We start from the raw sequence: 115,343 nt of genomic DNA, 5'->3' as shown, positions 1-115,343 counted from the left end.
GACTACTGGCCCTAAAAGTGGTGCCAGCAAGGAGACATTGGCCATAAGTGCCATGACTTTAATGGCATCGCGTTCTTCAAAACTTTCCTGAATCGCGGCATAACCCACAGCAGCAATAAAGGACAAGCCAAAACCTTGTAAAAAGCGCAGGAACAGAAAGCTTTGAATATTCGGTGTGAGTAAAATCGCCAGACAGCAGATTACAAAAAATGCTACGCCACCGAGCAGGACTTTTTTACGGCCTAATCGGTCTGATAAGGGTCCTAAAATTGCGGCAACAAATGCCCCACCTAACAGGAAAAAGGACATAGAAGATGGTGCCCAGGAACTGCTTACGCCAAAATCACGGGTAATGGCCAACATGGCCGGCTGGATCAGGTCATTACAGATATAGACGGAGAATTCAAACAGCACCAGTGCCAGAGGAAACATCAGTGTGGCACGGGTCAGTTTGTGGGTTTGGGCGTTTTGCATGGGAGTTGTTATTGCCAGTCTGTCCATTAATAGCAGACCGAACTTTATCTAAAATAGAAAGAAATAATTTTAGCAGAGATCGGATTTAAAGTATTTTGAACTTTAACTGTTCTCAACCGATTTCTTCATTTTAAAAGATTCAGCTAAAACTTTATTTGCCTCTGTCAGTAATTTGACTTGTTCCAACGAATTATCAGAATTTGAATCAGCTTTCGAATCGTTATAAAGTTCCTGTCCAAAGAAACGATCTGCTAAATGTTTCCGAAGTTCTAAACGATCCTCATCTTTAAATTCACGGGCATAAAGTGGGAAAGAAGCGAGTTCAGTTCCCAACATTCTGGCTTTATATGCCACTTTACGATGTTTAGAAGATTCACGAGCTAAGTACCAAGCAGGTGTAGTTAAGCTAAAAAGCATCAATGTTTTGATTAGACTTTCCCAACCAAGTGGAATATGAATATAGGTACTATCTCTTAAATGATTCCAATTTTGGATAGAGATGTTAAGAAAACCCAATATCAATATTGTTCCAATAATTGCAAAAATACCTAAAGCCCAATTTCTATATTTGTTTGCTATCGAAACTTCTTCCTCATGAATTTCATCATATAATTTTTTAATTAAGCTATTATTTTTATCGTCTATATCCTGATTTAATAAATACTTCTTTACTCTTAACTCTTCAACTAATTGATTAGCTTCACTCTGTAATTTCAAAACATCTTCATTATTAAAAGAAATTCTTAATTGTTCTTTATGTATATCAAATAGTTGTCTGTTTATTTTTCTATAGCTTCTTTCTAAATTATCTTTATCTATATTAAAGGGAAATCTAATTCATCAGTATCAGCGAATTTATACTGGCTATCAAATACCCCTAATACTTTTCTTGCAGTTCTTTCTGCTTCAAAGACTTCATCTAAATTGAAATGAGGATTCGCGTATTTTAATCTAGTTAGTAAAGACTCTAATAAATCGGTATGCTGTTCTAGCCGTTTAGAAAACTCCTCAAATCTATAGAGAATAAGAAGCTGTACTAAATCTAAGTAATCAAAAGTATTGTATGGGGCAGAATCAAATAATTTTTGTAGTTCATAACTTATATTACTAAGCACAGTTTCTATATTAATATCGTTTTTCATATCGCCCCAAAAAGCAAAAAAGCGCATCCTGAAGATACGCTTTTAACGAAGTTTTGTTTAAAGATCAAACATTATTATGGACAGACTGCCTTCTGGAAAGTTTTGGTATTTGAACCGCGTACACACTGATAGAGCTTTTCAGTATTGTGCATTTTCCAGTTCTTCTCTTCTTTTCTAAAATGATAAATGGTCTGAATCGATCTCACCGAGTCATCCATCAAACCTGTTTCAGTTACTTTTACCTGTCCAACCGTCGGTGACTCAACACGATTAAAGAACTGACGTATCTCGACTGTTGCCAGTTCTTCACGCAGGTCAGGCCTCATTTTAAGCACCTGATCCAAAGGTGTATCCGAAGAAGACTGCACTTTTGCAATCACTTTCTGGGTGGTTGTACAACCTGATGTCATCACACCCAGACCTAAAATTGTAACCGCCAATAACCGTAACATATTGTTTAACCCAGATTATCTTTATTATGCAGAAATTATCATGCCGGGCTTTTCAGCTTAACGCTATTTAGACTCTGTAAGCCCAGTTACAGAGCAATAAAAAAAGCGCACCTTTCGATGCGCTTTTGTAAATCTATTCCGATTAAAGATCAAATAGTTTGCCTGGGTTCATGATGCCATTTGGATCGAACACTTTTTTCAAGGCTTTCATGTATTCGATTTCTTCAGCTGAACGGGTGTATTCAAGATAAGGTTTCTTGGTCATACCCACACCATGTTCCGCAGAAATTGAACCGTCATATTTTTTCACAGTATCAAATACGTACTTGTTCACGACTTGGCATTTCGCAAAGAATTCATCTTTGGTCAGGTCAGCCGGTTTCAGGATATTCAAGTGCAGGTTACCGTCACCGATATGACCGAACCAGCAGATTTCGAAATCTGGGTAGTTTTCATTCACGATCGCATCGATTTCTTTAATGAATGCCGGTACGTGAGTGATCAGTACAGAGATGTCATTTTTGTATGGAATAAATGGAGCAATCGACTCAGAAATGTCTTCACGCAGACGCCATAAGCTATGTGCTTGCTCAAGACTTTGGCTCATCACGCCATCCAGCACCCAACCTTGCTCCATACAGTGCTCGAAGATTTCCATTGCCTTGTCCATAATTGGCTCAAACGGCGCTTCAAATTCAAGCAATACATAGAATGGACATTCAGTTTCAAATGGACGCTGTACGTGACCATTGGCCAGTACTTTTTGCATCGCTAGCTCACCGAAGAACTCGAATGCAGTCAGGTCAATCTTCGCCTGGAAGGCATGCAATACTGGCATGATCGCATCAAAATCAGGTACACCCAGTACCAGCACTTGCAGGTCGTGTGGCTGACGCTCAAGTTTGATTTCTGCTTCAGTGACTAACCCTAAGGTACCTTCACCACCGATAAACAGATGTTGTAACGCATAACCCGTTGCGTTCTTGATCATGCCCTTGTTCAGACGCAGTACATCACCTTTACCAGTCACCACAGTCAGGCCAAGCACCCAGTTACGGGTCATGCCGTATTTGATCACTTTAATCCCGCCAGCATTGGTGCCGATGTTCCCGCCGATCTGGCTTGAACCAGAAGAGGCAAAATCAACCGGGTAATACATGCCCTGCTCTTCAGCATAGTTTTGCAACTGTTCAGTCACCACACCTGCCTGTACGCGCACCATACGGTCTGCCGGAAAGAATTCCAGAATCTGGTTCATCTTGTCCATGCTTACCACAATCTCGCCATTCGCAGCGACAGCACCTGCAGAAAGACCAGTACGACCACCTGATGGAGTCACTGCAACATTGAACTGATTGGCAAGCTTCACAATTGCTTGAACCTGTTCAGTCGAAGATGGGAAAACGATGACCGATGGGTTTGGATCAAAGTGTTTGGTATGATCACGACCCCAATTCTGGAGGCTGTCCGCATCAGTTTTAATACGGTTTTCACCCACAATTGCAGTCAATTGGGTCAATAACTCTGGGGTTAAAGCGACTGGAGCATTCATCGTTTGCAGACCTAGCATGAATTAAACAAGAGAGACCTCGCCAGTTTATTTGTATATTTTTCAGGCATTAAAACCTGTATACAAAGCAGGCGAAACATGATGATTAAAGCACCAAAACTGGCAGCTTAAACAGCATGGCGCAATATTATAAGCTATTTTTGGGGCTTTCCCTTAAAAAATGACAATTTTGATAATATACCTTTGAAAATGATAGTTTAATTCAACCAGTTCTATCATTTTCACTACTATCACTTGCAAAAATAGCTGATATTGTAGTCATCAAGGAAATGTATAACCGCCCCATTCCTGTGCTATTATACGGCGACTAAATTTGGCCTTTGTAGCGGAGCCGTAATGAGCCAACATCTATCTCTACCTAAAGATAAAATCCGTTTTCTATTGTTAGAAGGCGTTCACCAGAACGCAATCGACACATTGAATGCAGCTGGATATACCAATATCGACTATCGCAAAACAGCGCTTGAGGGTGAAGCACTGAAAGAAGCGATTAAAGATGCACACTTCATTGGTATCCGTTCCCGTACTCAGCTTACTGAAGAAGTGTTTGAAGCTGCGAACAAACTGATCGCGGTAGGTTGTTTCTGTATCGGTACTAACCAGGTGAATCTGGATGCAGCAATGCGTCGCGGTATTCCGGTATTCAACGCACCGTATTCAAATACACGTTCGGTTGCTGAACTTGTACTTGCTGAAGCGATTCTTCTGCTTCGCCGTGTACCTGAAAAATCTACAGATACACATGCAGGCGGCTGGAACAAATCTGCTGTAGGTTCGTTCGAAACTCGTGGTAAGACTTTAGGTATCGTTGGTTACGGTTCAATTGGTTCACAACTTTCTGTCCTTGCTGAAAGCCTGGGTATGAAAGTGATCTATTTCGACACAGTGACTAAATTACCACTGGGTAATGCACGTCAGGTCGGCACAATGGGCGAACTTCTTGCAAATGCTGATGTTGTTTCTATTCACGTTCCTGATGTTCCGTCTACACGTAACTTCATGACCAAAGAACAATTCGCGCAAATGAAAGAAGGCTCTATCTTCATCAATGCAGCACGTGGTACATGTGTGGTGATCGAAGATCTGGCTGAAGCATTGAAATCTGGCCATCTTGCGGGTGCTGCGGTTGATGTATTCCCTAAAGAGCCTAAAGCGAACGGTGAAGAATTTGTTTCTCCATTACGTAACATTCCAAATGTGATCCTGACTCCACACGTGGGCGGTTCTACTATGGAAGCTCAGGCGAACATCGGTCTGGAAGTTGCTGAGAAATTTGTGGCTTATTCAGATAAAGGTATGACGCTTTCTGCGGTGAACTTCCCAGAAATCGCGCTTCCATTAACTGAAGGCAAACACCGTCTGCTTCACATCCACAAAAACATTCCGGGTGTGCTGTCTAAGATCAACAACCTGTTTGCTGAACACGGCATCAACATCTCTGGTCAGACTTTAATGACCAAAGGCGATGTGGGTTACCTGGTGATGGATGTAGACGCAACTGCATCTCAAGAAGCACTCGATACTTTACACAACCTTGAAGGTACAATCCGCGTTCGCGTATTGTTCTAATTCAGGTTTTTAAAAAGCCACAGTCTTCGGGCTGTGGTTTTTTTATTGCTTAAAGGTTTTTATTTTTAAGCCTACTCAGCTGATGCTGCTCTTCCGCTCTTCGAGAAATCGAAACAAATTTAGTCATGCCAAATCTTAAAATTGCACCTATGGTGCAAGCGCCGCTGATTCTGCTGATCGCGATGATCAGCATGCAGAGCAGCGGCTCCTTTGCCAAATATCTGTTTGGCCAGTTCCCGATCCTGACCGTTTCTGCCATGCGCCTGCTATTGGGTGCATTGATTCTGGCGCTCATTTTTAAAGTCTGGCAGATCAATTTCCGCCAGGTCAGATGGCCAGCCATTATCAGCTATGGCTTGGCATTAGCTGGCATGAACATGCTGTTTTATCTGGCGATTGACCGATTGCCGATTGGGATCGCGGTCTCTTTTGAATTTATTGGTCCCTTAAGTGTTGCCCTGTTTTATGCCCGGCAGAAATTTGATTTTGTCTGGGTGGGATTGGCCATTCTGGGGCTGGTTCTGTTGTTTCCCTTTGATCAGGCTGCACAACCGCTTGATCCGATTGGCATCCTGTTTGCCTTAGGCGCGGGTTCCTGCTGGGCACTGTATATCGTGGCCGGACAAAAACCTTCGGGTGTATCAGGGAATCATACCGTGTGTCTGGGCATGTTCGTCGGCATGCTGGTGCTGATGCCGATTGCACTGTTCGCGGGAATGCCTGCTCATGTGTTTGAGCCAAGCAGCCTCATGTATTTTGTTATTTTGGCTGCACTTGCCAGTGCCTTACCCTTTACTTTGGAAATGATTGCACTGCGTAATTTAACCGCATTGAGTTTTGGCACTCTAATGAGCCTGGAACCTGCGGTTGCAGCACTCTCCGGTTTTGTATTCTTAGGCGAGACTTTATTGTGGACACAATGGCTGGCACTGGCCACTATTATCAGTGCGTCGATTGGCTGTACGGTGACAACACAAAGAAGAAAGCATTAAATAAAAAAGGCGCTCAAGCGCCTTTTTTAAAATGATTGATTTAATTTTAGCGTGGCGCTGCATCTTTAATAGCTGTATTTAATGCAGTAGCTGCTGTCACATTATAGCCATCACATGCCGAAGCAAGATGGTCATACAGGTAATCTGTCCATTTGAGCATTAGAGGAGTTGCACCCTCTTCCCTTAAATTGTCCAAGGCAGCTTTTCTTGCTTGAGCAATATAATCGGCATGATCAATATGTTCCCCATGTTCCGAGAAAGTACTTGAATAAATTTCACCCTGATATTCGATTGCACCAAAGTATTTGTAATATTGCTGCGCATCGTCTTTATATTCGGCTTTTTTAAATTTCAGGTTAGCCATCGTGCCATCTAAAATGGTTTTCGCCATCTCTTGAACAGACTCGCCTGTCTGCCATTCAGACAGTGTACGATAGCCAGTTTTGATATCCGGATCAAATTCAATAAATTCTTCCTCAGGATGCTCCGCCAGAATACGGAAACATTTAGATCCGTTCGGGAAAGTACGCGCCTTCTGCAAACCGACAAAATTGGTAGCAAACTGATTGTAATATTTACGTTCAGCATCCGTGGTATCAGTATCAAAGAAAACTCTGGTCTCGGTATCGTCATACATCTTCACGACAGCAATATTGGTACGTTCAGTTAAGGCTTTACCTGACAGGTCGTACCACTCCAGGTGTCGATGATTGCTGATGTTATTTTCCGGAATAGTGACGGGACGACTGGTAAATTGTTCAGAAGTATTTTCCAGTACTTTTTCCAGTTTATAGCCTAATGCTGTACGGGCACGATCTGCAGGGAATACGCCTTTCTCTGTGACATAAATTGGGAAGGTCATATCCTCATCAAGATCATATTCAGTATCAACAGCCCGGTTATCATCTGCATACAAGATGCCGTCAGTAATTTTATTTTTATGACTGGCCAATAGAAGCTTTTCCGACTCCATATCTGAAGCATCAATATTCGGCAGGTTGAACTGATAGGTATAGAATTCAGAAATCGTATCTGATGTTCCATCACCATTATCCGGGGTTCCAGGATTGCTCGGATTACCAGGATTGGTTGGGGTTGGTTGACCTGCGACTGGCTCTTTATTATCAGAATCAGAGCCACCACATGCAGTCAGCATAAGGCTCAAGACAGCACAAGAGAGTAATCTTAATTTCATTATTATCTACCTTATTATTTTTTCATCGTTTTATTTTTCATTGTTATTTTAAAGTTGACCCAAATCATGAGGTCTAAGCCATTTTAATAAATATAAAATTAAGATCAAATTAAAAATTGATTAATTTGTAACCACAATCTCATCAATAATTAACCTTGAATTTAATTTTTTCGGTGAGGGACGAAATCAAAAATTTAAATTCACTGATCCTAAATCTGCTTCGTATTCACAAAATATTCTTCTGCCCTACTCATCAAAAATTAACCAGTTTGATATACTTCCGCTTTCTTCTGTATCTCGATTATACCCTTCTGGTATAAGTAGTTTCTCCCATGCCAAACGTCCAACTTCTTGCTGTATTGTACATGGTTCTCTCCATGACTTCATACCAGATCAGTGCATCCTTCGCCAAGCAACTTTTCCTGGTGCTTGACCCGATCACTGTCACTATTTTAAGACTCTGCTTTGCCGCCATTATTGTCTGTATCATGTTCCGTTCCTGGAAAGTTATTCGACGTTTACAATTCCTGAAATGGCAGGATCTGCTCTGCTATAGCGCTTCTCTGGGCGTGATGAATATCCTGTTCTATATGTCGCTAGGGAAACTTCCTCAAGGGATTGCAGTCGGACTGGAATTTATTGGCCCGCTAGGACTGGCCTTAATTTCGATTCAGAACCGTAAGGACTATGTCTGGGTGCTACTGGCAATTTTAGGTATTGTGCTGATGGTGCCATGGGGGGAAGCCAATAGCAGTAACTTTGACCTGTTTGGTGCAGCCTGCGCCTTAGGGGCCGGCCTCTGCTGGGCCCTATATATCTATTTTGGGCAACGCGTGGTACAGCAAAATATCGGGATGCATGCACTGACGATTGCCATCAGTATTTCAGCCCTGTGTTTACTACCAATTGGCCTATATAACAACACCTCTGCTTTGATTGATACTCAATATTGGGGCAAGGCCATTACTATTGCAGTGCTGGCAACAGCCATTCCTTATGCGCTGGATTTAAAAGCGCTCCAGCACTTGAATAAAACCAGTTATGGTACGCTTTCCAGTCTGTCTCCAGCTCTGGCGGCACTGGTAGGTTTTATTTTGCTGGGTGAAAAAATTACGCTACTTCAAACCGTCGCACTGGTTTGTATTATGCTGGCTTCAGTTGGCGTGACCATGCGGGAAGCACGACAGCAATATAAAACCCGGAAAATAGAAAGCTGAATAAATAAAAAAAGATGGCACTCTGGCCATCTTTTTTTGTCATGAAAATTTGAATTTAAATAAATTTAAATATTAGCTTTTAACCAGCATGTCTTTTTTCATTTCTTTATAACGCTGATATTCAGTTTTGTACTGATCCGCTAAAGCCTGTTTTTGTTCATCTCCCAGAATTTTTCCGGCCTGCTGGAAGAAAGCATGCTCTTCTTCTTTCAAATGATGATGTACCTTATCTGACAGTTTCTTGGCAATTGCAATCCAGCTTGGGCTACTAAATTCAGTTTCAGTCAGTTCCTCAATCATTTCATCCATCTCATGATGTTCTGCCAAGGCGTGACGGGTAATGTTCAGGCCGGGATCTGTCATCATCAAGGGAATATAAAAGTAACGGTCTTCTGCGGTTTCATGCGCAAACAGTTCATTCTTCAGCTGTTTGAACAACTCACGACGTTCTGGCGAATCCCCCGAAGTTTGCAGTAATTTTTCTGCCAGATCACGCTGGATTTCATGACTTTCCCTTAATGCTTCAAAAATGGTGGTCATGTAATTTTTCTCCTGTTTTTGTCATGCCTTTGCTCCAGCATAGAGTGAAACCGGCAAATGGTCAGGAATATTTATAAGGCGAATTTGTATAAAAAACTTTAATATTGAGAATAGTTTACATCTATTTTTAGGCTAAAAACATCTGATAAGCCATACGGCAAATCAGCAAACTGACCAGGATCAGAAACAGAATCCGGATAAAACCGCTGCCATATTTGAAGGCCAGTTTAACTCCTAATAGCGAACCGCAAATATTGGCAGCCGCCATCATGGCACCGACTAGAAACAGCACATGACCTGTAGGAATAAAGAAACTCAGTGCCGCCAAGTTGGTAGTGAAATTGGCAATTTTCGATAAAGCTGAGGCATGCAAGAAATCCACGCTCAGATAACGGATAAAGAAAAAGATAAAGAAACTGCCCGTGCCTGGGCCAAAAATTCCGTCATAGAAACCGATAGCCAGACTGCCTAGTGCTGCCAGTATCAGCATCTTTTTATTCAGCTTTTGCTCGACATGTACCCGACCAAACTGCTTTTTCATGAAAGTATAAATCGCAATCACGATCAGCATAATCAGCACAAAAGGCTTGAGAATATCCACCGGAATCAAGGTGACACTGGCTGCTCCAATAAATGAGCTAATAAAGCTGCACAGCGCAATTACACCAAGTAAAACCCATGGCAGTTTGACCTGTCTAAGATAGGAAAAGGCTGCCGAGCCTGTACCAAAAATAGAGGCCAGCTTGTTAGTGCCAAATACCGTGGCAGGTTGCAACTGCGGCAGACTGCTCATAATCGCCGGGATCTGGATCAGACCGCCACCACCGACAGCAGCGTCAATCGCTCCGGCCATAAAGGCAAAAAGCACCAGACTGAGGATAATCTCGATGTCCATTGTTATTCAACGCGCCTAGAGATTAAGAACACGTTTAGGTACCAGACGTTTTTTATCCGTGATTTCAGCCAGGCCTAAGCATTTCTCGCCATCAAAAACCAGCACCTGTGGCTCTGCCGAATGGTCGATATTACTTTCCATACCCCGGCTAAAATATTCTGCACGGCCTTCCGGTGCCTGAATCTGCGGGAAATACTGTACCGGTGCATAAGCTGGCAGTAATAGTGCTTCACGTTCTGCCTCAGTTAAGCTTTCCAGATATTCAATGGTATAGCTTGGAATAAGGTCAAAATGACCGGTTTGAATCCGGTGCAGATAAGTCAAATGACCATAAGTACCGAGTGCTTTGGCAATATCTTCGCCGAGTACCCGAATATAAGTACCTTTGGAACAGGTCACATCCAGCGTAATGCTATTTTCAGTAAAAGATAAAAGCTCAATTGCATAAATGGTAATTGGACGTGCTTCACGTTCGATTTCAATGCCCTTACGCGCCAGCTCGTACAGCGGACGACCTTCTTTTTTCAGAGCCGAATACATCGGTGGCACTTGCTGGATCTCACCGACAAACTTGGCAATTGTCTCCTGAATCAACTCTTCATTCAGTTCAGGCACTGGTTTTTCCAGCAGAATCTCTCCTTCGACATCACCTGTCGTAGTGCTATGTCCCAGAAAAACTGTGGTCTGGTAACGCTTGGTTGAATCCAGCAGATAATGCGAAAACTTGGTCGCCTCACCCAGACAGATCGGTAAAAGACCGGAGGCCAAGGGATCTAGTGCACCAGTATGTCCAGCTTTTTGCGCACGATATAACCAGCGTACTTTTTGCAATGCAGCATTCGAGCTGATGCCTAGAGGCTTATTTAATAGAAATACACCGCTGATATGACGACGCTGAATTTTAGGAGATGAGGATTTCATGGCAAAAAGTCAGACATTTTATAAATTGGCGCAATGGTAAAACCCCAGCCAATTATTTACAACTTTTCTACAGCATATAAGGTGCAATATCTCCTATTCTGCGGAATGCAAAATTTAAAATAATCCGATAATTAAAATAAAGGTGCATAGGATATGCAGAAATATAAACTATGGATCGTGATTGCGCTCATCGTATTGTGCTTGATTACCCTGATTCTATGGCTTGCTCCTAGGGATGAAGCACAGGCACGTGTCTCAGGCCCGCAATCCACCAATGAAAGCAGTGCTCAGCAGGCAGCAGCACTGGCCAATGGCCCCGTAAATAACATATTCCTGAGTCCAAGCCAGCAGGATACGGAAATTAATTGCCAGATGCAGATGGATGCCAGCAATCGCCTGATTGTCAATGAACAGACCCGTAACTGTTTTGAATATTTTATTACCCAATATGGGGAAAAAACCCTCGAACAAATCCAGCGAGATTTTAAGGCCTATATTCAGCAAAATTATCAGGATCCTGCACTCTCACAAGTTCTGGATCTTTGGAACCGTTATATCCAGTATCGTCAAGGTTTGGGAGAACTGACTCCACCTGTAGGTCTGGATCAAGAAGATCCAGCTTACTACCGCAGTATCTATGCCAGCACCCAGAACCTGCGTAAACGCTTTTTCTCTGATTATGAAATTGAAGGACTGTTTGGCACTGAAGATACCTATCATGAATATACCTTAGACCGGATGGCAGTCATGGCGGATAAAAAGCTGAGCGAAGCAGAAAAAGCCCAGAAGCTAAAAGAACTGTTTGCGCAGTTACCGCAGGACTGGCAAGAAAATCTGGAGCAACTGAATAAACTGGAAGATCTGCGTAAACTCACCGCTGATATTAAAGCCCGGGGTGGTTCTGCGGAAGAAATCCGTCAGATGCGCCTGAATCTGGTCGGTCCTGAAGCAACCCAACGTCTGGAAAAACTTGATGATGAACGTGCGAATTGGAAATCCAGTGTGACGCGTTACTTGGGCGAGCGCGATAACATCCTAAAAAGTGGCCTGAGTGAAAATGCCAAACAGCAGGCAGTTGATCAGTTGCGTCAGAAACATTTCCAGCGCCCTGAAGAACGGCTTCGTGTAGGTACATTTGAACAGGTACATGATCAGGGTGGGACCCTACCCTTTGCCAATTAATTTTCAGCTAAAATTGCTCATTGACGCCGTAGCTACACAGTACTGCTACGGCGTCGAATATCTTCTCCTATTCCCTTTCTTTTTGTCCCATCTCTTATATAAAAACAGTAACGCTGACCCTCTATTTTGAGAGTTTAACAGAGCCATTTCTCTCTGAAAGCCTTGATTTTCTTGGGCTGATTACTTTTTTTAACATTGTTATTTGTTTCTAACTATTTCAACCTAAACATTCATCAATCTTATATTTCAAGGAGTTAACAATAAAATACATACGTATATAAATTGCAAATTTATGGACTCATAAATGCTCATCGGGCATGGCCCGAAATGACATGGAATTGGCTCATCAGCATGAAAAAATGCTTCTGCTTCAAAATAATAATTTTTGCGCGTGATTGAAGATTAGGTCTGCACGATCGAGACATCCAACTTCAATATTTATCGTGCATCAATACTCCCGAGCAATGATTGCTTTTTATAACAATAAAATGAACAAAGGAACGGTTATGCGTACTTTTATTAAAACAACACAGATGCTGGCGCTTTCCTTGGCAGCAGGCCTCGGTTTTGGCTTTTCAACACAAACCCAGGCGGCAGCAAGTGCAGTTCAGGTCACTGAAAAAGCCAAATCAGACTATGCCAAAACCAAATATCCTATTCTGATGGTGCATGGCTGGCTAGGCTGGCAACGCATAGGTACTGATACCATTGGCTTAGATTACTGGTATCAGATTCTGCCGGATATGGCTCGTAATGGCTCTACCGTGTTTGCCGCCCAATTGTCGCCTGCCAATACCACGACCCACCGTGGTGAACAGCTCATTCATCAGGTCGATGAAGTGCTGGCAATTACAGGGAAGGAAAAAATCAATCTCATCGGTCACTCCCATGGTGGCCCGACTGTACTCTATGTGGCAGCGACTCGACCGCAGCAGATTGCATCCATTACGGGGGTTGCAGGCACCTATCATGGCTCTAAAGTGGCCGATGATATTCAGAACAATACTCTTACCCGCACTGCTTTTAATGTTCTCGGTGATTATATTATTGGGCCACTGATCGCACTGGGACAGTTCAAACCTGAACTGGAAATTGATTTCGATGCATCCATGAAATCCCTGACCCAAACTGGCTCCAGCTCTTTTAATGCCAGCGTGGCCAAACAGATGGTGCAGGATGGTGTCTTAGCCTCCACAGAAAACTGTAATAAGAACCTGAAATCAAAAGACCGTAACGGTATTTATTATTATTCTTGGACCGGTGTGGCTCAAGCGACCAATGCACTGGATATCGATACCATCCTGATGCAGCTTGGCCCTTTATCTTACGGCAATAAAGACAACGATGGCATGGTTGCCCGTTGTAGTGCATTCATTGGTAAGGTGATTAATGACCAGTACAAGCTGAACCATACCGATCTGGCCAATATGATGTTTGGTCTTAAAGGCCTGTTTGCTCCGGATCCGGTGGCGATGTACCGTCAACATGCCAATCGTTTAAAACTTCAGAATCTATAATTTTCATCGCCCTTCTATCTGCGGATATAAGGGCTTTTTCGTTATTTTCACTTAAAAAAATAGGGAGATAAAACACTCAAAACGCTTAATGGGTCAGCTTTTCAGCTGGCTATTCCCCACATTATGGCGAGGATCGCCTTAACACAACAACAAGAATGAGGAAATAATGATGAAATATGGAGTATTAACGACAGGTCTGCTCATGGCAGCGGCCTGCTTTACGGCTCATGCCTCTACCCAGGCCAGTCAGGTGACGGCGAAAGCCAGTTCACAATATGCCAAAACCAAATATCCGATTGTATTTTCACACGGCATGGCGGGTTTCATTCGGGTTGGCACTGACCAGTTTGGACTGGACTATTGGTATCAGATTTTACCTGATCTGGCCCGTAATGGTGCGAATGTTTGGGCAACGCGAGTCTCCCCTTTTAACTCATCTGAAATTCGTGGTGAACAACTTTTGGAGCAGGTCAAGGAAATTGCCGCAATTACCGGAGCAGATAAAGTTAATCTGATCGGACACTCACATGGTGGCCCAACAATTCGTTATGTGGCCGGTTCAGAACCTAAACTGGTGGCTTCATTAACCACAGTAGGTGCACCGCACAAAGGTTCACCGGTTGCAGACCTGATTCTAAAAGCTGAAGGGACTGCTATTGAAGCGCCACTGGTCGGCACAATAAATCTGGTTTCTAAAGCCATTACCTGGGCTCAAGGCCTGGACCCAAACTCTTATCCGCATGATTCACTTGCGGGTGGCAGCAGTTTAACGGCATTGGGCTCTGCGAACTTTAATCAGAGATATCCCATTGGTATGCCGACTACCACCTGTGGTGAAGGTGCATATCAACAAAAAGGTATCTACAACTATTCATTCACAGGTGTAGGCCAAGTTACCAACCCGCTCGATCCTGATTCAGCACTCAAAGTTACAGCCCTGCTCATTGATGGCGGCAAGGAAAATGATGGTCTGGTCTCCCGCTGTAGTGCCAAATTCGGTAAAACCATTCGGGATAACTACAACTGGAACCACCTGGACGAAGTGAACCAGTTACTCGGGTTAAAAAATGTCTTTGCTCCAGACCCAGTCGATGTTTATCGCCAGCATGCCAACCGCTTAAAACTGCAAGGTTTATAGAGCTACACAAGCCTCTATTCATCCAGAGGCTTTTTCCATCTTATTTTTCGCTAAATTTTTTCTTAAAATTTACTTGTTAATCATGATTAAACTGCATATAAAATATTCATCAAATAGGCGGATTCAAGCGGCAAGTGCAACAGTATAAAAACCAGCCATAACTTCACTCGGTGTATACCAACCTAGTGTTTTTCTAGGACGATGGTTGAGTGCAAACTCTATCTGCTCTATTTGTTCGTTTGACACGCCATCAAACGATGATGATTTTGGCAGATATTGACGGATTAAACCATTCGTATTTTCATTTCTAGCTCGCTGAATAGACTTGTAAGGATCAGCAAAATACGTCTCTATGCCAGCATCAGTAATTCTTTTGTGTTCGGAAAATTCTTTGCCATTATCAAATGTCACACTATAAGCATGGCTCATTTGTAAACGATCTAATGCACAAGTAATCGTTGGAGAGGATGCTCTTGTTGGCCCTAAATGAACAATATGTACATACAGGCTCTTTCGATCAACGAGAGTCAATAAAGCACCTTTATGATGTTTACCAATCACCGTGTCACCTTCGAAATCTCCTAAACGTTGTCGTTGATCAATGACCTGGTCTCGGCAGTGAATACTTGTTTTATCAATGATTTGACCCCTACGATCCGTGTTTTTGTAACCGCGTTTTCGATATTTCTTCTGATGCCTTAAATGTAGATGAAGTTTACCGCCTTTTGATTTATCTTGATAAATGTACTGGTAAATCCACTCATGTGAAGGTATATCCAGCCAACCGCGTTGTGTTAAAGCACCTGAAATTTGTTCGGGTGACCAGTCCAAACCAATCAAATAATCAATATAAGCGAAGGCAAATGCTGTCATTGATGATGAAGGACGGTACCGTCTTTGACTTGCAAATTTAGCTGCCTGATGAGCTCTATATCCACGTTGCCCAGTATTTCTTTTTAATTCACGGTAGATGGTTGATCGTGAACGTCCTAATTCCCGAGCAAGGGTAGCGATTGAACTTTTACTTTTCAAAGTAGCATAAATTTCGTATCTTTCATCTTGAGAAAGTTGGGTGTATTTCTTCATTGTGTGCTTTCCAATTGCGAGTTGAAAAAGTCTAATGATTCTATGAATACACCTAACTTTTTCAACTAACTACAAATGTGTTGCACTTGGGATTTGAATCTGCGATATAAAAAGAACTGTGAAATAAAATAAATGCAGATACCTTCTATAGAAATCAAAAACAGATTTAAAAGAACCTGCCCCTGTTGCAAACGAAAAGTGATTAATCCTTTTCAATTTAAAAAATATGAGCCTTATTATTGTCCCTCTTGTCATCGACATATTATCGCAAATGTATGGATCAGTATTTTACTGGCTATCACACAATGTTTTATTTGCATTCAACTTTTTAATGCAGGATTCCAGTCTTGGGGATATTTTGTATTATTCCTGATGTTTATTCATAAAATTTTCTTGGATATTTTGGATGCCATGATCTTGCCTTTGCAGGAACATTTCGAATAAATCCAGATAAAAGCAAACATAAAAAAATGCGCCCAAAGGCGCATTTTTTTGCTTAAAAGCAAGGCTAAAATTAACCTTGTTTACGAGCTGGCAATTTTTCACGAATACGTGCAGCTTTACCAGACAATTCGCGTAGGTAGTAAAGTTTAGCACGACGAACGTCACCACGACGTTTCACTTCGATTTTAGCAACGATTGGAGAGTGAGTTTGGAATACACGCTCAACGCCAACACCGCTAGAAATTTTACGTACTGTGAACGCAGAGTTCAGACCACGGTTTTTCTTAGCAATGACAACGCCTTCGAACGCTTGTAGACGTTCACGGTCGCCTTCTTTTACTTTTACTTGGACAACTACTGTGTCACCTGGTGCAAAAGCTGGGATGTCTTGTTTAAGCTGAGCATTTTCAACAGCTTGTACTAAAGGATGCTTACCGCTCATGGGGTATCTCCAATATGTGCGAGTCAGAAGAGGTCTGATTATCGCTGGGTATAGAGGCTGAATCGCATAGACCCGATTGACTTTCCCTTTATGCTTGACCGCTTCAATGCATAAAGAGCCTATTTTAAATATTTAAACAACATTGCTTAAATACAGATTTGGACAACAGGATTAGTTGTTGCCACTTTTTAAATCTTTTAGCCATTTCTTTTGCTGCTTGGTCAGTTCAACTTTTTCTACCAACTCAGGCCGGCGTTCCAAAGTGCGCTGATATCGCTGCAAAAACCGCCATTTCTCAATATTGGCATGATGTCCCGATTTCAAAATATCTGGCACATCCATACCTTCAAAATGGTCTGGCTTGGTATATTGTGGGCAATCTAACAGACCATCCACAAATGAGTCTTGTACGTGTGATTGTTCATCTGACATTGCACCCGGAAGTCTCCGGATAATACTGTCCAATAAAACCATCGCAGGGAGCTCACCACCCGATAACACGTAATCTCCAATCGACCATTCCTGATCAACATATTTCTGGATCAAACGTTCATCGACACCTTCGTAACGACCACAAAGTACAATCAATCCGTCATAGTTTACGAAGTCCTGTACCGCAGGTTCATTTAAGGTTTTTCCTTGTGGTGACATATACACCACAGGAACGTTAACTGCACCCGCTTGCGCTGCAAGCTCTTTGGCACGATGAATTGCTTTCGCTAATGGCTCAGCCATCATCACCATACCGGGACCACCACCAAATGGACGTTCATCCACCCGTTTATAGTTCCCTTCAGCAAATTCTCGTGGATTAATACAATGAATTTGCATCAAATCACGTTTTGCTGCGCGCCCGCTAATACCGTAGGCTGTAATCGCTTCAAACATTTCAGGAAAAAGCGTAATGACTGCAAAGAACACCGCAGACTCCTCATTTTCCTGCTGTGTTAACCCTTTTTAAGGATTAATAATCTACGCCCCAATTTACGTAGATACGACCAGCTTCGAGATCAACCCGCTGTACCACATCTTTATGCCATGGAATCATCCGCTCTTCGCCATCGACGCTGTCAGCAGTAGCGCGAACTACCATTACGTCATTGGCACCTGTCTCAAACATTTCATGGATTTGACCGAGATTCACTTCCTGTTCTTCTTCATCCAGACCTAACACAGTTAGACCTTTCAAATCAGACCAGTAATACTCGTCCACGCCTGGTTGAGGCAGTTGCGATTTAGAGATCCAGACATTAGCACCCACCAGGCCGTCTGCTGCGGTGCGATCACTCACACCTTTTAGCGAAACAACCAAGCCCTTGCCATGTGGTTTCCAGCGTTTTACATCGACAATTTGCCATCCTGCTTTGGTCTCAATGTACCAAGGAAGGTAGTCAAATATGTTGCTCATAGGTTCTGTATTGGAATAGACCCAGAGCCACCCATTTAATCCATATGCTGAACGTAACTGTCCAATCTGAATACGATCTTCGGGAACATTCTGTGTTGGTGTCATGGGCTACCTGCTACCTTAAAATTAAGCAGCAGCTGCAGCTTTCTTAGCTTGAGCAGCTAAAGAAGCAACACGTTCAGAAGGTTGAGCACCTTGAGAAACCCAGTGAGCAAAACGGTCAGCATCTAAACGAAGTTTTTCTGCTTTACCTTGAGCTGTAGGGTTGAAGAAACCGATACGTTCGATGAAACGACCGTCACGTGCATTACGGCTATCAGTCACAATGATTTGATAGAACGGACGTTTTTTAGCACCACCGCGTGCAAGACGAATAACAACCATGATAGAACCTTATAGTTTTTACGGATTATTCATGTACCGACCACCGGAACACTTCAAACCCCTTTCATAGAGGGCAATATTTTACGCGAAGTTTGCCCTGAATGAAAGATCAAAAATTGGTTGGCTACAATTTTGGGTTTAGAGAGGATTTAATCCCAATTCGTAGTAGCAGTGGCAGTACAACTTAAACCTTTAGTCCAGCATTTATTCCCTTGATGATCCAAGACAATATTGCCATTTCCTGCTTGTGTTCCATATGGTGTCGCAGTCAAGACCCAAGAGTCAGCTGTTACATTTGAAAGGACAAATTGATAATTTTTTTTTGTAGAACTAGGATAGTCAGCTGAAACATTTAAATCTGACAAGATCAAAGGCTGACCATTTTTTTTAATATATGTTGAATTAATTACTTTATATCTTTGCATTAACGACGCAATACGTGTCATCTCTGCTTGAGCATCAACTCGATTTGATTTAATTACATATTGTGTATAACTTGGATATGCAATAGCTGCCAATATCCCAATAATTGCGACTACAATCATAAGTTCAATTAATGTAAATCCTTTAAAATTCACCAAGGCATACTCCCTGACCTGCAAGTAAATTTAACATCATCTTCAACCGTTGATTTACACTTCAAGCCATTACTCCCCATTAGAAAATAATGATTTTTATCATTGGCATCTCGATTTACTTTAATATACCAACCTCTACCCTGAACATCAGCCCCTAAGCCTTTTGTTGTATCATCTAAATCGTACACATTTAAAGTATACCCATCAGGAACTTGTACATTGGTCGCGGTAAAATTTCGATAATTAAAATTTCTTGCACGATGACGCTCCAACTGTTCAGCAACCTTTAATATCTCTTGCTGAACCTTCGTTTCTTTATTTTTCCTCACCGTTTCTTGATAACTAGGTATAGCGATCGCAGCAATGATCGCTAGGATCACGACTACAATCATAAGCTCAATTAAGGTGAAACCTCTGCTATATCGCATCTAAATTTCTCCTAATATTCATACCAACGTTGTGAAATGAATTTGGACTTTCCTTGATAAGTTTTAATTGGCTTATCTGTTGGTAAGTTCAAGACTAATCCTCGTTTCTTATCAATACCACCAAAACTAATACCAATATTACCTAAGCCTAAATCAATATCGTCAGGACGCTCATCCGAAACATCGTTGCCTGAATCATCTTTTTTCAAACACTGACCAAATGGCAAACAGAACTGTTTAGCAACACTTTTACCTCGTACACCACCGTAGCAATTCACATCATCAATATCGACTGTTGCATCAAATACACTGGTATAAAGATCATTCGCAATGACAACATTATCATTTAAGATACGGTTTTTAGTCGCCAGAGGATAATACCAGCCGCCATTCGTAAGTGACGTAGAAGTATTTCCATTGGTATTTTCAAATAATTTTTTACTACCTGCACCTGATGTGCTCACATCTACTGTTGAAAGTTCAGAATCTTTTAATACTGAAAGATTACGCTTTGTTACATCCTTGTCATAAACAACGTAGAGCGCATCACTTTGATCCGACTCAGACATTGGAAAGCTTAAATTTCCAGAGCCAATAGTAACAACACCAAAAAGACCATTCCCTGAATTATGAATACTAAAACTTGGTGTACTGTAAAAACGCGGTACTTTCGATGCAGAAGACATATCCAAAATTCTGACTACTCGTTTAGCGACATTTGCAGTATCGCCCGCAGCATTTGATGAATCTAAGTCTACTCGCCAAAGCTGCCCACCTAAGTCACCAAAATATAAATGATCGGTTAATCCATCATTATTACGATCAATTGCTTTAATTTGACTTACAACACTACGTTTCATATCTGCAACTTGGGTCGCATCTACGGATGTTGTATCTACATTTGAACTTGCCCACCACAAAAGGCTACCATCATCGGCATCAAACATATAAACACCAGCACCCTTATCTTTGCTTGAACTTGGTCTATGGTTTAAATTCTCATAGGCATCATCATAACCACCACCAACAAGCATGACTAATTTGCGCTCACCTTTCCACTTCACCCATGTCAGTGTTGGTTTAGACCAGCTTTGCCCCATATAACTTAATGGGCTATACGCTGCAGCACTTTGTGGGTCAATTTTAAATTTAATTTTAGGTGTACCACTTGTAGATGTAACATCTGATAGATCTAATGCATAGTAGCTTCGTCCACCCATGCGTAAACCACCATAAAGCCATTGTTTACCATTTTTAACGCTTACAACTGGTGCAGTTGCAGAGGTTCCACTACGTGTTGCATATTCTGTATATGCCGTCCAAGGTCCATCTATGCCATATTTCAGATCAATACCTTGCTGTTTTTGATCCAAGAAGCCTTGATGTTGTTTTTCAATCATCTCACTCGGCACAAATGTAAATACTTCTTTACCAGCATCGGAATCTGTCGAATTTTTACCTGCTCGGACAACATGTAATAAACCTTGTGTAGTACCAAATACAATTAAATCGTCTCGACTCTCATAACTTAAGTCTCCAGTTGCAGCATCAAATTTTGTTTTACCTTCTTGCGTGATCAGCAACGGTTTAGAATGCATGACTGCGCCCATTTGTCTCAAGGTCGCATTCGTATTGGTTAAAAAGTTAGTAAAAGTAGTTTGTGCCGTACTATCAGGAGGGTTAGTTTCCAGCTGTCTCGCCATAGCAGAGCTGATGTCATAACCAAATAAAGCTGCAAGATAACCACGTTTTGGATCCCTCACAAAATTATTCGTATCATTTAGCACCTTTAAATCAGCAGTTTTTACTTGCAACAAATTAGAATCATCGCCCACAGTAGCAACTGTACCATCCTCATTTATTTTACGATCAGTAAAAATTTTACGCTCAATATTAGTATCTGTTAAACCTAATTTAAGTTGACTTAATGCTCCACCTATACGAACTTCTATATCTTCCTCAACCTCTTTACCATCAACTATTTTAATTTTTGTAATTGTTTTCTTAATCGATGTATCCGCCCAGAAATCATTTGGATCATCTACACTGATACCTGTTGTGTCATCCACAACTTTGTTGTTATTACGATCTCGAAGAATATTATTTTTGACTTCATATTTTTTTAAGTTACCAATCCAAGTCGTGACTCTTGAATCTGGCTGTGGATCAAACTGAGGGAAATAACCCCAAGGCTGAATATTTTGGGTATCTAAATTATCTACTGGTACAGTCACTGAACCTGTTGTAACAGGTGGAATATATTTTTGCAGCTTTTTCAAAAATTTTAAAACGCTATCTACGACAGCTTGATCATTATTACCAACATAACTCCCCCCACCTCCAAGAATACCCCATTTGTCAGCATCCTTTTCATCAGAAGTACTTTTGTTGCTAAAATCATTACCAAAACCAACAACAGCTGTTTTAATACTTACTCCAGCAGGATTTAAGGTTGGGTCTAAAAGCGCTTTTGTATAAGCTCCGATGCAATCCCAACCATTACGCGAAGTCATTTTTGAATCTGAACTATAGCCAGATGTGAACTTGCCTAAAGTACTATCATTGTTACAAGAAAAACCACTAGACTTCGTATCTAATGTTTTTTTCATAAAATTTTCTAATACTGTTCTATCATGTTGCTTGGTTGCATTACTACTGCCACTGCTATAATAAGTTGGCGCACCATCAGTTAAGAAATAGATACCTTGAGTATTACACTGTTTTGCTGAAGTCACGGATGCTGGTGCAATATACTTTGTATCACCACTAATACCTGATCGATTGGCACTAAATCCTGATATGGATCCTGCATCAGTAACACCTGACGTTGTTTGCCCCATCATATAGGCAGCAACTTCAGCAAAAGCATAACCAGTAGGTGTACCACCCACTGCATTTAAAGCATTGACACCACGAATCATTCGCTTACGATGTGTCTCATAAGCAGTACCTGTATATGTTTGTACAAACTCACCTACAGCTGTAGCTGTTTGTGATCTATTTTGCGTTTTTGTCTCTTTTGAAGTCTCTGTCTCCTTTTGTTCACTACAATAATAACCGGATAAAAAATTACCAGAAGTACGAGAACATGTGTCTGTATCAGTACGTGACGATGGAGTTACATTTCCAACATCCGTCCAACCCGAGCTTCCTGTCGGTGACCAGTTATTAAGTGTGTAAATTTCATTTTCAGTAGAATTATACTGTGTCAATTCTGCAATAGTTTTTGTAGACTGCACCCATGATTTACAAGCGATTGTAGAAACTTCCCAATCAACGCACTCTTCAACAACGGAGGAGTCACTTCTTTGCTTAGTGAGAGTAATAGCACCATCTGAGATATTACCGTCCCTTGTCCATCCACTCCAAGCACTCCATCCACTCCAATCCCCCCAATTACTCCAACTACCATACCTGCTTGATAGAGTCTTAGTTCTACTTCTAGTATGTTGTCTGTATACTGTTTGGGTTTGAGTTCTTGTACCCATATAAGTTGTCGGAGTTTTAACGCGATAGATTTCTTTATTACCTAGACTAGTTGTTGTACCAAGAGGCTTGGCTTCAATAGTAATTCTCCCAAATGGACCATTTCGATTTGGAGAACTAAAATCAGATAAACCTACCACTAATTTGTCAGGTAGTGGTTCTATCCCATCAGAAACACTACCTTGTAACAACTTGATCATTCCCTCTTTAAGTTTATCTACCCTATTTGGGGAACAACCACTATTGGTATTGACCGTACCATTAGAATTATCGCAATAAAGCATACTTCCTGATAAGTCAACCATAAACATGATAGTCGTCTCTGAACTTTGAGGTGCCTTATACAACTCTGTGTCACTTGCAAAACTTGGCAAAGCTGAGCAGATTAAAGAGGTCATAATTGCTGTATGAACAGCAACTGTTATTTTTTTATATTTTGTTTTCATTTCAAAATCCCCAAATTTCTTAGCTCTTAGATGCATAACTAATCACGGCATAATCCATGACCTGCTGACTATAAGGAACACCCAATTTACTAAAACATTCTGCAACTGTTTGCTGACCCGGGTATTGGTCAGACTTAATATTGACATGTTTTTTAAAACAATCATTGACTTGTCTATCAAAAGATGACCAACCTGTGCCTGAGCTACTAGCAGCACCTGGAATGATAGTCGTCACTACAATTTGAATAGGTTGTACCTGATCGAGCTGAACAGTAGATGCATCCGTTCCAAGTGGGTAAAATTTGAATGGAACATCAGCCTGCATACTGCTTTTCTTAACAGCGACTTGTGAAATCATCACATTTCGGCTACTGCTATAATCAGCTTGTTTGTATTCACAAAACCCTGCTACTCCAAGCTCTGTATTGTTAATGCCATCGTCATTATCCGTTGGATAAACGATACTTGCTTTCTGCAAAGAAAAAACTTTGTCTTGAGATTTAGGACGAAAACAGAATACGAGTTCTTTATTTAAAAATTCATCAGATTTCACTATTCCAAACAAACCTAAAGAACTCAGGTTTTTCTGAAATGTAGCTGTATCTTGATTATCTTTTTCTAACGCAAAAAAAACGGCATCTGCTGTTTGCTTCATTAGACTTTGAGCTTGACTATTTGTTGCGATATTTAAACCAACTAAACTTTGCTTGACGGCTAACGTCCCTATGAGGACCATGAATATCAGCACAAACAATACAACAATTAATGTCGCACCTTTTTGGAACTGTTGCATTTATAACCCCTCCATAAGACCGTAGCCATTTCTTAATGCAACAGTTTGGCTCACCACATCCCTTACATACTTTTCTGTCAAGCCATCATCTAACTCTACATCTTGATTCAACACTCTAAATTCTGTCGGCATTACGTCATTTCCTGCGACTGAATCATAACCACGTACCAAAGCCCCTAACTGAATAGACATAATACGTGCACGCGGAGCCACATCCTTCAACAAACTATTCGTACTTCCCATGTATTGATCAATCGTCATATAACTAAATTCATCGCTATTATTTTGCTTAACACCGAGTAGCACATTAAAATAGTCCACTCGTCGCATAATAATTTGACCATTACCACCTAGTCCCTCCACTCCCGAAGGAAGACTATCTGTGGGTACCAAGGTTTTATATCGACCAGCATCACACGCTAAGGCCAAATCCGTACTTTTTCCATCTGTTCGCAGGAAATATCGTTGTACAATAAATAAACCTTCATTAATCTCATCTTGAGTAATCGCATTTCCTTCACAATCAAATCCTTGAGGATCAAATGCTTTATATTGAATGACTAACTGGTCACTCGCGACATTGACATTACTTGGTCCTACTTTAGCTCTAGTGAGCTGACTAAGTTCCACAGATGAATTTGTTAGATATAATGGGAGATTCGCAGACTGAACTTTTTTATCTTCTTCAGCTAAAGAGGTATAGCTTTTAGAACTGGTGAGAACAATACCACTATATTGATTTCGATCATTTATTATTGCCAAATCAGCATCTAAATTTGCTAATTTAATATCTTTTACCAGATAGTTAAGACCAAAATTACCGTTATCTTGAAGTTCTGCTAGATTTTTTTGTAAATTATAATTAATACTTCCTGTTAAAAAAAGCTGAAATGCTGCAGCAATAATAATTAAACCGATAACTAAGGAAACCATTAATTCAATGAGTGTTAAACCTTTTGAATACCTCATTAGTAAGCCTCCAAAACTATGCATTTAGAATTAGACGTCAAGCTTCCACTATTAGTACATGCATTTGTTCCACCATCTTTTGGCAATGTCTCCCCCCAAGCTACATAAACACAAAAGCGATTTAAACTCATATTGCCAGGGCAGTCATTGAGTGCAATCTTCATACCTGATGTATAAGCTCTATAAAGAATTTGATTTGCATCTTCTTGTGCGAAATCTTTGCTTGAACATTTTGTACTTCCAATACAATTGGGTGTATGACTTGAAATATAATATTTTCCCGACATTGCATTACTATATGCGTCAACAAGCTTATCTACATCATTCTCTTTAATTTCTATCGACTTAGATAATCCCGACTTATTTGCGCGCATTCTTTCAGATAGATCTCTTGCTAAATTCATTGCTTGTATTCGCTTTGATGCATCTAAAGAAGCATCCATTGCACGTACCTGCAGTATAGAAAATCCCAGAACACCTATTGAAAGCAAAATAAGCGCTACTAACACTTCCATAAGTCCTACACCGTGTTGAGTTTTAATTTTCATTGTTAACAACTCCCAACAAATGCAGAGGTTTTGCTAGATGACACTCGACCAAAATTAGTTAAAGTAATATAATTTTGAGTACTAGCATTTGTTATTTTTATTTCTAAATTTGCAGGCAATCCACTTACATTCCCTTGAGGTAGAAATTTAATGAAAGCAAGCGGAGATCTCATCACAGCCTGAGACCATGTAGTTCCTGTACATGTACCCTCAATAAATGACAACGTTACACCTTCGGCAGGCTTCCAATAGCGATGAGCAGGATCGTCAATACCATTAACACCAAAATAAACAGTAACTTCTTTACGGTATAAAACTGCATCTGCTCGTGCTTGTACTAAAGCTTTCTCTAAATCTGTAGAAGTTCTTTGAATAGATCTTTTATCCATCGTATCCTGAAATTTTGGAGCAGCAATACTTGCTACAATTGCCAATACTGCAATCGTCACCATGAGCTCAATTAACGTAAAACCTTTATTCTTTTGCACACTCTTCCCCAGCTCCAAAACTTTCCCCTATTAAAAATAATATCTATAAATTTTACAAAACCTACACAGAGTAGATAAAAGGCATAAAAAAACAGATAACTGTCATATTATAGCTATCTGCTTATTTTTTAATAAAAAATAAATTGTTAAATAGTTAACAATTTAAGCCTGTGTTACAGGAATACGTAACTCTTTCGGCAAACTAAAGGTGATATTCTCTTCTCGCCCATCCAGCTCTTTGGGTGCCTGTGCACCCCAATCCTGTAAACGCTGAATCACCTGCTTAATTAAAATTTCCGGGGCGGAAGCACCTGCGGTTACCCCAATTTTAGAAATATTGGTAAACCATTCCTGCTTGAGCTCATCTGCATTATCAACCAAATAGGCTGCTTTACCCATACGTTCCGCCAGTTCGCGCAAGCGATTTGAATTGGATGAATTCGGTGATCCTACAACCAACACAACATCGCAACGTGCAGCTAAATCACGTACAGCATCCTGGCGGTTTTGTGTCGCATAGCAAATATCATCTTTGCGTGGACCTTGAATATTCGGAAATTTTTTGCGAAGCGCATCAATGACTTTCGCTGTATCGTCAATCGACAAAGTCGTTTGGGTTACAAAAGCGACTTTTTCAGGATTACGCACAGTTAAAGCTGCAACATCCTCTTCATCTTCGACCAGATAAATGTCACCACCATTATTTTTATCATATTGCCCCATAGTGCCTTCAACTTCTGGGTGACCCTCATGACCAATCAGAATCGCTTCTACTCCCTCACGGGCATATTTGGTCACTTCAATATGTACTTTAGTGACCAATGGACAGGTCGCATCAAAAACTTTTAAACCTCGGCGTTCGGCTTCCTGCTGCACAGCCTTAGACACCCCATGTGCACTAAAAATCACGATATTGTCATCTGGAACTTCATCTAGCTCATCGACAAAGATCGCACCGCGCTGACGTAAGTCATCAACCACAAATTTGTTATGCACCACTTCATGACGCACATAAATGGGTGGATTAAAGCATTCTAGGGCACGGTTCACGATCGCAATGGCACGATCCACACCGGCACAGAAACCACGCGGGTTAGCTAAAACAATTTCCATAGAAATCCTCAATACTCACTCAATTTATGGCGCTACAATTGAAATAAATGTAAAACAATCGACGTACAACTATTTAGTTTAAAGCCGGTCTACTCTAAAATAGAGAAGATATTTTATCATATCAGGAAAAATATCATGTCGGGTCTCTTGTTTGTCGTTTCTGCAGCGTCTGGAACGGGCAAAACATCCCTCGTTAAAGCATTACTTGAACGCGTCAACAATCTTCATGTTTCTGTTTCTCATACGACACGCGGTCAACGACCTGGCGAACTCGATGGCGTACATTATCATTTCTCGACTAAAGAAGACTTTTTAAACCTGGTCGAGGAAGGTGGTTTTATTGAATATGCCGAAGTCTTTGGTAATTATTACGGCACAGCACAAGCGACTGTAAAAGAACAACTTGCTAAAGGTCATGATGTACTACTTGAAATTGACTGGCAAGGTGCACAACAAGTCCGTCGACTTTTTCCTGAATCTAAACAGATTTTCATTCTTCCGCCAAGCCAGTTTGATTTGCGTCAGCGTCTTTCCAACCGTGGTACAGACTCTGTTGAAGTGATTGAACACCGTCTTAGCTGTGCAGTCGAAGACATGCAGCAGTATGTCAACTTTGATTATGTCATTATCAATGATGACTTTAATAAAGCATTACATGATCTTGAGTCTGTGATTATTGCCAATCGACTGGTGCTTTCCCAGCAAGCGTCCCGCCATGAAAAACTGATCCAGGCTCTAATTACTCCAAGCGAACAGTGATTAAAACTTGAGTCTCCAGACAAAGCATTTTATACTGTGCAGTCTGTTGAAATTTACTATTCAAAACGAGAATTCTTATGGCACGCGTAACCGTTGAAGATTGTTTAGACCATGTAGACAACCGCTTTGAGCTTGTACTAGTGGCAAGCAAACGCGCGCGTCAATTGGCACGTCAAGGCATTGAACCAACTGTGGAATGGGACAATGACAAACCGACTGTAGTTGCTTTACGTGAAATCGCTGCAGGTCATGTATCAAAAGATATTTTGAAACAACGTGATCAAGATTATCAAACTTCAAGTTTAGACCTTGCTCTTTCTGCAAATAATCTAAATTTAGATGGTTTTTCTTTCCAATAAGAATAAACCATTCCAAAAAGCCTAGTTTTAAACTAGGCTTTTTTTGTTCTGTGACTTTTATATTTTGCGCAGAACGGTTATAACATAAGGGTTAGCTCTAAAGTCAGTATAAATTTTTCACTTGTGGATATGAAAAAACTGACCCACTTTATGTTATACATTTCGTACGAGCTTTTTCTGTTTTATTTGTTAAAAAATCCAGTTTTAAAGGTGTTTTATGCCAGGCCCACAGGTCAGTGAAGCTAAGCAACAGTTAAAAATCATCATCGACGCGTACTTAAGTGAAAGCGACGTCGAACGTGTGCTTGCGGCCTGTGATTATGCCGATATCGCCCATGATGGCATTACCCGTAAAAGTGGTGAACCTTATATTCTGCACCCTATCGCGGTGAGCTGTATCTTGGCCCATATGCGTCTGGATACTGAAACCTTAATGGCAGCGCTGCTGCATGATGTCATTGAAGATACCGACTTCAATAAAGATGACATTACTGAAAAATTTGGCAGCACGGTTGCAGAGCTGGTCGATGGTGTTACCAAGCTTAGCCATTCCAGTGATAAAGAATATAATAAAGCGGCCTCTTTCCGTAAAATTCTGCAAGCGACTCTACAGGATCCACGTGTCATTATTGTGAAACTGGCAGATCGCTATCACAATATGACTACGCTGGAAGCATTACGCCCGGATAAACGCGCCCGTATTGCCCGCGAAACCTTTGAAATTTTCGTTCCAATGGCACGCTTGGTCGGCATGAATGAAATGGCAGATAATCTGGAACATCTCTGTTATCAGAATCTGGATCTGGATATGTACAATGATGTCCAGGCTGCCCTTTTAGAAACCAAGCCTAAACGTTGTGAATATCAGGCCAAATGGGAACAGAAACTTAACGAATTACTACAGCAATATGCGATTGAAGGCCGGGTTAAAAAGAAAAACAATAATATCGAGCTATTACGCCACTTTGTAAAAAATGATATTGATCTGCAGGAACTTACCCATAGCCACGCATTTGAAATTATCTTACAGAGTATTGCCGACTGTGACCGTCTCGCAGATATCCTGACTGAGAGTTTTACAGTTCAAAATTATCAGGACAATATTCGTCGCCCTCTGCCAGGCGGCAACCAGTCTTTAACTATGCGCTTAAAAGGCGAAAAGACTACTTTATCGCTGACTATTCAAACTGAACTAATGCGCAAAGCTGCGCGCTTTGGTGTTGTACTGGGCGAAAATGCGCCTCAGGCTTGTCGCTCTGCTATTCAGGCATCCATGCAAAATCTGAACGTATTGGTTGATGGTGAATGCGCCAAAACTACGTTCAGCGAATTACTGGATTATTTGCATCAGGAAAAAATTTGGGTTTATACCCCTCACGGTCATCTGCATGAATTACCGCAAGGTGCGACTGCAGTTGATTTTGCCTATGCTGCCAGCCTATTCCTGGGTAACCACGCTATTGGCGCTAAAATTAATGGTGAAACCAAACCGCTTTCTACGCCATTATTGAGTGGTCAGGTCGTTGAAGTTATCACTGATGTTCTTGCAACCCCAAACCCGGACTGGCTCAGTTTTATTAACACCCAAAAAGCCCGTCGCGCGATTCAGAATATCCTGCGCGATCAAGACATTGATGAACAGCGCCTTGTGGGTCAACAGGCCCTCAACCGTGCCTTAAAACTTTTCCAGTGTTCTATTCTCGATCTGACCGAAGCTGACTGGAAAAATGTACTGGAATGGCGTCATGTTCCCACTAAAGAGCAACTATTTGAACAGATTGCTGTAGGTGACTTATTACCACAACTGGTTGCTAACCATTTATTTGCACATGACCAGCATCAAAATGCGAATAGTTCAGGTCGTCTTATTCAGGGTACAGAAGGTGTAGATGTTAAATACGCACATTGCTGCAACCCGGTACTTGGTGATCCAATTCAAGGTCATCTGACTCGTCGTGGCCTAATTGTACATCGTGCCCGTTGCCATAATTTATTGCAGGAACAACATATGCATCCTGAAAATATTATGCCTCTACAATGGACGACTGAAGATCTGGATGATGTCAGCTTTACTTCCTATCTCTGTATTGATCAGGCTATGGACGATGAACAGATTTCCGATCTGATTTATCAATGTCGTAAAGGCCATACAGGTGTAGAGATGGTACGTAATTATGATGGCAAAACTTATGTAAATATTGTGGTACATAACCGTAAACAGATTGCCAAGATTATTCGTGATTTACGCATGCATTTTGGTTTTCCACGTATTACCCGCTTAGAACAACCGCTCAATATTGCTGAAACCTCTAAAGCCAGTTAATCATTTAAAACGATAATGCTTTTGTCAGTTGAATTGATCTAATATGATGTATGTTGATGATTAAAGGAGAAATTGATGTCCCGCCAAGTGATCCATACTGAAAATGCCCCAGCTGCCATAGGCACCTATTCACAAGCAATTCTAGTCGGGGATACGCTTTATTTATCCGGCCAGATTGGTCTGGATCCATATAGTATGGAACTGGTTGAAGGCATCGAAGCTCAGATTCGCCGTGTTTTTGATAACTTGAAAGCGGTTTGTGAAGCAGCGGGTGGCTCATTAGCTGATATCGCAAAGTTGAATATCTTCTTGACCGACCTTTCTCATTTTCAACTCGTTAACCAGATTATGGGTGAATACTTTGCTCAACCTTATCCGGCACGTGCTGCCTTAGGGGTTGCAAGTTTACCGAAAGGTGCTTTAGTTGAGATGGATGGCATCGTCGTTATCAATCAATAAGTTATAAAAATCACCAAATCTCCAGCCTGCAATATTTAATTCTAAATTATAAATCGCTCTTGCGCAGAAATCCGAGTAGCACTCGGATTTCCGCTCAGGTGTTATTTTTTTATCTGAATCATCAATCATTATAAAAAGTATTTTCAAATGATTTTTATTGACAAACGATAACAATTATCAATAATATCTCTTATCTTATTTATTCACTGTGGTTGTATCCTATGTACGTTTGTCTATGCCGTGGCATTACAGATCAAGACATTAAAGATGCTATTGCAAATGGCGCCGAAAGTTACCGTGATGTACGCGAAATGCTTGATCTAGGGACGTGTTGTGGTCGTTGTGCTCCTGAAGCCCGTATGATCATTAGTGATGAAATTTCCCAGATTGCTGCACGGCTAGCGGTTGCTGCTTAAAGCAGATAACGATAATTATAAAATCAATGGTCTCGTATCATTACTCCTCCCCCGCCTCTGACTCTGGCGGGTTTTTATTGCTTTATATTTCACCTGAAGCTTTTTGATTGCGATTTTCATTTGCAGTTCAATAAATTACTCGCCATTGCTCGCTCGATTGATTTAAGATAAGTTAATCAAAAACCCATAGCGATGAATGGGTTAACAGGCTATATGGAGTGATACGATGAAAGGCAATCGTGATGTAATTAATCAGCTGAACCAGGTGTTGTATCACCACCTTACAGCGATTAACCAGTATTTCCTGCATTCACGCATGTTTAATGACTGGGGCATTGAAAAACTGGGCTCGGCAGAATATAAAGAATCCATCCGCCAGATGAAGCACGCCGATAAAATCATTGAACGTATTTTATTTCTGGAAGGCTTACCAAACCTGCAACATCTTGGCAAATTATATATTGGTCAGCATACTCAAGAAGTACTGCATTGTGATGTACGCAAAGTAAAAGAAAATATTGAAGTCATTCAGCAGGCTGTGGCTTTGGCAGAAACACAGATGGATTATGTGACTCGTGACTTGGTGCGAGAAATTCTGGAAAAGGAAGAGGAATATCTGGACTGGACTACGACTCAGCTAGATCTCATCGAAAGTATTGGTATCGAAAACTATATTCAAAGTCAGCTCTAAGATTCGATTTAAAATCAGAAAGCCAGCAGATGCTGGCTTTTTTATAGGGAATTTATCTTGGCATATCCTGAATCAATTCTTCATAACTGAGTTCGGTTTTTTGAATAACTTTTAAGCGTTGCAGCTGATGCTTGGCTTCATTTTCATAACCATTAAAAGCTAACAGTTTGGCATATTTAATCAGATTATATTTAGTTGGATAACTTAATACCATCTGCTCACCCTCTTGAATCTGTTCAGAGGATACTTTGCTATATGGATTAAGACGAATCCAGTCAATACGATGATTAAACTCTGTTAATAAATAGATTGGCTGTTGATTGGTGATTTTTTCGGGCTGTTGCTCATAACGAATACTTTGCCCAAGTTTTGGCACAGCGACATCATAATCCCGATAGATCACGATCAATAACAGTAGTCCAAACCCAAAAATGATTTTCATTGCTATAGCGGGTAAGGTCACGGTTTTGATATTCGGATTTTGGGCTAGAACAGTACCTAAAATAAAACCTACTGGTAAAAGGAAATAGGCATAGTGCTGCGGAAACTCAAACATGGCATGGGTAAGAAAAGCTCCAATCATTAAAATACCAATGACAGACTCAGGGGTCTTAACCCATCGCTGCATTTGATAACCCAAATAGCCGAAATAGGCTAAGAAAGGCAGACCAATAACTAGCCCATTCCACAGCAAGAAATCAATAATTAAGTTATGTGCACTGCGAATCCAGACCGGACCCTGCACTGTATCACTAATCGAGACGAAGGCAACACTGGTCTGATACCAGCCATATCCGAACCATGGCTGTGCCTGAATTGCCGCTAGCATTTGCTGCCAAATCGCTAAACGAGACATATCACCTGTTGCACGTGCTACTACATCCCGGCTTTGAACTACGTCCGCATCCATTGCCTGCGCAGCCAACTGACTGAGTAAAGGAAAAGCGACAATACAAGCCACAAAGAAGCCAAACCACAGACTGCTGTAATACCATTTCAGGCGAATAACACCTTTATATTGATAGAAAGCTAGATACAGTATAATTGCAATCGCTGCTACCCAAGCGGTACGTGATTGGCTTAAAGCAACTCCCATGATAACTACTGCGGCACATACAAAAAGCCACTTAGTCTGAATTTTTTTCTTTTCATATAAGTAAAGGCAGCTCATCAATGCCATGACCAAAAAAGTCGCCATATTATTTGGCTGAGCGAAATTAGCATAGGGCCGTTGATTACCGCTGATATTTACCATACCCGGCAATACAGAATCCAGATTAGACCATTGACACAATGCGATTAAACCAGTAATCGTTCCGGAAGCAAGGAATACATAACTAAGATTGGTAAAAGTTTCTTCTCGCTTATAGTTTCCTGCTGAAAGGTTATAACCGAGTACACTTGCCAGCCAAAAGCTAAAAACAAAAATAATGCCCATCATGGCAGTACTAAAGAAAAATACTTGTCCTGCCAGCAATTGAATTACAGGTATACAAGCAAGTAATAATAAAGGGAGATTGATTACAGGAAGCTTGATTTTTTCTTTGAGAAAAATTGCAGCCAAAGCAAATAAAGAAAAAAATGCGTAGAGCTCACCTGTATACGTCACCCATGGACGGTAATGAACAGGCATGAGCCATGCAAGGGAGATCAAGATAGCTGCAATGAGGGCGAGCGTGGATTTCATGTGGTCAATGAATCATAAAAATTTAGCACATGATAATCAAAAAGCAGATTATTGGGTAATCTGCTTTTTGATGTTTGAAAAATTGATTACTTCCAAGGGCGCAGGTCGGCGATTTTAATCACTTCTGCAGTTTCTTTATTCATTAAAACTACCATGTCTTGCTCTACCCCCGATAACCCTAGCCATGAGTTAGCCATTGGATATTGATTTAAAACTTGTTGTACTTTTTGGGGATTATTAAATCTTTTCAAATCATTAAGCGAAAAAGCAATATTCTCAATTTTAGACTTCATGTTGGTTAAATCGGTGTAATACATTGGATGATCCATTGCGATTGTAAATTTAGGAATTGGATGGGTCTTTTGAATATCCTTTGTATCGAGCAGAGCAACAACTTGAGGCTTAAACCATGATGGTTGTTGATACTTTGGTTGAGCTAAATGCAGATGGCTCGTTTCTATATCACTGTGTCTCACAATATGAAAGGCCAATGAATCATAAACAATCCAAGCAGGACGACCTTTAGCAATGGTGTAAAAGCCATATGCAAACGCGCTCACTTGCAGAAGAATAACGATTGCCAAGTCAAATTTGAGACTTTTCTTATCCTCTTTATAAACCAGCCAACCAAATAATGGTCCGATCACAACATCAATTGCTAAAAGCATAAAAGTTAAATGTGTAATACCAAGCGCTTGATGAAGGGGGACTGGATACCACACATAAAAAATTAGATATAAAACGATCAATGCAATAATGACCGAAATCGAGAGGTGTCCTAAAAAAAATTTAAGCCGTTTAGACATTTAATAAAACTCCCCAATAGTAATTACTAGTTATTTCCACAATATTTTATAAATTTTTCATAGAATTACATCATAAATAGTACAAATTAGACGGCTTATTGTTGAACAACATGCTCATATAAGAATTGATCTATAAAATGTTGATCTACTCGTCTATTGAAACCATTTCCGACCCAAACAATGACTTCATTTTGCTCTGTCACTGCAAGCAATGAGGAAGCAGGACCTAAACTTCCAACTCTGTAATACATTTTGGCTAACTCTTGTGATTTTTGATAAGAGCGAAATACAACTCCATTACAAGTCCCAAAATCATTTATTTGACATTGACTTTTAGCCTTTCCAAATGTGGCAAAAATATCCAAATCAGAATTCATAAACATAGCATGAAGTTGTAGTGCTAAATTCTCAGCACTTCCTGTCAAACCTCCCACTGCAGATAAGGCATAAAAATCTATCTTTTTTAGTTTTTTTTCATCTAGAAAATAACTGTTTAAAAAGTCATAATCCACTTCATCAACAAAATTATCTCCGTCAGAAAATTTGATATTATATGCATCTAAATTATAACGATCTATAATATATTCACGGAATGACTTACCTGTTACCCTCTCAATTAAAACCCCGAGTAAACAAGTATTTCGGTTATCGTAACAATATTGAGCATCAGGATCAAAATCTAGGGTTATTTTTGTTAAATGATGAACATCATAAGCACACCATGGTTTTTGATTGAAATCAAAAAAAGGATCTTGACTTTTTTTATGATCAAATCCAGACCGATGTTGTAATAGATCAAAAACTTTAATTTTTTTAATTCGCTTATCTTTAAAACTATTAAGCTCAGGAAAATATTCAGTAAAACCATCTTCTAAATTAATTTTTTTTTGCTTTGCCAAATCTAAAACTACATAATGCGTCAACACTTTAGTAAGGCTTGCATATTTAAACCTAGTATTATGATTAATCTTTTTTACTTTAAATATCGAACTACTACTAATGCAACCGTATTTATTACTGTGTGAGTCAATATATACAAGTTGATTTGTTAAAATATCGTCTTTTTGAATAATTTCTTTGAGTAACATGGGCATCCACTTTGGAGCTAAAGTATCACAACGAATACTGTCTTCTGAAATTTTAGACAAAACTATTCGCGCCAATGTTCTTTCCCCTATTTTTGTCACAAAAATAGCTAAATACACAAATAGTATGAGTAGCACGAAAAAAATTAGTTTTCTGCTTAATGAATCTTTAACCATTTTTTTATTTTTGCAAAAAAGCCATGCTGTTCTACCCATTGATAGTACTGTTGATATTCAGGAAAGCGTAGTAAATGTTTTTCTTCAGTTTTTGCTCTCAAATAATAGATTAAACTGATTGCAGACATTGCCAAAAAGTTATGAATGAGATCAAAACCCATTACTCCAAAAAAAGGCACTGTGTATGCCCACCAATAAATATTTTTAAATAAATAACTAGGATGACGAAAGTGCTTATATAACCCTTGATCTACCAACCCACGCCAACTTAAATTTGCAAATTTAAATCCAAAGTGAGCATTAGAAACCCAATACAACAACCATGTTGTCATGATCAAAATCAACCAGGGATAGTAATACCATTGGCCTTTTGCCCAATCTCCCCAAGTATAGTTATCAACTTGAGATAGTAAAATTTTATAGAAATATAAAAAGGGTGGATAACATATAATACAAACTAACCACCCCTTAAGACTATTATCAATACTTTCTACTCTATTACAAAACCAATGTGAAGCAAAGGTATAGCCAAAAAGTGCAATTAAAACATCAAATGTCAGTCCTAAAAGATAAATATAATAGTCAACTTGATTTATATTAAAACTTGGTATGGTTAATATTTCTGTCAAACATATAGATAATGAACCATAAATAAATGTCAAAAAGAAAATTTTTATCAAAAATTTAGGAATTAATTTACGTTTATCTCCATAAAAAAATACATCTTCTTTACGCTTATAACCACAAGAAACCAACCCTAAGTAAAATATAACTAAAAAAGGTGAAAAAATTAGAACATCTGCATAATAATAAGAAAAAATATGTTGACCGAAATACTCTTTCATTATTTTTGCATATAAAAGTGAAATCAATAAAAAAAATAAAAACTCAATCAATGTTTTTTTTATAAATTCATATTTAAAATTTATTTTAATATTTTTTTTATTTACAAAAATTAACATAACAGTAAAAAATGACATCGAAATAATAAGTAAAACTTTTAATTCAATACTAATTAAAATATTAATACTTTTAAATATACATAAATAAAATAAAAAAGCCCCAATTAATACTATCGATTCTTTCAATTTTAACCCCATTTATACAATAAAAAAGCTGCCTTATAGCAGCTTTTTTACTGAGGAATGATTAGCCACCAGTAGAAGGAGCTGCTGTAGCTAATTCACATGTACCTGTAGCTGTATCACAAGTAGTTACACGAACATCACCTGAAGATCCACGCGTTTGAGGGCGGAAACTTAAAGATGATGTTGTAGTACTGTCAAGCTTCTTGCTTGTTCCACTGGCTGTTAGTGCTGTAACTGAAGTAGTTGTTTCATTTGAGTTTGCACAAGCAGCAGGAGTATAAGTACTAACCAAATAGCCTTCTGATGCCATTTCAGCAATAGCCGCATTTACTGCTGATTTAGCTTCGCCTAAACATGCATTGTTTGCTGACTTTTGCACATAAGTTTGATACGCAGGAAGTGCAATCGCAGCAAGAATACCAATAATCGCTACCACGATCATTAATTCGATAAGAGTAAAACCCTTTTGAACTGATTTCATAACATTCTCCACAAATGTTTTGTTATTTATAAAGCTTAAAAAAATTAAAGCTAATTATAGTTAGCATCAACTGTGCCAAGTTTTATTATAATATTTTTGACAAAAAAAACAGCACTTTAAAAAATTATTTTTCTAAATGTCGTTTTCATGTTTCCTTTTGTGTCACTGATTGACAAAAATTGTCAGATTCCGCAGTAAAGTTACCCTAAAATAATCGGCTGATTGGATAACTCGTTTTCAGTATCATTTATTTTTCGATCATAGTAGGCATCGAGTACCAGCCCAATCTCTAAAATTCCCTGCGTCACCCCGTCACGATAGTGCTGCTGCTTTAACTGCTGAATGATATTTTGGCAAATGTCATCCCATATGGTTTGATCAGTAGCTTTTTGAATACCCCGATCAATTACAATTTCAACCTGACGTTCGCATAAGTTTAAATACAACAACACACCGCTGTTATATTCGGTATCCCATACGCCAAGTTCAGCAAAGAGTTGTCTAGCACGGCTTTTACAATCTTGAATATACGCAAGCCGTGATGGCAAACAGCCTTCAATGACTACTTGAATCTCCCCCACATGTCCATGCTCAGCTTGTTCTACTGCAAGCGCAATTGCATGTTGGTCTTGCTTACTAAAAAAACGCTTAGTCGCAGGCAAGTAAAAGACATGTTTTAGCCAACGCTTAAAACTCGGCTTTACCTCATGTTGTAATTTAGGTTGTGTGACGATTTCTGTCGAATCTGTTGTCGTTACCATGAGCCTGATGCGCCTCCCCCACCAAAACCGCCGCCGCCTCCACCGAAGCCGCCGCCAAAACCACCACTACGCCCACCGCCGCCACCTCGCCCACCACCGGATAGGAACATTTGCAAAATCAGCTGTGCCAGTGAGGTCACGAGCAAAAAGAAAACTCCAGCACCAATTAATAGGCTAGCGACCAATCCCATACCATTGACTAATCCAGCTGCAGTTCCAGCCACTGCAGCAGTAGCCGCACTCAGCTTTCTGCCAAAGATCATGGAACCAATAACACCAGCGACGATAATAAAAATAACCGAACCAAAAGTCGCTTGAGATGCTTGCTGCGCTTTATAAGCCTGTTCCTGACGTTCTTTAAGCTCAGCCGCTGCTTGAGCTGCAATTTCTGGATCCAGATTTAGAATACGCTCGATTTCTGCCAGACCGGCATCTATCCCTTGCGCATACTGACCCTGCTTAAACAAAGGCGTAATTTTGTTATTAATAATCCGTCCAGCCACAATATCTGGCAGAACACCTTCTAGCCCATAACCCGTTAAAATCTGGATACGATGATCATTTACTGCAATGGTCATTAACAGACCATTATCATGTTCTTTTGATCCCAGTTGCCAGCGATCTGCCACACGCATGGAATAGTCAAAAATATCTTCCTGGCCCGTAGTAGGGACAATCACTACGCCAATCTGAGCCTTACCTGCCTGATAAAGATTGATGATTCGTTGACTAAGTTGTTGTTTTTCTGCTGCCGTTAATAAATTTGCCTGATCAATCACCGGCTCATTCATGGTGGGCAAGTCGCGCTGAACCTGACCTTCTGCCATATCATTGGCAATTTGGCGCTGCGGTGCTGTATCTGCAGATTCTACATTTTGATCCGTAGTATTCGTTTTAGGCTGCAAAATTTCACGTGCAACAATCACTTCTTCTGTATCAGTTGCTGTTGCTGTTTCACTCCAGGCAGGATTCATCAGGCTCATAATGAGGCTGAGAAATATACCTGTACAAAGTTTTACAGCGCTTATATGCATCATTGCAGCCACCTTATTAGCAGATTACCCAAGATCAAGCTTAATCAAATGAAACCTTAGGTGCCTGTTGGGCACTCTGTTCTGCACTAAAGTTTGGCTTGGTATCCATCCCAATAACTTTGGCTGTCATCACCTGCGGGAACTGACGTGCATAAGAGTTGAAATCTTGTACAGTGGTAATATAGCGGTTACGTGCTACTGCAATACGGTTTTCAGTACCTTCAAGTTGTACCTGCAGATCGCGGAACTGCTCGTTGGCTTTCAGATCAGGATAATTTTCAGTTACTGCCAGTAGACGTGACAAGGCACTGGTCATTTGTGCCTGCGCTTCCTGATAACGCTGGAACAATTCAGGATCTTCCAGCACTTCACGGTCGACTTTTAAGCCTGCCACATTGGCACGTGCCTGAGTCACTTCAGTCAATACCTGCTCTTCATGTGAGGCATAGCCTTTGACAACATTCACTAAATTTGGCACCAAGTCAGCACGACGCTGATACTGGTTTTGTACTTCAGACCATGCCGCAGTCACCGCCTCATCCTTAACTTGTAAGGTGTTATAGCCACAACCTGTAAGCGTAAGCGTACTGGCTAACATCAGAGCAATGAAAGATTTTTTTAATACAGGAATCATCTTTTCTCCTCAATTCTTTATTGATATTTATTTAATTAATTTGATTTTAAACATATTTTTCTCATTTTTTGTTAATTTTTATAATTTTTTACTTATATTGTTCTTATTCTTTCTGTTCTGCTTCAGAGCTACGAATTAATATTGGATATATTGATAAGTTCAAATATATATTTTTATAAACTCTTAGGATTAAGCTGACTTAATGAGAAAAAAAAGAAAGTAAAAAACCCGCCGTAGCGGGTTTTTTTTAAATAGATGATTAAATTAGATTAAATATCAAGATAATCGAGAATACCTTCTGCAGCCTGACGACCTTCCCAGATCGCAGTCACGACCAGGTCAGAACCACGGACCATGTCGCCACCAGCAAAGATTTTTGGATTTGAAGTCTGGAATTTGTATTGCTGCTGCTCGGCTGCAAGTACGCGACCTGAACCATCCAAGTTGATTTCTACGTCAGTGAACCAGTCTGCAGGGCTGGTACGGAAACCAAATGCCAGCAATACCGCATCTGCAGGCAGAATTTCTTCTGAACCTGGAATTGGTTCTGGGCTACGGCGGCCACGGCTGTCTGGTTCACCCAGTTGAGTCGTTACCACTTTGACGCCAGTCACTTTGCCATTTTCACCCACGATTTCGATAGGCTGACGGTTAAACTGGAATTCCACACCTTCTTCACGCGCATTTTTTACTTCACGACGTGAACCCGGCATATTCGCTTCATCACGACGATAAGCACAAACCACTGACTCAGCACCTTGACGGATTGAAGTACGGTTACAGTCCATCGCGGTATCACCACCACCTAAGACAATCACTTTCTTGCCTTCAACGCTGATGTATTCGGATGGATCTTTTTCCCAACCCTGGCAACGGTTTACGTTAGCAATCAGGAAATCCAGTGCATCATATACACCATCCAGATCTTCACCAGCAAAGCCACCTTTCATATAAGTGTATGTTCCCATACCCATAAAGACAGCATCATAGTCAGCAAGTAACTGGTCAATGGTGACATCTGTACCAATTTCAGTATTCAGACGGAATTCAACACCCATACCCGTGAAGATTTCACGACGGCGTTTCATCACGTCTTTTTCCATCTTGAATTCTGGGATACCGAAAGTCAGCAGACCACCAATTTCAGGACGTTTATCAAATACAACAGGTTTAACACCATTACGTACCAGAATATCAGCACAGCCTAGACCGGCAGGACCTGCTCCAATGATAGCAACCTTCTTGTCAGTCCATTTCACATGAGACATGTCTGGACGCCAGCCTAAAGCGAAAGCGGTGTCATTAATATATTTCTCGGCATTACCAATTGTGACTGCACCAAAACCATCATTCAAGGTACAAGCACCTTCACACAGACGGTCTTGAGGACAAACACGACCACAAACTTCTGGTAAAGTATTGGTCTGGTGACACAGTTCTGCTGCTTGAAAAATACGGCCTTCTGCAAGTAACTTCAACCAGTTTGGAATGTAGTTATGAACCGGACATTTCCATTCACAGTACGGGTTACCACAACCTAGACAACGATGTGACTGATTTGCAGCCACTTCTGTTGTGAAAGGTTTATAAATTTCCACAAATTCTGCTTTGCGGACGTCAATCTCTTTTTTCTCTGGATCTTGGCGTGCGACATCCAGGAATTGAAAGTCATTATTTAGGCGCTCTGCCATCTCTCTCTCCGTGGGTAGACCCAAGGCTTTATTCGCATTACCTTAGGTCTGCCTATATCTGCAGTAGTGGAATTATTGTGGATCAGCTTGAGTTGTTTTCAACAAGGTCAATAAGTTAGCTGCTTTTGGTTTTACCAGCCAGAACTTACGACTATAGAAATCAAACTCATGGCGGATCTTGTACGCCCAAGCACTACCTGTTTCTGCAATATGTTCATCTAAAATGCGAAGCAAAAAGGTCTGATGTTCTTCCATCGCTTCAGTTGAGATACGGTTCAGTTCAATCAACTCATGGTTGTAATGATCTACAAAATCATTGTCCAGGTCCAATACATAAGCAAAACCACCGGTCATACCTGCACCGAAGTTATGACCTACTTTACCTAGGACAGTCACAATACCGCCAGTCATATATTCACAGCAGTGATCGCCTGCACCCTCAATCACAGCAAAGGCACCAGAGTTACGAACTGCAAAACGTTCACCCGCAGTACCCGCAGCAAACAATTTACCACCAGTCGCACCATACAGACAGGTATTACCAATGATCGCAGTATTTTGAGTCTGGAATGGCGAACCTTTCGGTGGGAAAATCGAGATACGACCACCTGCCATACCTTTACCCACGTAGTCGTTCGCATCACCTTCCAGTTTGAGATGCAGACCACCGGCATTCCAGACACCGAGTGACTGACCCGCTGTACCAGTCAGATTTACTTTAACCGGATGTGCTTCCATACTCAGGTTGCCATAACGTTTGGCAATTTCACCTGACAGACGTGCACCAATTGAACGGTCACAGTTACCTACGGTAAAGCTGTATTCACCACCTGTACCTGCTTCGATTGCTGGCAGAATTTCTTCTACCATTTTCTCAGCCAAAATACCTTTATCGAATGGTGCATTACCTTGTACTTCACAGTACTGTGCTTTGCCTTCTGCTGCTGGATGTGACTCTAGCAGTTTGCTCAGGTCAAGGTGAGCATGTTTGTCAGTTTCACCTGGCAGGATTTCCAGCAAATCTGTACGGCCAATCAGGTCTTTCAGGCTAGATACGCCAAGTGCCGCCAACCATTCACGTGTTTCTTCAGCAATGAAAGTGAAGAAATTGATCAGCATTTGTGGTTCGCCGATGTAGTGCTCTTGGCGCAGATGATCCTGCTGAGTCGCAACACCGGTCGCACAGTTATTCAAGTGACAGATACGCAGGTATTTACAGCCTAAAGCAATCATTGGAGTCGAACCGAAGCCAAAGCTTTCTGCACCCAAGATCGCTGCTTTTACCACGTCAAGACCAGTTTTTAAACCACCATCAGTCTGAACGCGTACTTTGCCACGCAGGTCGTTTACACGAAGTGCTTGATGCGCTTCACTTAAACCTAATTCCCATGGAGAACCCGCATGGTGAATCGAAGACAATGGAGATGCTGCTGTACCACCGTCATAACCGGAAATGGTAATAAAATCGGCATAAGCTTTTGCCACACCTGCCGCAATCGTACCTACACCCGGTTCAGATACCAGTTTCACCGATACCATCGCTTGTGGATTAACTTGTTTCAAGTCAAAGATCAACTGTGATAAATCTTCAATTGAATAGATATCATGGTGGGGTGGTGGCGAAATCAGAGTCACGCCCGGAACTGAATAACGTAAACGGGCAATCAAGCCATTCACTTTACCACCAGGTAACTGACCGCCTTCACCCGGTTTTGCACCTTGCGCGACTTTAATTTGCAGGACTTCTGCTGATGTTAAGTAAGCAGGAGTCACACCAAAACGGCCCGATGCAATCTGTTTGATTTTCGAGTTACGAATCGTGCCGTAACGCGCTGGATCTTCACCGCCCTCACCAGAGTTTGAACGACCACCGATGGTGTTCATGGCAATCGCAATCGCTTCATGTGCTTCAGGAGATAGTGCACCCAAAGACATACCCGCAGAGTCAAAGCGAGGCAGGATATCTTCTACAGACTCAACCTGATCCACTGGAATTGAATTGTCAGTTTTCAGCTTGAATAAGTCACGAATGGTTGCAATCGGACGATTGTTTACCAGCTCTGCATATTCTTTAAAGTCAGCATAATTACCAGAACGTACTGCTTTATGCAGTGAGTTAATCACATCCGGGTTAAACGCATGGTATTCCTTGCCGAAGACGAATTTCAGCATACCGCCCTGATCAATTGGCTTACGGTTTTTCCAGGCTAAATCTGCCAGTTGCTTCTGGTCATTTTCAAGATCAGCAAAAGTTGCACCCTGAATACGGCTCGGAACACCTACGAAGCATTTATTCACAACTTCATTGGATAGGCCGACTGCTTCAAACAGCTGACCGCCACGGTAAGAAGCTACAGTTGAAATACCCATCTTAGACAGGACTTTCAGCAGGCCTTTTTCAATCCCCTTACGGAAATTGTTTTGCGCATAGACCGGATCACCTAGCAATTCACCTTTAGCCACCAGATCATTGATCACGTCATATGCTAGGTATGGATAAATTGCTGTCGCGCCAAAGCCAAGCAGAACGGCAAATTGATGTGGATCACGGGCGAAACCGGTTTCAACAATCAAATTCGCATCAGTACGCAGACCAGTATTGATCAGATGATGGTGTACTGCACCAGTGACCATCACAGCATTGGCTGGCAAGTAACCTTCACGGATTTTCTTGTCTGAAAGTACCAATAAAGTTTTGCCGTCACGAATCGCTTGCGCTGATTCTTCGCAAATACGAGCAATCGCAGCTTCTAAGCCTTCAGTTTCAGCATAGTTCAGATCAATATCCGCAATCTCATAACCTGTACGGCCTAGCGTACGGATCTGATGCATTTTTGAATTAGACAGGACCGGACTTGAAATAATCAAACGGTCTGCATGTTCTGGACCCTGTTCGAAAACATTTTGTTCACGACCTAAACAGGTTTCCAGTGACATCACAATCGATTCACGTAATGGATCGATTGGCGGATTTGTTACCTGAGCAAACTGCTGACGGAAATAGTCTGAAACATGACGTACCTGACGTGACAGAACCGCCATCGGGGTATCATCACCCATAGAACCCACAGCTTCCTGACCGCTTTCAGCGATTGGACGCAGCAACTGGTCACGCTCTTCGAAAGTCACCATGAACATTTTCTGTGCCACTTTCAGGTTGTCACCTTTCAAGCCTCGCTCACATAGATATTCTTCCAGCTCAGGGCTACCTTGTAGACGTACAGCATTTTCACGTAACCATTCACGGTACGGACGCATACGTTTCAGGTGATTATTCACATCCTGAGTATCTAGTACTTTACCGGTATAAGTATCGATCACCAGCATTTGGCCAGGACCCACACGTCCTTTAGAAATGACATCTTCAGGTTCATAACCCCATACACCGATTTCTGACGCCAGTGTGATGTAGCCATTTTTAGTGATGACCCAACGTGCCGGACGCAAGCCGTTACGATCCAGCATACAGATCGCATGACGACCGTCTTGGATAACTAAACCAGCAGGGCCATCCCATGCTTCCATATGTTTAGAGTTGAACTCATAGAATGCACGTAAATCAGCATCAAGCGTTTCAACGTTCTGCCAAGCAGGTGGAACCAGCATACGTAGCGCACGGAACAAATCCATACCACCACCCACAAGGATTTCCAGCATATTATCCAGACTAGATGAATCTGAACCAGTACGGTTTACGATTGGACTCAGCTCAGTCAGACCTGGCAGTAACGGGTTTTCAAATTTAGGCGTACGCGCCATTGCCCAGTTACGGTTAGCCGTAATGGTATTGATCTCACCATTATGTGCCAGGTAACGGAATGGCTGAGCCAGTGGCCAGCGTGGCAATGTATTGGTAGAGAAACGTTGGTGGAAGACCACGATATGTGATGCCAGACGCTCATCAGCCAAGTCAGTATAGAAGTCAGCAATAGCTGCTGGCATCATCAGACCTTTATAGCTGATTACAGTTGAGCATAAGGTCGTCACATAGAAGTATGGATCACTGGTTAACTGCTGTTCAGCACGACGACGCGCAAGGAACAATTTACGGTTGAATTCAACTTCAGTCACACCAATTGGGCAGTTCACGATGACCTGCTCAAAAGCTGGCAGAGACTGCATCGCAATCTCACCAAGCGCATCATTATTCGTCGGCACAACACGCCATGCGATAACGCGACAACCTTCTTCTTCAATTTCTTTCGTCAGGACTTGTTTTGCATGTGCGGCTAATGCTGGATCCAGATTCAGTAATACTGTACCCACAGCAAAAATCTCACTTAAGGTAATGTCACTTAAGCGTTTGGCCTCTTCACGGAAGAATTCTTTAGGCATTGCCAGCAATAGACCACAACCATCACCGGTCTTGCCATCAGCAGCAATACCGCCACGGTGGGTCATACAACTTAGACTATGAATTGCGGTCTTGACCAGATCATGACTGGCATCACCCTGCATATGGGCGATCAAACCGAAACCACAGTTATCTTTAAACTCATCCGGTTGGTATAAACCTTGAGCGGGAGCTACATTATTAGGCGATGGCATGTGCATAGCGTACCCTTCTTTTCACTAAGCCCGATAGGCTATTAAACAATCTAAATTCTGCTGTGCGTGACTGTCTGATTTACTCGGCAAGCTAAGCAGCTTTATAGAGCAAAATATCATTGAGTATCTTTTCAACATAATCCTTTTTCAGACGGAATGCATGAAAAATAACATTCATTTTGCTGATGGATAAGATAAAAATAAGCAACAAAGATGACAATTACGCCTATTCATCGAATCATTTTCGCGCCAAAACAGGGAGATTAATTCAATTCATGCACCAATAAAGCAAATTTCATGCCAACTTAAGGAGCAAAAATCAAAACAACACAAATGACAAAGATTTAGCCTACAAAAGGAAAATTATGATTATTTATGGTGCGTATTTTTTGCACCAAAAGCGCACATTTATAATAAAGATAAAGTGTCCGTGCGCTATTTTAGACCGGCCTAGTTAAATGGATCACTAATCTCGTTTTCTTGAGGTCGAGAATTGCCATTTGATGAGCGCGGACTTCCTTCGACATGACTTTGAGATTTCTGTACATCTACTACATTACCTTCCTGATCACGTCGAACAATCGTGGTACTCGTGGTGCTTTCTTTAGGGGTGACCACAGGTGCTGAAGGTTGAGCTTTCGGTCTTATCTGTACGGATTCATCGACTTTCGGTAAAGGTACATTTTTCAACTGAATTTCATAAAGTTTTTGATTACTTGCCAGTTCTTCCGAACCCATACTGTTGACTAGACTGGCATATTGTTGCATGGCCACAACTTTAGGCTGGACAGATTTAGGCAGATTCAGATTGAGCACTGATAAAGCCTGTTGAGCTTCTGCTGCGGTTTTATACAGACCATATAACAATACATATTGTTCAGGCTGGTTCTCACCCGAAAGCCTTAAATAAACAAAAGGCTTACGATCCTGCTGCTTTTTCAGGAAGGTTTTTAGAATGGCTTCATTACCTACACGAAATAGCTCAATCGCATGCTGTTTCTTTACTTCACCAATATATTTGGTTCCGCGGAATTCAGGCTCATGACTAACATTGACAACAATCCGAGTATTGAGAGCAAGAGGCTTAACCTCATCAGAAAGTGCACCAAGATGGGTCATTGAGGCCACTTTTTCTGGTTGAATCTGTAATTCAACTTCCGTTTCCGGCTTCTTCTCTACTTCTACCACTTCATCTGTATCGGTAATAGCCCAAAAAACCAAGGCAGCAAATAGACAGCATACGCCACAGACCAGCCAGAAATAATGCTGAATCTTTTGCCAAGGGGTACGTAATGCTGTCATAAAAATTTAAACCTATGCCTGATGAGCTAAAATCGCCTGTTGCATCAACTCGACATCAAAGTCTCGAGTAATGACCGCTTTTCCAAGTTGCTGCAATAATACAAGACGAAGCTGCCCATTTAAAACTTTCTTGTCGTGAGCCATATAAGCCAGGAAATCGTCAAGTGGGATTTTAGGACAAACAATAGGTAATTGCGCACGAGAAATGATTTTTTTTGTACGCTCAAGGTCTTCTAATGAAATCCAGCCCATGCGATGGGATAAATCTGCTGCCATCACCATACCGGTTGCTACCGCTTCTCCGTGCAGCCACTCACCATAACCCAGATAAGACTCAATCGCATGACCGAATGTATGACCGAGATTAAGTAAAGCACGCTCACCCTGCTCTTTTTCATCATTGGCTACAATATGAGCTTTATGTGCACAAGAACGATAAACCGCTTCGGCCAGCAATTGCTCATCACGGGCAATAAGACCTTCCATATTGGCTTCTAACCAGACCAGAAAATCTTCATCTCCGAGTAAGGCATATTTGATCACTTCAGCCAAGCCTGCAGATAGCTCACGATCTGGTAAAGTTGACAGCTGTGACATATCTGCCAACACCACTTGTGGCTGCTGGAAAGCACCAATCATGTTTTTACCCAGTGGATGATTAATGCCGGTTTTACCCCCAACACTGGAATCTACTTGAGACAGCAACGTCGTTGGCACCTGAATAAAATATACTCCACGCTGGAAACAGGCAGAAGCAAAGCCGGCCATATCTCCAATAACACCACCACCGAGTGCCAGAACCGTACTGTCTCGGTTAAAGCCTGCCTCAAGCAATGCATCAAAAATTAGGTTTAGATGCTCAATATTTTTGTATTTCTCGCCATCCGGTAAAATACAGGTCGCCACAGTTTTACCCAAATTTTCCAATGCAGCCTTATAGCGATCCAGATAGAGTGGTGCCACCGTATCATTACTGACAACCATCACCTGTTTGCCATGAATATAAGGCTCAAGCAACTCCTGAGGATTCAAGTTACTGCCAATAAAAATGGGGTAACGGCGTTCACCGAGTTCGACATATAAGGTTTTCATGAGGGGATAACCACTTTTTCAACTGAACTTATTTTTTCGGAAGGATGAGATTCAGAATACGCTGCGCCAGATCTCGTGCAGCTCCCTGATTGGTCTCAATAATGTAATGTGCGACTTCCCGGTATAACGGATCCCGCACTGCAAGCAGATCTCTGAGTTTCTGTTCAGGATTTTCGACTTGTAACAAGGGACGGTTTTTATCGCGATAGGTTCGCTGAAGCTGAATTTCCACCGGAGTATAGAGATAAACAACAATGCCGCGTTGTTTTAAAAATTCACGATTGGGGGGCTGAGTCACTGCACCACCGCCAGTCGCCAAGACCAGTTGTTTTTTTGCAGTTAACTCATCAATGACATTCGTTTCACGACTTCTAAAGCCTTTTTCCCCTTCTTTTTCAAAAATCCAAGGAATGGTCGCACCTGTTTTCCGCTCAATTTCATGATCGCTGTCCAGAAATTCTCGTCCTAACAGTTCTGCTAAATGTCGTCCTACTGTTGTTTTACCGGCCCCCATCGGCCCTACCAAATAGATATTTGGCAGGGTTTCAAACTCTTTGCTTGGCAAGGAGTCACCTATTCATTTTGTTAAATTCAAAATATATTAATGATTTCTTGAAACACTGTCATTAACAATTCGAGGTGTAACAAAAATCAGTAACTCACGCTTGTTATCTGATTTTACATCTTTACGGAATAAACGGCCTAAATAAGGTAGATCGCCCAGGAAAGGCACCTTAGTTTGTGCATTTCGAGTTTCTTGCTCAAAAATACCCCCTAACACTACTGTTTCACCATTATCAACCAGTACATTAGTATTGATCTGGTTTTTATTAATGGTTAACTGTCCAGTGGGTGTCGGATTCCCTGGTGAGTCACTGGTAATATTCAACTCCATCTGTACCTTGCCATCTGGGGTAATACTTGGTGTTACATCTAAACTTAAAGTTGCATCAATAAATTCTGTAGTCGACACTGCATTAGCACCACCACCTTCTGCGGACTGATAAGGAATTTGTGAACCAGATGCCACAGTCGCTTTTTGCTTGTCAGCAGTGAGCACTTTTGGTGTAGAAATTACTTCACCATAACCATCTGCCTGTAGCGCAGAAAGTTCAAGATCCAGCATAAAATCTGATAGGCTAATTAAACCAAAGGCGATGCGACTTGCTCCTGGACTAGTTACACCTAGATCCACATTAAGGTTATCCGGTCTCTGAATTTCATAGGTCCACCCCCCTCTTTCACTATCAAATTCAGGCTCCCTCAAATCCCAAAGAGTCGTATCACTACCACCAACGAGAAGGTGATTATTATTGGTAATCCCTTGAGATAGAATCCCCCACTTCACCCCCATTTCTTTAGTAAAGTCAGTGGTTGCACGGACAATACGCGCCTCTACCATCACCTGCTTTACCTGTACATCCAGCAGATCCACCATATTGCGAATTTTATCAATAAATGGCTGGGTATCATTCACAATAATGGTATTGGTACGAGCATCAATAGAGATAGAGCCACGTGAACTTAATAAACTTTCTTTATCATCATTATTAGTACTATTACTTGAATTACCTGATCCTGATGCACTTTTATTTTGAGTAATCAGTTTTTCAATATCTGCTGCTTTTGCATAACTGAGCTGCATATATTCAGTTTGAATCGGTGCAAGTGCAACGCTTTGTTTTAAAGCCTTAGCTTCTTCTTCTTCGGCCTTAATTAGTTCTGCCACTGGTGCAATCCAGATCACATTACCATTACGGCGTTTATCCAGATTTTTGGTTTTTAACACGATATCTAAAGCCTGATCCCAAGGCACTTCTTTGAGGCGTAAGGTAATATTACCTTGTACGCTATCTGCAGCAACCATATTGATATCGGTAAAATCGGCTAATAACTGTAGAACTCGACGGACTTCAATATCTTGGAAATCGAGGGAAATTTTCTTGCCTGTATAAGCGACTGATTTAGGACGTAAAGGCCCTTTAACTTCTGGACGCTTCAAACTAATCGTCAGCTTATTATCAGTTTGAAAAGCCATATATTCATAGCTTTCCGCAGACTGAATGGTAATTACGCCTGATCCATTCTGGTTGACTGCATCTACGGTTGAAACAGGCGTGGCAAAATCATTCACATTCAAACGTCGGGTCAAATGTGCCGGAATCTTGGAGCCCAGAGTCCGCACAATCACTTTGGTTCCCTGCTGCTGTACATCGACTGGTGTGTTCTGACCTGCCAGATCAATTACCACCAGTCCTTCACCTTGCGCACCCCGCTGGAAACCAATATTAGTAACCCCCTGAGCGACCTGCTGTTGTACAGGCTGAGCAATAGCGACTGGACTGGCAGAATTAATTTTTAAAATAAAGGTATTGCCTTCCACACGCGTCGTAAATGCACCTGCATTAGCAAGATTCACTGTCAAACGAGAACGCTGTGCATCCGAGCTAACATCCACTGAACTGGCTTCAGCAGTTGCGACTGGAATACTAGACTGTTTTAGATTTTGTTGTGCCTCATTAAAATCCAGAATCAGGCGTGATGGAGATTCAAGCTGATAAGCTTGAGGCTGAGGTGGCAGACCGTTAAACATCACCCGGATTTCAGTTCCCTGTCCAGGAATCTGCATTGGCACCACATTGGTCATTGAAACTTGCGCACTCGCTGCTTGCATCACAGCAATCGCGACAGCCCCCATAGAAAACTGACGAAACACATGATTCATTGTATTAGCATCCCCAAAAATAAATTCTTTAATACTCTTATTCATTTTTATTCCTTAAAACTTATGGCGCTGGCCCAATCAAAACCAGACTTCGTGGACGTTCCACATATCCCTCACGGCCATCTGGAATAATCTCAATCAAGTCAATCTGTGTCGGCGTAATTCTCGTTACACGACCGTGATTAAGTCCCATATAGCTGCCACGTTGTATCCGTTCAATTTCCCCATCAGGCGTTTGAATCAAAGCCAGAATCTGCCCCGCCTGATTCCGCATACTGCCTTTCATGCTTAAGGTTTCGAGTGGATAACTCTCTAAAGGCTGTAATTGGCGTGACAAGTTCGGATAAACTCGCTTACCTGCCATAATTTTCAATTCAGCCGCTAAAGAGCTCGGCAGAAAAGGACTTTTCAGCTGATGAGCTGCATAATTAAACATTTCTGTCGGAATAAAATCTGGTGCCGGCTCAATCGGTAATGGCGGTTGATTGCGAATATTGGCCATTTCCTGATTGACTGCATCAATTCTTGATTCGCAACCCACCAATAAAAATCCGAGCGTTAAAGCTGAAGTAATTTTAATGATATTCATTACTGAGCTCCCTGCGTATCAGTTGTAGCTGAAGTAGATGAAGCATCTGCATTGCCTACATAACGGTAGGTTTTCGCTTTCACTACATAATCAATAACAGGAATTTCAGATTTCTTTTCTTTATTTTCAGTTCCTGTAATGGTGAAATCATGCAGTGTAACGATGCGCGAAAGCCCTGCAATACTGCTCACAAAAGAACCAAAGGCATGATAATCCCCAGTGGCTTCAATCGCGATTGGCTGTTCAATAAAGAATTCCTGCTTGATTTCAGGTTCAAGACGAATATTCTTAAATTTCAGTCCAGAGTTCACTCCACTCAGGTTAATATCTTCCACCAGACCTGGAATTTCAGTTTCTTTCGGCAATTGTTCCAATTGCTGATTAAAACGTGCTTCCATCTCCTGCAACTGAATCTGATACTGCTGTAAATTACGCAGCTTGGATTCCTTTTCCCGGAATTCATTTAACAGGTTTTGTTCTTGAGCACTGGCTTGTGAAATTGCTTCTATCTTGCCGCGAATAAACCCGAAATACCCCAGCATAAAAACCAGAATAACAATAAAGATCCAGCAGGTAATTTTGACTGATAATGGCCAGCTACCATAATTATTTGGATCTAGTGTATTGAATTGTTGAAAGAATTTCTCAACTGTCATTTTTTTTCTAGGAACAGCCACTACGTCTTGGCTTAATTCATCGAATCCGTCATTACTCATGATGATGCCTCCGCTGTAGTTGTGGCTGGTGTTTGTCCTTCTTTAAGTGTTGGCTCAGCGATTTGATCCAGATCAACCGTGACCGTAAAGCTGCCATAAGATTCTTCCACTCGTGGAATCACCGAGGATGGCGCTTTATCTTTTGGCTCTTCAGCAACCAGGAAAGCATTCATAAATGCATTACGATACCAGGTAGAAGCTTCCAGATTACGTAGCAACTCAGCCACGGTATTCGGACTTTCTGCCTTACCTTCAATAGTGAATTTATCGCCGGTACGCTGAAATTTTGTAATGTACATATTGCCTGGTGTGACCCGTACAATTTCATCAATCAGGTGAACTGCGATCGGTCGTTGAGTCTGTAAACCCTGAATCAGCTTCATACGTTCAACAATTGCATTACGCTGGTCTTGTAAACCATCTAATGCTTTCAGCTGTACATCCAGATTCTGGTTAGTACTGACCACCAGCTGGTTGGCCTGTTCCTGATCCTGAAGTTTTTGATCGTAATAGAACCAGGTTGAACCTGCTGCTGCCAATCCCAGAAAAAGTGCCCCTGCGCAAATCGCTACAAATTCATTATTTCTTTTAATTCTTAGCTCATCGCGCCAAGGGAGTAAGTTAATCTTTGCCATTAATCAAAACTCCTCAATGCCAAACCACATGCAACCATGAGTGAGGACGCGTCATTTTCAATTTTTTTAATATCAATTTGAGGAGAAAAGCCCATTTGCAGGAATGGATTGGCAATCGTGACCCGGTAGCCGAGTTTTTGCTGTAATAGTTTTGCCAGACCTGGAATATTGGCATTCCCCCCTGCCAATAAAATATGGTCAATCTCGTTAAACTGAGATGAAGAGAAGAAGAACTGTAATGAACGCGCTGCCTGCTGCACGACTGCATCCAGGAAAGGTTCCAGCACTTCGATGTCATAATCATCCGGTAAGGCACGGGTTTTTTTAGCACGCCCTGCTTCCTCAAAAGACAATCCATAACGGTTCTGGATTTCCTGAGTCAGCTGTTTGCCACCAAAAACCTGCTCACGGGTATAAATGATCTTGTTATTTTGCATGACGGATAAGGTCGTCATACTATGACCAATATCCAGGATCCCGACAGTATTTACCCCCATCGGTAAGGTATCCGAAAACACCTTGAATGCATTTTCTAATGCAAAACTTTCGACATCTGCAATTTTTGGATTGAGGTTGGCAATTTGCAGTACTTCAGAACGCGCTTCAACATTTTCGATTCGGGTCGCTACTAACAGGACATTGACCCGGTTCGGATTGGTTAAACGATCTGGCAGAACTTCAAAGTCCAGACTGGCTTCATCAAGTGGGAAAGGAATATATTGTTCGGCATCTTCACGAATCTGAATTTCACGTTCATCATCCGACATATCGGCATCCATTTCGATGATCTTGGTGATGACCATAGAAGTTGGAATCGCAAAGGCTGACTGACTGGACTGGGTATTGGCCAAATTAATCGCACGCCCCAACGCATCACCCACCGCTTCTGGATTTAAAATATTTTTTTCAACGACACTACTTTCTGGTAATGGGACTAAAGCATAACTTTCTACCCAGTACCGACCGTTCTTTACAGAGAGCTCTAAAACTTTAACAGAAGTCGAACTAATATCGACTCCTATTAACCCCTTATTTGGCTTACGATATAACCTGCGCACAATACAATTCCTATTATTTTTTTATCCCCAATAAAAACAAACTCACCAATCTGTACCGGCCTATAATTTTATACAGATACAATAACTCATCTAACAATATGTATATCTAAAGGATATACTGACCGGTAATTAGTTTGCCATTAGCTCTTATTAAAACTTACTTGTTATGAAAAAGCTATCTTGTTCAGGCCTTGTTCATCCATTTTTTTTGATCATTATCATTATTTTGATCTCAATTCCGATGGGTTTCTATGGCATGTATCTCTATATTGCCCCATCTTTGCCTGAAATGTCTACGCTTAAAAAGGCACCTTTATTAAAGCCTTTACAAGTTTTTAGCTCAGATAATGAGCTCATTACAGAGTATGGTGGCAAGCTTTCTGTTCCTGTGAATTATGAACAGATTCCGAAAGAATTTATTCACGCCTTCCTCGCTGCAGAAGATTCTAGTTTCTTCGAACACAGCGGGATCAGCTTTAAAGGCTTAGGACGTGCAGTCAGTGAAACTATTACCGGCTCTGATGTACAGACTGGCGGTTCGACCATTACCATGCAGGTCGCCAAAAACTACTATTTAAGTCCCGAACGTACTTTAAAGCGTAAGCTGACTGAAATTTTCCTGGCACGTAAAATAGAACAGAATTTAAGTAAAGAAGAAATTCTGACTTTATATGTCAATAAAATTTTCTTGGGGAAAAATGCTTACGGCATTGCGGCAGCAGCGAAAATCTATTACAACAAAAGTTTAGATGAGCTTTCGATTGCGCAAATGGCAATGATTGCTGGCCTACCTAAAGCACCTTCTCGTTATAATCCGGTGGCCAACCCTAAACGTGCATTAGAACGCCGTAACTGGATTTTAGGTCGCATGCTGCAATTGGGGTATCTGAATCAAAGCCAATATCAGGAAGCCATTGCTGAACCGATTAACCTGGATATGCCTGACCGCAGTACGCGTAACAAATTTCCCTACGTCGGTGAAATGGTTCGCTCCGAACTAGTAGAAAATTTTGGTGAACAGGCCATAGATTCAGGTTATAAAGTCTACACGACGATCCATAGTGAACGTCAGGCTTATGCTGAACAGGCGGTACAGGACGGTTTAGAAGCTTATGATCGTCGTCATGGCTGGCGAGGTGCCGAAGCTCATGATCAGCCCCTGCAAAATTTCCGTGTCTATGCCAATACTTATCCTGCTGAAGTGACCAAGGTCAATAATAATAGCTTTGAAGCGTTGATGCAGGATGGTACAACCGTAACTGTGCCTTGGTCAGGCATGTCCTGGGCCCGTCCTTATCGTAGTGCAGATAGTGTAGGTGCTGCACCAAGCAGAGCATCACAGATTGTCAAAGTTAAAGATATTGTTCGTTTAAGACCTAACGAGAATAAAAGTTCCTGGGCACTGGTACAAACGCCTCAGGTACAGGGCCAATTAATTGCATTGAACCCGAATAATGGTGCGATTGAAGCCATTGTGGGTGGTTATAATTTTTATCAATCCAAATTTAACCGTGCGACTCAAGGCTGGCGTCAGCCGGGTTCAACTATTAAACCCTTCGTTTACGCTCTGGCTTTAGAACGTGGTATGACTCCACACACCATGGTCAATGATGCACCGATTACTATTGGTAAATGGAGTCCGCGTAATTCGGATGGCCGTTATTTAGGGATGATTCCTTTACGTCGTGCTTTATATCTGTCACGTAACACGGTTTCAGTTCGTCTATTACAAACCGTCGGTATTGAACGTACCCGTCAGTTATTTATGGATTTTGGCTTGCAGGATAACCAGATTCCACGTAACTACACCATTGCTCTAGGCACGCCTCAGGTTTTACCAATCCAGATGGCCACTGGTTATGCTACGTTCGCCAATGGCGGTTATCGGATTCAGCCACATTTTATTACGCGGATCGAAGATGCCTATGGCAAGACCATTTTTGAGGCTAAGCCTGAATATGCCTGCATCTCGTGTATTAATGCTCAGGAAGAAAGTCCTCAACCAACAGCCGCACTCACTCCTGATGATGAAGCCATTGAAATCAATAACAAAACCTTAGCACAGAAACCAGAGACACCAAAAATCTCGGCTGAAGACAGTAATTACCGTCAGGCAGAACGTATTTTAAAATCTAGTTCTGCTTATGATATGGCCAATATCCTGCGTGATGTGATTCAGCATGGTACGGGACGTGCTGCTTTAAGAATTGGTCGTAGCGATATTGGGGGTAAAACCGGTACCACCAATGATGCCAAAGATGCCTGGTTTGCAGGTTTTAATGGCAAGCTGGTCACCGTTGCCTGGGTCGGTTTCGACCAGCCAAAAACTTTAGGTCGCCGTGAATACGGTGGCGTGGCAGCCTTACCAATCTGGACCGACTTTATGGGTAATGCCTTAAAAGGTACACCAGAAGCTTGGGTTCGCCTGGATCGTAATGCTAAAGCACCTATTAACCGTAATAAAGTCGTGCAAGGTGAGCAGGAACAGCATGATCCGTCTTCTCCACCTTTAGCGACGCCTCTGTATCGCCCTGCCCCGGTTGTGACACCTAAACGACAAAGCAATGATTTTGAAGATTTGCCTGATCAGGAAATTCGCATACCGGATGATGAAAGAGTGGCACCAAGAGACCAGCCACTACAACCAAATCGGGTGGTGGTGGATCCTTTGGAAAACTTGATTGAAGAAATTGAATAATCTGAACCAATAAAAAATCCCTCAATAATGAGGGATTTTTTATTTCTAAATAACCGATTTACTTCTTCTGAAATACATAAATCTGGAATTGGGCCATTAAATCGAATTGATCCTGCTGCTCAAGTGCCAAACGGCGTTCAGGTTTGGCTTTATAAGCATAGGGAGTCATAGCAATCAGGTTTTTTAAATCCGCTTGAGGCAAAGTCATTGGCGCATCAATCACCTGTTCACTTACCAGATTAAATACATCCTGCAACTGCTCAACAAATTTCTGTGGCTCGTGTGCTTTCACTTCCTCAAATAAGGCTTCACGCATCGCGTACAAATGTTGTGGTGCAGGCGTCACTACCATCAAATAAGATTTTGGCTTTAATACCCGCAAGATTTCCTGTTTCGGAATCGGGCTAAATAAGCTGGTACAGAGATCAATGAATTGATCCAATACCGGCAAGGTTGCCCCTGTCCCTACCACCCAGGTAATTTCTTTATTCAGTTTAGCTGCAACCTGAACTGCATTTTTGGCAATATCTACGCCGACACATTGCATGACTTCAGCCTGCATGGCATTGGTGTAATAGCCTTCGCCACAACCAATATCGAGCAGATTTTCAATCCGCAGCTCACGGATTTTCTTGACCACAGCCTGTTGCAAAGGCGCATAATGGCCTGCACTCAGAAATGCACGGCGTGCCTGCACAGATTCAGGCGTATCGCCCGGATTTTTACTATGTTTATGCTGCACCACATGCAGGTTCACATAACCCTGCTTGGCTACATCATAGCTATGCTGATTGTCACAGCGCCATGTACGTTCATTTAAGCGTAACTGCTCACGACAAACAGGACACATCAGTAGGTTCATTTTTAAATTTCTCCAAAACAAAAAAGCCGGCATGCGCCGACTTTTTCAAATGCATTTCTTAGCGTAATTTTAAGGTCATTAGACCCAAAACTACCAGCATAATCGTAATAATCCAGAAACGAATGACGACTTGAGTTTCACGCCAACCTTTCTTTTCATAATGGTGATGCAAAGGTGCCATCAGGAATACACGTTTATTACGCATTCTTAATGAACCGATTTGCAGGAAGACTGAAATTGCTTCCACCAGGAATACACCTGCCATAATCGCAAACACGATTTCCTGACGCACCATCACAGCAATCGTACCCAGCATTGCACCTAAAGATAACGCCCCTACATCACCCATGAACACTTGAGCTGGGTGAGCGTTATACCAGAGGAATGCCAGACCGGCACCAATCATCGCAGCGCAGATCACTACCAGTTCAGAAGAATATTTTACATAAGGGATATGTAAGTAGTTAGCGAAACGTACATCGCCTGCCAGATAAGCAAATACCCCTAAACCTGCCGCAACCAGGACAATTGGCATAATTGCCAGACCATCCAGACCATCAGTCAGGTTTACGGCATTGGATGCACCATTAATCACGAAGTAAGTGAAAATAATGAAGCCAATTCCCAGCGGAATCACAGACAATGGAATGGTGTGATCCTTAAAGAATGGAATTAACACATCCAGCATATTGGCAGTCACTACCGGATTCGGTTGCTGCTGGGCGATCACATACAGCGCAATACCAGCACCCAAAGAACCCACTGATGTCCAGAAGAATTTCTTACGTGCAGGTAAACCGGCATTGTCTTTATAACGGATTTTAATCCAGTCATCCGCCCAACCAACGGCACCAAAAATCACCATCACCGAGAGCACAATCCAGACATAAGGATTCGTCAGGTCCGCCCACAGTAAGGTGGAGATCCCGATCGAGAGCAGGATTAGCACCCCACCCATGGTCGGTGTGCCCATTTTCTTGGCATGATTCTCAGGAGCAAACGAACTTACTGCCTGACCATATTTTAGTGCCTGCAATTTGCGAATCATGATCGGACCTAAGACCAAACCGATAGTCATAGCAGTCAAAACGCTGAGCAAAGCACGTAAAGTTAAATAACGAACCACCTGAAACGTGCTATCAAAGCCCGCCAGCTGGTCAAATAGCCATAACAGCATTTAGAGTTTCTCCATCAATGCAGCCATTAATGTTTCCATATGGGTAAAACGCGACCCTTTAAATAGAAAAGACATTGGCTGGGGATGATGTGTTTCAATCAAATCAATTAAAAATGGTAAAGCCTGCTCCTGATTGAGGAAAGCCTGCATCTTCTTACCATATTGCGTACTACGTGCACCTTCTTGTGCAGCTGGAGCAAATTCACCCACAGCCACCACAAAATTAATGCCTTTGACCGATACCAGATCCCGACCAAGTTTATAATGCTCGATCGCGGCAGATGAACCCAGTTCACCGATATCACCGGTCACCATCACTCGAATACCCTGCTGCTGCGCTAAAACTTCAGCCGCTGCACGCATCGAGCTTGGATTGGCATTGTAGGTATCATCAATAAATAAAAAATCTTTGTGCGGAATAAAGTTCAAACGACCTTTGGCACCAACAGCCTGTTCAAGGCCAGCCACGATATCATCCAGACTAATACCAATCGCCAAAGAGAAAGCCACTGCTGCAGTTGCGTTCTGCACATTGTGTTCACCAGCAAATGGCAGATTTACAGTTATAGTGCCTTGTGGTGTATTTAACGTGAAAGTCGCAGATTGCGGATGTAGTTCTACGTCAGTTGCATAGACATCACCGCCCTGACCAAAACTTAGAGTCTTCTCGGTTTTGACGGCTGCACGAATCTGCTCGGCATAATCATCCGCTGCAGGCACAATCGAAGTTTCAGAAATATGTGAATAGATTTCAGACTTGGCGCGACAAATCCCATCACGACCACCAAACTCACCCAAATGTGCGGTACCGATATTAATGATACCGGCCACATGCGGCTGTACCAGATTGGAAGTGTAATCAATTTCACCCTGATGGCTCGCACCCAGCTCCATCACCGCATACTGATGTTCAGCACGCAGTTCCAGCAACATCATTGGGACACCCAAATCATTATTCAGGTTACCGCGAGTGACTAAAGTCGGTGCCAGACGTGACAGGATACTGCCCAGCATTTCCTTGGTCGTGGTTTTACCGCTACTGCCTGTCAAAGCAATGACTTTAAGCTGTGAGTTTTGCTGACGACGATAAGCGCCAAGATGACCCAGTGCCAGACGAGTGTCTTCAACTACTAGCTGGCAAATCTCTGCATCAACAGGTCGACTGACAATTGCGACTCCACAGCCCTTCTCAGCCACTTGGGCGATAAAGTCATGCGCATCAAAACGCTCACCTTTAAGTGCCAAAAAAACATCACCTGCTTCGGCATAACGGGAATCAGTTAAAATCCGCTTAATCTGACCTTCAGGTTTTTTATCATTCAGCCAATAACCCTGAGTGGCTTGCTGTAACTGTTCAATTGTCCATGGCTCTAGAGGCACGGTACTTGTTGTTGAAGTATGCATGTGAAATCCTAATGCGCTGGAAATGCTAAATCACGGTTGTGATGCTGGGCATCAATCGCGGCCTGTACCTCGACCACATCATCAAACCAATGTCGCACCCCATCAATCTCCTGATAATTTTCGTGTCCCTTACCGGCAATCACCACAATGTCACCTGGCTGTGCCTGGTCGACTACAAAGCGGATTGCTTCACGACGGTCATGAATTTCATGATAGGTTTTGCCTGAAAAATCGATACTCTGCTTCATGTCAGCGAAAATCTGGTTTGGATCTTCAGTACGCGGATTGTCCGAAGTCAGCACTGCAATATCAGCACCTTCGAGGGCCGCCTGAGTCATCAGCGGACGTTTGCCACGATCACGATCACCGCCACAACCAAAAGCAACCCAGAGTTTTTGACTGACATGGCGCTTCAGCGTAAGCAAGACCTGAGTCAGGGCATCTGGAGTATGTGCATAATCCACAACAAATAAACGCTCATCATCACGAATGACCTGCATACGGCCTGGGGCACCTTTCAGCTCGGGCACAGTTGCAATTAAATCGGCTAATGCAAAACCGGCTTGCTCTGCCACAACCAGGCTGGCAACCAGATTTTCGATATTAAAATGACCCAGCAAAGGACTATGCACAGTAAATGTATCTTGTGCAGTGATCAGTTTGAATTCAGCACCGGAAATACTGTACTGGATATCCTGAACCTGATAATCAGCTGCTTGCGACAAAGAATAAGTCAGAATTTTCGGCTGATTCGGATTGGCTTTTGCAGTATTCAGCATCACCTCTGCATGTGCGTCATCAATATTGATGACTGCAACTTTCAGAGATTCAAAGCTGAATAAACGCGATTTTGCTTCTGCATAAGCTTCCAGCGTACCGTGATAGTCGAGATGGTCACGACTTAAATTGCTATAAGCCGCAATTTCAATCGCACAACCATTCAGACGGCCCTGCTCCAGACCATGCGAACTCGCTTCAATTGAAGCAAATTCCGCGCCTGCCTGTGCATAGGCATGCAAGGCATTTTGCAATTGCAGGGCATCCAGTGTGGTATGAGAAGAGGCTTCCAGATTCGGCAAAACACCATTCCCTGTAGTCCCCATAACTGCACAAGCTTTGCCTTGCAGCATCAGCAACTCAGCAACCAGACGGGAAATTGTGGTTTTACCATTGGTACCAGTTACGGCCAGAATACGGGCAGCCTTGACTGGCTGAGTCGCTTGCAGATAGCGCTTTTGCCACTCGCCCATCAAGTGACGGACATTGGGTACTACCAAAGCTGGAGTAACACCTAGCTCTTGTTCTGAAATTACGGCCAGTGCACCCAATGACAGGGCTTTTTTGGCATATTCTGCGGTTTTTTCAGGTTGAGACAAGCTGGTCAGGGCAATAAAAATTTGCCCCAGTTTAACTTTGCGGCTGTCCAGTTCGAAACCCTGAAAGGATTGTCGCATCCATTCAGCAGGTTCTTGAACGGCGTAGAGATCTTGAAATGTAATGGACATTGATCACCTATTTACTGGACTTTGGGAGATTCTAAAGGTTTGTCCAACGGGACATTCAGCAAGCGTAAAGATTCCTGCATCACACGGGCAAAGACAGGTGCAGATACCATACCACCATAATAAGACCCTTGCGGATTTTCCACGACCACCACCATAGCAATACGCGGATCACTCACGGGTGCTACACCGGCAAATAAGGCACGGTATTCACTGGTTGAATAGCCTTTACGGTCGGCACGCAATTTATGCGCAGTACCGGTTTTACCTGCAACACGATAACCAGGTACGGTTGCACGGGTTGCTGTACCACCAGGCAGAGTTGCTGTTTCCATCATCAGCAGAACCTGTTCTGCGATTTGTGGATCAATCATCTGCTCGCCCTGTGGCTGTTCTTCTAATTTATACAGGCTTAAAGGCACTTTCACACCTTTGTTCGCCAGCATGGCATAGGCATCAGCCAGTTGCAGCACAGTCGCATTCAGACCATAACCATAGGCCATAGTTGCTACTTCAGATACATTCCATTTACTTGGCGGCAGAATCAAACCGGAACTTTCACCCGGAAATTTCACTGCGGAACGCTGACCAAAACCAAGACGTTTATAGAAAGTCGGTAAAGTTTCATACGGCAGTGACAGAGCTAATTTAGCTACCCCGACGTTTGATGATTTCTGGATAATCCCACCCAACGTCAACTGACCATAGTTATGCGTATCACGAATAGTGTGGTTTCCGACCCGCATACTACCTGGACTCGTATTGATGACCGAATTGGCCGTATATTTCCCGCTCTCTAGAGCCATCGCCACAGTTAGCGGCTTCATGGTTGAACCCGGCTCGAAGGAATCGACAGCGCCACGATTACGCATTGCGTCTTTATTTAATAAGCCATTCTTGTCATTCGGGTTATAAGAGGGCCAAGAAGACATTGCCAGAATTTCACCGGTTTTGACGTCGACTGCAATCGCTGTTGCGGAGCGGGCATTATTGGCGACGCCTGCTGCAGTCAGTTCACGATACATAATGTACTGTAAACGTGAGTCGATACTCAGGGTAATGTTTTCACCTGGCTCAACTTCTTTAATCACTTCCGGTTCTTTAACCCGGTTGCCTTTTTTGTCACGGATAATCTGCTGTTCACCATCCTGACCGGCAAGACGGGTATTCAGCTGCATCTCCAGACCTTCGATCCCAATTCCCTCACTATTGGTCAGACCAATAATCTGGGAGTTTGGCTGGGGCTGAGGATAATAGCGCTTATAGTTTTTCTCGGTATACACACCTTGGAAATTACGCTTCATGATCAGTTCCGCCTGTTGTGGCGGCACTTCTTTTTTCAGGATCAGATAACGTGAACGTGGACGCTCTTCCATCTTTTTGCGCAATTCAGCACGATCCATGCCCACTGCATCAGCCAGCTCATCCAGATTCAGGTTTTTATCTGGGAGCTGGCGTTTTAGTTTACGGCTATTCGGCTCTTTCTGTAGCGCCAGCATGGTTTCATCATAGAGTCTTTTATTATCAAAATAGTCACGTGGGTCAATCACGATTTTCATAATCGGCGTACTGATCGCCAGTGGAATACCATTACGATCATAAATTACGCCACGCATGGCCTTGATGGTATTGGTTCGTAAAATATTGGCATTGGCTTTATTTTGCAGAAAATCCTTATTAATAATCTGCACATAGAAAGCTCGGCCGATTAGTGTCACAAAACACAGCAGCACCACGGCCCACATGATGTAAAAACGGTTGATATAAACATTTAAGGCATTTTTCTCGGTGACGGACTGCTTTTTACGTACCGGTTGCTTCTTTCTCTTGTCTACCATGTTCGAGCGCTAGCCTTATTTTTTCTCATCTGAAGGTTGTGGTAAGGAAATCACGACACTCTGTGAAATCGGAGGTGAATACATCCTTAACTGGGTCACTGCACGGGTACCAATCTGCGCGGTCGCACCGAAAGTCTGCTGTTCAATCAGCAAACGTCCCCACTCTGCATTCAGGTCATCCCGTTCGCGCAGATAGGTACTTAGTTTGCGGTTATCCTGACGGTATTCAAAGACTTGGAAGACGACAAATACCGCACTGATGAAGACCATCAATATCAATATGAGGTAAATAATGACTTTTTTCAGCCATAACTTTTCTGTTTTTTTATCAACCACTTCAGTTTTCATGATGTGCCTATTAAGCTAAACGTTCTGCCACGCGCAGCCATGCGCTACGTGAACGAGGATTGGCTTTAACTTCCTCATCACTTGCCTTGACCCGGGCGATTTTCTTTAAACGTCGCGTATCCTTTTGTTGTTGCGGCATTCCCCAGCCTGAATCTTCTTCAAGCGTTGATTCTTTTTGAATAAACTGTTTAATCAACCGGTCTTCTAATGAATGAAAGCTGATCACAGCCAAACGTCCCTCTGGTTTTAAAATTTCAACCGCTTGAGGGAGGAAAGTTTCAATATCTTCTAATTCTTTATTAATAGCAATACGAATTGCCTGGAAAGTTCGGGTGGCAGCATGTTTATTTTTTTCCCATTTTGGATGGGCAACTTTCACAATTTCCGCCAGTTTGGCTGTGGTATCAATATATCCGGCAGCCTTGATCGCTTTGGCTATACGACGACTATAACGCTCTTCCCCATACTGAAAAATCACATTGGCCAGTGCTTCTTCTTCAATATCCACCAGCCATTCTGCTGCAGTCGGACCTTGCGAGTTGTCCATACGCATATCCAGCGGGCCATCTTTCATAAAGCTGAAACCGCGTTCTGCCTGATCCAGCTGCGGTGAAGACACCCCTAAGTCAGCCATCACACCATCTACACTTTCAATACCCTGCTCAGCTAATGCCTGTTTTAAATCAGCGAAGCTGGCATGGATAATTTTAAAACGTGAATCTCCCTGTTCCAGTTCTGCGGCAACAGCCAATGCTTGCGGGTCTTTATCGAAAGCATAGACGCGTGCATTTTCATCTAATTTGGAAAGTAATAAACGTGTATGCCCACCGCGACCAAAGGTTCCATCCACATAAATTCCCGTATTGCGACCAGCCAGTAAGGCATCAATCGTTTCGTGAAGTAATACAGAAATATGTGACATAAAAACTCAATCAATAGGGCGAAAAATTTAACTGCACATTATCACTCTGTTTAGCTAAAGCTCCAAACGACTTTTTGTAGATAAATATTAATTTCTATAGAGAAAACCGTTTTTATTTTTCGACAGCCGATAAAAAAGCCTCCATCGAGGAAGCTTTTTTATATTTTAAATTTATTTTCTAATCAACAGATTAACGCTTCGAGTTATAGATCTGGTCGAAGATTGCGCCATTCACAAAGTGAGTTTTCTGTGCATTGGCCCAGCCACCGAATACTTCATCAATGGTAAAGGTTTTAATTTTTGGGAACTGTGATGAATATTTGGCTAATACTTTCTCATTACGTGGACGGTAGAAATGTCGTGCTGCCATGTCCTGACCAAGTGGAGAGTAAAGATAGTTGATATAACCTTTAGCTAACCATTTATTGCCATTTTTATCTACGGTACGATCTACGATGGCTACAGAGGGTTCAGTCAGAATGGTCAAAGATGGATAAACGATATCAAACTTATTTTTACCGAGAGTTTTTTGTGTTACTAGGGCTTCATTTTCCCAAGTTAACAACACATCACCAATATTACGTTCAGCAAATGTGGTCATCGATGCACGTGCAGCAGAGTCCATCACTTTGACGTTTTTATAAAGCTTGCCGACAAATTCTTGGGCTTTGGCTTTGCTACCACCCGGCTGTTTCTCTGCATAACCCCAAGCTGACAGATAAACCCAACGTGGCAAGCCACCAGTTTTCGGATTTGGTGTAATAATTTCTACACCCGGTTTAGTCAGATCTTTCCAGTCTTTAATTCCTTTGGGGTTATCCTTACGTACCATGAAGACAATCGTTGAAGTATAAGGTGCAGAATTGTGCGGGAACTCTTTTTGCCAGCCTGGCTGGATCTGACCAGATCTTACGATCTCTTCAATATCGTTTGCCAATGCCAAGGTCACCACATCACCTTTTAAACCGTCAACCACAGAACGGGCCTGTTTACCTGAACCGCCGTGAGACTGTTTAAAGTTCACATCAATACCGGTTCGTTTTTTCCAGTAGGCACCAAAAGATTTGTTGAATTCGTCATAGAATTCACGGGTCGCATCATAAGAAACGTTCAGGAATTCACGATCCGCGGCTTGGCTCGCAGTTGCAGTAAATGTCAGACCTGTTGCCAATAAGGCAGCACTAACCAGTGATTTTAATTGAGTTTTCATAAGAGCATCGGGAGATTATCTTCATTAGATATAACTATATGAAATAAAATTATTTTTCGCAATTGAGCAAACAAAGTGCATACAGGGTAATATTTAGTTATTTTTTGTTTTAATTTCATGTTTTATATAATAAAAATATCTAAATTAAAGGCTTATTCTATTTTTATAGCATTTTATGCTTTAGATATAAAAAAAACGGATAATAAATTATCCGCTTTCTACTTATGGTTCAGTAATTAGAATTATTTACGGTTTTCCGCAGAGATTTGATCGTAGATGGCTCCATTCACAAAATGGGTTTTCTGCGCTTTTGCCCAGCCGCCAAAGACTTTATCAATGGTAAAAGTCTGGATTTTTGGGAATTGCGCCGCATATTTTGCTGCTGCTTTAGCATCACGTGGACGGAAGTAATATTTCGCTGCCAGCTCCTGCCCTTTTGGTGAATATAATTGACATACTCCCACCACTTTCGTTTTCACTCAAGTGGGGGATTCTAAAAGCAAAGCTCTTAGGCGACTTCCTCACGGATTTCGCTTGCTTTCTGCTTCTTAGGGCGACCTTTACCGCATCCACCCTCCACAGACAAAACGGCATGTCCTGCCGACAATATATTACGAGATGCGTTTAAATCCGCATTCGCAACATAACCGCATCCGACACACTCAAATTTAGCTTGAGTTTGTCGGTTTTCTTTTGCTACATGACCACATTCACAGCAGGTTTGACTTGTGTACTTCGGATCAACTTTTACAAGTAATCCACCTCGCCATTGTTGCTTATATTCCAACATACTAACGAGCATGCCCCAACCTTGATCTAGGATTGATTTGTTTAAGCCTGACTTAGCTTTTACATTCTTTCCTTGATTTTCGATTGTGCCACTTGCTGACTTCGACATATTTGCTACTTTTAAATCCTCAACAGCAATCATTGCGTGGTTTTTGCTGAGCGTTGTAGTGATTTTTTGCAAGTAGTCATGACGAATATTGGCAATGTGATGATGTAGTTTATTGATTTTAAAATTCAGTTTTTTCCAATTTTGACTAAATTTAACTTTCTTTCTCTGCTTCCGTTGAAGTCTAGCTAATTTAATCTGATTGGTTTTAAAGCTATTGATCGGGTCAAAGACCTGACCATTTGAGGTAGTGATTAATTTCTTAACACCAAGATCAACACCAATCGCTGATTTTGATGGGTGGATCGGCATTTCAGTAAGTTCTGTTTCAGTACAGAATGAAACGTACCAACGTCCTGACACCTTACTGATCGTCACATTTTTTATTGTGCCTAGAATCTCTTGCGACTTCCTGAATTTAATAACACCTACGCCATTAGGGAGTTTGAGTTTATTTCCTTTAACCCAACAGTATTTATCGAATTGTACAAGGCGAATGGAATCATAACCGTCTGATTTTTTCTTAAATCTAGGCATAAGTGGGCGCAACTGAACCTCAGTACCATCAGCCAATTTAAAAAATTTAGGTTTCTTAGGTTTGCGCTTTTTTTCTTTTAGTCGAGCATGTTCTTTAGGGTTGAAAAACTTCCCCCATGCTGATGCAAGATCACGAACTTTTTGTTGAAGTGACACAGCATTTGAATTTCCATCTAAAAAGCTAATCTGAGGATTCTTTTTCAGTGCTGTTATCTTTTTTACTAGATTCACCGCATTAATGTGTTTATTTTGAGCAAACATTTCAAATGAAATTGCTAATATTTGATTCCAAACAAAGCGTGCAGAGCCAACGAGATTATTTAAAATAACCTCTTGCTCGACATTAGGCTCAAGCCTAAATTTATACGCTTTATTGATTTTCATTAATGAGTGTGTATCTGGTAATATGGTGCTGATTCTAACATTTTAGGTATATTTTTTCAATGAGTGAGATATATAAAAACCGACATTCAGCCTTTAATCTTCATGTTCATTTAGTTTTTATAACGAAATATCGAAAAAAAATACTAGGTGAGTTGCATCATAAATATTTCAATGAGTGTGCAACTGAAATATGTAAAGATTTTGATGCTGAATTAAAGGAATGTAATGGTGAATCCGACCATGTTCACATGCTTATTCAGTATCCACCAACGGTACAGTTAAGCAAATTGGTTAATAATTTAAAGTCTGTAACAAGTAGAAGAATGCGAAATGAGTTTTTAGACTTGAGAGGGAATTATACAAAACCTGTTTTATGGTCAAGATCATATTTTGCAGGGTCTTGTGGTGGTGCGCCTTTGGAAATAATCAAACAATATATTCAGAATCAACAAGGTTGAAATTTGTGAAATTCACCTCCACCCTGACTGACGGGTGGAGTCCTCTTTCACTTGGAGATAGTTTAAATAACCTTTGGCCAAATTACGGTTACCATTTTTATCCACGGTCTTGTCGACAATCGCCACTGAAGGCTCAGCCAGAATGGAAATCGAAGGATAGACAATTTCATATTTATCTTTACCCAGACCTTGCGTAGCCAATAACGCTTCATTTTCCCAAGAGAGCAATACATCGCCGATCCCGCGTTCAACAAAGGTCGTTAAGGAACCACGCGCACCTGAATCCAATACTTTGACATTGGCATAGAGTTTTTTCACCAGTTCTTTGGCTTTGGCATCATTACCACCTGGCTGTTTTAGGGCATAACCCCAAGCCGACAAATAAATCCAGCGCAGTGCCCCCCCAGTTTTTGGGTTTGGCGTAATAATTTCAACGCCTGGTTTGGTTAGGTCATTCCAGTCTTTAATCTGTTTTGGATTGCCTTTACGAACCAGAAATACAATCGTAGAGGTATAAGGAGCCGAATTACTTGGGAACTCTTTCTGCCAGCCCTTTTCAATTAAGCCTGCATTGACAATTTCTTCGATGTCATTGGCCAGTGCCAAAGTGACTACATCGGCCTGCAAACCATCCACCACAGAGCGTGCCTGTTTGCCTGAACCGCCATGCGACTGTTTAAAGTTGACCGCTTGCCCAGTTTTCTGTTTCCAAAACTTGCCAAACTCTTCGTTATATTCCTGATAGAATTCACGGGTCGGATCATAGGAAACATTGAGAAAGTCTTTAGCAGCATAGCCAGGAATGGCACTTCCGCCAAGTAATACTAAAATAGTAGAAGTTATTATCTTTTTCATGATGGGCACTCATTGCTAATTTACTCAGCACTATATAAACAAAAAAATTACTTAACAATCATGTGTTTATAATATTTTATCCAATCATATTCTATTTTTGATATATATGCTCACAATTCATTTCGGATACATTTTCCCCTAAAAATTTAATATCCTACTACAATATAAGACAGTTCTTCACGATCTCTACACAGTTATCTGTTACAAATAGGCAACTTAAATGTGGAAATCCTGAGATTTAGTAATTTTCCACAGAGAAATATTAGTTTTTTGTAAAAAATGTGACTTGGTTCTACTTTTTCATATCTGAATGTGATTAGATTGTAGCCAGTATTATAACAACATTTTTAACAAAACAAGATTAACCAAAGCCAAGGAGGAAGTTTGGATATGAAATTTAAAATATTTACAGCCAGCATCCTAAGTCTTATCACGCTGTTCTCGATTCAACTTGGCCATGCCGTAGTTGTGAAAACAGAGCTACCTAAAGCCTCTGTAAGTGCAATTGAAGTGAAAACCTCACCAATTGAAAAAGCAATTCAGCAACATAAAGCTGATAAAAATGCTTTTCATACTGAGGATGAACTTAAAGCGCTGACTGCGTTCAAATCAAATCCGACTCAAAGCTTTTTTGCAGCTCAAAACTTGCGCTTTACCCGCTTTATGCAAAGTATCTTTTCTCCGAGCAATTCATAAGACTTAGTTTTAGTTCTCCACATTCGTTATATTTTGCTCATCCTGAAAAGCCGCATCATTCAATGTTGAATAAAGCATTAAGTGATGTGGCTTTTTCGTTATAATAGCTGCAATTTTATATTTAAGATTAGATCCGGTTATGACTGTTCGTACTCGTATTGCACCTTCTCCTACCGGTTTCCCGCATGTGGGAACTGCCTATATTGCCCTGTTCAACCTGTGTTTTGCCAAACAGCACGGTGGCGAATTCATTCTTCGTATTGAAGATACGGATCAGCTGCGTTCTACTCCTGAATCTGAAAAAATGATTCTGGACTCCCTACGCTGGTTAGGCCTGAACTGGTCAGAAGGTCCAGATGTCAGTGGTCCACATGCACCGTACCGTCAGTCAGAACGCATGAGCATCTATAAAAAATACGCAGAAGAACTGGTAGATAAAGGTCATGCCTTCTACTGCTTCGCAACAGCGCAAGAACTGGATGAAATGCGTGCTGAACAGCAGGCTCGTGGCGAAACTCCACGCTATGATGGCCGCGGTCTAAAACTGTCTAAAGAAGAAGTGGCACGTCGTCTGGCAGCTGGTGAACCGCACGTGATCCGTATGAAAGTGCCGACTGAAGGGGTATGTACCTTTAATGACATGCTCCGTGGTGAAGTAGAAATTCCATGGGCGCAAGTCGACATGCAAATTCTGCTAAAAACGGATGGTCTGCCAACTTACCATTTGGCAAACGTGGTTGATGATCACCTGATGCAAATTACGCATGTGATTCGTGGTGAAGAATGGATTCCATCTGCACCGAAACATCAGTTGCTGTACAAATACTTTGGTTGGGACATGCCAGTCCTGTGCCACATGCCTCTACTGCGTAACCCAGACAAATCAAAACTGTCTAAACGTAAGAACCCGACCTCAATTAACTACTACAAAGATATCGGCGTATTGCCAGAAGCATTGCTGAACTATCTAGGCCGTATGGGCTGGTCAATGCCAGATGAGCGTGAAAAATTCACTTTGGCTGAAATGATTGAACACTTTGACATTAACCGTGTCTCTCTGGGTGGTCCTATCTTCGATATTGAGAAACTCAACTGGTTAAATGGCCAATGGATTAAAGCTCTCTCTCCTGCTGAACTGTTAGATACCTTACTGGCTTGGAAAGCAGACCGTGCCAAACTGGAAGAAATCGCTGCTGCAATTCAACCACGGATCAATCTGCTGTCTGAAGCAGTGAACTGGTCAGCGCACTATTTCAACCATTTCCCGACTTTGACTAAAGAACAGTTCGAAAGCAAAAAACTTTCTGAAGAACAAGTGCGTCAAAGCCTGCAATTTGCGATCTGGCGTCTAGAAAGCCTGTTCACCTGGAACAATGACACTGTTAGCCAAACGTTGATGGATCTGGCGAATCAGATGAGCATTAAATTACGTGACTTTATGCCAGCGTTCTTTATTGCGATTGCCGGTTCAACCGCTTCTACCCCAGTCATGCAGACCATGGTCACTATTGGTCCGGATCTAACTTTTGCCCGTCTGCGCCACGCGCTGGAAGTGGTCGGTGCTCCTAGCAAGAAAGAAGTAAAAGCTTGGGAAAAACTGAATGAGAGTCTGAAACTGCCGAAAAATGAAGCAGTTGATCAAGCTTAATTTATTTTTTAGTTGACGTCTAAGCGTTATATCCATAATATAGCGCTCACACAGACTGGGGTCATAGCTCAGTTGGTAGAGCGCTACAATGGCATTGTAGAGGTCAGGAGTTCGATCCTCCTTGACTCCACCAAATAAGTCTTGCTTTACCTGTGTATTTGCCTCATTTGTCCCTATCGTCTAGAGGCCTAGGACATCGCCCTTTCACGGCGGTAACCGGGGTTCGAATCCCCGTAGGGACGCCATATTCAAGATGGCAACATCTTAATAAAAAACCCAAGCATTGTGACTTGGGTTTTTTATTGTCTGTCTGTTTTATATTGGCGGTATTTCGGTTTTTGCGTATCTTCCGATAAAATAATCAGTAATTTAGAATTTTGGAGTAGTAATGCAATATCGTTGCCCTAAATGTCAAAGCCCAAAAATCATGCCCGTTGCTCAGCCAGGTCAACCGGCGGCGCGCCCAGTCGTGCCTAAAAGCCTGATCATGCTGGTGCCTGCCCTGTTTGTATTATTGCTGCTGGTCATCATTAGCATCGCGATGTGGATTTTTGGAGATGGTGCAGGTACGACTTTACAGACCGCTACTGTGATCGTGTTTATTATCTGTCTGATCGCAGGCTTCATGTTCTATAAAGATTTGCCTGATTTTAAAATTTCCATGCAGGCTTTCATGCAAAGCCAAAAGAAATGGAAATGCCGTGAATGCAATCATGAGTGGGAAATCTGATTTCTAGAGTTCACTCATTTTCAAAGCCGAAAAATCTTGCATGTTTATGCAAGATTTTTTTATTAGTAAAACTAAATCTTCTAACCCCTAATATCAAAATGTCGACTAGAACAACAAATTCATATTTCTTCCAATTTGCTTCACTTTTAAAATGAAGTTTTTTTATTTCTACTGCTTGTTTTTGCTCATTAAATACACAAAAATATCAACATGAGACTAAAAGCATGTAATTCATTACCGAAATAAAACCGCTTTATATTGTAGTCTTTAGTGGATAGTTTAATTAATTGTTAATAATGGCAAAGGTGAGGAATAAAAATGCTTAAACTTAAAAAAGTCATACATTTTCTGTTTTCTCATGATGAGCCAACAGGTTCAGAAATGGAAAATTATATTTCTGAAGCAGACACCTATTATCTGGAAGCTGTACAGTTTGAAAAGCTTTGCCATATTTTAAAGCAACGCCAAGCTGAACAATTTCAAATTACGCAGCTAGAGCAGCAAGAAAATTATCAACGCAATGCTTTCTGGAACTACTTAAGTGCAGCAACACGTGGTCACGCCGAAGCGCAATATAGACTGGGTAAACACTTTCTTAAAGGTAGTCTAGGTTTAGATCAGAATTATTTTCATGCTGAGGAATGGCTGAATAAGGCTAAACAGCAAGGTCATTTAAAAGCTGCACAACTGTTATCAAATACTTATAGCCAAATGAGTGTCCAATATTAAAGAAAAAAACCAGCCCGAAAGCTGGTTTTTTTATGCGCTTTGATTAAGCACCAATTTTGCGATATTTCTGACGCTTCGCTGCCAGATCATCGCCATATTTCTTACGGCGATACTCTTCAAACTCGGTATAGTTACCGGTGAAGAATTCTGGAGTCTCATCTTCAAATGACAAGATGTGAGTCGCAATACGGTCCAGGAACCAACGGTCATGCGATACCACCATCACACAGCCCGGGAAGACCAAAATCGCATCTTCTAACGCACGTAAAGTTTCTACGTCCAAGTCGTTTGATGGTTCATCGAGCAGGATTACGTTCGCACCTTGTTGCAGGATTTTCGCAAGTTGTAAACGGTTACGCTCACCACCTGACAATTCACCTACACGTTTTTGCTGATCTTGGCCTTTAAAGTTAAAGCGCCCAATATAAGCACGAGATGCAATTTCGTAATCACCCACTTTCAGGATATCCAGACCGCCAGACACTTCTTCCCAAACGGTTTTATTGTCATCCAGGGTGTCACGAATCTGACCCACATAAGCAACTTTTACAGAATCACCCAAAGTCACTGTACCAGTATCGGGTTGCTGTTCGCCCGTCATCATACGGAACAATGTAGTTTTACCTGCACCGTTTGGACCTACGATACCGACAATCGCTGTTGGTGGTACTGTGAAAGACAAGTCTTTATACAGCAGTTTGTCACCAAACGATTTGCTAATCCCTTCAACTTCAACCACCTTGTTGCCCAGACGCGGACCAGGTGGAATATAGATTTCAGATGTTTCGTTACGTTGCTGGAATTCACGAGAGTTAAGCTCTTCGAAACGCTCCATACGTGCTTTGTTTTTCTTCTGCTGGCCTTTCGCATTTGAACGAACCCATTCAAGTTCTTTTTTCAATGCTTTAGCAAACGATTCTTCCTGCTTGTTCTCTTGTTCTAAACGCGCATTTTTCTGTTCCAGCCAAGAAGAATAGTTACCTTGGTAAGGAATACCATGTCCACGGTCAAGCTCCAGAATCCACTCGGCCACGTTATCAAGGAAGTAACGGTCGTGCGTAATCGCTACGATGGTGCCCGGGAAGTCTTTCAGGAAGCGTTCCAGCCAAGATACAGACTCTGCATCCAAGTGGTTAGTTGGTTCGTCGAGAAGCAGCATGTCTGGTTTAGACAGCAGTAAACGGCACAATGCAACACGACGGCGTTCACCACCTGAAAGCATGGTTACATCTGCATCCCATGCAGGCAGATTTAATGCTGCTGCAGCCTGTTCCAGCTGGTTATTCAGGTTATGCGCATCCCAAGTCTGGATAATTGCTTCCAGTTTTTCCTGCTCTTTTGCTAGTGCATCGAAGTCTGCATCTGGATCTGCATAGTCTGCAAATACCTGATCAAGGCGCTCTAATGCATCAAGTGCTTCACGTACGCCGTCTTCAACGTTGCCACGAACGTCTTTGGTTGGATCAAGTGGTGGTTCTTGCTCGAGGTAACCAATTTTGATACCCGGTTGCGCACGTGCTTCACCAGAGAAATCTTTATCTACGCCCGCCATAATACGAAGCAAAGTAGATTTACCTGCACCGTTCAGACCAAGCACACCAATTTTTGCGCCTGGGAAAAATGATAAGGAGATATCCTTGAGGATTTCGCGCTTTGGCGGAACCATCTTGGACACTCGGTTCATCGTATAAATATATTGGGCCACGTAGGACTCCTCAATTGAAAAACCAAATGGGGGAAGAAACAAACTCCCCCTGCTCAATCATGAGCGAAAAAATAATCGGCTATTATACGCAGAAAGTCTTCAAAACATAAGCCATTCACGTGAAGTTAATGCCTTGTTACAAGTTTAATCCTGTTTATTTTTCAAACAGCATTTCTAACACCTAAACTTGCATTATTTTATTGATGCTATATCGTTAATTAAGATATTCATTTGAATAAATATGCACTTTTCTTCATATTTCAAGTGCTAATATTTGAGCAGTTTCATTACAGCTAAAAACACAAGAAGACCAACGATCATGACTTATAAAGCAGAAACTTTAGCGATTCACGCAGGCTATAGCCCGGAACCTACTACTAAAGCTGTTGCGGTTCCCATTTATCAAACCACCTCATATGCCTTTGACAATACTCAGCACGGTGCAGACCTGTTTGACCTGAAAGTTCAGGGCAATATTTATACCCGCATCATGAACCCTACCACAGCGGTGCTAGAACAACGTATTGCAGCTCTGGAAGGTGGTATTGGTGCGCTGGCTTTAGCTTCGGGTATGGCTGCGATTACCTATGCGATTCAGACCATTGCTGAAGCGGGTGACAATATTGCTTCGGTGTCTACTTTATATGGCGGCACTTATAACCTGTTTGCACATACCCTGCCTAAACAAGGGATCGAAGTTCGTTTCTTTGACTATCAAGATCCGGAAGCATTACGTGGCCTAATTGATGACAAGACCAAACTGGTTTTTGTGGAATCAATTGGTAACCCGCTGGGTAATATTATTGACCTCGAAGCGATTTCCAAAATTGCCCATGAATATGGCGTACCAGTCATCGTTGATAATACGGTTGCCACCCCAGTCCTACAGAAATCTTTTGATTTCGGTGCCGACATCGTGGTGCATTCACTCACCAAATACATTGGCGGTCATGGGAATTCGATCGGCGGTATTATCGTGGATAGTGGCAAGTTCCCATGGGGTCAACATGCCGAGCGTTTCCCTGCTCTGAATACACCTGATCCGAGTTATCATGGTGTGAATTATATTGAAGCTTTAGGTGAAGCGGCGTATATCGCGCGTGCTCGTGTCGTACCTCTGCGTAATACCGGGGCAGCGATCAGCCCGCAAAATGTATTTTTAATTCTGCAAGGCTTGGAAACTTTGAGCCTGCGTATGGAACGTCATACCGAAAATGCGCTGAAGGTTGCAGAATATTTGCAGCAGCATCCGAAAGTAAAATGGGTCAATTATGCCGGGCTGAAAGATCATCCGCAGCATGCTTTGGCACAAAAATATGTGAAAGGTAAACCGTCTGCCATTCTGACTTTTGGTGTAGAAGGTGGCCGTGAAGGCGGTGCCCGTTTTATTGATGCCCTGCAACTGTTCACCCGTCTGGTCAATATTGGGGATGCGAAGAGTCTGGCCTGCCACCCGGCAACGACCACCCACCGCCAGCTCAATCCTGAAGAGCTTAAATCAGCAGGTGTGAGTGAAGATATGGTTCGTTTATCGATCGGGATTGAACATATTGATGACCTGATTGCGGATCTGGAACAGTCTCTCGCAGCAGTTTAAGCGCCATTTTAAAGCAGAAAACTCCAGCAAAAATGCTGGAGTTTTTTTATTTATTTTTTTGAATACAATCACTTGCTTTGTGATTTATTTTCATGATAAAAATCAATTGAAACGGCGAACACAAATAGAGCAATTACTCTAATTTTTATTTTATTTTCAATAATTTAATGTATAGATTTTCTTAAATAATTAGTTATCATATTAGTACTCATCTTCGCTCTTATCTCTGTTAGAGCCATCTTTGATTTTTTAATAAAAATAATTTGAACGCAGTCTTCAAATTAGGGATAACAAACGTGAAAACTAGACTACAGAAACAATTGGAAAAACGTATTGCAGGTAAAACTGTCCTTATTACAGGCGCATCCAGTGGTATAGGTTTAACGACGGCACATCAGCTGGCAGATGCTGGCGCACATGTTTTACTGGTCGCGCGTACCAAAGACACCCTAGAACAAGTAAAAAAAGAAATTGAATCCAAAGGCGGTAAAGCTTCGGTATTTCCATGTGATCTCAACAATATGGAATCCATTGATGAAGTGTCCAAACAGATTATTGCTTCAGTCGACCATATCGATATCCTGATTAACAATGCGGGCCGCTCGATTCGCCGTGCAGTGCATGAATCAGTGGATCGTTTTCATGATTTTGAACGTACCATGCAGCTAAATTATTTTGGTGCAGTGCGCCTGGTGATGAATATCCTGCCGCAAATGATGATTCGCCGTGCAGGTCATATCATTAATATCAGCTCGATTGGTGTATTGGCGAACGCCACCCGCTTCTCGGCTTATGTCGCATCTAAAGCGGCACTGGATGCTTTCAGCCGCTGTCTGTCTGCAGAAGTCCATTCACATAAAGTTGCAATCACTTCAATTTATATGCCTTTGGTTCGTACACCAATGATCGCACCGACCAAGATCTATAAATATGTGCCTACCCTGTCTCCGGAACAGGCAGCTGAACTGGTTGCTTATGCGATTGTGAAACGTCCGAAGAAAGTCGCAACCAATTTGGGACGTCTGGCTTCGATTACCTATGCGATTGCACCAGACATCAACAATGTCCTGATGTCGATCGGTTATAACCTGTTCCCAAGCTCTTCAGCATCAGTGGGTCAGCCGCAAAAACTGAACTGGGTGCAAAAGGCCTATGCGCGGATCTTCCCGGGCGAGCATTGGTAATTTCTTCAAGAATATTTCGGCCGCCTAAGGGCGGCTATTTTATTTCTGCACTTTAGAGATTCAACCGCTCAGGTTTATAATCTGAATGTGCCTAACGACACATCCTGTCTTTTCAGGTACAGATTTTTGCCGCAAATGCGACGAGATCACGTACACTATGGACGGATATTTCCTATCCATCTTTTTATATTCTGATTCAATTAATGGAAACCCTTATGAACAACGTGCAATGGCTCGATGAAGTAAAATTTAACGAACAAGGTCTGATCCCTGCCATTGCCCAGCACCATCAAACTGGTCGTGTATTGATGGTCGCCTGGATGAATCGTGAAGCGCTGGCTTTAACTGCTGAAAAAAATCAGGCGGTATATTTCTCCCGTTCACGTAACAAGTTATGGCATAAGGGTGAAGAATCTGGTCATTTCCAGACTGTGCATGAAATCCGTCTGGACTGTGATGCGGACGTGATTATTTTACAGATTGAACAGCATGGTGGTATTGCCTGCCATACCGGCCGTGAATCATGTTTCTATCGTAAACTGACACCGAATGGCTGGGAAATTGTGGATGCACAAATTAAAGATCCAGCAGCAATCTATGGTGAAAAATCAACAAATCCACATACCCTTGCTATGAATGCCTCAACTGCTCAGTCTGAACAGGTTGAAGTATTATCATACTTGGGCGAGATGATGGCAGAGCGTAAGAAAGCTGATCCGGAATCCTCTTATGTGGCCAAGCTGTACCATAAAGGTTTAAACAAGATTCTGGAAAAAGTCGGTGAAGAAAGCTTTGAAACCGTGATCGCGGCTAAAGATTTCAAAACTGAAGCCTCTGAAGACAACAAGAATGACCTGATCTATGAAGTAGCTGATCTGTGGTTCCATACCATTGTCATGCTTGGTTATTTTGACCTTGATCCACAACTGGTCCTGAATGAACTGGCACGCCGTCAGGGTCTATCCGGTCTGGTTGAAAAAGCCAATCGTCAACATTAAGTCGTGAATGAATCTACCTGTGTCTGATCTGCAAAAACCCAAAGCGACCTATGAGCAGGCCACTGCCATTGATAACGCACGTCTGGGAAAATCTTTTAAAGTCATTGCCTATGCGGGCACAGGTAAAACTACGACCCTGCAAATGATCAGTGATGCCATGCCGGAACGGCGCGGCATGTATCTGGCGTTTAATAAGTCCATTGCCTCAGAAGCACAAAACAAGTTTCATCGGGGTGTGGACTGCCGAACGTTTCACTCCCTGGCTTTTCGCAGTGTTCCACGTGGAGTCACGGATAAACTACGCCTACCGCGTTTAAGTCCAAGCTTTATTGCCAAAGAATATCGCCTTGAACCGATGACCTTGCGCCGGATGATGGGCGGACGTTATGAAAAATATGTACTGATGCCTTCGCGTCTGGCCAGTCTGGTCGCGAATGCAGTTGGCTATTTCTGCTCAACCAGTTCGCAATATCCCGCCCCGCGACATATTCAGGCACCGAGCTGGCTACACCCAGATGATATTGAAGCATTGCAAAAGAAACTTTATCCAGCAGTTGAACGGCGTTGGTTAGAGTCAATTGATCCCAATCATCAGGCCGGGATTGGGCATGATATTTACCTGAAACTTTGGGCATTGTCTGAGCCCAATATTCCTGCCGACTATGTGCTGTTTGATGAAGCACAGGATGCCGACCCACTGATGCTGGGAATTTTGCTGAAACAGCGTAGCACTCAGGTCATCTATGTCGGCGATGCGCATCAGCAGATTTATGCCTGGCGTGGCGCAGTGAATGCCATGCAGCAGCTGCCGCTACCCGAATCTCGTCTGACCACTTCATTCCGTTTCGGGCCTGAAATTGCGTTAAATGCCAATGCGATTTTGGGAGCATTGAATGAAACCGTGCCCCTACTCGGTAATCCGCACTTAAACTCCAAAGTCGTCAATAAACCGCACACTAAATTACGCGATGCGATTCTATGCCGGACCAATGCGCGTGCTATGGAACTATTACTTGCCGGTTTAGTACGTGGCGATAAAGTCAGCCTGCAAGCCGATCATGTCAAATTAAACCGTTTTGTTGATGCCGCTGCGATGCTGAAACAGGGCAAACGTGTGGTTGATGTACCTGAACTGGCCTGGTTTAATTCCTGGCATGATGTACACGAATACTGTGAGACCAATGAAGGCAGTGATATCAAGCCTTTAGTCAAACTGGTTGATGAACATGGTACTGATCCCCTGAAAACTGCTCTCGCCAAAATCACGCCGATTGGGCAAGCGGACTACATCATCTCTACCGCACATAAGGCCAAAGGTCTGGAATGGGATCGCGTTCATATTGAAGATGATTACCAGTTCAAGCTGAATGAGAAAGACCATAAAATTAGTGACGAAGAGTTACGTCTGCTGTACGTGGCCTGTACTCGTGCTAAAGTAAGCTTAAATATTCATCACATTTATGACCTCATTCAACAACTGAAAATCAGGATGCCACAGTCACTGCGCCAAGCCGTTGGCTAAGGTAAAACATAGATGTAAAAATCACGCTACAGGTGATCCATGCACATCGAAAAAATACAACTCAAACATGCTCTGCACTTTTCTAATATCCAGCTCGATTTTGATCTGCAAAAAACACCTGTGACTTTAATTCTGGGTGATCAGGGTTCGGGTAAAACCACCTTGCTGCGCTTGAGTTATCAGGCTTTGACCTGGTTTTCTGCACGTTTTCGCGACTTGCGTACCGCAGGTTTAAGTATGCTGGATCAGGATATCCTGCAAAATCGTCTGCAATCCAAAATTGATATCCAGGTGCATTTTCCTGATGATTTGGGATCATTGCCTGAATCAGCACAGGGAGAAGCAGCCCCTGCCCAATCCTGTTCCTGGCAGTTATATAAAACCTTAAATAGTCAGGGCATTGGCTTTGCCAAAGCGGAAACCCAGCAACTCGATGCCATGGTGAATCTCTATCAAAAGGCAAGACAACATGACCCTTTGCTCGGTCTGCCTATGGTCGCCTATTATCCGGCTGAACGCTTCGTCAATGAAATCAATATACTCAGCAAAAATAATCAGGCCATTTTTCAGACTGCGCATGCCTATGAAATTACCGCCATTCCCTTTACGACTTTTGCACGTTTCTTTGAATGGTTTCGTGAAATCAGTGATATTGAAAATGCACAAAGTGCCAAGATCATTGACCAGATTCTAGATCAGGCGCTACAGCAATCGGATGATATACAGGCAGATCAGCTGGTCCAGCAAATTGAAAAAGCTAAAGCACATATGCATACACCGAGCCTGACTGCCTTGCGTGAAGCTTTATCCATTGTACTACCAGAACTTAGCCAGATTTATCTGGACTACCAGCCCAAGCTGCAATTGATGGTGCGTTATCAGGATCACACCTTTAGCTTTCAGCAGTTGTCGAGCAGTATCCGGAACTGGATTGCACTGGTGGGAGATGTTGTACGGCGCCTTTGTCTGCTTAATCCGCACAGCTTATTTCCCTGTCAGGAAGGTACTGGCATTTTACTGATTGATGAAATTGATCATCAACTGGATCAGGACATGGCCGCCGTCATTTTACCGCGTCTGCATCAGGCGTTTCCTAACTTGCAGATTATTGTGACTGGAAACCGGCCGGAATTGCTGGAGCAGGCTCAGGATTTTCAGTGTCTAAAACTGGAAAATAAACAGTTGCATCCCATCCATCTAAATCCAATGCAGGTTCAGTATGATCATTTTTATGCAGAGTTGCCGCTTGAGATGAGCCAAAATCATTCAGATATAGAAAAAGTTGAAGATGCACTTCAGGAACCAGAAATAGTCAACTTGACGGCTCAGTCTGTTTTGCAACTGATTCAGGAACAGCTAAGCACAGAACAGCAGCAAGAACTTTTACAACTGTTGAGTCAGGATAATTCACAAAGCCTGCCTCAATCTTCTTAACTAGTGCTGAAACGATAATGCAATTTAAAAATTAAAATCAGGATGCAAGAATAGGTTTTGATTTTCTGCATTTCTGATCAAGAAGTTATAAATTTTTATCAATAAATGCAGGGAGTTTGATCTTTATTTTCGGTCAAATTTGTACGAGATGTTCAAGCATGCACCCCATATCAAAACCAAGCTTACGTATAATCTACAAGTTCTACATAAAAACATTGATGTTGTGGTTATCCTGTAATATGATCGGTTTTACTTGCAATTTTCGTTGTAAAATCGGAATTTGCTATCGTTTATAAGTTGCGCAATACAACTGTTTTATTCTGTTTGAATATCATTCTGGCTTTCAAGATCGAGAAGTTTTGGGTCGCTCTTTGCGGTCCTGTAATCCTTGAAAGATAAAGATTCACCCTAGGTTGACCTTAACCTATATCACGACAATGGATACGAGTGTGCTGCCAATTATTATATTGTTACCGTTAGTATTAGGCACAACCCTTGTCTCGTGGCTGAAGCAATTTTCACGCGGGGTAACGGCTTTAGGAGCAATTGCCGTCAGCCTCAGCAGTTTCTTATTACTGTTGAGTCAGGCGCCTGCTGTATTTAATGGAACGGTAATTACCCAGACCTGGTCCTGGCTACCCCAGCTTGGAATCGACTTCAGTTTCCGGCTGGATGCTTTGGGCATGCTGTTTGCTCTGCTGATTAGTGGAATTGGTACCCTGATTTATATCTATGCCTATTACTATCTCAGTCCTAAAAACTCCCTGAGTAAACTCTATTTCCTGCTGATGCTGTTTATGGCAGCGATGCTCGGCATTTCCTTGTCTAATAATCTTCTGATTCTCCTGATTTTCTGGGAACTCACCAGTATTTCTTCCTTCCTGCTAGTTGGTTACTGGAGCAATTACGAAGCGGCCCAACGCGGCTCACGCATGGCTCTAACCATTACCGGCATGGGCGGCTTATCTATGCTGGGTGGTTTTATTCTGCTCGGACAGATGACGGGTACCTATCAGATCGACCAGATCCTGATGATGGGCGAACAGATTCAGGCACATGCCCTATTTGTACCGACATTATTATTAATTTTACTCGGTGCTTTTACCAAAAGTGCGCAGTTCCCGTTTCACTTCTGGTTACCAAATGCCATGGCAGCACCGACGCCGGTGTCTGCCTATCTGCACTCTGCCACCATGGTCAAAGCGGGCCTGTTTTTAGTCGCACGTTTATTGCCGATTTTTGCAGGCGCGGCACTGTTCCATAATATTGTTACTTTTATCGGGTTATTTACCCTGTGTGTGGCAGCGTTCTTTGCCATCTTTAAAGAAGATCTGAAAGGTCTGTTGGCCTATTCAACTATTAGCCACTTGGGCCTAATCATGTGTCTGCTGGGTATTGGCTCACCACTAGCCGTCGCAGCAGCAATTTTCCATATCATTAACCATGCAACCTTTAAAGCTGCCCTGTTCATGATTGCCGGGATCATTGATCATGAATCCGGTACCCGGGATCTGCGAAAATTGTCTGGTCTTTGGCAAATGCTGCCTTTCACCGCAACACTGACCATGATCACCGCCGCCTCCATGGCAGGTATTCCATTCACCAATGGTTTCTTGTCCAAGGAAATGTTCTTTACCGAACTGGTCGCAAACTTAAGTGGCCCAGTCATGGTCGGTGCTGCTATTGCAGGAACACTGGCCGGGATTTTCGCTGTCGCCTATTCGATTCGTCTGGTACATGGCGTATTTTTTGATGGCCCCTTAGGTCAGCAAGTCCCAAATAAAGATGCGCATGAGCCGCCATTCGGTATGCGTGCACCAGCTATTTTATTAGCTTTCCTGTGTATTGCAGTTGGTTTGTTACCAGGATTACTGGTCGAAAAGATTGTAAATAGCACTACACAAGCGTCAACCCAGAATTTCGCCTTTGAAGGTACTCACCTCGCCCTTTGGCACGGTATTAATCTGCCTTTGGTGATGAGTATCATCGCGATATTCGGCGGTGCAATTTTCTATTTTGCACTGGCCAAAGGCGGTGCGATCCGGGAAATTGATCTGGATCCAAAACTGGGCAAACTGCAAGGCCGTGTACTGTTTGATCTGCTCCTGAAAAATCTGTTACTGAATTCAAGACGTTTCCGCCGTGCGACTGAAAATGGCAAATTGCAAAGTTACATTTTGTGGATTGTGCTGTTTACCATTGGTCTGGTGGGCTATCCACTCGTCGTCAATGGGATCGACACCGGTAGCCGCGAACTGACCCATGCTCCAGTGCTTGCCATCGTTCTATGGTTACTGCTGTTCTCTGCCTGCTGGATGATGCTGTGGTTCCATCATGAACGGATTAAAGCCATCCTGATCAGCGGTGCAGTCGGTCTGGTCGTTACCATGGTTTTCATTGGTTTTTCGGCACCCGATCTGGCTTTGACCCAGATTACAGTCGATGTAGTAACGACGGTTCTGCTACTAATGAGCCTGTCACTCCTGCCACAACTCACACCTTATGAATCCAGCCCGACCCGACGCTGGCGAGATGCAGTGATTGCGGTCTGCGGGGGTCTAGGAATTGCAACAGTTGCCTGGCTAGTTATGACACGTGACCATAATTCAATTTCCTGGTTCTTCATCCAACAATCGATTCCGCTTGGTGGCGGTACAAACGTCGTCAACGTAATTCTGGTCGATTTCCGTGGTTTCGATACCTTTGGCGAGATTACCGTACTCGGGATTGCCGCCATTGGTGTACTAAGTCTGATGGATGGTATGCGTGCTCATGGCACCACCATTACCCAAGGCCTGACTTACCGTTTTAACCCCTCCCCTTTGATGCTAAGAATTACTGCATCATGGATTTTGCCGGTAGCACTGGTGGTGAGTCTGTATATCTTTATGCGCGGCCATAATCTTCCGGGTGGCGGTTTTATTGCCGGTCTGGTCACCTCATTGGCTTTGATCATTCAATACGTTGCCATTGGTCAGGATCATGCAGAAAAAATGCTGGGAGCTAAATCTGGACGTCTCTATGAAATCTGGATTGGCGTCGGCCTGACTATTGCTGGCCTGACTGGCATCGCAGCCTGGTTCTGGTCACGTCCTTTCCTGACCAGTGCCCATATTCATGTTCATCCACCATTACTTGGCGATATGCATCTGGCTTCTGCCGCGCTATTTGATGTCGGTGTCTATGTCACCGTAGTCGGGGCGACCATGCTGATGATTTCCGTTCTGGGTGACTCCCGTCACTCAAGTATGACTGGCCCAGTACCAAGAGGATAATAGAATGATTAGTTTAGAACTTTTATTAGCCTCAGCAATTGGCCTACTCACTGCCACCGGGATCTATCTGATTCTGCGGGCACGTACCTTTCCGGTCGTCCTTGGACTGGCCATGATTGGTTATGCAGTGAACCTGTTTTTATTTGCCATGGGCCGTATTCAGATGAATTCGCCTGCAGTGCTTACCGAAGCCACGCAGGTCACCGATCCTTTACCTCAGGCGCTAGTGCTGACCGCCATTGTAATCGGTTTTGCTACCACCGCCTTTATTGTACAGCTGGCCTTACGTAGCCGTTATGAATCAGGAACAGACCACGTTGATTCCAAAGAAGAGATACCGCAACATGACCCACGTGAGGATGAGCCGTAATGACTGATCTTCTCAACTTCTTGAATCAACACACCCCTATTTTCAGTATTCTTTTACCGGCGTTTACTGCCTTTATTTTAGTACTGTTAGGTAACCCAGGTTCCGGTTCTCTGATTACCGACTGGCGTCAGCCTTGGCGTCGTGGCGTGAGTCATATTTCGACCCTATTGGGTTTGATTATGGCGATTGGCTATCTGATCAATAGCAGCCAAGGGCAAATTAGTGTCTACACTTTAAGTGAATGGGCCGCCCCTTTTGGTATTGTGCTGGTCCTGGACCAGCTCTCTGCCTTGATGCTGGTACTGACCTATACACTCGCTTTGCCAATCGTTTGGTATGCCAGCAAAGAATGGGATATTCGCGGGCGCTATTTCCACGCCATGGTCCATTTTCTGTTAATGGGGCTTAGTGGTGCCTTCCTAACCGGTGACTTGTTTAACCTGTTCGTGTTCTTCGAGATCTTGTTAATGGCATCCTATGTTCTACTTTTGCATGGGCAAGGCAAGGCACGCTTCCAGCTCGGTGTGCATTATGTGGCTATTAACCTGCTCGCTTCTGCCATGTTCCTGATCGGACTCGGGATGATTTATGGCAGTGTCGGCAGCCTGAATATGGCTGATGTTGCTCGTCTGATGCCAACTCTGGCAGGTGACGAACATAAGCTTGCCGTTGCAGGCGGACTGATGCTATTTGTGGTGTTCGGGATCAAGGCTGCCATGTTACCGGTAGGCCTGTGGCTTCCTAAAACGTATGCTGTTGCAACTACTCCGGTGGCTGCCCTGTTTACCATCATGACCAAAGTCGGGATCTACGCAATTATCCGGGTCAATGGCACCGTATTTGATGATGAATATAGCCACCAGATCCTGATGAACTGTCTGCTGGTCATTGGGGTGATTACTTCACTGTATGGCGCATTTGGTGCCATTGGGACTGAACGTTTACGCCGTTTCGTCGGCTTTATGATTCTGTCTTCGGTCGGCACCATTCTGATTGCGATTGCCATGAACAGCACCCAAGCCTGGGCAGGTGCCTTGTACTATATGGTGCACAGTACCCTGATTGGCGCAGCCTTTTATATCCTGTGTGGCTGGATTACTTCACAACGCGGTGAATTTAAAGATCACTTTAAAATTGCACCACAGATGAAACAGAATACTTTGGTTTCTATTGTGTATTTCATCATTGCCTTGATGATGGCCGGCTTGCCACCTTTCAGTGGCTTCTTCGGTAAAGTGTTTATCCTGCAAGCTTCAGGACAGTCTGAGCATCAAATGCTGATTATCTTTACGGTTCTACTGGTCAGCTTACTGAGTATTCTAGCTTTTACCCGGGTCGGTTTTATTCTGTTCTGGCGTTCAAGCCGACCGGAACAGGATGAAAATTCTGAAGAATTCAGCAAATATGAAGCCTTACCCAGCAAGGCACCAGCACGAAATGACCGGGTCATTTATCTGTTATTGCTCAGTCTGACAGCCTATGTTGTTTTTGCTGCACCGATTTATCAATATAATTATCAGACCGCAGCACAGATTAAGACCAATCCGATTTATGAAGCAGCATTATTAAAACGTGATGCTGAAGGTAAGTTCATCAGTGTACAGCCATTTGATCCGGGTTATTTACCAGAAACCAAATACGGTGGTGAAACGCCTGATCCAAATGCGCACCTGATTCCTTATGTCATTTCAGAAAATACCTTAAATGGCGATCATATTTCTGAATTTAAACAGCGTCAGATTGATAAGCAGTATATTGAACAGAACAAATACGACGACAATCAACTTAAACCGGCGGAGGGACTTTAATGGCTGAATCATTACTTCAACGCTGGTTCCCACATCCTTTCGTTTCGGTCATTGTGGCGATGAGCTGGATCATGCTGGCCCATAATATGGAAGCCGGCACACTCCTTATGTCAATATTTCTGGCGATCTTGATTCCGAGAATGGTCGCCCCTTTTATTGATTACACACCGAATATCCGGTGGGTGCCAGCGATGCGCCTGTTTTGGGTCGTTGTTTGGGACATCATTGTCGCTAATATTAAAGTCGCGATTCTGGTGCTAGGGCCAACTAAAAATCTGCATCCAAAATGGTTTCGTGTTCCTCTAGATACCGAGCATGAAGAAGTAAATACGTTGCTGGCAATGATTATTACCACAACACCAGGTACAGTCTCTGCGGGGATTGATCAGGATCGTGGCGATATTCTGGTGCATGCTTTAAGTACGGATGATGAAGAGGCCGAAATTGAAACTATTAAACAGCGCTATGAACAACCATTGATTAAAATTTTTAGCGCACAATCAGGAGCTGAAGCATGACCATTCTGCCTTATGCATTGCTGATTTGTCTGGGTGCTGTCACGATCTCCATGTTACTGTGTCTGATCCGGCTGGTTATGGGCCCATCAATCGTTGACCGTCTGCTGGCACTGGATACCCTATTTTTAAATGCAACCTGTCTGGTGGTGATTCTGGGAATCTACTGGAGCAGCACTTTCATGTTTGAAGGTGCCCTACTGGTGGCCATGCTGGGCTTTGTTTCTACCGCTGCCCTTGCCCGCTATTTCACCACTGGCCATGTCATCGACTAGGAGTTTTTAAATGCCTTTGATTTTAGAAATACTAGTTTCGATTTTTTTATTGATTGGCGCGTTTTTTATGCTGGTGGGTGGTATTGGAATGATACGTCTACCTGACCTGTTTATGCGTCTGCATGCACCGACTAAATCCAGTACCTTAGGCCTGGGAAGCTTTCTGATCGCTTCTATTATTTTTTCGGCTATCTATGGTCGTTTAGGTTTTGCTGAAGTACTGATTACCCTGTTTGCCTTCATTACTGCACCGGTATCTGCCAACCTGATGGCGCAAGCGGCCTTGCATTTACGTTTGCGCTCGATGAGTGGTGAAGTGCCAGAAACACTAGAACGTCCATTGCCTTGGCAGAAAACCCGCCGTCGTGCATTTTATGAAAAGAAAATGAATGACCAGGATTCAAAGTAATAGTTAGCCAGTTCTACTTAAAAGTTCAACAATAAAAAAGCCACCCTAAGGTGGCTTTTTTATTGCGCTTTATAAAAGCTTATTCTTCATCTTTCTTGTCTTCAGCAGGAGGTAAATCCTTCACTGCTTCAGCAATCAGACCAAACATATAGTTACCATATGCATTGGTTTTGTCGTAATGGAAACGTAGACGAGGTGTAATACGTGTCTTGATTCGACGACTCAGTTCATGGCGCAGGAACCCGGATGCCTTATTCAGGACATCGAGTGTTTCTTTATTTGCCGCTTCACTTTGCTCATCACCAAGTTCACGACCCATTACTGTGACATAAACTTCTGCATATCCTAAGTCTGGGCTCACCTTCACGGCTGAGATGGTCACCAGACCACCCAGACGTGGATCTTTCAGCTCCTGACGGATCAGTTCAGACAACTCGCGTTGTACCGTATCCGCCATACGCTTCAGACGTTGACTACCCGCCATTAAAGACTCCGTTTAATCAATTGCACATCATACACTTCGATCTTGTCGAGAGGTTTGATGTCTTTATAGCCTTTCACCGCAAGACCACATTCCATACCGGCACGAACTTCTTCCACCACTTCTTTGTAGCGACGAAGAGATTCTAGCTCGCCCTGGAAGATCACCACGTCATCACGTAATACGCGAATCGGTTTGTTACGGTGTAATACGCCTTCAAGTACCATACAGCCTGCTGCAGCACCAAATTTGCTTGAATGGAACACTTCACGTACTTGAGCAACACCCAAGATGGTTTCACGGTGTTCAGGAGCCAGCTTACCGCTCATCGCTGCTTTCACGTCATCAATCAATTGATAGATCACTGAGTAGTAACGAATGTCGATACTGTCTGCGTCTGCTTTTTGACGTGCAGTATTGTCGGCACGTACGTTAAAGCCAAGAAGAACCGCTTCTGAAGATTCAGCAAGCGTTACGTCAGATTCAGTAATCGCACCAACACCAGAACCAATGATACGTACTTTTACTTCATCCGTTGAAAGCTCAGCCAATGCAACATGCAGCGCTTCCAATGTACCGCGTACATCAGTTTTCAATACCACATTGACGATTGGCACATCTTTTTTGCCCATAGACGCCATGATGTTTTCAAGACGCATTGCAGATTGACGTTCAAGACGTTTTTGACGTTCACGATCCATACGCGCATCGGCAACTTCACGTGCTTTCTTCTCGTCATTCACAACAAGAACTTCGTCACCTGCCATCGGCGCTTCTGGAAGACCCAGAATTTCGACTGGAATCGAAGGACCTGCAGACTTGATACGTTTACCGTTTTCATCGGTCATGGCACGAACGCGGCCATAAGATGAACCAGCAAGTACCAGGTCACCCACTTTCAGCGTACCGTTTTGAACCAGAATAGAAGTCACTGCACCGCGGCCTTTATCAACACGCGCTTCAATCACAACACCTTGTGCCGCACCTTCTTCAGACGCCTTCAATTCAAGCAATTCAGACTGAATTAAAATCAGGTCAAGAAGTTCATCAATACCGGCACCAGTATGTGCAGATACTTTCGCTACAGGAACGTCACCGCCCCATTCTTCAGGTACGATTTCTTTGGTGGTCAATTCGTTCAATACGCGATCTGGATCAGCTGAGTCTTTATCCATCTTGTTGATTGCAACAATGATTGGCGTACCCGCTGCACGTGCGTGATCGATTGCTTCTGCAGTTTGTGGCATCACACCATCATCTGCTGCAACAACCAGGACTACGATATCAGTCGCTTTGGCACCGCGTGAACGCATTGCAGTAAACGCTGCGTGTCCCGGAGTATCCAAGAAGGTGATAATACCTTTATCAGTTGTTACATGATAAGCACCGATATGCTGGGTAATACCACCTGCTTCGCCTTGCGCCACTTTGGCACGACGAATACGGTCTAGAAGCGATGTTTTACCATGGTCAACGTGACCCATGATCGTAACAACTGGCGCACGAGTGGTTTGCGCACCACGAGCTTCTTCAGCCTGTTCAAGCAGGTTATCTTCAACTGCAGTTTCAGAAACCAGTACCGGGTTATGACCCATTTCTTCAACCACAAGTGCCGCGATTTCCTGATCGATTGCCTGGTTTTGAGTAACCAGTTCACCCATTTTCATCAGTGACTTGATGACTTCACGAACCTTAACCGCCATTTTCGCAGCAAGGTCAGCAACGACAATCGTTTCACCGATTTCAACGTCATAAACCTGTTTTTTCACTGGCTTTTCAAAACCATGCTTGTTCGCTTGGCTAGATTTCAAACCACGTTTGTGTGAGTTATCACGGAAAGACTGCTCTTCACCACGACGACCACCTTTTTTCGGTGAACGTGTATTTGAAGTGTTAGTACCACGTTTAATTTCGCGGTCTTCTTTCGCAAATGAGTCTTCATATGCCTGGCCAACCAGACCAGCAGCAAGTGGAGAATCATCAATCACACGAATAGTTGCAGTGGTATCTTCAGAAGAATACTTCGACGCCATCTTGCGCATTTGCTCAAGGGTGCGTTGTTGTGCTTCTTCAGCTGCCTTACGACGTGCTGCTTCTTCAGCTGCTTTTAATTGAGCGGCTTGAGCTTCACGCGCTTTTTTCTGTTCTGCTGTTTCAACTTGTTTAACCGCTGCTTTCACAATCGGTTTATTAGTTGATTTGCGTTTTACCACAACAGCTGCTTTAGGTGTTTCCTGTTTCTCAGTTTCTTGTTTCTGAGCTGCACGCATTGCTTCTAGCGCTTTGCTTGCATTGTTTGTACCTGATTTAGGTGCATCAGCAGGTTTTTTAGCTGGTGCTGACTTCTGTTCAGCTTCTGCTTTCGCTTGCTGTTCAGCTTGAGCCTTCGCTAAAGCTTCTGCTTTAATTTGTTCCGGGTCTGGCTTGACGAATGTATGTTTCTTGCGAACTTCTACATTAATCGTTTTCGCCTTACCTGAAGTACTTGCCACTTTAGCAGTACTGGTCGTTTTACGTTTCAACGTGATTTGTCCTGCATGGCCATCTGAACCTTGTGTCTTTTTCACATGATTCATTAAGCGATCTTGTTGTTCGGTGGTAATAATATCGTCAGCTTTACGCTGTGGTAAACCTGCCTCACGAACCTGCTCTAGGAGCTTATCAACATGGCGACCCACGCTGAGTGCTAACTCTTTAATCGACTTGTCCGTCATATACTACCTCCTAGTTAAACCATGATTCGCGCGCTTTCATAATAAGTTGACCGGCCTTCTCAGCACCGAGACCTTCGATATCTTCGATATCATCAGTCGCTTGGTCAGCTAAGTCATCTACGGTTACCACACCACGAGCTGCGAGAGCTTGCGCGATCTCTGCTGTCATGCCTTCCATTGCAACAAGTTCTTCACTTGGCGCTTGTACGTTTTCTTGCTGTTGTAATGCATCAGCAAGTGCAATTTCTTTCGCACGGCTTTGCAGTAGTTCAACCAGTTCCGCATCCAGTTCGATTTCATCAAACGTTTCTGGCGGTACGTAAGCAATTTCTTCAAGCGAGGTGAAGCCCATTTCTACCAACGCCATCGCCAAATCTTCAGCAATATCCAGACGTGTAACAAACATGTCCAGATATTTTTGTGCTTCGCTTTGCTGACGTGCGTAGTACTCTTCTTCCAGCATCATGTCCAGCTTATAGCCAGTCAGTTCAGATGCCAGACGAACGTTTTGACCTTGTGAACCAATTGCGCGAGCTAGCTGATCACTAGTCGCGAAAATGATGTCTGCAGTACGTGCATCTTCATCGATGACAATACTAGATACATCTGCTGGTTCTAATGCACTTGCGATATATTGCGCAGGATCATCCGACCAAACCACCACATCAATACGCTCGCCATTGAGCTCTTGCTGTACAGCCTGGATACGTGTACCACGCATACCAATACAAGCACCCACCGGGTCAATACGGTGGTCGTTGGTTTTCACTGCAATTTTAGCACGAACACCCGGTTGACGAGCTGCGGCCTTAATTTCAATGATTTCTTCAGAAATTTCAGGAATTTCTTTTTTCATCAATGCAATCAGCATTTCCGGTTTAGCACGTGACAACAATAATTGTGCACCACGGCCTTCACGGTTAACGCTATATAGAATCGCATTTACGCGTTGTTTCGGACGAAGGATTTCCTTCGGAATCATCTCTTCACGTGCCAGATACGCTTCTGCGTTGTCACCCAAGTCAATGATAAAACCATCTTTGGTTTGTTTTTTCACTTCACCGTAGATCAGCTCACCGACTTTAGATTCATAAGCATCAGCAACCAGTGCACGTTCTGCTTCACGGATCTTCTGTACAATCACCTGTTTCGCGATCTGGGCAGCAATACGACCGAAATCGATTGATTCTACTTCCAGTTCACGGATATCGCCAATCGACCATTGTGCCGGATCCACATCAGAGATCGCATCCTGACAAGCAGGCATTTCATGATCTTCATCAGCCACCACTTCCCATTGACGGAAAGTACGATAATCACCAGTTTTACGGTCAATTTCTACACGAAGACGAGCTTCTTCCGAGTGAGTCCCCTCGTAGAATTTCTTCTTAGTCGCTGCAACCAAAGCTTGTTCTAGCGCTTCAAAAATTGCTTCACGACTTACACCTTTTTCGTTACTAACCGTTTCAACGACGGTAAGAATTTCACGTGCCATAAGTCACCTATTCGTTCAGATTCTTATTAATTGAATTAATCTTGATAGACCAAGTTTGCTTTATCGATATTGTGACTGTCGATATCCAAAATCTGTTGCTTTTCTACTTCAACTTGAATCATTTCATTTTCAAGGTCGACTGCAACCAGTTTTGCCTGGAATTTACGACGGTTATCGACGGCACTGATCAAACGCAGCGCAACCGTTTGTCCGATATAATGAGCCATCTGCTCCAGCTGGAAGAATGGACGATCCCAACCTGGTGAAGACACTTCAAGCGAATATTCACCTGAGATTGGATCATGTACATCCAGGATCGCGCCGACTTGCTGTGTGACACGTACACAGTCCTGAACCCCAATACCACGACCCTGCTCTTCTTCGCCATCTTCATTGACAACAGGTGCTGCATTTTCATCGACCGGTTTGTCGATATAGATCCGTAATAATGAACGTTTGCCTTGTGGCAGGAATTCAATCCCCCACAGATTTACATCACAGGCTTCAACTGCTGGTGCAATCAAGTCCTGAAGTGCTTGAGTTTTATTTGATAGCTTCATTTACTCTCGTCATCTGGTGCGATTTTATGATCTATTTGACCACTACAAACCAATACAAACTATAGTAGTAGTGAAACATGGAGATTTGACCAAATATTGTCGACACTACACGATAGCCAATAAAAAAGGGCGTAAATCGCCCCAATTAATGCACAATTTGAACTTTTTTCAAATCCCACTGTGCAAAAAGGCCCACCATAGTTGTGAGCCTCTTTTAAGAAACTTGGTAGCGGGAGCTGGATTTGAACCAACGACCTTCGGGTTATGAGCCCGACGAGCTACCAGACTGCTCCATCCCGCATCAACGTGCAAAAATTATATACAAAAGATGCGAACTTTTCAATCACAACCACATCATTCTGCATATTTGTTATCTGTTACTGAAAAATTGGTAGCGGGAGCTGGATTTGAACCAACGACCTTCGGGTTATGAGCCCGACGAGCTACCAGACTGCTCCATCCCGCATCAGCATACAAATAACATTCAGCTTAATATTTTACACTAAACTGCCTTTAAAGTTTGCAGCTTTAAAGGATTGGTAGCGGGGGCTGGATTTGAACCAACGACCTTCGGGTTATGAGCCCGACGAGCTACCAGACTGCTCCACCCCGCAACAACATGCAAATAATTCTTCTCAACTTAAATCAGATTTAAGCTGCCTTTTAAAAGTTTGCGTCTTTAAAAAAGGATTGATTGGTAGCGGGAGCTGGATTTGAACCAACGACCTTCGGGTTATGAGCCCGACGAGCTACCAGACTGCTCCATCCCGCATCAACAGAAGTTTTTTTAGCTGCATACACCAACTTATATTCTGGATTATAAGTTGGTGCGGAAGGGGGGACTTGAACCCCCACGCCCGAAAGCACTACCACCTCAAGGTAGCGTGTCTACCAATTCCACCACCACCGCAGCTGTGACGCATTCTAGTCGCATCACTGAAAAAAAGAAAGGTTTAATTAAAATTATTCGGTCGTTTGTGGTGCAGTTGGTGAAGTTTCAACCGGTTGCGCAGGCGCAGTTGGTGCTGATTGAATTGACGATAAACTGTACGCATTCGTGGTTTGTTTCTTGGCAAGAATCGCCAAAGTAATACTGGTCACAAAGAACAATGCGGTAAAAACTGCCGTCAAACGGGTCATGAAATTACCCGAACCTGAGGCACCAAAGATCGTTGCCGCACCGCCGCCGCCAAATGATGCACCTGCATCCGCACCTTTACCATGCTGAACTAAAATCAAGACAATCATCAAAATCGCTAAGATAATATGTACTACCAGCACAAAAGTTTGCATGCTGAACTCCTAATTATTGTGTATTTGCAAATGCTTGAGCAATTTGATGGAACGACTCAGCATTGAGTGATGCACCACCCACCAATGCCCCGTTAATGTCAGGGCAGGCTGCTAACTCTACTGCATTTTCCGGTTTTACACTACCACCATATAAAATCGCCATAGTCGCAGCATAACCTGTAATCTGGCTCAAACCCTGACGGATCTGGGCATGCATGGCCTGCGCATCTTCTGGAGAAGCTGTTTTACCGGTACCAATGGCCCAGATTGGCTCATAAGCAATCACAATATTTTTCCACTGTTCATCTTCTACCACAGTCGCGATATCGCAAATCTGTTGGAGAACCACCGCTTCTGCCTGCCCTGCTTCACGCTGTTCCAGACTTTCGCCCACACAGTAAATTACGGTTAAACCGGCATTTAAGGCATTCTTGATTTTAGTATTTAAAATCTGTGAACTTTCAGCAAAAATTTCACGACGTTCAGAGTGCCCAATCAATACATAGTGAATCTGGCTATCAGCCAATAATTCAGCACTCACTTCCCCAGTATAAGCGCCTGTCCCTGCAATACGTGATACATCTTGTGCTACGGTATATACAGGGCGATTAGCAGAAGCAAATGCAGTTTGAATTTGAGTTAAGGCAAGGGTTGTCGGCGCCACACCCAAATGACATTTCTCTGTTGAAACTGGTGCAGACTCAAGCAAGTCTTTTAAATTCTGAACCAAAGCTTGGGCATCTGCCTGCATTGGATTCATTTTCCAGTTGCCCACCACCCAAGGGGTAATCGTCGAAACCGACATAAATAACCTATTTCACTGACATATCTTGAATTGGGCACATTCTACACGGAATTGTAAAATTTAAAGAATAGTTTTATTCATCCTATTTCTCAGTTTAGACTATTCAAAATGGTTATTTTTTGTTATCACTGAAAAAAATGCCCGGTTCTTCCGACCAGTTCAAGCTTTTACTGAATATCACGAAGATTGCAGCATTCTCAGCTATGGTATTTTTGTATAACAAACGTATAATTTTAGAATAGCAAATTAAAAAAATTGAATTGATAGGCATTTGAAGCATGACAGCATTGCAGGGGTCACCAAGATTTACGGGGTTTATTCGTCGCCTGGTCGATGAAGGGGTATTATCAGCTGAAGATATGCGGACTGCTTTAGCCAATGCCAAACAGGAAAAAACAGATATCGTGGCCTATTTGGTCAGTCATCATAATCTTTCCCCTACTACCATTGCTGAAACGATCTCAGTAGAATTTGGTGAGCCTCTATTTGATATTGGTGCTTATGATCCGGGACAAATCCTGCGTGAAGATATTGATGAAAAGCTGATTACCAAGCATCGTATTCTGCCAATTTATAAAAACGCCAATATTCTTTATGTCGCCACGAGCAATCCGACCAATATCGAAGCAACGGATGCCATCCGCTTTGCAACCAAACTGAATATCGAAACTGTTATTGTTGAACACAATAAACTTGAAAAACTGATTGAGCAAAACTTTACTGAAGAAAGTACTTTTGATTTTGATGATGATTTCGATCTGGATGTCGATGTCGACACAACCGATCCGACTCAAGAAGAAGACGAAAAAGACAAGGGTGAAGAAGCCCCTATTGTTAAATATATTAATAAGTTACTGATTGATGCTATTCGTATGGGCGCTTCGGATCTACATTTTGAACCTTATGAAAAAATGTATCGGGTGCGCTATCGTGTCGATGGGGTTTTACGTCAGATTGCAACCCCGCCCCTACAACTGGCAAACCGTTTGGCGTCGCGTTTGAAAGTCATGTCGCAGATGGACATTTCTGAGAAACGCGTGCCTCAAGACGGCCGTATTAAATTAAAGCTCTCAAAAAACAAAGCCATCGACTTCCGTGTTAACTCGCTCCCTACCCTGTTTGGCGAAAAACTGGTTCTACGTATTTTAGATCCGTCTAGTGCCATGCTAGGAATTGATGCTTTAGGTTATGAACCTGAGCAGAAAGAGTTATTCATGGAAGCCCTAGATAAACCGCAAGGGATGTTACTGATTACCGGTCCTACCGGTTCCGGTAAAACCGTATCACTTTATACGGGCTTAAACATCTTGAACCGTGAAGATACCAATATTTCTACTGCGGAAGACCCAGTCGAGATTAACCTGCAAGGGATTAATCAGGTGAACGTCAATAATAAAGTTGGCCTGACGTTTGCAGCTGCTTTAAAATCCTTTCTGCGTCAGGATCCTGATATTGTCATGGTCGGTGAGATCCGTGATCTGGAAACAGCTGAAATTGCAATCAAAGCAGCGCAAACAGGTCATATGGTGATGTCAACTCTGCACACCAACAGTGCTCCGGAAACTTTGACCCGTTTACGTAATATGGGCGTACCTTCTTTCAATATCGCGACTTCAGTCAATCTGGTGATTGCGCAGCGTCTGGCCCGTCGCTTGTGTTCACAATGTAAAAAACCGGCTGACATTCCAAAGCAAAGCTTACTGGAGATGGGCTTTACCGAAGCAGATTTACAAAGCCCTGAATTTCAGATTTATGAGCCAGTCGGCTGTAATGAATGTCGTGAAGGTTATAAGGGCCGGGTCGGTATTTATGAAGTTATGAAGGTAACACCTGAGATTTCAAGAATTATTATGGAAGATGGCAATGCCATTGAAATTGCTGAAGCTTCCGCACGTGCAGGATTTAACAATTTACGCCGATCAGGGTTAGTGAAGGTTATGCAGGGGGTGACTTCTTTACAGGAAGTCAATCGTGTAACCAGCGAATGATCGTGCTGAATATAAAATAAGGATAAAGCTATGGCAGCAGTAAAAAAAGGCCAGATGACACCGATCTTCAGTTATGAAGGGGTTGATCGCAAAGGCGCCAAGATCAAGGGGGAATTGCCGGCACGAAATATGGCCTTGGCAAAAGTGAACTTGCGCAAACAAGGCATTACGATCAAAACCATCCGGGAAAAGAAAAAAAATATTCTCGAAGGTTTGATGAAGAAAAAAGTTTCCACCTTGGATATCACCATCTTCACCCGTCAGTTAGCCACCATGATGAAAGCGGGGGTGCCTTTAGTACAAGGCTTTGAAATCGTTGCAGAAGGTTTAGAAAATCCATCTATGCGCGAGGTTGTACTGGGAATCAAAGGTGAAGTTGAAGGGGGGAATACTTTTGCGGGAGCATTACGAAAATACCCACAATATTTTGACAACCTATTCTGTTCTTTGGTCGAATCTGGCGAGCAATCTGGTGCTCTGGAAACCATGCTGGATCGTGTCGCGATTTACAAAGAAAAAAGTGAGTTGTTAAAGCAAAAAATTAAAAAAGCCATGAAATATCCTATATCAGTAATTGTGGTTGCAATTATTGTGACGATTATTTTGATGGTGAAAGTGGTACCCGTATTTCAAGAACTTTTTCAAGGATTTGGTGCAGACCTACCAGCCTTTACGCAGTTTGTTGTTAACTTGTCAAATTGGTTCCAGCAATACTGGTTCTTATTTATTCTTGGCATTGGAATTATTATTACTATATTTCTTGAAAGTAAAAAACGTAGTAAAAAATTTCGAGACTTGCTTGATAGAGCTGCACTTAAAGCTCCCATTTTTGGTGATCTGGTCTATAAAGCAATTATTGCCCGCTATAGCCGTACCCTAGCGACGACTTTTGCTGCCGGTGTACCATTAATTGATGCCCTTGAATCTACAGCTGGTGCGACCAATAATGTGGTTTATGAAGAGGCCGTATTGAAAATCAAGGAAGATGTTGCAACCGGTCAACAGCTTCAATTTGCCATGCGTGTCACGGATAAATTTCCTTCTATGGCTGTACAGATGGTTGCGATTGGTGAAGAATCAGGTGCATTGGATGCTATGCTGGATAAAGTTGCGACGCATTATGAAAACGAAGTCGACAATGCGGTCGACGGTTTAACTTCCATGATGGAACCCTTGATTATGGCAATTCTTGGTGTCCTTGTTGGTGGCCTTGTTATCGCAATGTACCTTCCAATTTTCCAAATGGGTTCCGTGGTTGGCTAATTTACAGGTTAAATATTTTGTTTATTAATGTTATTTCTTATTTTATTTCAAACCCAACTGCGCTTTATCTCGCAGTTGGGCTTTTTAGTCTTTGTATTGGTAGCTTTTTAAACGTTGTCATTTACCGTACCCCTAAAATGATGGAACAGGAATGGCGTACAGATTGCCAGCTGTTTTTGCATCCAGACCAGCCCATCATTGATGAGAACAAAATTACTTTAAGCAAACCAGTTTCCACCTGCCCGAAATGTCAGACTCCTATTCGCTGGTATCAGAACATTCCGGTGATTAGCTGGATCTTATTACGTGGTAAATGTGGTAACTGTCAGAATCCAATCAGTATCCGCTATCCATTTATTGAACTTCTCACAGCTGCTTGTGCGCTGATAGTGGTGGCAGTATTTGGGCCTACCATACAGATGCTGTTTGGTCTGGTTTTTACCTATGTCCTGATTGCCCTCACCTTTATTGATTTCGATACCCAGTTATTACCCGATCGCTATACCTTGCCGCTGGCTGCACTCGGCCTGGGCATTAATAGTTATGCGATTTATACTACCCCTGATTCTGCCATCTGGGGCTATATCATTGGCTTCTTATGCTTGTGGGTGGTGTACTATCTGTTTAAGCTGGTGACCGGCAAGGAAGGTATGGGCTATGGAGATTTCAAATTACTAGCTGCCTTAGGTGCCTGGATGGGGCCTATGCTCCTACCACTCATTGTATTATTGTCATCATTGGTGGGCGCGATTATTGGGATTATCCTGCTTAAAGTCCGTAAAGAAAATCAGCCCTTTGCCTTTGGCCCTTATATTGCCATTGCCGGCTGGATTGCCTTTTTATGGGGTGAGCAGATCATGAAAATCTATTTAGGTCAGTAAAGTGAAATTTGTACTCGGTTTAACTGGTGGAATTGGTAGTGGCAAGTCTGCTGCCAGCCAATGGTTTGAAGCTCAAGGGATTGCTGTCGTAGATGCAGATATTGTCGCCCGTGAAGTCGTTGATATCGGTCAACCAGCCCTACAGCAAATTCGGGAAGCTTTCGGCGATTGGGTTTTACTCAAGGATGGTTCATTGAATCGCCGTGTTTTGCGCGAACATATTTTCCAGTCTCCAGAAGCACGAAAAATGCTGGAAAATATCACCCACCCTGCTATTCGCAATTCAATTATTCAACAGTTACATGCAGCACAAAGTCCTTATGCGATTTTAGTTTCTCCTTTATTGTTTGAAACAAATCAGCATGAACTAACACAACATACGTTATTAATTGATGCTGCTATTGAACTGCAAATTCAACGGGCTTCACAGCGCGATGGACAAAATGTAGAGCAAATTCAGAAGATCATTGCCGCACAAATGCCGCGTGAACAAAAGTGTGCCATGGCTGATGATATTGTACTGAATGATGGTGAGCTAGAACATCTCTATGCTCATCTCACACCATTACATGAAAAGTATCTTCAGATGGCTGCTCAAAATCATTAACCCGAACTCAGTTAGAGTTCAAATAAAAAGCAGTCCTTTTAGGACTGCTTTTTTTGTTGTTCCAGTTTCTGACTCAGGCTATCTTGATGCATCAGCCAGCGCCAAGGTTGTATGGCACCAATTGCCATACCTACCAAACCAGAAACAATCGCGAGACTTAAAGGTTCATCTAGAAGCGGCACAGCCAGTATGGCAGCAATAAATGGTGCGAGAGTCACGATACTGCCCGCTTTAAATGCACCTAAACGCTTAATCGCTTCCACATAAGTTAGTGTCGCTACAATCACCACAAAAACACCGTGAAAGAGTACCTGGGAAGCCATTTGCCAAGGTTCAGCAGCATCCAGATGTTTGGGGAAGAATAGCAGATAAATTGGCACATAAACGATGGCTGACCAGATCGCTACACTGGCCATAGAATGCCAGGCAGATAGCTTCCATTGACGTAGCAGTACAGTGAATACACCCCACCACATTGCACTGATGAAAAATAGCAGATCGCCTAATCCCAAGGCCACACCGGACTCCCGGAACATCAGCCAACTCATACTGCCAATCGCAAGCAGCATAATCGCCATACTGATCCAAGTATGTCGGTCAAATCCCTGTTTAAATAACACAAAAGCAGCCACTGCGGTACAAAGTGGAATACAGCCATTTAGAAATACGGCAGCATGAGCTGCAGGTGCATAATGGAAAGCAGTATAAGCAGTCAGGCAATACCCTACCCCGCCAATCATGGCTAAGAGAAAGGATTCCTTACTCCACAAAAAGGCTGTGTCCTTTTTATAAATCAGGACTGGCATCAGAATCAGAAAAGCCAATAGAAAACGTAATCCCACCAGATCCCAGGCACTAATCCCCCACTGGGCACTTAAGCGCGTGCTTAAGGTAAAACCTCCCCAAATACACATGGTAATTAAGACAAAGGCATAACCTTGCGTTCGGGGAGACATAGACTTCTTCTTTAACAGTATTTAGGTAAATAATAAAAAGGACTTAAGCTTGACGCTGACGACAGGCTTCATAAAGAGCCATCCCTGTTGCCACGCTCACATTCAGACTTTGCAGATTTCCTGCCATCGGAATATAAACCGTCTGATCACATTGGCTTTGGGTAATTGGACGCAAACCGGTATCTTCCGCACCCATCACCACGCATACACCTGTACCAGTAAAATCAAATTTCTGGATAGGTAAAGCTTTTTCATCCAGCATCGTACCAACCACACGTACATTAAATTCATCTTTGATTTGACCCAAAGTACGCGCCAGATTGGTCACCTGAATAAACTTCACTTTTTCTGCACCACCTGCTGCCACTTTACGTGCAGTCGGCGTCAGGCTTGCTGAACGGTCACGCGGTACAATCACAGCCGCTACACCCATCGCTGCGGCAGTACGAATACAAGCACCCAGGTTATGTGGATCAGTTACCTGATCGAGTGCTAATAGAAGTACTTGAGAATCTTGTTTCAATAGATCTTCCAGATCCTTTTCATTTAAGGTTGGATGCGGACGAACTGCCGCCACAACGCCTTGGTGAAAAGGCAAACCGGCCAGTTTTTCTAACTTGTCACGACTAGCCTGCTGGACACTAATGCCGAAAGGCTCAGCCAGTTCCAACACACGTTTCAGGCGCTGATCATCACGACCTTTCAGGGTAAAAAGAGTCAAGACACGTTCAGGCTCAAGCTCCAGCAGTGATTCTACTGAATGGACGCCATAATAATACTCAGGTTTAGCCATGAACGACCTCGAAAATAAATGGGGAAATAGGCAGCAAAAGAAAAATCCTGCAAAGCCAACTTCACAGGATTCTGTATCAAGCTTAGTTTAACCGATTCAGAACAAAATTTCTTGATCGGTTACAGCTCATCTGTAGGTTTGTTTAGCCTTCAAAATGGCAAACATAGTCCAGCACGTCATCAGTTTCAATTTTGAAACGGCTATTGCCTGGCACATAGAACGACTGACCCGCACGGAACAGTTCTTTCTCTTCACTGTCAGCGATTTGTACACGGCATTCACCTGAGATGATTTCCATACGCTCAGGCACATGTGTTTCAAAAGTTAATGCATTTTCTGAAGGTAAAATTACCCCTAAGGTTTTTTTAGTGCCATCTTCAAATTGCACCACATGGCTGATGCATAACCCGCCAAAATACACATTCGATTTTTTAAGTACTGATACATGATCAAACTGAGCTGACATGCCATTTCTCCAGATAAAGCATTTTGTAATATTTTGATTGCTGTAGTTTAAATGTGCACCCGCAACTAATCAATCGAAGTTTATCGGACTTGAATGAAATTATTGGTGCCCCCTGCTTGCCTTGATTTGAGCCTGTTTAAGTGATTTCGGCAGATCCTGGAAAATGCCGTGATTTTTCTCGCCATTTATAAGCAAAATATATTCCGACCTGATTTAATTTAACTTTCAAGCATGTCAGAAAAATGAAAATATCTTTTGTAACTTCAGTGGCCTAATCTTGGTTCCTGTGACACAACATTCAAATAAGCATGTATTAATCCCTGAAATTTAAGATAGAATGAAATCGATTTATCCTGATTTATAATAACAGCCGCGTTGCTAGACTGAAGCAACTGACATGCTATTTCATTCAAACTTTTCGCAGCCCGGATGCGTTTATGCTGACACATTTAACTCTGATCAATTTTGCTTTGGCCGAGCATCTTGCTATTGATATTGATAAAGGTTTTAACGTTCTTACTGGTGAAACCGGTGCAGGTAAATCCCTGTTACTGGATGCTCTATCTGCTTGCCTGGGTGAACGAACCGATACCAATTATGTGCGTTATGGCACCGAAAAAGCGGATGTAACAGCAACCTTTAGTTATCAGGAAGACAGCCCTGAAGCGAGCTGGTTAAAAGAGCATGAACTCGATGATGAGTCAGGGGAAATTCATTTACGCCGGGTGATCTTTGCCACTGGCCGCAGTAAGGCCTGGATCAATGGTCGTCCCAGTAGTCTGTCTGAACTGAAAGAAATTGGCCGACTACTGGTTCAGCTTTATAGCCAGCATAGTCAGCAGCAACTTCTAGAACCACCTTATCCCAAACACTGGCTGGATCGCTATAGCAATTTTTATGCACCAGCTCAGGAAGTACGTGACGCTTATAGCACCTGGCATAAAAATATTCGCCAGCATCAGGCCGCGCTGGATGCACAAGCAACCCGTAAGCAACGTATGGAAACTCTGGAGCTGCAACTTGAAGAACTGGAAGAAGTCGTCCAGACGGATTATCAGGAAATTGAGCAGGAATTTGACCGCCTTTCACATCATGAAGCCATCATGCAGGATTGTGTCTATAGCCTGAATGGCCTGGATGAAGGTGAACAGAATATTTCGCAGGAACTGGCTTCAATTTTACGCCGTATGGAATCGCATGCCGGTCGTAGCGAGCAGCTTTCCCAGATTTATACCTCTTTACTGAATGCCCAAAGCGAACTCGAAGATGCAACGGCAACCTTACGTCAGTTTATGGATCGGCAAAGCTTTGATCCAGAGCGTATGGAAGAACTGAATTCCAAACTGGAAGTGTTTCACCGTTTAGCACGCAAATACCGCACCCAGCCAGAATTGCTGAAAGAAGAATATGAAGCATGGCAGACTGAACTTGAACAATTGCATCAGCTAGAAGACCCGGAAACTCTGGCTGAACAGGTCGAGGTCTCTTATCAGGAGTTTCTAAGCAAAGCTCAACATCTGGACCAGATTCGCCGTGATGCAGCCGAACCGCTGGCGAAAAAACTGACCGAACAGGTGAAACAGCTTGCCCTACCTGAAGCGCATTTTGAATTTAAATTTGAGCCTTTGGAACATCCATCAAGTGAAGGTTTGAGTTTTATTCAGCTTCTGTTTACTGCCAACAAGGGCATACCAGCACAACCTCTGGCACGCGTGGCTTCAGGCGGTGAATTATCCCGTATCGCCTTGGTGATGCAGGTGATGAATGCAGAAAAAACCGAAGCTGAAGTATTGGTCTTTGATGAAATCGACGTCGGGATCAGTGGCGGAACTGCGGAAATCGTGGGTCGCTTATTGGCTGATCTGGCACAGCATGTACAAATTCTTTGTATTACCCATCAGGCGCAGGTGGCTGCACAGTCCGACCAGCATTTATTAGTGAAAAAACGCCAGACTGATCCGGCCAGCAGTACCATTATTAATTTGGAAGAAATTGAAATTGTACAGGAACTTGCACGTATGACGGGTGGCGTGGAAATTAATGAAACCACCTTGCAGCATGCACGTCAGTTAAGACAGTTAAAGTTTCAGCAAGCATAAATCATGCTTAATAAAAATCCCTGACTAGTGCAGGGATTTTTTATTAACAGCTTTTAGTTTAAAACAACTTATAAAAAATTAATAAAAAATAAAGCACTCCGCTTTAAATATAAAATTTAATATTTTCTTCTATTTAATTATTTAGTTTGATTATTAAACAATTAAAAATATATAAACTTATTCCTTCTTAAATTTATTTTATATTCTTAGTCGATAATAAATAAGCCCGAGAATTTACCATTCAATAAAATAAAACTAATTTTATTGATTTATTGAAAAAATAAAAAAAATACCTATTTGTAGTTTTTTTATACCCAGTATCTACAAAGCTAAGTTGTCAGTGGTGCATTTTTGTGGGATAAGTAAATAAGGTATAGACAATTTGCAGAATTGAAAATCCAGTCTTTTGCCCTGATAAATCATCTACCACGATCACAAACGATATAGACTTTTGGAGAGCCGCTCAGGTGACTAAACAATATCTGACTCATCGTTGTCTGATTGCGCCACCCCATGCAAGTGACGATTTTTTTGCCCATACGGTCATTTATCTGGCTCGTCATGATGAAGATGGTGCTCAAGGGATTATTATTAACCGCCCTGCTGGCATTCAAATTAAAGAATTGCTGAATGATCTGGACATTGAGGCGGATAATGTCAATCCCCATGAAGTGTTGCAAGGTGGACCTTTGCGACCAGAGGCCGGTTTTGTCCTGCATACCGGTCAGCCGACCTGGCATTCTTCTATTGCTGTGGGTGAAAATGTTTGTATTACCACATCTAAAGATATTCTGGATGCGATTGCGCATAATGAAGGCGTAGGCCGCTATCAGATCGCCTTGGGTTATGCGAGCTGGGGCAAACATCAGCTTGAAGAAGAGATTGCCCGGGGTGACTGGCTGATCTGTGAATCCGATATGGACCTGATTTTTAACTTACCTTATAACGACCGCTGGGATGCTGCCTATAAAAAAATGGGCGTAGACCGAACCTGGTTATCTTCCGAGATTGGACATGCCTGATGTAAACGCGCCAAACACCATTATGGCGTTTGATTTTGGTACACAGAAAATGGGAATGGCAGTCGGCCAATCCCTGATTGAAAGTGCCAATCCCCTCCCTTTATTTCCCATGAAAGATGGGATCCCGAACTGGGATGAGTTACTGAAAATTGTAAAAATTTATCAGCCAGGCTTATTTTTAGTGGGACTTCCACTGAATATGGATGATAGTGAATCTGAACTGTCGACACGGGCACGTAAATTTGCCCGCCGTTTACGTCATCAGACCAATATTGAAACCTTGATGGTGGATGAACGCCTGACCACTCGTGAAGCACGGGATGAACTGGATCATTATCAGGCTCAAGGTCGCGGCAAAAAATTGTCTGCGGACAGTATTGCTGCTGCCCTCTTGATTGAAAGCTGGTATAGGCATCCGGCTGGACTGCAACCCTAAATTTCTTTTAAATATAAGCAATAGCATCTTTCGAGATGCTATTTTTTTTGAATTGAAGAATCTCTTTTTTAGTTCATTGGGGTACTTTTAATCTAAAAACAATAGAGTGCCTTCATCAATCATTTTTTAATTATTCAACAATGAGCAAAGAAACTCCCTTATCCTAATTTCTCCCTGAGAGAAAGAACTTTAAATACGAATGGACTAATATTTTTTATTTTATGAAGAGATTTAACTAAGGAAAAAAATAACGAAAGGTCAGGTTAATTCTAGGTTCTAAAACCCGAGTCGTTTTCCGGATACAATGTTTCCAGTAGTGTTGAGTCTGTCCACGCATCACAATCAACTGTCCACTTTGTAAAAGCAGATCTACTGTTTTATTTTCCGTTTTATGTTTAAAACTCATCTTGCGGGTTGCACCCAGACTGAGGGATGCAATCACATTTTCTTGAGATGTTCCTTGATATAGAGCAGCTTCATCATCACTATGCCAGCCCAGACCTTGCGAACCATCTTCATATAAATTGGCCAGGCAGGAATTAAAGGAATGGCCCACCAATTTTTCAATATGCTGCTTTAACCGAAATAGCCCCGGTGTCCAGATATGAGCTTGTTTGAAACTTCCGGAATAATGATATTGATAGTGTTCATCACCATACCAGACGACTTTTCGCCCAGTAATATAATGCTTACCAAATAAAGTGACTTCATCCGCTTGCCAGGCCAGATGAGCTAGAAAATGCTGTAAATATTGCTGGCTCTGCTGCTCATTTAAAATCTGGCCATAATCCTCTACCACCCCATCAAAGGGTAATAAATTCATTTGAGGTTCTGGCGCAAACAAGTCCAAAGTCATTTAAAATTAGTCTAAAATTTACGATATCTTGCTGAAAAGATTGAGACTTGACTGGAAAAATTACAATCCAATTTCACAAATAAATACAACATTTACTCTTGTGAGTACCTCTATTCCTGCCTAGACTAAATTCAACTTTGACAATAAAAATAATTGCTTATGAATTTATGGCAGCTGTTTTTAAAACTTCGTCCCTTTGTCAGCCCTTATCGGCTCCTGGTGATCGCGACCCTCATTCTGACCCTGATCGGTTCCTTCACTGCCCAGGTCAATGCACTAACCCTGCAATATGCGGTCGATAACATCAATGCACTGCTGGAACAAGGACAGGGACTGGATGAAGGCTGGCATATTCTGATCACTATCTCTGCCATTTTACTCGGTAAGGAAGTGGTGAATGCACTGGTACAGTTTGGACAGAAGTTTTATGGAGAAAAGCTGCGGATTTTTATTTCCCAAGATCTGGCTCAAGGCATTATTGAAAAGTTTTTAAAATACCGGCTGGCATTTTTTAATCAGGATAATAATCAGGCTGGAAAATTACAGACCCGGATTGACCGCGGAATTGGCTCCCTCACCCGATTGGTCCAGATCTTTTTCATTGATATTTTTCCTCTATTCACCAGTGCAATTGTCGCGCTAGGACTGATGTACTATGCCAATTTTTATGTCGGACTGGTTGCCACAGCGATTGTGCCGATCTACTTCTGGCTCACCTATAAACAGGCACAAAAACTCGGTGGATGGCGCCGTAGTCTGAGAGATGGCCGGGAAAAAAAGAGTCAAGGCATTCTCAGCATCATCAATTCAATTACGGTCATCAAATCCTTTAACCGAGAATCGATTGAATCAGACAAGCAACTGAGCTTACAGCGTGAGCTGACCGATAACCAGATGAAAACCCGGCAGACCAGCTTCCTGTTTGATGGCCTAAAAACCTTTATTGAACAGATCGGCATAGTCCTGATTATCATCCTAACTTCCTATTTTGTACTGGATGGCCAGATGAGTATCGGCATGATCATGTACCATGTGCTGCTCTTTAATAACGTCTCTGCCCCGATTCGCTCGTTGCACCGGATTTATGATGAAGTGAATGATGCCATGATCTATTCAGAAAGCTTCTTTAATATTCTGGAAGCGGATGCTGAAATTGAACAGAGTGGCCAGCAAAAACCACCTGTCCAAGGCCGATTTGAGCTAAGTGGCGTGAATTTTTATTATCCGAATGGGCATCATGCTTTAAAAGATATCAATATGGAAATCCGCCCCAATACCATTACCGCACTGGTAGGATTATCGGGAGCCGGAAAATCAACCTTGATCAGTCTGCTAGATAAATTTTATGAACCACAGGAAGGCCAGATCAAGCTGGATGGGATTGATTTAAAAGATTATGACACTCAATATTTACGTGATCATATCGGATTGGTACTACAGAAAAACCATATTTTCCAGGGCACAATTTTTGACAATATCCGTTATGGCAAAACCAATGCCAGTATGGAGGAGGTGATTGCAGCTGCTCAAAAAGCCTCGATTCATGAACAGATTTTACAGCTACCGGATAGCTATGATTCCGATGCCCTGCAACTGTCCGGCGGTCAGCAACAGCGGATTGCCATCGCACGGATGTTCCTGAAAAACCCGCCGATTATTTTTCTGGACGAGCCGACGGCGAGTCTGGATGCCATTGCGACAGAACAGATCAAACAAAGTCTGGATCAGATCAAGCAAGGCCGTACCGTGATTATTATTTCGCATAGCCTGTCTCAAATTATTGATGCAGACTATACCTATGTGATGAAAGAAGGTTGTATTGCCGAACACGGTGAACATGACGCGCTTTATCATCAGGACGGCGTATATAAGGAAATTTTCGATGCGATGGCCAAGAGCCTGAATATTGAAAAAATTGCCAAGACTTTTGAAGATGATGCAGAGGAAGAAACGCATAGTTAGCTCTTCATTAGACTATCCCTAAAAAATAAAAGCGGTCTTTAAAGACCGCTTAAAATCAAGATTCATCGTCCAGTATTAAAACCGCATAATCCATTCACCCCTGATATAACGATAATCGTAATTCGGACCATAGAACGAAGCACTGCGGTTATATCCGGCATTCATCCGCAGAAATTGCGAGCCACGAACAGGACTTTGTAGGTTAAGTTCGAATAGCCGGGTAGACTGGCTCGGATCCTGATTAATTTTTTCTCGACCCAAGCCTGCAGTTAAGCCTGCAGACCAGCCAGCGAAGCGCTGACGCCAACCAAGAGCGAGCATCGATTCTTGATAATCTTCTGGGTTGAAGTACTCTCTACCCACATTAAAATACTAGGATGTTTAATGAATGCCTCAATCATGCCACGAGCCCAACGCTGACGCTGTTTAACAAACACTTTAAGCGTCGTCGGTGCATTGGTAAACAGGCAGGCATCCTCACAATGGCCAATCCGATAACCTGCATTTAACAAGGCCCAGGTCAGTACAATATCTTCACCTACACATTCAGGCCAGCCGCCGACTTCAATCAGGGCATTACGGTCATAAATAGAGAAAGCACCTTGCGCTACCAGAGTTCCCTGATAAAGAGATTGCAGGCGTTTGGTTGCCGAGATACCCAGAAAATAATCCCATTCCTGAGTTTTGGTCAGCAGATTGGTACGCGAATTACGTACCAGAATTTTACCTGCAACCGCACGTGTATTTGGAGGATCTGCCACATAGCGCTCAACAATATTAATCAGAGCAATACGATGGAGATAAGAATCCGCATCGACGGTAATCACCAGATCATGTTCGGCAAGTTTCAGGCCTTCATTTAAGGCATGCGCCTTCCCTGCATTTTGCTTTAAATCCAGTAAAGTCAGCTAGGGAAATCTTGATTCTGCTTTGCGAACAATCTCTGCGGTTTCATCCTGAGAGCCATCATTGATCACAATAACCTGTAATTTTCCCGGATATTTTTGCTGGTTAATACTGACCAAAGTGTCTTCAATTGACGCGGCTTCATTGTAGGCAGCCACCAACATGGTAATCCCTGGATAAACTGCTAATGGCTGGCGTTTAGGGCGTCTGTCCATCATCAGGCTTAATGCCGCAAATGAGTTCATAAATCCTGGAATAATGGCAATACCATAAATCAGGAAAATAGCCCAAAAATAACCGATATAGCTGCTCAAATCATGCATCCAGTCCTGGGCAATCCAGATAGAAAATACGGTCCAAAAACACGCACCCATTAACGCGATCACAAACTTTAACTGCACAGAAAAGTAAATTCGGGAAGCTTCTCTTTGACTTTCATCAATGATCATGAATTTTCTCTTAAATATATAATTTCACTGAGTAAATTAATGCAGGGTTAGGTTTAGACCAGAAGTATGTGACTGATAACAAAAGAGCTTCGTTTTTCTTTCTTATCTATAGGTTTGATGAGCACATGAAAAAATCTTTTCACTTTCTGAAAATAATTCCATTTTCATAAATCAACCCGCATTTTGCTAAATTATATACAACTTTTGTATGTTTTTTGATAAATAGTTCACATTTCTTTTAATTAAATTTATAACGATTATTAGTAATTGTTATTTATGTGATTTTTCTCATAGTAATATTAAGGAACGCCTATCCTGTCTAGCTTTCACAATATCAAGAATATATTTTTGAAATAAAAAAAGCCTGCACAATGCAGGCTTTTTATCATTATTTAGGTTTGCTTAACGCTGAAATTTTTGCTCAATTTCTTCGACACTGCTATGCCGTACATCCAGGCCCTTGACCATATAAATGACCTGTTCCGAAATATTACGTGCATGGTCTCCAATGCGTTCCAGTGAGCGTAGCACCCAAAGCACATTGATCACTCGGCTAATATGCCGTGGATCTTCAATCATATAAGTCATTAAGGTACGGGTAGCGGACTGATATTCCCGGTCAATATCGGCATCGGCCTGCATCACGCGCAGCGCTTGGTCTATATCCAGACGAGCAAAGGCATCCAATGCATCATGAATCATCACTCGAACCTGGTTACCAATATGTCGGGTTTCCATATAACCGCGTGGTGAACCACCCTCTTCACACAAAGTCTGGGCAATACGGGCAATTTTCGATGCTTCATCTCCAATCCGTTCCAGATCGGTATTGGCCTTGGACATGGCAAGCACCATGCGCAGATCAATAGCAGCAGGATGACGGCGAGCCAAAATCAGGGTGAGTGCCTCATCAATTTCACCTTCCAGGCGGTTCACAATATTGTCCTGAAACTGCACATCGACCGCCATGGCAGCATCTGTATCCAGCAGCGCATGAATGGCATTGGCTACCTGCTGTTCTACCATGCCACCCATGGTCATGAACTTGGTATTTACATCCTGCAATTCTTCATTAAATTGCGAAGAAATGTGATGACTAAGTACAGGATTATTGGGACTCAAGGAAATCTACTCCTGAACAGGAAAAGGCAAGAACACTTCATGAAATATCATTAAAGCATGACCATCATGAAAGTTTGATGACAACTTGTTAGCCTTTTTTAAGAGCGGTCATATTCAATGAGCCAGGCATTCATCTCTGCCAGTTCCTTTTCTGTCAATTGTCCTACCGAAGCCTGTAATTGTAGTACATGCAGCAAATAATCATATTTGGCATTCAGATAATCGGTCTTGGCAGAGAAAGCATTGCGCTGGGCCAGTAATACATCCACCATGGTTTTTAAACCTTCCTGATATTGAGCTCTGGAAGCTTGAGAAACGATATCTGAAGACTGCATCGCTGCTTTACGTGCATTCAGCTTGGCCTCATCCGTTTCTACCTGCAGATAAGACTGTTTGACATCGGTGTTGGCTTTGCGAATGGCAGCATCCAGTTGGGCTTCACTTCGCTGCACATTTACGCCGGCCTGACGAATACTTTTTTGGGTTCGGCCCCCGGTAAACAAGTTCCAGTTAACTTCGACACCAATCTGGTCAAAATCCCCATTGGTTGATAACACTGTTTCAGGGGTCTGCTTCAAATAGCCATAGGTTCCAACGGCTTCAACCTGAGGATAGAGAGCAGCCTGCTCCACCCGTTTGGCATCTTCAGAATAGCGTTTCTGCAAACGGGCCTGTAGAATTTCCAGATTCTGGTTTTGTGCCAGTTCGGTCCAGGAACCGATATTACTCGGAACAGGTTTCTGGAACTGGAAATCCTCACGCAGAACCGCCAGATTTTCCTGATAAGGTCCAATCAGCTGTGCCAACTGTTCCTGAGCTAGAACCAACTGCACCTGTGTAGAAATTCGGTTGGCCTGAGCACTCTGATATTGGGCATTGGCTTCACTGACATCACTTCTCGCCACGAGCCCTTCTCGAAGTTTGGCATTCATCATCCTTAACTGTTCTGATAAAGCCTGCTCTTCCTGTAAATAAGCTGTGGTTAAAGACTGCTGACGTAAAACATTAAAATAGGCTTCTGCCACCTGCAAAATATGCTGCTGCTTTTGCAGACGTAAATTAACTTCACTGAGTTCTACGGAGGTTTTGACCTGCTTATAACCCTGCCAGGCATCCCAGCGGAATAAAGGCTGACGTGCAGTGACTGCAATCTGACGCGTGGTCGTACTCGAACCTTGTAGTTCCCCAAATTCGGCAGGCAAACCTTCTATCGATGAATTATCAGCAGACTGGTTTTTACGGGTTACATTTCCAGATAAAGTCACAGTCGGCAATAAATTTCCGCTGGCAATGCCCAGATTGAGCTGGTCCGACTGGTATTGCAACAGATTCGCCTGCCAGTTCGGATCATTCTGCTGGGCACGCTGATAAGCTTCAAGCAGATCCAGTGCAAACAGTGTCGGACTGACACCCAATAAACAGGCACTGACGATGAGTTTTAATTTCATTTTATAGTTTTCACCCCTACAGCCATTTCAATCATCAGATTAAGGCGCTTTAAACCCAGCAATACTAAAGATTTCTTTTGATTTTTTACGTATGACTTTTATTAATTTTCTCTTATAGATCCACGATTTTATTCAATATTCCTCCTATTTTCCCCTTCCTGCATCCTAGCTTAACAAAGCCATTCACAATACTACACATAGAACTTGAATTAGATCTATACAATATAGCTCCCAGTAAGGCAGTTATTTCTGATTTCATCTATATAGAGTCCTGAAGCATAGTGTTAACGCGAATTCATTCGATATTCAAAGTTTGTTTTGTTTTCAGTAGCTTGCTGTTCGTAGGCGGATGCCAGCAATCCTCAGAACCGCAAGTTGAAATGGAACAGGCCGAGGTTAAAACCGTTCAATCTCCCGCGAACGATTTCACCCTCATGTGTGAAAATATTGAAAAAAACATGTCCCAGATTAATGAACAGCGCACCACTTTTGCACTGGAACAGATTAATCAGGACCTTAAAGTGTGTCTGCCGCTCATGGAACTGGCCGAGCAGAAACACCTGATGCAGCGTTCCACAGAAATGTATCAACGCTTCCTGCATGTGGAACGTACCGAATTTCAGCAACGTGCTTTCGAGCAATATGCCTTAGATATGGCTCAGCATCCTACTATTCAGCAAAGCCACTTTGAACAGTTGACCACACGCGACCAGTATTTATTGAAGCATAAAGGTCAGGCCTATGTAGAACTGCTGGATCAGGGCAATGGCACGCTACAATATCGTCGTAGTCCGGAATATCTGGTACGTATCTTTGCGCCGTATTTACCAGCTGCCGAAAAGGTATTTATTGAAAATCTGGCTGAGCAGAATATGGAACCGGTCTTGGTCGAAAAACGCTTACAGCTTGAAGCTGCCAATATTGCCGCTCGCGCTTTATTCTGGGAAGATTATCTGCAAACTTATCCGAAAAGTAGCTATCAGCGCGATGCCGAATACCTGCTGAAACAATATACTTATTTCCTGTTCAGAGGCAGCGAGCAATCGCCAATCTCTGAGGATTATCGTGACCGTTATTCAGTAGAAACCAGCCATCTGGAAACTATTATTGGTCTAGCGCGTGGTCAGAAATCCAAGTTATCGACACAGGCGCAATTATTTTTAGAGTTTCTGGACATGAATCCTGAACAGCGTCAGCGTGCCTTAGCTGCGGAATATCGTGACCGTTCCAGCACTGAACAGATTTTATATTATGCTCAAGTCACCCCACCCTCACAGAACTATGGTAAAGACTGTTTTAAGGATGCGATCTGTCTTTAAAACAATCTTTTCTTAAAAATCGATGAGATAGCCGAAAATCAGCAACTCCTCCCAATTTAAAGCTACTTTTTAAATACCAACTAAGCTAAGATTTAGCCTCGCTTGACGGAGCGCGAGTAATAACTCGCTGAGATCACTTAAATCAGCCTTTTCGGCCATTTGATAGTGAGTACCGTTGAACCTGATCAGGTTAATACCTGCGTAGGAATCAAGCCATCTAAAAACGACTACCCTTGTTTTATCTACTCCCAGATAATTCTGTCCACGTTTTTGGTCGTGCTTGATTCGTTGATGTCATTCATAAGGATCATTGCAATGAGCCAGTTAACGAATCTTTCTTCTGAAACTCCCCTTACTCCACACGAGCAGGAAGCGCGCGATCTGACCCGCATTCTGCCGGCTTCCCGTAAAGTTTATCTACAAGGCTCACGTCCTGATATTCAGGTGCCGATGCGGGAAATTTCTCTCAGCGAAACTCCGACTGGTCTGGGTGGTGAATATAATGCACCGCTAATGGTCTATGACACTTCAGGAGTTTATACCGATCCAAACGTTGAGATTGATCTGAATAAAGGCCTGCCAAATCTGCGTGAAGGCTGGATTGAACAGCGTAATGACACAGAAATGCTGGATGATTTAAGTTCTGAGTTTGGTCGCCAACGTCTGCGCGATATCCGTACTGCCAATATCCGCTTTGCCCATATCCAGAAACCACGCCGGGCTAAACTTGGCCAGAATGTGACCCAGATGCACTATGCCAAACAGGGCATTATTACGCCGGAAATGGAATATATCGCGATTCGGGAAAACTTGCGTCAGCTGGAAGGGACCGATATGCGCCAGCATCCGGGACAGAATTTTGGTGCCAAAAATTTACAGAAAATCACCCCTGAATTTGTACGCC

Annotated in this window: 102 protein-coding genes, 7 tRNA genes, 3 pseudogenes and 1 riboswitch (2 of these 113 cut by a window edge); of the genes and pseudogenes, 41 read left to right on the top strand and 71 right to left on the bottom strand. The window is 42.6% G+C overall.

Annotated features, from left to right (window positions below; translation table 11 throughout):
• The 5 genes from FTU01_RS02770 to FTU01_RS02750 all read right to left on the bottom strand — a co-directional run.
• Nucleotides 1–474 carry the 5' end (the start) of an MFS transporter gene (locus FTU01_RS02770; protein ID WP_180138068.1) on the bottom strand. Its footprint begins 756 nt before the window's first position, so only the first 474 of its 1,230 coding nucleotides appear in the window; it begins with the start codon at nucleotides 472–474; its stop codon lies off the left edge, out of view.
• Between the two features lie 102 nt (nucleotides 475–576).
• Nucleotides 577–1,191, bottom strand: a complete 615-nt coding sequence (locus FTU01_RS02765; protein ID WP_180138065.1) for a hypothetical protein — start codon at nucleotides 1,189–1,191, stop codon at nucleotides 577–579.
• A gap of 98 nt (nucleotides 1,192–1,289) precedes the next feature.
• Nucleotides 1,290–1,616, bottom strand: a complete 327-nt coding sequence (locus tag FTU01_RS02760; protein ID WP_180138063.1) for a hypothetical protein — start codon at nucleotides 1,614–1,616, stop codon at nucleotides 1,290–1,292.
• A gap of 74 nt (nucleotides 1,617–1,690) precedes the next feature.
• Nucleotides 1,691–2,068 carry a hypothetical protein gene (locus FTU01_RS02755; RefSeq protein WP_004787040.1) on the bottom strand — a complete coding sequence of 126 codons (378 nt, stop codon included), beginning with the start codon at nucleotides 2,066–2,068 and terminating at the stop codon, nucleotides 1,691–1,693.
• Between the two features lie 142 nt (nucleotides 2,069–2,210).
• Nucleotides 2,211–3,620, bottom strand: a complete 1,410-nt coding sequence (locus FTU01_RS02750; protein WP_180138061.1) for an FAD-binding oxidoreductase — start codon at nucleotides 3,618–3,620, stop codon at nucleotides 2,211–2,213.
• 354 nt (nucleotides 3,621–3,974) lie between these two features.
• On the opposite strand from FTU01_RS02750, the gene serA reads away from it, so the two are divergent.
• Complete coding sequence (gene serA, locus FTU01_RS02745) at nucleotides 3,975–5,207, top strand: phosphoglycerate dehydrogenase (protein WP_005233651.1); 1,233 nt, start codon at nucleotides 3,975–3,977, stop codon at nucleotides 5,205–5,207.
• Between the two features lie 125 nt (nucleotides 5,208–5,332).
• Complete coding sequence (locus FTU01_RS02740) at nucleotides 5,333–6,199, top strand: DMT family transporter (RefSeq protein ID WP_180138059.1); 867 nt, start codon at nucleotides 5,333–5,335, stop codon at nucleotides 6,197–6,199.
• A 46-nt stretch (nucleotides 6,200–6,245) separates the two neighbouring features.
• Here the strand turns inward: FTU01_RS02740 and FTU01_RS02735 are convergent, their stop codons facing one another.
• Nucleotides 6,246–7,394, bottom strand: coding sequence for a hypothetical protein (locus tag FTU01_RS02735; RefSeq protein WP_180138057.1), 1,149 nt, complete (start codon nucleotides 7,392–7,394; stop codon nucleotides 6,246–6,248).
• A 332-nt stretch (nucleotides 7,395–7,726) separates the two neighbouring features.
• On the opposite strand from FTU01_RS02735, the gene FTU01_RS02730 reads away from it, so the two are divergent.
• The gene (locus tag FTU01_RS02730; protein ID WP_125279700.1) at nucleotides 7,727–8,611 is read left to right on the top strand and encodes a DMT family transporter; all 885 of its coding nucleotides are present in this window, start codon (nucleotides 7,727–7,729) and stop codon (nucleotides 8,609–8,611) included.
• A 72-nt stretch (nucleotides 8,612–8,683) separates the two neighbouring features.
• Here the strand turns inward: FTU01_RS02730 and FTU01_RS02725 are convergent, their stop codons facing one another.
• The 3 genes from FTU01_RS02725 to truB all read right to left on the bottom strand — a co-directional run bounded on the left by FTU01_RS02725 (nucleotide 8,684) and on the right by truB (nucleotide 10,967).
• Nucleotides 8,684–9,151, bottom strand: coding sequence for a hemerythrin domain-containing protein (locus tag FTU01_RS02725; protein ID WP_179992156.1), 468 nt, complete (start codon nucleotides 9,149–9,151; stop codon nucleotides 8,684–8,686).
• A gap of 127 nt (nucleotides 9,152–9,278) precedes the next feature.
• Entirely contained in the window at nucleotides 9,279–10,046 is a 768-nt protein-coding gene (locus FTU01_RS02720; RefSeq protein WP_004787054.1) for a TSUP family transporter, read from the bottom strand.
• Nucleotides 10,047–10,061: 15 nt separating this feature from the next.
• Complete coding sequence (gene truB / locus FTU01_RS02715) at nucleotides 10,062–10,967, bottom strand: tRNA pseudouridine(55) synthase TruB (protein WP_180047829.1); 906 nt, start codon at nucleotides 10,965–10,967, stop codon at nucleotides 10,062–10,064.
• Nucleotides 10,968–11,120: 153 nt separating this feature from the next.
• Here truB and FTU01_RS02710 point away from each other — a divergent pair, with 153 nt between their 5' ends.
• The 3 genes from FTU01_RS02710 (at nucleotide 11,121) to FTU01_RS02700 (ending at nucleotide 14,804) form a co-directional block, all read left to right on the top strand.
• Nucleotides 11,121–12,149 (top strand): lipase secretion chaperone, encoded by a 1,029-nt coding sequence (locus tag FTU01_RS02710; protein ID WP_180052401.1) that lies wholly within the window; start codon nucleotides 11,121–11,123, stop codon nucleotides 12,147–12,149.
• A 506-nt stretch (nucleotides 12,150–12,655) separates the two neighbouring features.
• On the top strand, nucleotides 12,656–13,666 hold the full coding sequence (locus FTU01_RS02705) for a triacylglycerol lipase (protein WP_179992159.1): 1,011 nt from the start codon (nucleotides 12,656–12,658) through the stop codon (nucleotides 13,664–13,666).
• 169 nt (nucleotides 13,667–13,835) lie between these two features.
• Nucleotides 13,836–14,804 carry a triacylglycerol lipase gene (locus tag FTU01_RS02700; protein ID WP_034704494.1) on the top strand — a complete coding sequence of 323 codons (969 nt, stop codon included), beginning with the start codon at nucleotides 13,836–13,838 and terminating at the stop codon, nucleotides 14,802–14,804.
• 123 nt (nucleotides 14,805–14,927) lie between these two features.
• Here the strand turns inward: FTU01_RS02700 and FTU01_RS02695 are convergent, their stop codons facing one another.
• From FTU01_RS02695 to ispH, 13 genes are all read right to left on the bottom strand, one after another.
• Entirely contained in the window at nucleotides 14,928–15,890 is a 963-nt protein-coding gene (locus FTU01_RS02695) for an IS30 family transposase (protein ID WP_180138055.1), read from the bottom strand.
• A gap of 514 nt (nucleotides 15,891–16,404) precedes the next feature.
• Nucleotides 16,405–16,776, bottom strand: coding sequence for a 50S ribosomal protein L19 (gene rplS / locus FTU01_RS02690; RefSeq protein WP_004787066.1), 372 nt, complete (start codon nucleotides 16,774–16,776; stop codon nucleotides 16,405–16,407).
• A gap of 171 nt (nucleotides 16,777–16,947) precedes the next feature.
• A complete protein-coding gene (trmD, locus tag FTU01_RS02685) occupies nucleotides 16,948–17,697 on the bottom strand; it encodes a tRNA (guanosine(37)-N1)-methyltransferase TrmD (protein ID WP_034704491.1) in 750 nt (249 codons plus the stop codon).
• A gap of 43 nt (nucleotides 17,698–17,740) precedes the next feature.
• Nucleotides 17,741–18,289, bottom strand: a complete 549-nt coding sequence (gene rimM, locus FTU01_RS02680) for a ribosome maturation factor RimM (protein WP_004787070.1) — start codon at nucleotides 18,287–18,289, stop codon at nucleotides 17,741–17,743.
• Between the two features lie 21 nt (nucleotides 18,290–18,310).
• A complete protein-coding gene (rpsP, locus tag FTU01_RS02675; RefSeq protein ID WP_004826436.1) occupies nucleotides 18,311–18,568 on the bottom strand; it encodes a 30S ribosomal protein S16 in 258 nt (85 codons plus the stop codon).
• Nucleotides 18,569–18,717: 149 nt separating this feature from the next.
• Complete coding sequence (locus FTU01_RS02670) at nucleotides 18,718–19,113, bottom strand: type IV pilin protein (protein ID WP_373686359.1); 396 nt, start codon at nucleotides 19,111–19,113, stop codon at nucleotides 18,718–18,720.
• Between the two features lie 29 nt (nucleotides 19,114–19,142).
• Entirely contained in the window at nucleotides 19,143–19,574 is a 432-nt protein-coding gene (locus FTU01_RS02665) for a type IV pilin protein (RefSeq protein WP_180138052.1), read from the bottom strand.
• Nucleotides 19,575–19,585: 11 nt separating this feature from the next.
• Nucleotides 19,586–23,506, bottom strand: coding sequence for a pilus assembly protein (locus FTU01_RS02660; RefSeq protein ID WP_180138050.1), 3,921 nt, complete (start codon nucleotides 23,504–23,506; stop codon nucleotides 19,586–19,588).
• A 19-nt stretch (nucleotides 23,507–23,525) separates the two neighbouring features.
• Nucleotides 23,526–24,299: a pilus assembly protein gene (locus tag FTU01_RS02655; protein WP_180138047.1), complete on the bottom strand. Its 774-nt coding sequence runs from the start codon at nucleotides 24,297–24,299 to the stop codon at nucleotides 23,526–23,528.
• Nucleotides 24,300–25,268, bottom strand: a complete 969-nt coding sequence (locus FTU01_RS02650) for a PilW family protein (RefSeq protein WP_180138045.1) — start codon at nucleotides 25,266–25,268, stop codon at nucleotides 24,300–24,302.
• A complete protein-coding gene (gene pilV, locus FTU01_RS02645) occupies nucleotides 25,268–25,816 on the bottom strand; it encodes a type IV pilus modification protein PilV (protein WP_180138044.1) in 549 nt (182 codons plus the stop codon). The genes FTU01_RS02650 and pilV overlap by 1 nt, the downstream gene beginning before the upstream one ends.
• A 2-nt stretch (nucleotides 25,817–25,818) precedes the next feature.
• A complete protein-coding gene (locus FTU01_RS02640) occupies nucleotides 25,819–26,304 on the bottom strand; it encodes a prepilin-type N-terminal cleavage/methylation domain-containing protein (protein WP_180138042.1) in 486 nt (161 codons plus the stop codon).
• A 162-nt stretch (nucleotides 26,305–26,466) separates the two neighbouring features.
• Nucleotides 26,467–27,417 carry a 4-hydroxy-3-methylbut-2-enyl diphosphate reductase gene (gene ispH / locus FTU01_RS02635; protein ID WP_104425648.1) on the bottom strand — a complete coding sequence of 317 codons (951 nt, stop codon included), beginning with the start codon at nucleotides 27,415–27,417 and terminating at the stop codon, nucleotides 26,467–26,469.
• Between the two features lie 135 nt (nucleotides 27,418–27,552).
• On the opposite strand from ispH, the gene gmk reads away from it, so the two are divergent.
• From gmk to bfr, 6 genes are all read left to right on the top strand, one after another.
• A complete protein-coding gene (gene gmk / locus FTU01_RS02630) occupies nucleotides 27,553–28,176 on the top strand; it encodes a guanylate kinase (protein ID WP_179992166.1) in 624 nt (207 codons plus the stop codon).
• Nucleotides 28,177–28,253: 77 nt separating this feature from the next.
• Nucleotides 28,254–28,535 (top strand): DNA-directed RNA polymerase subunit omega, encoded by a 282-nt coding sequence (gene rpoZ, locus FTU01_RS02625; RefSeq protein ID WP_004650579.1) that lies wholly within the window; start codon nucleotides 28,254–28,256, stop codon nucleotides 28,533–28,535.
• Between the two features lie 217 nt (nucleotides 28,536–28,752).
• On the top strand, nucleotides 28,753–30,858 hold the full coding sequence (locus FTU01_RS02620) for a bifunctional (p)ppGpp synthetase/guanosine-3',5'-bis(diphosphate) 3'-pyrophosphohydrolase (protein WP_180138040.1): 2,106 nt from the start codon (nucleotides 28,753–28,755) through the stop codon (nucleotides 30,856–30,858).
• A gap of 75 nt (nucleotides 30,859–30,933) precedes the next feature.
• A complete protein-coding gene (locus tag FTU01_RS02615) occupies nucleotides 30,934–31,317 on the top strand; it encodes a RidA family protein (protein ID WP_005233608.1) in 384 nt (127 codons plus the stop codon).
• A gap of 221 nt (nucleotides 31,318–31,538) precedes the next feature.
• Nucleotides 31,539–31,733, top strand: coding sequence for a bacterioferritin-associated ferredoxin (locus FTU01_RS02610; RefSeq protein WP_004787097.1), 195 nt, complete (start codon nucleotides 31,539–31,541; stop codon nucleotides 31,731–31,733).
• Nucleotides 31,734–31,959: 226 nt separating this feature from the next.
• Complete coding sequence (gene bfr, locus FTU01_RS02605; protein ID WP_034705394.1) at nucleotides 31,960–32,424, top strand: bacterioferritin; 465 nt, start codon at nucleotides 31,960–31,962, stop codon at nucleotides 32,422–32,424.
• A gap of 52 nt (nucleotides 32,425–32,476) precedes the next feature.
• On the opposite strand, the gene FTU01_RS02600 is transcribed toward bfr, so the two are convergent.
• The 18 genes from FTU01_RS02600 to FTU01_RS02515 all read right to left on the bottom strand — a co-directional run bounded on the left by FTU01_RS02600 (nucleotide 32,477) and on the right by FTU01_RS02515 (nucleotide 54,533).
• Entirely contained in the window at nucleotides 32,477–34,111 is a 1,635-nt protein-coding gene (locus FTU01_RS02600) for a PglL family O-oligosaccharyltransferase (RefSeq protein WP_180138038.1), read from the bottom strand.
• 86 nt (nucleotides 34,112–34,197) lie between these two features.
• Nucleotides 34,198–34,917 carry a TfpX/TfpZ family type IV pilin accessory protein gene (gene tfpZ, locus FTU01_RS02595; protein WP_180138036.1) on the bottom strand — a complete coding sequence of 240 codons (720 nt, stop codon included), beginning with the start codon at nucleotides 34,915–34,917 and terminating at the stop codon, nucleotides 34,198–34,200.
• 95 nt (nucleotides 34,918–35,012) lie between these two features.
• Entirely contained in the window at nucleotides 35,013–36,218 is a 1,206-nt protein-coding gene (locus tag FTU01_RS02590; protein ID WP_180138033.1) for a serine hydrolase, read from the bottom strand.
• Nucleotides 36,161–37,267 carry an isoprenylcysteine carboxylmethyltransferase family protein gene (locus tag FTU01_RS02585; protein WP_180138031.1) on the bottom strand — a complete coding sequence of 369 codons (1,107 nt, stop codon included), beginning with the start codon at nucleotides 37,265–37,267 and terminating at the stop codon, nucleotides 36,161–36,163. Before FTU01_RS02585 ends, FTU01_RS02590 begins: the two co-directional genes overlap by 58 nt.
• Nucleotides 37,268–37,328: 61 nt before the next feature.
• A complete protein-coding gene (locus FTU01_RS02580; RefSeq protein ID WP_180138029.1) occupies nucleotides 37,329–37,748 on the bottom strand; it encodes a prepilin-type N-terminal cleavage/methylation domain-containing protein in 420 nt (139 codons plus the stop codon).
• A gap of 200 nt (nucleotides 37,749–37,948) precedes the next feature.
• Nucleotides 37,949–38,509 (bottom strand): TPM domain-containing protein, encoded by a 561-nt coding sequence (locus FTU01_RS02575; protein WP_180138027.1) that lies wholly within the window; start codon nucleotides 38,507–38,509, stop codon nucleotides 37,949–37,951.
• On the bottom strand, nucleotides 38,503–39,546 hold the full coding sequence (locus tag FTU01_RS02570) for a TPM domain-containing protein (protein ID WP_180138025.1): 1,044 nt from the start codon (nucleotides 39,544–39,546) through the stop codon (nucleotides 38,503–38,505). Before FTU01_RS02570 ends, FTU01_RS02575 begins: the two co-directional genes overlap by 7 nt.
• Before the next feature lie 37 nt (nucleotides 39,547–39,583).
• Nucleotides 39,584–40,177: a LemA family protein gene (locus FTU01_RS02565; RefSeq protein WP_218952462.1), complete on the bottom strand. Its 594-nt coding sequence runs from the start codon at nucleotides 40,175–40,177 to the stop codon at nucleotides 39,584–39,586.
• Between the two features lie 269 nt (nucleotides 40,178–40,446).
• Nucleotides 40,447–41,868: an FAD-dependent oxidoreductase gene (locus FTU01_RS02560; RefSeq protein ID WP_180002733.1), complete on the bottom strand. Its 1,422-nt coding sequence runs from the start codon at nucleotides 41,866–41,868 to the stop codon at nucleotides 40,447–40,449.
• Nucleotides 41,869–41,940: 72 nt separating this feature from the next.
• Nucleotides 41,941–46,416: a glutamate synthase large subunit gene (gene gltB, locus FTU01_RS02555; protein ID WP_180138076.1), complete on the bottom strand. Its 4,476-nt coding sequence runs from the start codon at nucleotides 46,414–46,416 to the stop codon at nucleotides 41,941–41,943.
• A gap of 450 nt (nucleotides 46,417–46,866) precedes the next feature.
• Nucleotides 46,867–47,718, bottom strand: a complete 852-nt coding sequence (locus FTU01_RS02550) for a hypothetical protein (protein WP_179992175.1) — start codon at nucleotides 47,716–47,718, stop codon at nucleotides 46,867–46,869.
• A 12-nt stretch (nucleotides 47,719–47,730) separates the two neighbouring features.
• Entirely contained in the window at nucleotides 47,731–48,810 is a 1,080-nt protein-coding gene (aroB, locus tag FTU01_RS02545; protein ID WP_180011136.1) for a 3-dehydroquinate synthase, read from the bottom strand.
• Nucleotides 48,811–48,838: 28 nt separating this feature from the next.
• Entirely contained in the window at nucleotides 48,839–49,375 is a 537-nt protein-coding gene (gene aroK, locus FTU01_RS02540; RefSeq protein WP_180138023.1) for a shikimate kinase AroK, read from the bottom strand.
• Between the two features lie 36 nt (nucleotides 49,376–49,411).
• The gene (gene pilQ, locus FTU01_RS02535; RefSeq protein WP_373686357.1) at nucleotides 49,412–51,535 is read right to left on the bottom strand and encodes a type IV pilus secretin PilQ; all 2,124 of its coding nucleotides are present in this window, start codon (nucleotides 51,533–51,535) and stop codon (nucleotides 49,412–49,414) included.
• A gap of 61 nt (nucleotides 51,536–51,596) precedes the next feature.
• Nucleotides 51,597–52,124, bottom strand: a complete 528-nt coding sequence (locus FTU01_RS02530) for a pilus assembly protein PilP (RefSeq protein ID WP_034169727.1) — start codon at nucleotides 52,122–52,124, stop codon at nucleotides 51,597–51,599.
• Nucleotides 52,124–52,840, bottom strand: coding sequence for a type 4a pilus biogenesis protein PilO (locus FTU01_RS02525; protein ID WP_034702183.1), 717 nt, complete (start codon nucleotides 52,838–52,840; stop codon nucleotides 52,124–52,126). Before FTU01_RS02525 ends, FTU01_RS02530 begins: the two co-directional genes overlap by 1 nt.
• A complete protein-coding gene (locus tag FTU01_RS02520; protein WP_179992180.1) occupies nucleotides 52,837–53,475 on the bottom strand; it encodes a PilN domain-containing protein in 639 nt (212 codons plus the stop codon). Before FTU01_RS02520 ends, FTU01_RS02525 begins: the two co-directional genes overlap by 4 nt.
• Nucleotides 53,475–54,533, bottom strand: coding sequence for a pilus assembly protein PilM (locus FTU01_RS02515; protein WP_180002742.1), 1,059 nt, complete (start codon nucleotides 54,531–54,533; stop codon nucleotides 53,475–53,477). The genes FTU01_RS02520 and FTU01_RS02515 overlap by 1 nt, the downstream gene beginning before the upstream one ends.
• Nucleotides 54,534–54,699: 166 nt before the next feature.
• Here FTU01_RS02515 and ponA point away from each other — a divergent pair, with 166 nt between their 5' ends.
• The gene (ponA, locus tag FTU01_RS02510; protein WP_180138019.1) at nucleotides 54,700–57,231 is read left to right on the top strand and encodes a penicillin-binding protein PBP1a; all 2,532 of its coding nucleotides are present in this window, start codon (nucleotides 54,700–54,702) and stop codon (nucleotides 57,229–57,231) included.
• A gap of 58 nt (nucleotides 57,232–57,289) precedes the next feature.
• On the opposite strand, the gene FTU01_RS02505 is transcribed toward ponA, so the two are convergent.
• From FTU01_RS02505 to FTU01_RS02460, 10 genes and pseudogenes are all read right to left on the bottom strand, one after another.
• Complete coding sequence (locus FTU01_RS02505; RefSeq protein ID WP_180104160.1) at nucleotides 57,290–58,093, bottom strand: putative RNA methyltransferase; 804 nt, start codon at nucleotides 58,091–58,093, stop codon at nucleotides 57,290–57,292.
• A 58-nt stretch (nucleotides 58,094–58,151) separates the two neighbouring features.
• Nucleotides 58,152–59,270: a phospho-N-acetylmuramoyl-pentapeptide-transferase gene (gene mraY / locus FTU01_RS02500; RefSeq protein WP_180016598.1), complete on the bottom strand. Its 1,119-nt coding sequence runs from the start codon at nucleotides 59,268–59,270 to the stop codon at nucleotides 58,152–58,154.
• Complete coding sequence (gene murF / locus FTU01_RS02495; protein WP_180011368.1) at nucleotides 59,271–60,674, bottom strand: UDP-N-acetylmuramoyl-tripeptide--D-alanyl-D-alanine ligase; 1,404 nt, start codon at nucleotides 60,672–60,674, stop codon at nucleotides 59,271–59,273.
• 8 nt (nucleotides 60,675–60,682) lie between these two features.
• On the bottom strand, nucleotides 60,683–62,179 hold the full coding sequence (locus tag FTU01_RS02490; RefSeq protein WP_180011366.1) for a UDP-N-acetylmuramoyl-L-alanyl-D-glutamate--2,6-diaminopimelate ligase: 1,497 nt from the start codon (nucleotides 62,177–62,179) through the stop codon (nucleotides 60,683–60,685).
• Nucleotides 62,180–62,190: 11 nt separating this feature from the next.
• Nucleotides 62,191–64,014 carry a penicillin-binding protein PBP3 gene (gene ftsI / locus FTU01_RS02485; RefSeq protein ID WP_166139556.1) on the bottom strand — a complete coding sequence of 608 codons (1,824 nt, stop codon included), beginning with the start codon at nucleotides 64,012–64,014 and terminating at the stop codon, nucleotides 62,191–62,193.
• Nucleotides 64,015–64,029: 15 nt separating this feature from the next.
• Complete coding sequence (gene ftsL, locus FTU01_RS02480) at nucleotides 64,030–64,362, bottom strand: cell division protein FtsL (RefSeq protein ID WP_159122699.1); 333 nt, start codon at nucleotides 64,360–64,362, stop codon at nucleotides 64,030–64,032.
• 10 nt (nucleotides 64,363–64,372) lie between these two features.
• Entirely contained in the window at nucleotides 64,373–65,284 is a 912-nt protein-coding gene (rsmH, locus tag FTU01_RS02475; RefSeq protein WP_034702209.1) for a 16S rRNA (cytosine(1402)-N(4))-methyltransferase RsmH, read from the bottom strand.
• A gap of 190 nt (nucleotides 65,285–65,474) precedes the next feature.
• Nucleotides 65,475–66,494, bottom strand: coding sequence for a sulfate ABC transporter substrate-binding protein (locus tag FTU01_RS02470; RefSeq protein WP_159122700.1), 1,020 nt, complete (start codon nucleotides 66,492–66,494; stop codon nucleotides 65,475–65,477).
• 242 nt (nucleotides 66,495–66,736) lie between these two features.
• Nucleotides 66,737–66,943 (bottom strand): annotated as a pseudogene (locus FTU01_RS02465) (sulfate ABC transporter substrate-binding protein); the annotation flags it as partial.
• Nucleotides 66,944–67,002: 59 nt separating this feature from the next.
• A complete protein-coding gene (locus FTU01_RS02460; protein WP_180138017.1) occupies nucleotides 67,003–68,310 on the bottom strand; it encodes an RNA-guided endonuclease TnpB family protein in 1,308 nt (435 codons plus the stop codon).
• 59 nt (nucleotides 68,311–68,369) lie between these two features.
• Between FTU01_RS02460 and tnpA the strand changes: the two genes are divergently transcribed.
• Entirely contained in the window at nucleotides 68,370–68,768 is a 399-nt protein-coding gene (gene tnpA, locus FTU01_RS02455; RefSeq protein ID WP_004970281.1) for an IS200/IS605 family transposase, read from the top strand.
• 54 nt (nucleotides 68,769–68,822) lie between these two features.
• Here tnpA and FTU01_RS02450 read toward each other — a convergent pair.
• Nucleotides 68,823–69,623 (bottom strand): annotated as a pseudogene (locus FTU01_RS02450) (sulfate ABC transporter substrate-binding protein); the annotation flags it as partial.
• A 390-nt stretch (nucleotides 69,624–70,013) separates the two neighbouring features.
• Here FTU01_RS02450 and FTU01_RS02445 point away from each other — a divergent pair.
• From FTU01_RS02445 to FTU01_RS02420, 6 genes are all read left to right on the top strand, one after another.
• A complete protein-coding gene (locus FTU01_RS02445) occupies nucleotides 70,014–70,319 on the top strand; it encodes a hypothetical protein (RefSeq protein ID WP_180138015.1) in 306 nt (101 codons plus the stop codon).
• Between the two features lie 139 nt (nucleotides 70,320–70,458).
• On the top strand, nucleotides 70,459–71,967 hold the full coding sequence (gene gltX, locus FTU01_RS02440; protein ID WP_159122702.1) for a glutamate--tRNA ligase: 1,509 nt from the start codon (nucleotides 70,459–70,461) through the stop codon (nucleotides 71,965–71,967).
• Between the two features lie 57 nt (nucleotides 71,968–72,024).
• Nucleotides 72,025–72,100: transfer RNA gene (locus tag FTU01_RS02435), tRNA-Ala, on the top strand.
• Nucleotides 72,101–72,136: 36 nt separating this feature from the next.
• Nucleotides 72,137–72,212: transfer RNA gene (locus tag FTU01_RS02430), tRNA-Glu, on the top strand.
• A 143-nt stretch (nucleotides 72,213–72,355) separates the two neighbouring features.
• Nucleotides 72,356–72,697 carry a hypothetical protein gene (locus tag FTU01_RS02425; RefSeq protein WP_004787163.1) on the top strand — a complete coding sequence of 114 codons (342 nt, stop codon included), beginning with the start codon at nucleotides 72,356–72,358 and terminating at the stop codon, nucleotides 72,695–72,697.
• Between the two features lie 318 nt (nucleotides 72,698–73,015).
• On the top strand, nucleotides 73,016–73,426 hold the full coding sequence (locus FTU01_RS02420; RefSeq protein WP_159122703.1) for an SEL1-like repeat protein: 411 nt from the start codon (nucleotides 73,016–73,018) through the stop codon (nucleotides 73,424–73,426).
• Between the two features lie 43 nt (nucleotides 73,427–73,469).
• On the opposite strand, the gene ettA is transcribed toward FTU01_RS02420, so the two are convergent.
• Nucleotides 73,470–75,131 carry an energy-dependent translational throttle protein EttA gene (gene ettA, locus FTU01_RS02415; protein WP_005233568.1) on the bottom strand — a complete coding sequence of 554 codons (1,662 nt, stop codon included), beginning with the start codon at nucleotides 75,129–75,131 and terminating at the stop codon, nucleotides 73,470–73,472.
• A 319-nt stretch (nucleotides 75,132–75,450) separates the two neighbouring features.
• On the opposite strand from ettA, the gene FTU01_RS02410 reads away from it, so the two are divergent.
• The 11 genes from FTU01_RS02410 to FTU01_RS02360 all read left to right on the top strand — a co-directional run bounded on the left by FTU01_RS02410 (nucleotide 75,451) and on the right by FTU01_RS02360 (nucleotide 88,518).
• The gene (locus FTU01_RS02410; protein ID WP_180138013.1) at nucleotides 75,451–76,728 is read left to right on the top strand and encodes a bifunctional O-acetylhomoserine aminocarboxypropyltransferase/cysteine synthase; all 1,278 of its coding nucleotides are present in this window, start codon (nucleotides 75,451–75,453) and stop codon (nucleotides 76,726–76,728) included.
• Between the two features lie 296 nt (nucleotides 76,729–77,024).
• Nucleotides 77,025–77,912 carry an SDR family NAD(P)-dependent oxidoreductase gene (locus FTU01_RS02405; RefSeq protein WP_034169744.1) on the top strand — a complete coding sequence of 296 codons (888 nt, stop codon included), beginning with the start codon at nucleotides 77,025–77,027 and terminating at the stop codon, nucleotides 77,910–77,912.
• 215 nt (nucleotides 77,913–78,127) lie between these two features.
• Nucleotides 78,128–78,910 (top strand): bifunctional phosphoribosyl-AMP cyclohydrolase/phosphoribosyl-ATP diphosphatase HisIE, encoded by a 783-nt coding sequence (gene hisIE / locus FTU01_RS02400; RefSeq protein WP_159122705.1) that lies wholly within the window; start codon nucleotides 78,128–78,130, stop codon nucleotides 78,908–78,910.
• Between the two features lie 19 nt (nucleotides 78,911–78,929).
• Entirely contained in the window at nucleotides 78,930–80,432 is a 1,503-nt protein-coding gene (locus FTU01_RS02395; protein ID WP_034590271.1) for an AAA family ATPase, read from the top strand.
• A 39-nt stretch (nucleotides 80,433–80,471) separates the two neighbouring features.
• Nucleotides 80,472–81,866 (top strand): AAA family ATPase, encoded by a 1,395-nt coding sequence (locus tag FTU01_RS02390; protein ID WP_180138011.1) that lies wholly within the window; start codon nucleotides 80,472–80,474, stop codon nucleotides 81,864–81,866.
• 437 nt (nucleotides 81,867–82,303) lie between these two features.
• Nucleotides 82,304–85,141, top strand: a complete 2,838-nt coding sequence (locus tag FTU01_RS02385; RefSeq protein WP_180138008.1) for a monovalent cation/H+ antiporter subunit A — start codon at nucleotides 82,304–82,306, stop codon at nucleotides 85,139–85,141.
• A 4-nt stretch (nucleotides 85,142–85,145) separates the two neighbouring features.
• A complete protein-coding gene (locus FTU01_RS02380; RefSeq protein WP_004787185.1) occupies nucleotides 85,146–85,511 on the top strand; it encodes a Na+/H+ antiporter subunit C in 366 nt (121 codons plus the stop codon).
• Nucleotides 85,511–87,319, top strand: a complete 1,809-nt coding sequence (locus FTU01_RS02375; protein ID WP_180048023.1) for a monovalent cation/H+ antiporter subunit D — start codon at nucleotides 85,511–85,513, stop codon at nucleotides 87,317–87,319. Before FTU01_RS02380 ends, FTU01_RS02375 begins: the two co-directional genes overlap by 1 nt.
• Nucleotides 87,319–87,837, top strand: a complete 519-nt coding sequence (locus FTU01_RS02370) for a Na+/H+ antiporter subunit E (RefSeq protein ID WP_034169751.1) — start codon at nucleotides 87,319–87,321, stop codon at nucleotides 87,835–87,837. Before FTU01_RS02375 ends, FTU01_RS02370 begins: the two co-directional genes overlap by 1 nt.
• Nucleotides 87,834–88,109 carry a monovalent cation/H+ antiporter subunit F gene (locus tag FTU01_RS02365; protein WP_004787192.1) on the top strand — a complete coding sequence of 92 codons (276 nt, stop codon included), beginning with the start codon at nucleotides 87,834–87,836 and terminating at the stop codon, nucleotides 88,107–88,109. Before FTU01_RS02370 ends, FTU01_RS02365 begins: the two co-directional genes overlap by 4 nt.
• Before the next feature lie 10 nt (nucleotides 88,110–88,119).
• Nucleotides 88,120–88,518, top strand: coding sequence for a Na+/H+ antiporter subunit G (locus FTU01_RS02360; RefSeq protein ID WP_005233541.1), 399 nt, complete (start codon nucleotides 88,120–88,122; stop codon nucleotides 88,516–88,518).
• A gap of 79 nt (nucleotides 88,519–88,597) precedes the next feature.
• Here the strand turns inward: FTU01_RS02360 and FTU01_RS02355 are convergent, their stop codons facing one another.
• The 11 genes from FTU01_RS02355 to tpiA form a co-directional block, all read right to left on the bottom strand.
• Entirely contained in the window at nucleotides 88,598–89,002 is a 405-nt protein-coding gene (locus tag FTU01_RS02355; RefSeq protein WP_004810065.1) for a ribosome-binding factor A, read from the bottom strand.
• Entirely contained in the window at nucleotides 89,002–91,713 is a 2,712-nt protein-coding gene (gene infB / locus FTU01_RS02350; RefSeq protein ID WP_180011351.1) for a translation initiation factor IF-2, read from the bottom strand. The genes FTU01_RS02355 and infB overlap by 1 nt, the downstream gene beginning before the upstream one ends.
• A 10-nt stretch (nucleotides 91,714–91,723) precedes the next feature.
• Nucleotides 91,724–93,208: a transcription termination factor NusA gene (gene nusA, locus FTU01_RS02345; protein WP_004787201.1), complete on the bottom strand. Its 1,485-nt coding sequence runs from the start codon at nucleotides 93,206–93,208 to the stop codon at nucleotides 91,724–91,726.
• Between the two features lie 35 nt (nucleotides 93,209–93,243).
• Nucleotides 93,244–93,768, bottom strand: coding sequence for a ribosome maturation factor RimP (gene rimP / locus FTU01_RS02340; protein WP_179992192.1), 525 nt, complete (start codon nucleotides 93,766–93,768; stop codon nucleotides 93,244–93,246).
• A 224-nt stretch (nucleotides 93,769–93,992) separates the two neighbouring features.
• Nucleotides 93,993–94,069 (bottom strand) — tRNA-Met (locus FTU01_RS02335).
• 88 nt (nucleotides 94,070–94,157) lie between these two features.
• Nucleotides 94,158–94,234, bottom strand: a tRNA-Met gene (locus FTU01_RS02330).
• 71 nt (nucleotides 94,235–94,305) lie between these two features.
• A tRNA-Met gene (locus FTU01_RS02325) sits at nucleotides 94,306–94,382 on the bottom strand.
• 81 nt (nucleotides 94,383–94,463) lie between these two features.
• Nucleotides 94,464–94,540: transfer RNA gene (locus FTU01_RS02320), tRNA-Met, on the bottom strand.
• Nucleotides 94,541–94,593: 53 nt separating this feature from the next.
• Nucleotides 94,594–94,678, bottom strand: a tRNA-Leu gene (locus FTU01_RS02315).
• Nucleotides 94,679–94,731: 53 nt separating this feature from the next.
• On the bottom strand, nucleotides 94,732–95,061 hold the full coding sequence (secG, locus tag FTU01_RS02310; RefSeq protein ID WP_159122712.1) for a preprotein translocase subunit SecG: 330 nt from the start codon (nucleotides 95,059–95,061) through the stop codon (nucleotides 94,732–94,734).
• 13 nt (nucleotides 95,062–95,074) lie between these two features.
• Nucleotides 95,075–95,866, bottom strand: coding sequence for a triose-phosphate isomerase (gene tpiA, locus FTU01_RS02305; protein WP_159122713.1), 792 nt, complete (start codon nucleotides 95,864–95,866; stop codon nucleotides 95,075–95,077).
• 278 nt (nucleotides 95,867–96,144) lie between these two features.
• Between tpiA and pilB the strand changes: the two genes are divergently transcribed.
• From pilB to coaE, 4 genes are read left to right on the top strand one after another with little or no spacing between them, the layout of a single operon-like run.
• On the top strand, nucleotides 96,145–97,854 hold the full coding sequence (gene pilB, locus FTU01_RS02300) for a type IV-A pilus assembly ATPase PilB (protein ID WP_180138006.1): 1,710 nt from the start codon (nucleotides 96,145–96,147) through the stop codon (nucleotides 97,852–97,854).
• A gap of 30 nt (nucleotides 97,855–97,884) precedes the next feature.
• A complete protein-coding gene (locus FTU01_RS02295) occupies nucleotides 97,885–99,117 on the top strand; it encodes a type II secretion system F family protein (RefSeq protein WP_179992193.1) in 1,233 nt (410 codons plus the stop codon).
• A gap of 17 nt (nucleotides 99,118–99,134) precedes the next feature.
• Entirely contained in the window at nucleotides 99,135–99,998 is an 864-nt protein-coding gene (locus FTU01_RS02290; protein WP_218946452.1) for an A24 family peptidase, read from the top strand.
• Between the two features lies 1 nt (nucleotide 99,999).
• Nucleotides 100,000–100,605, top strand: a complete 606-nt coding sequence (coaE, locus tag FTU01_RS02285) for a dephospho-CoA kinase (protein ID WP_159122717.1) — start codon at nucleotides 100,000–100,002, stop codon at nucleotides 100,603–100,605.
• 38 nt (nucleotides 100,606–100,643) lie between these two features.
• Here coaE and FTU01_RS02280 read toward each other — a convergent pair whose 3' ends face one another.
• The 3 genes from FTU01_RS02280 to FTU01_RS02270 form a co-directional block, all read right to left on the bottom strand.
• Nucleotides 100,644–101,561: a DMT family transporter gene (locus FTU01_RS02280; RefSeq protein WP_159122718.1), complete on the bottom strand. Its 918-nt coding sequence runs from the start codon at nucleotides 101,559–101,561 to the stop codon at nucleotides 100,644–100,646.
• 43 nt (nucleotides 101,562–101,604) lie between these two features.
• Complete coding sequence (rlmB, locus tag FTU01_RS02275; protein ID WP_005233526.1) at nucleotides 101,605–102,354, bottom strand: 23S rRNA (guanosine(2251)-2'-O)-methyltransferase RlmB; 750 nt, start codon at nucleotides 102,352–102,354, stop codon at nucleotides 101,605–101,607.
• A gap of 142 nt (nucleotides 102,355–102,496) precedes the next feature.
• On the bottom strand, nucleotides 102,497–102,820 hold the full coding sequence (locus FTU01_RS02270) for a pyrimidine/purine nucleoside phosphorylase (protein ID WP_004787221.1): 324 nt from the start codon (nucleotides 102,818–102,820) through the stop codon (nucleotides 102,497–102,499).
• 437 nt (nucleotides 102,821–103,257) lie between these two features.
• Here FTU01_RS02270 and recN point away from each other — a divergent pair, with 437 nt between their 5' ends.
• From recN to ruvX, 3 genes are all read left to right on the top strand, one after another.
• Nucleotides 103,258–104,919 (top strand): DNA repair protein RecN, encoded by a 1,662-nt coding sequence (gene recN / locus FTU01_RS02265; protein WP_179992196.1) that lies wholly within the window; start codon nucleotides 103,258–103,260, stop codon nucleotides 104,917–104,919.
• A 467-nt stretch (nucleotides 104,920–105,386) separates the two neighbouring features.
• Complete coding sequence (locus FTU01_RS02260) at nucleotides 105,387–105,941, top strand: YqgE/AlgH family protein (protein WP_004787233.1); 555 nt, start codon at nucleotides 105,387–105,389, stop codon at nucleotides 105,939–105,941.
• Nucleotides 105,934–106,377 (top strand): Holliday junction resolvase RuvX, encoded by a 444-nt coding sequence (gene ruvX / locus FTU01_RS02255; RefSeq protein ID WP_180031547.1) that lies wholly within the window; start codon nucleotides 105,934–105,936, stop codon nucleotides 106,375–106,377. Before FTU01_RS02260 ends, ruvX begins: the two co-directional genes overlap by 8 nt.
• Before the next feature lie 235 nt (nucleotides 106,378–106,612).
• Here ruvX and FTU01_RS02250 read toward each other — a convergent pair whose 3' ends face one another.
• Entirely contained in the window at nucleotides 106,613–107,233 is a 621-nt protein-coding gene (locus tag FTU01_RS02250) for an alpha-ketoglutarate-dependent dioxygenase AlkB (RefSeq protein ID WP_180031549.1), read from the bottom strand.
• A gap of 159 nt (nucleotides 107,234–107,392) precedes the next feature.
• Here FTU01_RS02250 and FTU01_RS02245 point away from each other — a divergent pair, with 159 nt between their 5' ends.
• On the top strand, nucleotides 107,393–109,195 hold the full coding sequence (locus FTU01_RS02245) for an ABC transporter ATP-binding protein (RefSeq protein ID WP_180138004.1): 1,803 nt from the start codon (nucleotides 107,393–107,395) through the stop codon (nucleotides 109,193–109,195).
• 75 nt (nucleotides 109,196–109,270) lie between these two features.
• Here the strand turns inward: FTU01_RS02245 and FTU01_RS02240 are convergent, their stop codons facing one another.
• The 4 genes and pseudogenes from FTU01_RS02240 to FTU01_RS02220 form a co-directional block, all read right to left on the bottom strand.
• Entirely contained in the window at nucleotides 109,271–109,516 is a 246-nt protein-coding gene (locus FTU01_RS02240; RefSeq protein WP_257233472.1) for a hypothetical protein, read from the bottom strand.
• Nucleotides 109,465–110,265 (bottom strand): annotated as a pseudogene (locus FTU01_RS02235) (glycosyltransferase family 2 protein). The gene FTU01_RS02240 and the pseudogene FTU01_RS02235 overlap by 52 nt, the downstream one beginning before the upstream one ends.
• Nucleotides 110,266–110,952: 687 nt before the next feature.
• Complete coding sequence (phoU, locus tag FTU01_RS02225) at nucleotides 110,953–111,672, bottom strand: phosphate signaling complex protein PhoU (protein WP_180048013.1); 720 nt, start codon at nucleotides 111,670–111,672, stop codon at nucleotides 110,953–110,955.
• Nucleotides 111,673–111,770: 98 nt separating this feature from the next.
• Entirely contained in the window at nucleotides 111,771–113,120 is a 1,350-nt protein-coding gene (locus FTU01_RS02220) for a TolC family outer membrane protein (protein WP_034705354.1), read from the bottom strand.
• Nucleotides 113,121–113,401: 281 nt separating this feature from the next.
• Between FTU01_RS02220 and FTU01_RS02215 the strand changes: the two genes are divergently transcribed.
• A complete protein-coding gene (locus FTU01_RS02215) occupies nucleotides 113,402–114,439 on the top strand; it encodes a hypothetical protein (protein WP_179992200.1) in 1,038 nt (345 codons plus the stop codon).
• Between the two features lie 96 nt (nucleotides 114,440–114,535).
• A riboswitch (TPP riboswitch) is annotated at nucleotides 114,536–114,664 on the top strand.
• 90 nt (nucleotides 114,665–114,754) lie between these two features.
• On the top strand, nucleotides 114,755–115,343 hold the 5' end (the start) of the coding sequence (gene thiC / locus FTU01_RS02210) for a phosphomethylpyrimidine synthase ThiC (RefSeq protein WP_180138003.1). It continues 1,307 nt past the right edge of the window; 589 of the gene's 1,896 nt are visible here — the first part of the coding sequence; it begins with the start codon at nucleotides 114,755–114,757; its stop codon lies off the right edge, out of view.

It is taken from the genome of Acinetobacter sp. YH12043, from assembly GCF_013419915.1.
Classification (GTDB): Bacteria; Pseudomonadota; Gammaproteobacteria; order Pseudomonadales; family Moraxellaceae; genus Acinetobacter.
Note: the sequence above shows the minus strand (reverse complement) of the source record. Positions and strands in the feature narration are given on the sequence as shown.

Bases quoted from the DNA above. Each gene is read 5' to 3' on its own strand.
- ponA (WP_180138019.1), top strand. From the start codon at position 54,700: ATGAAAAAGCTATCTTGTTCAGGCCTTGTTCATCCATTTTTTTTGATC.
- secG (WP_159122712.1), bottom strand. From the start codon at position 95,061: ATGCAAACTTTTGTGCTGGTAGTACATATTATCTTAGCGATTTTGATG.
- FTU01_RS02710 (WP_180052401.1), top strand. From the start codon at position 11,121: ATGCAGAAATATAAACTATGGATCGTGATTGCGCTCATCGTATTGTGC.
- FTU01_RS02375 (WP_180048023.1), top strand. From the start codon at position 85,511: ATGACTGATCTTCTCAACTTCTTGAATCAACACACCCCTATTTTCAGT.
- ispH (WP_104425648.1), bottom strand. From the start codon at position 27,417: ATGGAAATTGTTTTAGCTAACCCGCGTGGTTTCTGTGCCGGTGTGGAT.
- FTU01_RS02360 (WP_005233541.1), top strand. From the start codon at position 88,120: ATGCCTTTGATTTTAGAAATACTAGTTTCGATTTTTTTATTGATTGGC.
- FTU01_RS02220 (WP_034705354.1), bottom strand. From the start codon at position 113,120: ATGAAATTAAAACTCATCGTCAGTGCCTGTTTATTGGGTGTCAGTCCG.
- FTU01_RS02550 (WP_179992175.1), bottom strand. From the start codon at position 47,718: ATGACAGCATTACGTACCCCTTGGCAAAAGATTCAGCATTATTTCTGG.
- FTU01_RS02610 (WP_004787097.1), top strand. From the start codon at position 31,539: ATGTACGTTTGTCTATGCCGTGGCATTACAGATCAAGACATTAAAGAT.
- FTU01_RS02725 (WP_179992156.1), bottom strand. From the start codon at position 9,151: ATGACCACCATTTTTGAAGCATTAAGGGAAAGTCATGAAATCCAGCGT.
- FTU01_RS02695 (WP_180138055.1), bottom strand. From the start codon at position 15,890: ATGAAGAAATACACCCAACTTTCTCAAGATGAAAGATACGAAATTTAT.
- FTU01_RS02705 (WP_179992159.1), top strand. From the start codon at position 12,656: ATGCGTACTTTTATTAAAACAACACAGATGCTGGCGCTTTCCTTGGCA.
- rimM (WP_004787070.1), bottom strand. From the start codon at position 18,289: ATGACACCAACACAGAATGTTCCCGAAGATCGTATTCAGATTGGACAG.
- infB (WP_180011351.1), bottom strand. From the start codon at position 91,713: ATGACGGACAAGTCGATTAAAGAGTTAGCACTCAGCGTGGGTCGCCAT.
- ruvX (WP_180031547.1), top strand. From the start codon at position 105,934: ATGCCTGATGTAAACGCGCCAAACACCATTATGGCGTTTGATTTTGGT.
- FTU01_RS02505 (WP_180104160.1), bottom strand. From the start codon at position 58,093: ATGAACCTACTGATGTGTCCTGTTTGTCGTGAGCAGTTACGCTTAAAT.
- hisIE (WP_159122705.1), top strand. From the start codon at position 78,128: ATGAACAACGTGCAATGGCTCGATGAAGTAAAATTTAACGAACAAGGT.
- FTU01_RS02590 (WP_180138033.1), bottom strand. From the start codon at position 36,218: ATGGGTAGAACAGCATGGCTTTTTTGCAAAAATAAAAAAATGGTTAAA.
- FTU01_RS02660 (WP_180138050.1), bottom strand. From the start codon at position 23,506: ATGAAAACAAAATATAAAAAAATAACAGTTGCTGTTCATACAGCAATT.
- truB (WP_180047829.1), bottom strand. From the start codon at position 10,967: ATGAAATCCTCATCTCCTAAAATTCAGCGTCGTCATATCAGCGGTGTA.
- FTU01_RS02760 (WP_180138063.1), bottom strand. From the start codon at position 1,616: ATGAAAAACGATATTAATATAGAAACTGTGCTTAGTAATATAAGTTAT.
- rsmH (WP_034702209.1), bottom strand. From the start codon at position 65,284: ATGTCACATATTTCTGTATTACTTCACGAAACGATTGATGCCTTACTG.
- FTU01_RS02280 (WP_159122718.1), bottom strand. From the start codon at position 101,561: ATGTCTCCCCGAACGCAAGGTTATGCCTTTGTCTTAATTACCATGTGT.
- FTU01_RS02570 (WP_180138025.1), bottom strand. From the start codon at position 39,546: ATGATGCATATAAGCGCTGTAAAACTTTGTACAGGTATATTTCTCAGC.
- rimP (WP_179992192.1), bottom strand. From the start codon at position 93,768: ATGAAGCTATCAAATAAAACTCAAGCACTTCAGGACTTGATTGCACCA.
- FTU01_RS02240 (WP_257233472.1), bottom strand. From the start codon at position 109,516: ATGCTCGCTCTTGGTTGGCGTCAGCGCTTCGCTGGCTGGTCTGCAGGC.
- rpoZ (WP_004650579.1), top strand. From the start codon at position 28,254: ATGGCACGCGTAACCGTTGAAGATTGTTTAGACCATGTAGACAACCGC.
- FTU01_RS02525 (WP_034702183.1), bottom strand. From the start codon at position 52,840: ATGAGTAATGACGGATTCGATGAATTAAGCCAAGACGTAGTGGCTGTT.
- FTU01_RS02355 (WP_004810065.1), bottom strand. From the start codon at position 89,002: ATGGCGGGTAGTCAACGTCTGAAGCGTATGGCGGATACGGTACAACGC.
- FTU01_RS02620 (WP_180138040.1), top strand. From the start codon at position 28,753: ATGCCAGGCCCACAGGTCAGTGAAGCTAAGCAACAGTTAAAAATCATC.
- FTU01_RS02470 (WP_159122700.1), bottom strand. From the start codon at position 66,494: ATGAAAACTCAATTAAAATCACTGGTTAGTGCTGCCTTATTGGCAACA.
- FTU01_RS02700 (WP_034704494.1), top strand. From the start codon at position 13,836: ATGAAATATGGAGTATTAACGACAGGTCTGCTCATGGCAGCGGCCTGC.
- tnpA (WP_004970281.1), top strand. From the start codon at position 68,370: ATGAGTGAGATATATAAAAACCGACATTCAGCCTTTAATCTTCATGTT.
- FTU01_RS02385 (WP_180138008.1), top strand. From the start codon at position 82,304: ATGGATACGAGTGTGCTGCCAATTATTATATTGTTACCGTTAGTATTA.
- FTU01_RS02730 (WP_125279700.1), top strand. From the start codon at position 7,727: ATGCCAAACGTCCAACTTCTTGCTGTATTGTACATGGTTCTCTCCATG.
- FTU01_RS02250 (WP_180031549.1), bottom strand. From the start codon at position 107,233: ATGACTTTGGACTTGTTTGCGCCAGAACCTCAAATGAATTTATTACCC.
- gltX (WP_159122702.1), top strand. From the start codon at position 70,459: ATGACTGTTCGTACTCGTATTGCACCTTCTCCTACCGGTTTCCCGCAT.
- ftsL (WP_159122699.1), bottom strand. From the start codon at position 64,362: ATGAAAACTGAAGTGGTTGATAAAAAAACAGAAAAGTTATGGCTGAAA.
- FTU01_RS02380 (WP_004787185.1), top strand. From the start codon at position 85,146: ATGATTAGTTTAGAACTTTTATTAGCCTCAGCAATTGGCCTACTCACT.
- FTU01_RS02420 (WP_159122703.1), top strand. From the start codon at position 73,016: ATGCTTAAACTTAAAAAAGTCATACATTTTCTGTTTTCTCATGATGAG.
- FTU01_RS02530 (WP_034169727.1), bottom strand. From the start codon at position 52,124: ATGAATATCATTAAAATTACTTCAGCTTTAACGCTCGGATTTTTATTG.
- mraY (WP_180016598.1), bottom strand. From the start codon at position 59,270: ATGCTGTTATGGCTATTTGACCAGCTGGCGGGCTTTGATAGCACGTTT.
- FTU01_RS02750 (WP_180138061.1), bottom strand. From the start codon at position 3,620: ATGAATGCTCCAGTCGCTTTAACCCCAGAGTTATTGACCCAATTGACT.
- FTU01_RS02445 (WP_180138015.1), top strand. From the start codon at position 70,014: ATGAAATTTAAAATATTTACAGCCAGCATCCTAAGTCTTATCACGCTG.
- rpsP (WP_004826436.1), bottom strand. From the start codon at position 18,568: ATGGTTGTTATTCGTCTTGCACGCGGTGGTGCTAAAAAACGTCCGTTC.
- FTU01_RS02755 (WP_004787040.1), bottom strand. From the start codon at position 2,068: ATGTTACGGTTATTGGCGGTTACAATTTTAGGTCTGGGTGTGATGACA.
- FTU01_RS02365 (WP_004787192.1), top strand. From the start codon at position 87,834: ATGACCATTCTGCCTTATGCATTGCTGATTTGTCTGGGTGCTGTCACG.
- FTU01_RS02580 (WP_180138029.1), bottom strand. From the start codon at position 37,748: ATGAAATCAGTTCAAAAGGGTTTTACTCTTATCGAATTAATGATCGTG.
- nusA (WP_004787201.1), bottom strand. From the start codon at position 93,208: ATGGCACGTGAAATTCTTACCGTCGTTGAAACGGTTAGTAACGAAAAA.
- ftsI (WP_166139556.1), bottom strand. From the start codon at position 64,014: ATGGTAGACAAGAGAAAGAAGCAACCGGTACGTAAAAAGCAGTCCGTC.
- murF (WP_180011368.1), bottom strand. From the start codon at position 60,674: ATGCATACTTCAACAACAAGTACCGTGCCTCTAGAGCCATGGACAATT.
- pilB (WP_180138006.1), top strand. From the start codon at position 96,145: ATGACAGCATTGCAGGGGTCACCAAGATTTACGGGGTTTATTCGTCGC.
- FTU01_RS02615 (WP_005233608.1), top strand. From the start codon at position 30,934: ATGTCCCGCCAAGTGATCCATACTGAAAATGCCCCAGCTGCCATAGGC.
- FTU01_RS02600 (WP_180138038.1), bottom strand. From the start codon at position 34,111: ATGAAATCCACGCTCGCCCTCATTGCAGCTATCTTGATCTCCCTTGCA.
- gmk (WP_179992166.1), top strand. From the start codon at position 27,553: ATGTCGGGTCTCTTGTTTGTCGTTTCTGCAGCGTCTGGAACGGGCAAA.
- FTU01_RS02370 (WP_034169751.1), top strand. From the start codon at position 87,319: ATGGCTGAATCATTACTTCAACGCTGGTTCCCACATCCTTTCGTTTCG.
- tfpZ (WP_180138036.1), bottom strand. From the start codon at position 34,917: ATGTCTAAACGGCTTAAATTTTTTTTAGGACACCTCTCGATTTCGGTC.
- FTU01_RS02460 (WP_180138017.1), bottom strand. From the start codon at position 68,310: ATGAAAATCAATAAAGCGTATAAATTTAGGCTTGAGCCTAATGTCGAG.
- FTU01_RS02655 (WP_180138047.1), bottom strand. From the start codon at position 24,299: ATGCAACAGTTCCAAAAAGGTGCGACATTAATTGTTGTATTGTTTGTG.
- aroB (WP_180011136.1), bottom strand. From the start codon at position 48,810: ATGAAAACCTTATATGTCGAACTCGGTGAACGCCGTTACCCCATTTTT.
- FTU01_RS02735 (WP_180138057.1), bottom strand. From the start codon at position 7,394: ATGAAATTAAGATTACTCTCTTGTGCTGTCTTGAGCCTTATGCTGACT.
- FTU01_RS02670 (WP_373686359.1), bottom strand. From the start codon at position 19,113: ATGATTGTAGTCGCAATTATTGGGATATTGGCAGCTATTGCATATCCA.
- FTU01_RS02720 (WP_004787054.1), bottom strand. From the start codon at position 10,046: ATGGACATCGAGATTATCCTCAGTCTGGTGCTTTTTGCCTTTATGGCC.
- FTU01_RS02410 (WP_180138013.1), top strand. From the start codon at position 75,451: ATGACTTATAAAGCAGAAACTTTAGCGATTCACGCAGGCTATAGCCCG.
- FTU01_RS02245 (WP_180138004.1), top strand. From the start codon at position 107,393: ATGAATTTATGGCAGCTGTTTTTAAAACTTCGTCCCTTTGTCAGCCCT.
- pilQ (WP_373686357.1), bottom strand. From the start codon at position 51,535: ATGAATCATGTGTTTCGTCAGTTTTCTATGGGGGCTGTCGCGATTGCT.
- pilV (WP_180138044.1), bottom strand. From the start codon at position 25,816: ATGAAAATTAAAACTCAACACGGTGTAGGACTTATGGAAGTGTTAGTA.
- FTU01_RS02665 (WP_180138052.1), bottom strand. From the start codon at position 19,574: ATGCGATATAGCAGAGGTTTCACCTTAATTGAGCTTATGATTGTAGTC.
- FTU01_RS02295 (WP_179992193.1), top strand. From the start codon at position 97,885: ATGGCAGCAGTAAAAAAAGGCCAGATGACACCGATCTTCAGTTATGAA.
- FTU01_RS02390 (WP_180138011.1), top strand. From the start codon at position 80,472: ATGCACATCGAAAAAATACAACTCAAACATGCTCTGCACTTTTCTAAT.
- rlmB (WP_005233526.1), bottom strand. From the start codon at position 102,354: ATGGCTAAACCTGAGTATTATTATGGCGTCCATTCAGTAGAATCACTG.
- recN (WP_179992196.1), top strand. From the start codon at position 103,258: ATGCTGACACATTTAACTCTGATCAATTTTGCTTTGGCCGAGCATCTT.
- tpiA (WP_159122713.1), bottom strand. From the start codon at position 95,866: ATGTCGGTTTCGACGATTACCCCTTGGGTGGTGGGCAACTGGAAAATG.
- FTU01_RS02520 (WP_179992180.1), bottom strand. From the start codon at position 53,475: ATGGCAAAGATTAACTTACTCCCTTGGCGCGATGAGCTAAGAATTAAA.
- FTU01_RS02650 (WP_180138045.1), bottom strand. From the start codon at position 25,268: ATGAGGTATTCAAAAGGTTTAACACTCATTGAATTAATGGTTTCCTTA.
- serA (WP_005233651.1), top strand. From the start codon at position 3,975: ATGAGCCAACATCTATCTCTACCTAAAGATAAAATCCGTTTTCTATTG.
- FTU01_RS02575 (WP_180138027.1), bottom strand. From the start codon at position 38,509: ATGGTAACGACAACAGATTCGACAGAAATCGTCACACAACCTAAATTA.
- bfr (WP_034705394.1), top strand. From the start codon at position 31,960: ATGAAAGGCAATCGTGATGTAATTAATCAGCTGAACCAGGTGTTGTAT.
- FTU01_RS02490 (WP_180011366.1), bottom strand. From the start codon at position 62,179: ATGTCCATTACATTTCAAGATCTCTACGCCGTTCAAGAACCTGCTGAA.
- FTU01_RS02425 (WP_004787163.1), top strand. From the start codon at position 72,356: ATGCAATATCGTTGCCCTAAATGTCAAAGCCCAAAAATCATGCCCGTT.
- FTU01_RS02270 (WP_004787221.1), bottom strand. From the start codon at position 102,820: ATGTCAGCTCAGTTTGATCATGTATCAGTACTTAAAAAATCGAATGTG.
- FTU01_RS02560 (WP_180002733.1), bottom strand. From the start codon at position 41,868: ATGGCAGAGCGCCTAAATAATGACTTTCAATTCCTGGATGTCGCACGC.
- FTU01_RS02740 (WP_180138059.1), top strand. From the start codon at position 5,333: ATGCCAAATCTTAAAATTGCACCTATGGTGCAAGCGCCGCTGATTCTG.
- rplS (WP_004787066.1), bottom strand. From the start codon at position 16,776: ATGAGCGGTAAGCATCCTTTAGTACAAGCTGTTGAAAATGCTCAGCTT.
- gltB (WP_180138076.1), bottom strand. From the start codon at position 46,416: ATGCCATCGCCTAATAATGTAGCTCCCGCTCAAGGTTTATACCAACCG.
- FTU01_RS02565 (WP_218952462.1), bottom strand. From the start codon at position 40,177: ATGATTCCTGTATTAAAAAAATCTTTCATTGCTCTGATGTTAGCCAGT.